General features: G+C 72.1%; 96 protein-coding genes and 6 pseudogenes (2 of these 102 cut by a window edge). 45 read left to right on the top strand and 57 right to left on the bottom strand.

The window, feature by feature from the left end; genetic code table 11:
• Positions 1-597, bottom strand: the 5' portion of a protein-coding gene (locus D6270_RS08470) for a hypothetical protein (protein ID WP_109165977.1). It extends 723 nt beyond the left edge of the window; the window shows 597 of its 1,320 coding nt (coding positions 1-597); the start codon lies at positions 595-597; its stop codon lies beyond the left edge, outside the window.
• A gap of 256 nt (positions 598-853) precedes the next feature.
• Between D6270_RS08470 and D6270_RS08465 the strand changes: the two genes are divergently transcribed.
• Positions 854-1,852 carry a small ribosomal subunit Rsm22 family protein gene (locus tag D6270_RS08465; RefSeq protein ID WP_109165978.1) on the top strand — a complete coding sequence of 333 codons (999 nt, stop codon included), beginning with the start codon at positions 854-856 and terminating at the stop codon, positions 1,850-1,852.
• On the opposite strand, the gene ddaH is transcribed toward D6270_RS08465, so the two are convergent.
• Positions 1,849-2,709: a dimethylargininase gene (ddaH, locus tag D6270_RS08460; RefSeq protein ID WP_337192327.1), complete on the bottom strand. Its 861-nt coding sequence runs from the start codon at positions 2,707-2,709 to the stop codon at positions 1,849-1,851. The genes D6270_RS08465 and ddaH overlap by 4 nt on opposite strands.
• 167 nt (positions 2,710-2,876) lie before the next feature.
• Here ddaH and D6270_RS08455 point away from each other — a divergent pair, with 167 nt between their 5' ends.
• The gene (locus D6270_RS08455) at positions 2,877-3,506 is read left to right on the top strand and encodes a TetR/AcrR family transcriptional regulator (RefSeq protein ID WP_109165980.1); all 630 of its coding nucleotides are present in this window, start codon (positions 2,877-2,879) and stop codon (positions 3,504-3,506) included.
• 152 nt (positions 3,507-3,658) lie between these two features.
• On the top strand, positions 3,659-4,405 hold the full coding sequence (locus tag D6270_RS08450; protein WP_109165981.1) for a bifunctional DNA primase/polymerase: 747 nt from the start codon (positions 3,659-3,661) through the stop codon (positions 4,403-4,405).
• A 58-nt stretch (positions 4,406-4,463) separates the two neighbouring features.
• Here D6270_RS08450 and D6270_RS08445 read toward each other — a convergent pair whose 3' ends face one another.
• The 4 genes and pseudogenes from D6270_RS08445 to D6270_RS08430 all read right to left on the bottom strand — a co-directional run bounded on the left by D6270_RS08445 (position 4,464) and on the right by D6270_RS08430 (position 8,635).
• The gene (locus D6270_RS08445; protein ID WP_225976792.1) at positions 4,464-5,453 is read right to left on the bottom strand and encodes an SCO2278 family lipoprotein; all 990 of its coding nucleotides are present in this window, start codon (positions 5,451-5,453) and stop codon (positions 4,464-4,466) included.
• 155 nt (positions 5,454-5,608) lie between these two features.
• Complete coding sequence (locus D6270_RS08440; RefSeq protein ID WP_109165983.1) at positions 5,609-6,445, bottom strand: heme ABC transporter ATP-binding protein; 837 nt, start codon at positions 6,443-6,445, stop codon at positions 5,609-5,611.
• Positions 6,442-7,502 (bottom strand): annotated as a pseudogene (locus D6270_RS08435) (FecCD family ABC transporter permease). Before D6270_RS08435 ends, D6270_RS08440 begins: the two are co-directional and overlap by 4 nt.
• A 56-nt stretch (positions 7,503-7,558) precedes the next feature.
• Complete coding sequence (locus D6270_RS08430; protein WP_109165985.1) at positions 7,559-8,635, bottom strand: heme/hemin ABC transporter substrate-binding protein; 1,077 nt, start codon at positions 8,633-8,635, stop codon at positions 7,559-7,561.
• A 173-nt stretch (positions 8,636-8,808) separates the two neighbouring features.
• Here D6270_RS08430 and D6270_RS08425 point away from each other — a divergent pair, with 173 nt between their 5' ends.
• The 3 genes from D6270_RS08425 to D6270_RS08415 all read left to right on the top strand — a co-directional run bounded on the left by D6270_RS08425 (position 8,809) and on the right by D6270_RS08415 (position 12,866).
• Positions 8,809-10,275, top strand: a complete 1,467-nt coding sequence (locus tag D6270_RS08425) for an HtaA domain-containing protein (RefSeq protein WP_109165986.1) — start codon at positions 8,809-8,811, stop codon at positions 10,273-10,275.
• A gap of 85 nt (positions 10,276-10,360) precedes the next feature.
• The gene (locus D6270_RS08420) at positions 10,361-12,046 is read left to right on the top strand and encodes an HtaA domain-containing protein (RefSeq protein WP_109165987.1); all 1,686 of its coding nucleotides are present in this window, start codon (positions 10,361-10,363) and stop codon (positions 12,044-12,046) included.
• A gap of 106 nt (positions 12,047-12,152) precedes the next feature.
• Positions 12,153-12,866: a PhzF family phenazine biosynthesis protein gene (locus D6270_RS08415; protein ID WP_109165988.1), complete on the top strand. Its 714-nt coding sequence runs from the start codon at positions 12,153-12,155 to the stop codon at positions 12,864-12,866.
• Here D6270_RS08415 and D6270_RS08410 read toward each other — a convergent pair.
• Together D6270_RS08410 and map are read right to left on the bottom strand one after the other, a co-directional pair.
• Complete coding sequence (locus D6270_RS08410; RefSeq protein WP_109165989.1) at positions 12,856-13,521, bottom strand: biliverdin-producing heme oxygenase; 666 nt, start codon at positions 13,519-13,521, stop codon at positions 12,856-12,858. The two genes, D6270_RS08415 and D6270_RS08410, sit on opposite strands and share 11 nt — an antisense overlap.
• Before the next feature lie 205 nt (positions 13,522-13,726).
• Positions 13,727-14,584 (bottom strand): type I methionyl aminopeptidase, encoded by an 858-nt coding sequence (map, locus tag D6270_RS08405; RefSeq protein WP_109165990.1) that lies wholly within the window; start codon positions 14,582-14,584, stop codon positions 13,727-13,729.
• A gap of 58 nt (positions 14,585-14,642) precedes the next feature.
• Between map and D6270_RS08400 the strand changes: the two genes are divergently transcribed.
• Positions 14,643-14,897 carry a hypothetical protein gene (locus tag D6270_RS08400; RefSeq protein WP_109165991.1) on the top strand — a complete coding sequence of 85 codons (255 nt, stop codon included), beginning with the start codon at positions 14,643-14,645 and terminating at the stop codon, positions 14,895-14,897.
• A gap of 104 nt (positions 14,898-15,001) precedes the next feature.
• Here D6270_RS08400 and D6270_RS08395 read toward each other — a convergent pair whose 3' ends face one another.
• Positions 15,002-16,306 carry an MFS transporter gene (locus D6270_RS08395; protein WP_109165992.1) on the bottom strand — a complete coding sequence of 435 codons (1,305 nt, stop codon included), beginning with the start codon at positions 16,304-16,306 and terminating at the stop codon, positions 15,002-15,004.
• Positions 16,307-16,420: 114 nt separating this feature from the next.
• The gene (locus D6270_RS08390) at positions 16,421-17,023 is read right to left on the bottom strand and encodes a hypothetical protein (protein WP_109165993.1); all 603 of its coding nucleotides are present in this window, start codon (positions 17,021-17,023) and stop codon (positions 16,421-16,423) included.
• 151 nt (positions 17,024-17,174) lie between these two features.
• Here D6270_RS08390 and npdG point away from each other — a divergent pair, with 151 nt between their 5' ends.
• From npdG to D6270_RS08375, 3 genes are all read left to right on the top strand, one after another.
• On the top strand, positions 17,175-17,885 hold the full coding sequence (gene npdG / locus D6270_RS08385; protein WP_018511810.1) for an NADPH-dependent F420 reductase: 711 nt from the start codon (positions 17,175-17,177) through the stop codon (positions 17,883-17,885).
• Positions 17,886-17,986: 101 nt separating this feature from the next.
• On the top strand, positions 17,987-18,172 hold the full coding sequence (locus D6270_RS08380; protein WP_109165994.1) for a hypothetical protein: 186 nt from the start codon (positions 17,987-17,989) through the stop codon (positions 18,170-18,172).
• 149 nt (positions 18,173-18,321) lie between these two features.
• Positions 18,322-19,422 (top strand): ABC transporter permease, encoded by a 1,101-nt coding sequence (locus D6270_RS08375; protein WP_225976791.1) that lies wholly within the window; start codon positions 18,322-18,324, stop codon positions 19,420-19,422.
• A 19-nt stretch (positions 19,423-19,441) separates the two neighbouring features.
• Here the strand turns inward: D6270_RS08375 and D6270_RS08370 are convergent, their stop codons facing one another.
• Positions 19,442-20,248, bottom strand: coding sequence for a site-2 protease family protein (locus D6270_RS08370; RefSeq protein ID WP_109165995.1), 807 nt, complete (start codon positions 20,246-20,248; stop codon positions 19,442-19,444).
• A 230-nt stretch (positions 20,249-20,478) separates the two neighbouring features.
• Between D6270_RS08370 and D6270_RS08365 the strand changes: the two genes are divergently transcribed.
• Positions 20,479-23,817, top strand: a complete 3,339-nt coding sequence (locus D6270_RS08365; protein ID WP_109165996.1) for an ATP-binding protein — start codon at positions 20,479-20,481, stop codon at positions 23,815-23,817.
• Positions 23,818-23,838: 21 nt separating this feature from the next.
• Here D6270_RS08365 and D6270_RS08360 read toward each other — a convergent pair whose 3' ends face one another.
• From D6270_RS08360 to panB, 3 genes are all read right to left on the bottom strand, one after another.
• Entirely contained in the window at positions 23,839-24,705 is an 867-nt protein-coding gene (locus tag D6270_RS08360) for an ABC transporter permease (RefSeq protein WP_109165997.1), read from the bottom strand.
• The gene (locus D6270_RS08355; RefSeq protein ID WP_109165998.1) at positions 24,702-25,724 is read right to left on the bottom strand and encodes an ATP-binding cassette domain-containing protein; all 1,023 of its coding nucleotides are present in this window, start codon (positions 25,722-25,724) and stop codon (positions 24,702-24,704) included. Before D6270_RS08355 ends, D6270_RS08360 begins: the two co-directional genes overlap by 4 nt.
• Positions 25,725-25,876: 152 nt before the next feature.
• Positions 25,877-26,773 carry a 3-methyl-2-oxobutanoate hydroxymethyltransferase gene (panB, locus tag D6270_RS08350; protein WP_109165999.1) on the bottom strand — a complete coding sequence of 299 codons (897 nt, stop codon included), beginning with the start codon at positions 26,771-26,773 and terminating at the stop codon, positions 25,877-25,879.
• Positions 26,774-26,955: 182 nt separating this feature from the next.
• On the opposite strand from panB, the gene D6270_RS08345 reads away from it, so the two are divergent.
• From D6270_RS08345 to D6270_RS08330, 4 genes are all read left to right on the top strand, one after another.
• Complete coding sequence (locus D6270_RS08345) at positions 26,956-28,563, top strand: MFS transporter (protein WP_109166000.1); 1,608 nt, start codon at positions 26,956-26,958, stop codon at positions 28,561-28,563.
• Between the two features lie 230 nt (positions 28,564-28,793).
• On the top strand, positions 28,794-29,501 hold the full coding sequence (locus tag D6270_RS08340) for a TetR/AcrR family transcriptional regulator (protein ID WP_382772820.1): 708 nt from the start codon (positions 28,794-28,796) through the stop codon (positions 29,499-29,501).
• Between the two features lie 180 nt (positions 29,502-29,681).
• Positions 29,682-30,707: an endonuclease/exonuclease/phosphatase family protein gene (locus D6270_RS08335; protein WP_109166002.1), complete on the top strand. Its 1,026-nt coding sequence runs from the start codon at positions 29,682-29,684 to the stop codon at positions 30,705-30,707.
• Between the two features lie 159 nt (positions 30,708-30,866).
• Positions 30,867-32,201: an MFS transporter gene (locus tag D6270_RS08330; protein WP_109166003.1), complete on the top strand. Its 1,335-nt coding sequence runs from the start codon at positions 30,867-30,869 to the stop codon at positions 32,199-32,201.
• Between the two features lie 54 nt (positions 32,202-32,255).
• On the opposite strand, the gene D6270_RS08325 is transcribed toward D6270_RS08330, so the two are convergent.
• From D6270_RS08325 to D6270_RS08300, 6 genes are all read right to left on the bottom strand, one after another.
• Positions 32,256-34,010, bottom strand: coding sequence for an NAD+ synthase (locus tag D6270_RS08325; RefSeq protein ID WP_109166004.1), 1,755 nt, complete (start codon positions 34,008-34,010; stop codon positions 32,256-32,258).
• A 121-nt stretch (positions 34,011-34,131) separates the two neighbouring features.
• Complete coding sequence (locus tag D6270_RS08320) at positions 34,132-35,712, bottom strand: multicopper oxidase family protein (RefSeq protein WP_391039557.1); 1,581 nt, start codon at positions 35,710-35,712, stop codon at positions 34,132-34,134.
• 72 nt (positions 35,713-35,784) lie between these two features.
• On the bottom strand, positions 35,785-36,225 hold the full coding sequence (locus D6270_RS08315; protein ID WP_204117143.1) for a hypothetical protein: 441 nt from the start codon (positions 36,223-36,225) through the stop codon (positions 35,785-35,787).
• Positions 36,226-36,310: 85 nt separating this feature from the next.
• A complete protein-coding gene (locus tag D6270_RS08310) occupies positions 36,311-36,736 on the bottom strand; it encodes a CBS domain-containing protein (protein ID WP_109166007.1) in 426 nt (141 codons plus the stop codon).
• A gap of 151 nt (positions 36,737-36,887) precedes the next feature.
• Positions 36,888-37,535, bottom strand: a complete 648-nt coding sequence (locus D6270_RS08305; RefSeq protein ID WP_382772667.1) for a DUF305 domain-containing protein — start codon at positions 37,533-37,535, stop codon at positions 36,888-36,890.
• A 53-nt stretch (positions 37,536-37,588) separates the two neighbouring features.
• Positions 37,589-38,281: a thioredoxin-like domain-containing protein gene (locus tag D6270_RS08300; RefSeq protein ID WP_109166009.1), complete on the bottom strand. Its 693-nt coding sequence runs from the start codon at positions 38,279-38,281 to the stop codon at positions 37,589-37,591.
• A gap of 241 nt (positions 38,282-38,522) precedes the next feature.
• Between D6270_RS08300 and glnA (D6270_RS08295) the strand changes: the two genes are divergently transcribed.
• A complete protein-coding gene (gene glnA / locus D6270_RS08295; protein WP_109166010.1) occupies positions 38,523-39,884 on the top strand; it encodes a gamma-glutamylpolyamine synthetase GlnA2 in 1,362 nt (453 codons plus the stop codon).
• Positions 39,885-40,166: 282 nt separating this feature from the next.
• On the opposite strand, the gene D6270_RS08290 is transcribed toward glnA (D6270_RS08295), so the two are convergent.
• Together D6270_RS08290 and D6270_RS08285 are read right to left on the bottom strand one after the other, a co-directional pair.
• Positions 40,167-40,463: a hypothetical protein gene (locus D6270_RS08290; protein WP_109166011.1), complete on the bottom strand. Its 297-nt coding sequence runs from the start codon at positions 40,461-40,463 to the stop codon at positions 40,167-40,169.
• A gap of 134 nt (positions 40,464-40,597) precedes the next feature.
• Positions 40,598-40,936 carry a hypothetical protein gene (locus tag D6270_RS08285; protein ID WP_109166012.1) on the bottom strand — a complete coding sequence of 113 codons (339 nt, stop codon included), beginning with the start codon at positions 40,934-40,936 and terminating at the stop codon, positions 40,598-40,600.
• A 157-nt stretch (positions 40,937-41,093) separates the two neighbouring features.
• Between D6270_RS08285 and D6270_RS08280 the strand changes: the two genes are divergently transcribed.
• The gene (locus tag D6270_RS08280; RefSeq protein WP_109166013.1) at positions 41,094-41,858 is read left to right on the top strand and encodes a GntR family transcriptional regulator; all 765 of its coding nucleotides are present in this window, start codon (positions 41,094-41,096) and stop codon (positions 41,856-41,858) included.
• Here the strand turns inward: D6270_RS08280 and D6270_RS32870 are convergent.
• Positions 41,794-42,246, bottom strand: coding sequence for a GNAT family N-acetyltransferase (locus tag D6270_RS32870; protein WP_382772814.1), 453 nt, complete (start codon positions 42,244-42,246; stop codon positions 41,794-41,796). The genes D6270_RS08280 and D6270_RS32870 overlap by 65 nt on opposite strands.
• A gap of 110 nt (positions 42,247-42,356) precedes the next feature.
• A complete protein-coding gene (locus tag D6270_RS08270; protein WP_109166014.1) occupies positions 42,357-42,956 on the bottom strand; it encodes an acyl-CoA-like ligand-binding transcription factor in 600 nt (199 codons plus the stop codon).
• A gap of 163 nt (positions 42,957-43,119) precedes the next feature.
• Here D6270_RS08270 and D6270_RS08265 point away from each other — a divergent pair, with 163 nt between their 5' ends.
• Positions 43,120-44,619 carry an MDR family MFS transporter gene (locus tag D6270_RS08265; RefSeq protein WP_109167544.1) on the top strand — a complete coding sequence of 500 codons (1,500 nt, stop codon included), beginning with the start codon at positions 43,120-43,122 and terminating at the stop codon, positions 44,617-44,619.
• 234 nt (positions 44,620-44,853) lie between these two features.
• Positions 44,854-45,666 carry a putative protein N(5)-glutamine methyltransferase gene (locus tag D6270_RS08260; protein ID WP_109166015.1) on the top strand — a complete coding sequence of 271 codons (813 nt, stop codon included), beginning with the start codon at positions 44,854-44,856 and terminating at the stop codon, positions 45,664-45,666.
• Here the strand turns inward: D6270_RS08260 and D6270_RS08255 are convergent.
• On the bottom strand, positions 45,651-46,187 hold the full coding sequence (locus D6270_RS08255; RefSeq protein WP_109166016.1) for a pyridoxamine 5'-phosphate oxidase family protein: 537 nt from the start codon (positions 46,185-46,187) through the stop codon (positions 45,651-45,653). The two genes, D6270_RS08260 and D6270_RS08255, sit on opposite strands and share 16 nt — an antisense overlap.
• Before the next feature lie 167 nt (positions 46,188-46,354).
• Between D6270_RS08255 and D6270_RS08250 the strand changes: the two are divergent.
• From D6270_RS08250 to D6270_RS08240, 3 genes and pseudogenes are all read left to right on the top strand, one after another.
• A pseudogene (locus D6270_RS08250) lies at positions 46,355-49,350 on the top strand (bifunctional [glutamine synthetase] adenylyltransferase/[glutamine synthetase]-adenylyl-L-tyrosine phosphorylase).
• A gap of 79 nt (positions 49,351-49,429) precedes the next feature.
• Entirely contained in the window at positions 49,430-49,636 is a 207-nt protein-coding gene (locus D6270_RS08245; RefSeq protein WP_109166018.1) for a hypothetical protein, read from the top strand.
• A 32-nt stretch (positions 49,637-49,668) separates the two neighbouring features.
• Complete coding sequence (locus D6270_RS08240; protein WP_109166019.1) at positions 49,669-51,270, top strand: amidohydrolase; 1,602 nt, start codon at positions 49,669-49,671, stop codon at positions 51,268-51,270.
• Between the two features lie 87 nt (positions 51,271-51,357).
• Here D6270_RS08240 and D6270_RS08235 read toward each other — a convergent pair whose 3' ends face one another.
• A complete protein-coding gene (locus tag D6270_RS08235; RefSeq protein WP_225976788.1) occupies positions 51,358-52,254 on the bottom strand; it encodes a phosphatase PAP2 family protein in 897 nt (298 codons plus the stop codon).
• 76 nt (positions 52,255-52,330) lie between these two features.
• A complete protein-coding gene (locus D6270_RS08230; RefSeq protein WP_109166021.1) occupies positions 52,331-53,386 on the bottom strand; it encodes a LacI family DNA-binding transcriptional regulator in 1,056 nt (351 codons plus the stop codon).
• 372 nt (positions 53,387-53,758) lie between these two features.
• Between D6270_RS08230 and D6270_RS08225 the strand changes: the two genes are divergently transcribed.
• From D6270_RS08225 to D6270_RS08185, 9 genes are all read left to right on the top strand, one after another.
• Entirely contained in the window at positions 53,759-55,030 is a 1,272-nt protein-coding gene (locus tag D6270_RS08225; protein ID WP_109166022.1) for an extracellular solute-binding protein, read from the top strand.
• 19 nt (positions 55,031-55,049) lie between these two features.
• Positions 55,050-56,069, top strand: coding sequence for a carbohydrate ABC transporter permease (locus tag D6270_RS08220; RefSeq protein ID WP_109166023.1), 1,020 nt, complete (start codon positions 55,050-55,052; stop codon positions 56,067-56,069).
• Entirely contained in the window at positions 56,066-56,944 is an 879-nt protein-coding gene (locus D6270_RS08215) for a sugar ABC transporter permease (protein WP_109166024.1), read from the top strand. The genes D6270_RS08220 and D6270_RS08215 overlap by 4 nt, the downstream gene beginning before the upstream one ends.
• Before the next feature lie 109 nt (positions 56,945-57,053).
• Positions 57,054-58,730 carry a glycoside hydrolase family 13 protein gene (locus D6270_RS08210; RefSeq protein ID WP_109166025.1) on the top strand — a complete coding sequence of 559 codons (1,677 nt, stop codon included), beginning with the start codon at positions 57,054-57,056 and terminating at the stop codon, positions 58,728-58,730.
• Positions 58,715-59,776, top strand: coding sequence for a LacI family DNA-binding transcriptional regulator (locus D6270_RS08205; RefSeq protein ID WP_204117144.1), 1,062 nt, complete (start codon positions 58,715-58,717; stop codon positions 59,774-59,776). The genes D6270_RS08210 and D6270_RS08205 overlap by 16 nt, the downstream gene beginning before the upstream one ends.
• Positions 59,777-60,206: 430 nt before the next feature.
• Entirely contained in the window at positions 60,207-61,934 is a 1,728-nt protein-coding gene (locus tag D6270_RS08200; protein ID WP_109166026.1) for a carbohydrate-binding module family 20 domain-containing protein, read from the top strand.
• A gap of 85 nt (positions 61,935-62,019) precedes the next feature.
• The gene (gene pulA / locus D6270_RS08195) at positions 62,020-67,338 is read left to right on the top strand and encodes a pullulanase-type alpha-1,6-glucosidase (protein WP_109166027.1); all 5,319 of its coding nucleotides are present in this window, start codon (positions 62,020-62,022) and stop codon (positions 67,336-67,338) included.
• 180 nt (positions 67,339-67,518) lie between these two features.
• The gene (locus D6270_RS08190; RefSeq protein WP_109166028.1) at positions 67,519-69,720 is read left to right on the top strand and encodes an ATP-binding protein; all 2,202 of its coding nucleotides are present in this window, start codon (positions 67,519-67,521) and stop codon (positions 69,718-69,720) included.
• Positions 69,721-69,830: 110 nt separating this feature from the next.
• Positions 69,831-70,535: a DUF2470 domain-containing protein gene (locus tag D6270_RS08185; protein ID WP_109166029.1), complete on the top strand. Its 705-nt coding sequence runs from the start codon at positions 69,831-69,833 to the stop codon at positions 70,533-70,535.
• Positions 70,536-70,548: 13 nt separating this feature from the next.
• On the opposite strand, the gene D6270_RS08180 is transcribed toward D6270_RS08185, so the two are convergent.
• From D6270_RS08180 to D6270_RS08170, 3 genes are read right to left on the bottom strand one after another with little or no spacing between them, the layout of a single operon-like run.
• Positions 70,549-71,295, bottom strand: coding sequence for a TetR/AcrR family transcriptional regulator (locus D6270_RS08180; RefSeq protein WP_109166030.1), 747 nt, complete (start codon positions 71,293-71,295; stop codon positions 70,549-70,551).
• A 35-nt stretch (positions 71,296-71,330) separates the two neighbouring features.
• Positions 71,331-72,416: a PDR/VanB family oxidoreductase gene (locus D6270_RS08175; RefSeq protein WP_109166031.1), complete on the bottom strand. Its 1,086-nt coding sequence runs from the start codon at positions 72,414-72,416 to the stop codon at positions 71,331-71,333.
• A 3-nt stretch (positions 72,417-72,419) separates the two neighbouring features.
• Positions 72,420-73,325, bottom strand: a complete 906-nt coding sequence (locus D6270_RS08170; RefSeq protein WP_109166032.1) for a metal-dependent hydrolase — start codon at positions 73,323-73,325, stop codon at positions 72,420-72,422.
• 245 nt (positions 73,326-73,570) lie between these two features.
• On the opposite strand from D6270_RS08170, the gene D6270_RS08165 reads away from it, so the two are divergent.
• Together D6270_RS08165 and D6270_RS08160 are read left to right on the top strand one after the other, a co-directional pair.
• Entirely contained in the window at positions 73,571-74,338 is a 768-nt protein-coding gene (locus D6270_RS08165) for a class I SAM-dependent methyltransferase (protein WP_109166033.1), read from the top strand.
• A 27-nt stretch (positions 74,339-74,365) separates the two neighbouring features.
• Positions 74,366-74,863 carry a hypothetical protein gene (locus D6270_RS08160; RefSeq protein ID WP_109166034.1) on the top strand — a complete coding sequence of 166 codons (498 nt, stop codon included), beginning with the start codon at positions 74,366-74,368 and terminating at the stop codon, positions 74,861-74,863.
• 80 nt (positions 74,864-74,943) lie between these two features.
• Here D6270_RS08160 and D6270_RS08155 read toward each other — a convergent pair whose 3' ends face one another.
• From D6270_RS08155 to D6270_RS08140, 3 genes are all read right to left on the bottom strand, one after another.
• A complete protein-coding gene (locus tag D6270_RS08155; protein WP_109166035.1) occupies positions 74,944-76,527 on the bottom strand; it encodes a DUF1996 domain-containing protein in 1,584 nt (527 codons plus the stop codon).
• 639 nt (positions 76,528-77,166) lie between these two features.
• Positions 77,167-77,814, bottom strand: a complete 648-nt coding sequence (locus D6270_RS08145; protein ID WP_109166036.1) for a LuxR C-terminal-related transcriptional regulator — start codon at positions 77,812-77,814, stop codon at positions 77,167-77,169.
• On the bottom strand, positions 77,799-79,070 hold the full coding sequence (locus tag D6270_RS08140) for a sensor histidine kinase (RefSeq protein WP_109166037.1): 1,272 nt from the start codon (positions 79,068-79,070) through the stop codon (positions 77,799-77,801). The genes D6270_RS08145 and D6270_RS08140 overlap by 16 nt, the downstream gene beginning before the upstream one ends.
• 170 nt (positions 79,071-79,240) lie before the next feature.
• On the opposite strand from D6270_RS08140, the pseudogene D6270_RS08135 reads away from it, so the two are divergent.
• Positions 79,241-79,595 (top strand): annotated as a pseudogene (locus D6270_RS08135) (MMPL family transporter); the annotation flags it as partial.
• A 124-nt stretch (positions 79,596-79,719) separates the two neighbouring features.
• Here the strand turns inward: D6270_RS08135 and D6270_RS08130 are convergent.
• From D6270_RS08130 to D6270_RS08115, 4 genes are all read right to left on the bottom strand, one after another.
• A complete protein-coding gene (locus tag D6270_RS08130) occupies positions 79,720-80,385 on the bottom strand; it encodes a winged helix-turn-helix domain-containing protein (protein WP_109166038.1) in 666 nt (221 codons plus the stop codon).
• Between the two features lie 422 nt (positions 80,386-80,807).
• Positions 80,808-81,842 (bottom strand): glutamine synthetase, encoded by a 1,035-nt coding sequence (gene glnII, locus D6270_RS08125; protein WP_109166039.1) that lies wholly within the window; start codon positions 81,840-81,842, stop codon positions 80,808-80,810.
• Positions 81,843-82,091: 249 nt separating this feature from the next.
• Positions 82,092-83,231 (bottom strand): ARPP-2 domain-containing protein, encoded by a 1,140-nt coding sequence (locus D6270_RS08120; RefSeq protein WP_109166040.1) that lies wholly within the window; start codon positions 83,229-83,231, stop codon positions 82,092-82,094.
• The gene (locus D6270_RS08115; RefSeq protein WP_109166041.1) at positions 83,228-84,727 is read right to left on the bottom strand and encodes a hypothetical protein; all 1,500 of its coding nucleotides are present in this window, start codon (positions 84,725-84,727) and stop codon (positions 83,228-83,230) included. Before D6270_RS08115 ends, D6270_RS08120 begins: the two co-directional genes overlap by 4 nt.
• A gap of 267 nt (positions 84,728-84,994) precedes the next feature.
• Here D6270_RS08115 and D6270_RS08110 point away from each other — a divergent pair, with 267 nt between their 5' ends.
• Positions 84,995-85,924 (top strand): Gfo/Idh/MocA family protein, encoded by a 930-nt coding sequence (locus D6270_RS08110; protein ID WP_109166042.1) that lies wholly within the window; start codon positions 84,995-84,997, stop codon positions 85,922-85,924.
• 335 nt (positions 85,925-86,259) lie between these two features.
• On the opposite strand, the gene D6270_RS08105 is transcribed toward D6270_RS08110, so the two are convergent.
• Entirely contained in the window at positions 86,260-87,681 is a 1,422-nt protein-coding gene (locus tag D6270_RS08105; protein WP_109166043.1) for a MocR-like pyridoxine biosynthesis transcription factor PdxR, read from the bottom strand.
• A gap of 47 nt (positions 87,682-87,728) precedes the next feature.
• Between D6270_RS08105 and D6270_RS08100 the strand changes: the two are divergent.
• Positions 87,729-88,206, top strand: a pseudogene (locus tag D6270_RS08100) (carboxymuconolactone decarboxylase family protein); the annotation flags it as partial.
• Between the two features lie 67 nt (positions 88,207-88,273).
• Here D6270_RS08100 and D6270_RS08095 read toward each other — a convergent pair.
• Both D6270_RS08095 and D6270_RS08090 read right to left on the bottom strand, forming a co-directional pair.
• Complete coding sequence (locus D6270_RS08095; RefSeq protein ID WP_109166044.1) at positions 88,274-88,528, bottom strand: hypothetical protein; 255 nt, start codon at positions 88,526-88,528, stop codon at positions 88,274-88,276.
• Positions 88,518-88,883 carry an ArsC/Spx/MgsR family protein gene (locus D6270_RS08090; protein ID WP_109166045.1) on the bottom strand — a complete coding sequence of 122 codons (366 nt, stop codon included), beginning with the start codon at positions 88,881-88,883 and terminating at the stop codon, positions 88,518-88,520. Before D6270_RS08090 ends, D6270_RS08095 begins: the two co-directional genes overlap by 11 nt.
• 118 nt (positions 88,884-89,001) lie before the next feature.
• Between D6270_RS08090 and D6270_RS08085 the strand changes: the two genes are divergently transcribed.
• The 5 genes and pseudogenes from D6270_RS08085 (at position 89,002) to D6270_RS08065 (ending at position 90,927) form a co-directional block, all read left to right on the top strand.
• Positions 89,002-89,307 carry a hypothetical protein gene (locus D6270_RS08085; RefSeq protein ID WP_109166046.1) on the top strand — a complete coding sequence of 102 codons (306 nt, stop codon included), beginning with the start codon at positions 89,002-89,004 and terminating at the stop codon, positions 89,305-89,307.
• Between the two features lie 188 nt (positions 89,308-89,495).
• Positions 89,496-89,777: pseudogene (locus D6270_RS32860) on the top strand (transposase); the annotation flags it as partial.
• A 19-nt stretch (positions 89,778-89,796) separates the two neighbouring features.
• Positions 89,797-90,024 (top strand): hypothetical protein, encoded by a 228-nt coding sequence (locus D6270_RS08075; protein WP_225977100.1) that lies wholly within the window; start codon positions 89,797-89,799, stop codon positions 90,022-90,024.
• Positions 90,000-90,318: pseudogene (locus D6270_RS08070) on the top strand (phosphotransferase-like protein); the annotation flags it as partial. The gene D6270_RS08075 and the pseudogene D6270_RS08070, both read left to right, overlap by 25 nt.
• Positions 90,319-90,360: 42 nt before the next feature.
• On the top strand, positions 90,361-90,927 hold the full coding sequence (locus tag D6270_RS08065; RefSeq protein ID WP_109166047.1) for a GNAT family N-acetyltransferase: 567 nt from the start codon (positions 90,361-90,363) through the stop codon (positions 90,925-90,927).
• 248 nt (positions 90,928-91,175) lie between these two features.
• Here D6270_RS08065 and glnA (D6270_RS08055) read toward each other — a convergent pair whose 3' ends face one another.
• Positions 91,176-92,585, bottom strand: a complete 1,410-nt coding sequence (gene glnA / locus D6270_RS08055) for a type I glutamate--ammonia ligase (protein ID WP_109166049.1) — start codon at positions 92,583-92,585, stop codon at positions 91,176-91,178.
• Between the two features lie 294 nt (positions 92,586-92,879).
• Between glnA (D6270_RS08055) and D6270_RS08050 the strand changes: the two genes are divergently transcribed.
• Complete coding sequence (locus D6270_RS08050) at positions 92,880-93,287, top strand: RDD family protein (RefSeq protein ID WP_204117224.1); 408 nt, start codon at positions 92,880-92,882, stop codon at positions 93,285-93,287.
• Between the two features lie 87 nt (positions 93,288-93,374).
• On the opposite strand, the gene D6270_RS08045 is transcribed toward D6270_RS08050, so the two are convergent.
• From D6270_RS08045 to lipB, 4 genes are all read right to left on the bottom strand, one after another.
• Entirely contained in the window at positions 93,375-94,082 is a 708-nt protein-coding gene (locus tag D6270_RS08045; RefSeq protein WP_109166051.1) for a DUF4191 domain-containing protein, read from the bottom strand.
• Positions 94,083-94,112: 30 nt separating this feature from the next.
• Positions 94,113-94,313, bottom strand: a complete 201-nt coding sequence (locus D6270_RS08040; RefSeq protein ID WP_093686094.1) for an SCO2195 family GlnR-regulated protein — start codon at positions 94,311-94,313, stop codon at positions 94,113-94,115.
• A 304-nt stretch (positions 94,314-94,617) separates the two neighbouring features.
• Positions 94,618-95,595, bottom strand: a complete 978-nt coding sequence (gene lipA / locus D6270_RS08035; protein ID WP_109166052.1) for a lipoyl synthase — start codon at positions 95,593-95,595, stop codon at positions 94,618-94,620.
• Positions 95,596-95,799: 204 nt separating this feature from the next.
• Positions 95,800-96,648, bottom strand: a complete 849-nt coding sequence (lipB, locus tag D6270_RS08030; RefSeq protein WP_109166053.1) for a lipoyl(octanoyl) transferase LipB — start codon at positions 96,646-96,648, stop codon at positions 95,800-95,802.
• Positions 96,649-96,950: 302 nt separating this feature from the next.
• On the opposite strand from lipB, the gene D6270_RS08025 reads away from it, so the two are divergent.
• The gene (locus tag D6270_RS08025; protein WP_109166054.1) at positions 96,951-98,753 is read left to right on the top strand and encodes an NsdA family TPR-like regulatory protein; all 1,803 of its coding nucleotides are present in this window, start codon (positions 96,951-96,953) and stop codon (positions 98,751-98,753) included.
• A gap of 55 nt (positions 98,754-98,808) precedes the next feature.
• Here D6270_RS08025 and D6270_RS08020 read toward each other — a convergent pair whose 3' ends face one another.
• The 3 genes from D6270_RS08020 to D6270_RS08015 all read right to left on the bottom strand — a co-directional run bounded on the left by D6270_RS08020 (position 98,809) and on the right by D6270_RS08015 (position 101,364).
• Positions 98,809-99,999 (bottom strand): FAD-dependent oxidoreductase, encoded by a 1,191-nt coding sequence (locus tag D6270_RS08020; protein ID WP_225976787.1) that lies wholly within the window; start codon positions 99,997-99,999, stop codon positions 98,809-98,811.
• 50 nt (positions 100,000-100,049) lie between these two features.
• On the bottom strand, positions 100,050-100,259 hold the full coding sequence (locus D6270_RS32855; RefSeq protein WP_225976786.1) for an NAD(P)-binding protein: 210 nt from the start codon (positions 100,257-100,259) through the stop codon (positions 100,050-100,052).
• Positions 100,260-100,464: 205 nt separating this feature from the next.
• Positions 100,465-101,364, bottom strand: coding sequence for a TIGR01777 family oxidoreductase (locus tag D6270_RS08015; protein WP_109166056.1), 900 nt, complete (start codon positions 101,362-101,364; stop codon positions 100,465-100,467).
• Between the two features lie 95 nt (positions 101,365-101,459).
• Here D6270_RS08015 and D6270_RS08010 point away from each other — a divergent pair, with 95 nt between their 5' ends.
• The gene (locus D6270_RS08010) at positions 101,460-102,023 is read left to right on the top strand and encodes a GNAT family N-acetyltransferase (protein ID WP_109166057.1); all 564 of its coding nucleotides are present in this window, start codon (positions 101,460-101,462) and stop codon (positions 102,021-102,023) included.
• Between the two features lie 12 nt (positions 102,024-102,035).
• Here the strand turns inward: D6270_RS08010 and D6270_RS08005 are convergent, their stop codons facing one another.
• The 8 genes from D6270_RS08005 to D6270_RS07970 form a co-directional block, all read right to left on the bottom strand.
• Positions 102,036-102,557, bottom strand: a complete 522-nt coding sequence (locus D6270_RS08005; RefSeq protein WP_109166058.1) for a DUF4240 domain-containing protein — start codon at positions 102,555-102,557, stop codon at positions 102,036-102,038.
• Between the two features lie 62 nt (positions 102,558-102,619).
• Positions 102,620-103,609, bottom strand: a complete 990-nt coding sequence (locus D6270_RS08000; protein ID WP_109166059.1) for a helix-turn-helix transcriptional regulator — start codon at positions 103,607-103,609, stop codon at positions 102,620-102,622.
• A gap of 284 nt (positions 103,610-103,893) precedes the next feature.
• Positions 103,894-106,566, bottom strand: coding sequence for a pyruvate dehydrogenase (acetyl-transferring), homodimeric type (gene aceE, locus D6270_RS07995; RefSeq protein ID WP_109166060.1), 2,673 nt, complete (start codon positions 106,564-106,566; stop codon positions 103,894-103,896).
• Positions 106,567-106,822: 256 nt separating this feature from the next.
• On the bottom strand, positions 106,823-107,446 hold the full coding sequence (locus tag D6270_RS07990; protein ID WP_109166061.1) for a GntR family transcriptional regulator: 624 nt from the start codon (positions 107,444-107,446) through the stop codon (positions 106,823-106,825).
• Positions 107,447-107,594: 148 nt separating this feature from the next.
• The gene (sucB, locus tag D6270_RS07985; protein WP_109166062.1) at positions 107,595-109,376 is read right to left on the bottom strand and encodes a 2-oxoglutarate dehydrogenase, E2 component, dihydrolipoamide succinyltransferase; all 1,782 of its coding nucleotides are present in this window, start codon (positions 109,374-109,376) and stop codon (positions 107,595-107,597) included.
• A gap of 61 nt (positions 109,377-109,437) precedes the next feature.
• Complete coding sequence (lpdA, locus tag D6270_RS07980; RefSeq protein ID WP_109166063.1) at positions 109,438-110,826, bottom strand: dihydrolipoyl dehydrogenase; 1,389 nt, start codon at positions 110,824-110,826, stop codon at positions 109,438-109,440.
• A gap of 333 nt (positions 110,827-111,159) precedes the next feature.
• Positions 111,160-112,719 (bottom strand): leucyl aminopeptidase, encoded by a 1,560-nt coding sequence (locus tag D6270_RS07975; protein ID WP_109166064.1) that lies wholly within the window; start codon positions 112,717-112,719, stop codon positions 111,160-111,162.
• Positions 112,720-112,924: 205 nt separating this feature from the next.
• Positions 112,925-113,707, bottom strand: a complete 783-nt coding sequence (locus D6270_RS07970; protein WP_109166065.1) for an adenosylcobinamide-GDP ribazoletransferase — start codon at positions 113,705-113,707, stop codon at positions 112,925-112,927.
• A gap of 145 nt (positions 113,708-113,852) precedes the next feature.
• Here D6270_RS07970 and D6270_RS07965 point away from each other — a divergent pair, with 145 nt between their 5' ends.
• On the top strand, positions 113,853-114,617 hold the full coding sequence (locus tag D6270_RS07965; protein WP_109166066.1) for a hypothetical protein: 765 nt from the start codon (positions 113,853-113,855) through the stop codon (positions 114,615-114,617).
• Here the strand turns inward: D6270_RS07965 and D6270_RS32465 are convergent.
• Positions 114,565-115,063, bottom strand: the 3' portion of a protein-coding gene (locus D6270_RS32465; RefSeq protein ID WP_158650486.1) for a hypothetical protein. It continues 221 nt past the right edge of the window; the window shows 499 of its 720 coding nt (coding positions 222-720); the start codon falls outside the window, past its right edge; it ends in the stop codon at positions 114,565-114,567. The two genes, D6270_RS07965 and D6270_RS32465, sit on opposite strands and share 53 nt — an antisense overlap.

Below are 115,063 nucleotides of genomic sequence, written 5' to 3'. Positions count from 1 at the left end.
CGTGCTGTTGGCCTTGCCGTCGCTGATCACGATCTCCGGGCCGCTCGTGATGACGTTCGGGGCGCCGGACCAGGGCACCTCGACGCGGTGCCGGGAGCCGTCCGTCACGTCGTACACGTCGAGGGAGACGAAGGTGGAGGCCGGGGTCATCCCGTCGCCGACCTTCCCGTACGACCAGGTCACGAAGAACTGCCGGTCGTCGGCGGTGACCGTGGCGAGCCTCGGGTAGTGCAGCGGGTCCGGCGGCCGCCAGGCCTGGCCGCGCCAGCCCAGCTTCCCGGTGGCGGTGTCGACGGTGCGCAGCCGGTAGCGGTCGCTGTTCAGCCGCTCCAGGTAGGCCAGCCTGCCCGTCGCGTGGGAGACGGCGACCTCGGGGGAGGAGCCGATGATCTCCCAGCCCCGGTCGGTGGTGTACTCCGGCGGGACGGTGAGCCGGGTCACCGCCCCCGCACTCGGCATCACCCGCTTCGCGGGGGTGGGGGAGGCGCCCTTGCCGCTCGGGCTGTCCGGGCTGCCGCCGCAGGTCGCCAGGAGGAGGAGCAGGGCGAGGAAGAGCACCCCGCCGACCAGGGCCAGCCGCACGACCTTCTGTCTCATGGCTCCCCCGGTGGACCGAACCTGATCTTGTGCCTCGCGAGGCGCACGCGCGCGCCTGGTATCCGTGCGCCGCGTACCCCGCGCCTCGTGCCGATCTCGCGCGGGTCAGCGTAGCAACCGGCCCCTGACGGCGTGGAGTTCGCGGAAAACCTGTTCCGAACCGGTGACGCGGACCTCACCGCGGGGACCCCGTACCCGCTCCGGCCCCGGCCAAGCGGAATGCGGCCGCGGGCCCCCCTCCGCCTACAATTCGGCGGTGAACGCCACCCTCCCCACCGCCCAGTCCCTGCGCGCGGCACTGGCCGGTCTCCTCGACGGGCTGCCGCCGAAGCAGGCCACGCAGGCCGTCGACCGGCTGATCGCCAGCTACCGCGGGGAGACCCCGACGAACGCCCCGATCCTGCGCGACCGCTCCGACGTCGTCGCGTACGCCGCGTACCGGATGCCCGCCACCTTCGAGGCCGTACGCTCCGCCCTCGACGCCCTTGTGGAAGCCGCGCCGGAGTGGGCGCCCGCCACCCACACCGACGTCGGCGGCGGCACGGGCGCGGCGAGCTGGGCGGTGGCCGGGGCCTGGGAGGGGGCGGCGACGACCGTCCTGGACTGGGCCGAGCCCGCCCTCGCGCTGGGCCGCGAACTGGCCGAGGCGTCCGGGGTGCCGGGGCTGCGGGCGGCGCGCTGGGAGCGGGCCCGGATCGGTGCGGCGCTGGAGCTGGCCCCGGCGGACCTGGTCACCGTCAGCTACGTACTCAAGGAGCTGACCGAGCAGGCCAGGACCGAGCTGGTCGACGCGGCCGCCGGGGCCGGGCAGGCCGTCGTCATCGTGGAGCCGGGCACCCCCGACGGCTACGCGCGGATCATCGAGGCCCGGGACCGGCTGATCGCCGCCGGACTGAGCATCGCCGCCCCCTGCCCGCACGACGGTGCCTGCCCGATCGCCCCCGGCACCGACTGGTGCCACTTCTCGGCCCGGGTCAGCCGCTCCTCGCTGCACCGCCAGGTCAAGGGCGGCTCGCTCAGCCACGAGGACGAGAAGTTCAGTTACGTCGTCGCCACCCGCTTCCCCGCCACCCCGGCGCCCGCCCGGATCACCCGCAGGCCCCAGATCCGCAAGGGCCAGGTGCTGCTGGAGCTCTGCACCCGCGACGAGGGCCTGTCCCGCTCCACGGTCACCAAGCGCCACGGCGAGCTGTACCGGGCGGCCAGGGACGTCGCCTGGGGCGCCCCCTGGCCGCCGGAGGGCAGGGAGGGCTAACCCCGCAGCTCCTGGGTGCAGCACTTCACGCTGCCGCCGCCCTTGAGCAGCTCGTCCAGGTCCATCGGGACCGGCTCGAAGCCCCGGTCCCGCAGGGGGGCGAGGAGCCCCGTCGCCGCCTGGGGCAGCAGCACATGGCGGCCGTCGCTCACCGAGTTGAGGCCGAACGCCGCCGCGTCCGCCTCCCGGGCCAGCAGCGCGTCCGGGAAGAGCCGGCGGAGCACGGCCCGGCTGCCGGGGGAGAAGGCGTCCGGGTAGTACATGATCTCGTCGGCCGCCGCGTCCAGCACGCACAGCGCCGTGTCCAGGTGGTAGTAGCGCGGGTCCACCAGGTCCAGGCCGATGACCGGCAGCCCGAAGAACTCCTGGGCCTCGTCGTGCGAGAGCGGGCTGGAGCGGAAGCCGCGGCCGGCCAGGAGGTAGGAGGCCGTGACCGCGAAGTCGCCCTCGCCCTCGTTGACGTGGTCCGGCTCCCGGATGTCGGTGAAGCCGTGTCCCCGGAACCACTCGCGGTGGGCCTCGGCCTCCTCGAACCGCTCCCGGTAGGCGAACAGGGCGCCGAGCACCCGTCCGCCGATCACCGTGGCGCCGTTGGCCGCGAAGACCATGTCCGGCAGGTCCGGGCGGGGCGTGAGCAGTTCCACGGTGTGGCCGAGGGCGCGGTAGCGGTCGCGCAGGTCCTCCCACTGGGTCTGGGCCAGCGGCAGGTCGACGGGTTTGGACGGGTCCATCCACGGGTTGATGGAGTAGGTGACCCGGAAGTGCGCCGGGGCGCACATCAGGTAGCGACGAGGGGTGGCGTCACGGTTCAACTGGGGCTCCTCGCGAACGGCGGCCGGGCCGCGGAACGGTGGGATGCGCACGGTCTGTGCGTGAGCCCATGGTGCGCCGTGCGGGCGAGATCCGCAGTGGACCGATCGGGTGGTTCACCGGATCCTCCTCCTGTGGATGCCGGGGGGCCGCTCAGGCAGGGATCCGGACAAGACGATACGTATCGGCTTGTCCGGCGCGTTAGATTGGCCGCATGGCACCCCACAAGGCCCCCGACTCCAGCCGCCGCAGCGACCGCTCCCGCCGGGCCATCTACGACGCGGCCCTCGCCCTCGTCGGCGAGAGCGGCTACCGGCGTACGACGATCGAGGGTATCGCCGCCCGCGCCGGGGTCGGCAAGCAGACGATCTACCGCTGGTGGCCCTCGAAGGCGGCCGTCCTGATGGAGGCCTTCCTGGACCTGGCCGCCCGGGCCGCCGAGGAGGCCGCCCCGGCGGGAGGCGCGGCCCAGTACGGCATCCCCGACACCGGTGACCTGGCAGCCGACCTCAAGCTCGTTCTGCGCGCCACCGTCGACGAGCTCAACGACCCCCTGCTGGAGGCCCCCACCCGGGCGCTGACCGCCGAGGGCATCGTCGACGCGAAGCTGGGCGCCGAATTCGTCGAGAAGCTGCTGGACCCGCAGCTCGCGTTGTATGTCACACGGCTGGAGGCCGCCCGGGAGGCCGGGCAGCTCCGGCCCGACGCCGATCCGCGGATCGCCCTGGAGCTCCTGATCGCGCCACTCACCCACCGCTGGCTGCTGCGGACCCTCCCGCTCACCCATGCGTACGCCGACGCGATCGTCGACCACGCCCTCGGCGGGCTGACTCCGCGACCTTGATCCTTATCCGTTATGTGATGACATCGGGCGTGATGGTGCTCACTCGGCGCGGCGGTACACGGCCCCGCTGGTGAACTCTGGCCACCCGAACCGCAGGATGGTGCGACGATGGACAGGCAACGCTGAGGTGAAATGCTGAGGTGAGGGGATAGATGGGCGCCGATTCCGGCCGTTTCCGCGGCACAGAGAGCAAGATCTCCCAGTGGCTGCGGCGCCGTCCCAAATCACCGGGGGCCGAAGCCGACGGCACGGCCCGGGTGGAGCTGCTCCTGGCGGTCGCCGACGCGGGCATGCCCATCGCCCCCGCCGCCCACCCCCTCGGCTACCGATGTTCGTGCGAACGTATCGGTTGTCCCACCCCCGCCCGGCACCCCATCTCCTTCGCCTGGCAGACGCAGTCGACCACCGACCGCGCCCAGATCGAGCGCTGGGCCCGCAGCCAGCCCCTGGCCAACTTCATCACCGCGACCGGACTGATCCACGACGTGCTGGACGTCCCGCTCACCGCAGGCCGCGGCGCCCTGGAGCGTCTTCTCGCGGCGGACATCGACGTCGGCCCGGTCGCCCAGTCCGGCGAGGACCGGATGCTCTTCTTCACCGCCACCCGGGGCACCCCCGAGGACGAGGACGAGTGGTGGCCCTGCGAGCTGGACTGCCACCCCGAGACCATGGACGCCCACCCGGGCCTGCGCTGGCACTGCCGCGGCAGCTACGTACTCCTGCCGCCGGCCCGGCTCCCCGGTGAACTCGACGTCCACTGGGTGCGCGGCCCCGAGCACGAGCTGCCCGACCCGCTGACGCTGCTGGAGACGCTCACCGAGGCCTGCGCGCGGTACGCGGGCAGCGCCGAGCAGAGCGAGCTGGACCACGACTCGATCGCGTGGCCGTTGAGCCGCTGAGGTTGCGGGGTGGGGCGCGGGGCCCCAGGGCGGCGGGGCCGCTACGGGCGCGAGGCCGCTACTCGCCCTTCGCCGCCACCAGACCCGGCAGCCGGTTCAGCAGCCGCACCCGGCCGGCGGAGGCCGCGGCGCCCTCCCCACGGGCGGGTACGTGGACCAGCTGGCTGGAGATCCGCTCCTTGGTGAGGCTGTTGGTGACCTCGCCGGTCATCAGCGCCTTCACATCCGCGTTGACCTCCGGCTTCAGCCCCTGGGCCGTGACCTGCCGCTCGAAGTGCCTGCTGCTGAAGAAGACCAGCGCCCCGCCGTCCTCGGTGCGCAGCCCGAGCGGCCCGAACGCGCCGCCGGACAGCGGCTGGTCGACGTACTGGAAGGAGAAGCCGGGCCGCCGGGTGGTGCGGCGCGTCTCGCGCCACCCCGAGGTCGCCGTGCCCGGGGCGAACACATCCGGGGTGCCCCGCTGGAGGTACTGGGTGTACGCGGTGCTCAAGTCGGCCGGGGAAACGGTCAGTTCACCGCTCTGCGGTTCGACCGGGCTGGCGAACCCGTCCTTGTCCCGGGTGAACTCCGGCACCTGGGAGACCGGGAGGACCGCGAGATAGGACGCCTTCCACAGCGCGTCGGGGCCGCTCCGTACGAACGCCACCAGCCAGCGGTTGTCCAGCTTCCCGCCGTCCTGGTCCCGGTTGGAGTCGGTGTCCGCCAGGAACCAGCGCGGCCAGCCCGCCTTCTTCGGGATGATGTAGGTGGCGTCCGTCAACTCCAGCGGCTTGTGCGCCTTGTTGCCGTCCGGGCTGTACGTCTGCCGCGCCTTCAGCCCGGCCTGGTTGATCGCGCCGAGCGACCCCGCCACCCGGTCCGCGTCCAGCGCCGGATCGTAGGCCTTGTCCGCCGCGTTGTAGGCGTCGGTGAAGTCCTTCAGCGCCTGGGCGGCCTCGGACTCCGTCGCTCCCGGCAGCACGTGCAGCTCACCGTGGACCGTCACACAGCCGCTCGCCGTCACGCACAGCACCGTCGCCGTCGCGAGCGCCGCCGTCGGCCGACTCATCCCAGGGACTCTCGTCATCCGTTGCTTCTGCGCCTTCCGCATCCGTCGCCCGCACTGACCGTCGAAACCCTACCGGGGCGCCGAACTCCGCGCGGGCACGGACCGGATACGGCGTCCACACCGTGATCCGGCGCCGCGGGGGCCGGGATCGGGGCTCAGTGGCGTACGGGAACGACCAGCGGGGCCCCCGTACGCGGATGCGGGAACACCTCCACCGGCTGCCGGTACACCTCGCCCAGCAGCTCCCCGTCGAAGATCTCCCGGGGCGGGCCCACCACCGCGATCCGCCCGTCGTGGAGCACGGCCACCCGGTCCGCGTACGCCGCCGCCAGACCCAGATCGTGCAGGACCACCACCACCGCGTCCCCGGCGGCGGCCCGCTCCCGGCAGATCCGCAGCACCAGCTCCTGGTGGCGCAGGTCCAGGGCGGCCGTCGGCTCGTCCAGCAGCATCAGCGGGGCCCGCTGCGCCAGCACCCGGGCCAGCGCCACCCGGGCCCGCTCGCCGCCGGACAGCTCGGAGAAGGGGCGGGCGGCGAACCGGGTCACCTCGGTGGCCGCCATCGCCGCCGCCACCGCCGTGTCGTCCTCGTCCTCCAGCTCCGTACCGGCCCAGGGCGCCCGCCCCATCCGGACGACGTCCTCCACCGGGAACGGGAAGGAGAGCACGGCGGACTGCGGCAGCACCGAGCGGCGCAGGGCCAGTTCGGGCGCGGTCCAGGCGGTGGCCGGACGGCCGCCGATCAGCACGTCGCCGCTGCCGGGGGCCAGATCGGCGGCGAGCGCGGCCAGGAGCGTCGACTTGCCGGCCCCGTTGGGCCCGACGAGCGCCACCACCTCGCCCGCGTGGGCGGTCAGATCGACGGAGTCCAGCACCTGCCGCCCGCCCAGCCGGACCGAGAGCCCGACGGCCTCGACGGCGGGGGAGCCGGGGGCGGCGGGCGAGGGCAGCTCCCGGGTGCGTACGGCGAACAGCTCTCTCAGCGTCCTCATGCCCAACCACCTTGCTTACGACGGGTCCTGCGCAGCAGCCAGAAGAAGAACGGGCTGCCGAAGAGCGCGGTGAGCACCCCGAGCGGCAGCTCGGCGGGGGCGGCCACGGTCCGGGCCGCGAGGTCGCCCGCCACCAGCACCAGGGCGCCGCCGAGGGCGCTCCCGGGAAGAGGAAGCGGTGGCCGGGGCCGTTCGCCATCCGCAGCAGATGCGGCACGAGCAGCCCGACGAACGAGATGATCCCGGCGACCGCGACGGCGGCGGCCGTCAGCAGCGCCACGACCAGGACCAGCGTGATCCGCAGCCGCTCCACATCCACGCCCAGGTGGCGGGCGGGGCGTTCACCGAGGGCCAGCAGGTCCAGCTTGCGGGCGTAGAACGGGGCGATGAGCAGTCCGGCCAGCGCGCACGGCAGCACGGCCAGCACCTTGGGCCAGGTCGCCTGGGAGAGCGAACCGAGCTGCCAGAAGGTGATCTGGGTGATCTGCGCGTTGTCCGCGAAGAAGATGAACAGCCCGATCAGCGCACCCGCGAAGGCGTTGACGGCGATACCGGTGAGGATCAGCGTCACCACCTCGGTCCGGCCGCCTGAGCGCGAGAGCGTATAGACGAGCAGCACGGTGGCGAGACCGGCGATGAACGCGAAGACGGTGATCGTCCAGTTGCCGAAGAACGTCAGCCCCAGCGCGATCGAGGCGACCGCGCCCACCGCCGCGCCCGCCGAGATCCCGATGACGCCGGGCTCGGCCAGCGGGTTGCCGAACACCCCCTGCATCAGGGCGCCCGCGCAGCCGAGCGAGGCGCCGACGAGGAGCGCGAGGACGACGCGGGGGAGCCGGACGTTCCACAGGACGCTCTCGCCGACCCGGTCCAGCGGCTGACCGCCGAGCCCGGTCCGGTGCTGGAGCGAGCCGAGCACGTCCCCGATGGGGATGGAGTACGCGCCGATCGCGGCGGAGAGCAGACAGCCGGCGAGCAGGGCGATCGAGAGCCCCACGGTGAGCACGAACGCCTTGCTGCGGGGGGACTTGGGGGCGGCGGCCTTCGGATCGGCCACACCGGAGGGGGCCTCTTCGGAGAGCGGCTCCCCGGTGCGTTCCTCGTACGACGTCGTCACCGGCCCTTGCCACCCTCCGGGTACAGCTGCTCCACGATCTCGGCGAGCACCCGGTCGGTGCGCGGGCCGTAGTTCAGCAGCACGCCGTCGTCGACCGAGACGACCCGGCGGTCCATCCCGGCGGGTGTCTCCGCGATGCCGGGGATCTTCACCAGCCCGTCCAGGCCGCCCACCGAGTCGAGCCCCTTGCTCATCAGCAGGATCGCGTCGGGCGCGGCCTTGGCGAGCGCCTCGCTGGTGATGGCGGTGAAGTCCTTGTTCAGTCCGGACGCCTTGCCGGCGTCGACCGCGCCCGCCGCCTCCAGCAGCGAACTCGCCCCGGACTCCGCGCCGCCCAGCAGATAGACGGAGGCCGAACCGCGCAGATAGAGGAAGGCCACCCGGGGCTTCTCGCCGTCCGCGTGGTCCGGGATGGTCTTCTGCACGGCCGCGATACGCGACTCGGTGCGCTTCTTCAGCTCGGTGCCGGCGGCCGGTACGCCGAGCGCCTCGGCGACCGTGTCGATCCGGCGGCCGACATCGGCGAGCCCCTTGGCGGGCTCCACGACGACCAGCGGGATGCCCGCGTCGCGGATCTGGTCGATCGCTTCGCCCGGCCCGGTGGTGGTGTCGGCGAGGACGACGGTCGGCTTCAACGAGAGGACGCTCTCCGCCGAGACGTCGTGGGCGCGCGTCACCACCGGGAGGTTCGTGGCCTGTTCGAAGGTGGCGGTGATGTCCCGGGCGACGACCTGCTTCCCGAAGCCGAGGGTGAAGACGATCTCGCTGAGCGATCCGGTCAGCGGCACGATCCGGTCGGTGGAGGCGACCGTGACCTTCCTGCCGTCCGCCGAGTCCACCGTCACCGGCAGCTTCGGGGCGGGCGCGGCGGCCAGCGGCTCCACCCGGTCCGCGTCGGCGGAGCCCTTGGCGGGCGTCGACGCGGAATCCTCGCCTCCGCCGCAGCCCGTCAGGAGCAGGGCGAGGGCCATCGCGGCAGTGAGGGCGGCGCCGGCCCGGCCGCGGACCGGCCGACGGCCGAAGGCCCGCCCGGTGTCCGGGCCCTGAGGGGCGAGGTCCTGTGTGATGCGCACGGGGCACCGTCCTGTCGTTCTGCGGAGTGCGATGGGTGGTGAGGGGTGGGGGGCGGTTGGTTCGGATGTGACGAATGTGTCAGTTGTGTGGAGGTGACGGAGGGGTTCCGGCGGGGGTTGCGAATACCTTAGGTTAGCCTTACCTGCACATCCAGCCCTCGGAGGGGTCCCTCATGCTGTCGTCCCGATCCGCCCGCGCGCTCGCCGTCGCGCTCCTCGCGGTGCTGCTGGGGGCCATGCTCCCCGCCGCCACCGCGCAAGCGGCCAGCCGCACGGTGCAGGGCGGACGGCTGGACTGGGGCATCAAGTCCTCCTTCCAGAGCTACGTCACCGGCCCCATCGCCCAGGGCAGTTGGAGCCTGACCGGCGGCGCCGCCACGGTCGGCGGCAGCCAGTTCCGCTTCCACTCCGCCAGCGGCTCCTACGACCCGGCGACCGGCGCCTTCAGCTCCGGCTTCTCCGGCGGGGTGCACTTCACCGGCCACAGGAAGGCCGACGGAACCAACGAGCTGGACCTCGTCATCAGCCGCCCCACCGTCAGGATCGACGGCGGCAGCGGCACGCTCTTCGCCGACATGGTCAGCAAGGAGCGGGGGACCGGCAAGGTCACCAACCGCTCCCAGGTGCCGCTCGCCACGCTCGGCCTCGGCGGGATCGACATGAAGGGCGGCTCCACCCCGATCGCCCTCACCAACGTCCCCACGACGCTGACCGCGCAGGGCGCTTCCGCCTTCGCCGGCTACTACACCGCGGGTACGCCTCTCGACCCGATCAGCCTCTCCGTGGACACCAAGGGAGCCCCGGCCGAGCCGAAGCCGTCCGCGTCCCCGTCCGAGCAGAAGAAGGACGAGGGCGCAGAGCAGGAGAAGGCGAAGAAGAAGGCCGGGCAGGAGAAGGCGGGCCGCTTCGAGGACGCCGCCGTCGACTGGGGTGTCCGCCGCACCTTCCGCGAGTACGTCACCGGCTCCATCGGCCAGGGCAAGTGGACGCTCGCCGACGGCGCCCAGGACGGCGGGGCACTCTTCCGCTTCCCGCAGGGCAAGGGCACGTACGACGCGAAGAAGCAGACGCTGGACGCTGACTTCGGCGGCAGCATCCACTTCACCGGCGCCCACGACCTCGACCTGAAGTTCGCCGGTGTCACGGTCGCCGTGGCCAAGGGCGCGGGGACCCTCTCCGCCGACGTCACGAGCGCGGGCACCACCCGCAAGGACGTCCCCCTGATCACCTTCGCCGCCCGGGACTTCGCGCCCGAGGACGGCATCGCCGTCCTCACCGAGGTGCCCGCCACCCTCACCGAGGACGGGGCCAAGGCCTTCGGCTCCATGTACAGGGCGGGCACGGAGATGGACCCGGTCTCGCTCGCCGTCGCCATTGACCCCAAGGCCCAGCTGCCCGCGCTGCCCGACCTCGGCAGCGAGCCGACGGCCGCGGCCGGGCCCACCGCGAAGCCCTCGGCCGAACCCTCCGCCGAACCGGTCGCCGCCGCCTCCGACTCGGGCCCGGGCGCCGGAACGTACGCCGCGATCGGCGGCGGGGTGCTGCTGCTCGCCGCCGGAACGTTCGTCGCGCTGCGCCGCCGCAGGGCCGCCGGTACCGACGCCGCCGCCACGGGCTCCGACGCCCCCCAGACCTCCTGACACCCCCCCATGGGCGCCTTACGGTTCCTCATCCCCTCCCCCCACACCTCCCTTCCTCCCCCGTCGTCCTAGGAGACCCACCGACATGGCAGCAACGCGCCGCCCCATAGCCCTGGCAGCAGCCGTCGCCACGGCCGCCGCCCTGGGCGCGACCTTCGCCCTCCCGGCCTTCGCGTCCGACAGCGCCCCCGCGGGCCGTGCGGCCGCGGCCGACGCCCCGGCACCGATCGCGTTGGAGTCGGGCACCCTCGACTGGGGTGTCCGGGCGTCCTTCCGCGCGATGATCGACCGCATGGGCGGCACGGCCACCCTCGCCGACGGCGCCACCAAGAACGCGGACGGCACGTACAAGTTCCCCCTGGTCAAGGGTGAGTACGACCTCGGCACCCACAGCGTCACCACCGGCTTCAAGGGCAGCGTCCACTACGAGGCCCACGGCGGCGTCCTCGACATCAAGCTGGCCGACTTCAAGGTCGTCACCGCCGGCAGGAGCGGCAAGGTCACCGTCGATGTGACCACCAAGTCCCCGGGCGAGGACGCGGTCGTCAGCGACGACCTGGAGATGGCCGAGCTGGACCTCACCGACGTCGCGCCCTCGAACGGCGCCGCCGGCATGACGTTCGCGGGCATCCCCGCCACCTTCACCAAGGAGGGCGCCGCGGTCTTCGGCTCCGCCTACAAGGAGGGCGATGTCATCGACCCCGCCACCCTGACGGTCAAGCCGGCCACCCCGACCACGCCTCCCACCACGCCGCCGCCCACCCCGCCGGTGACGCCCCCCGTGACCCCGCCGGTCACGCCCCCGGTCGACCCGAAGCCGACCGGGACGGCCGAACCGACCCCCACCGAGACCGCCAAGCCGGCCAGCGGCCCGGTCGTCGACGGCACCCTGGACTGGGGCCTCAAGAAGTCCTTCCGCTCGTACGTCGTCGGCCCGATCGCCCACGGCAAGATCGAGACGAGCGACGGCGCCACCGCCAACGCCGACGGCTACCGCTTCACCAAGGCCACCGGCGCCCTCGACGCCGAGAAGAACACGCTCAACGCCCAGTTCAAGGGCAAGGTGCGCTTCCTCGGCCACGAGACCAGCGGCGAGTACGAGCTGGACCTCTCCCTCGGCAACCTGAAGGTCGACGTCCAGGGCACCTCCGGCAAGCTCCTCGCCGACGTCTCCACCAAGGACCGCGCCTCCGGCAAGGTCAACACCTACACCGGACTGGCCTTCGCCGACCTGAAGGTGCCCGCCGGTGCGCTCGCCGCCAAGGAGGGCGTCGTCACTCTCAAGGGCATCCCGGCGACGCTCACCGAGGACGGCTCCAAGGCCTTCAGCGGCATGTACAAGAAGGGCGAGGAGCTGGACGCGCTGAACGCCGCCGTCTCCCTCGACAAGGACGCCACGCTGCCTCCGGGCGGTTCGACGGAGTACAAGAACTGCGCCGAGGCCGAGGCGGCCGGCGTGACGCCCATCAAGAAGGGCGAACCGGGATACGCGGCCCACCTCGACGGCGACGGCGACGGCATCGCCTGCGAGTCCGGCGAGTCCACCGGCGGCTCGGGCTCCGCGGGCGGCTCCACCGCGGGTGGTTCCACCACCGGCGGCGGCACGGTCGGCGGCTCCGCCACCGGCGGTTCCGCCGGCGGCTCCGGCGCCCTGGCCTCCACCGGTTCCGACGTCCCGACCGGCGCCCTGATCGGCGCCTCCGGCCTCGTCGTGGCGGTCGGTGCCGGTGTCATGGTCGCGGCGCGCCGTCGCCGTGACGCCACCGCCTGATCAACCCCGCACCACCCGCAGGGCCGTACCGGAAGGTACGGCCCTGCGGCCGTCGCCAGCCCCGCTCAACCCCCGCCCCGCCCCCGGGTGATGCTTGAATGCGCACGTGAACCACTACGACGTACCCCGGGGCATCGACGTCCTGCGGGTCTTCTGCGGACCTGACGGCCGCCACGGCAACGCCCTCGGTGTCGTACGCGACGGAAGCAGCCACCCCGACGAGGCCGCCCGGCAGCGGCTGACCCGGCAACTGGGCTTCAGCGAGACCGTGTTCGTCGACGACCCGGAGCGCGGCCGGGTGGACATCCACACCCCCGGGCTGCGGCTGCCGTTCGCCGGGCACCCGCTCGTCGGCGCCGCCTGGCTGCTGGACCTGGAGATCCTGGAACTGGCCGTCGGGGACGTGTTCTGCCGCCAGGACGGGGAGTTCACCTGGATCACCGCACGCCCCGAGTGGGCCCCGCCGCGCATGTTCCAGCAGTACGCCACGGCGGACGAGGTGGAGGCGCTGCCGGGACCGCCGCCCGGAGAGGGCTGGCTCTACGTCTGGGCCTGGGAGGACGAGGCCGCCGGGCGGGTGCGCGCGCGGGCCTTCCCCAGGCGCGGCGAGGGCATCGTCGAGGACGAGGCGACGGGAGCGGCCGCCATGCTGCTCAGCGCACACCTCGGCCGGGCCCTGAACATCACACAAGGACGCGGCTCCCAGATCCTCACAGCACCCGCGCCGGACGGCACGGTGGAGGTGGGGGGCCGCGTCCTGATGGCCGCCCGGGCTGAACCCCGGGCGGCCGCAAGCGATATGACCGTCACTACGCGCTGAGCGGGAACACCTCGCCCAGCTCCCGGAAGACCGCGGTGTTCAGCGCGAAGGCGCGCTTGCACTCCTCGACGATCCGCTGCTTCTCCAGGTCGTCCGCGTTCACCCCGTCCAGCAGCTCGCGGTAACCCCGCTTGAAGGCGGCCGGGTTGGTGATCTCCTCGAAGACGTAGAACCGCACGCCGTCGCCCTTGCGCTCGAAGCCCCAGGTCTTCTCCGCCTTGTCGCGGATGATCTGGCCGCCCGAGAGGTCGCCGAGGTAGCGGGTGTAGTGGTGCGCGATGTAACCGGCGGGCCAGGTGCGCGCGCACTCGGTGACCCGGGCGGCGTACGCGGCGGTCGCCGGCAGCGGCTCCAGGCCCTCGCGCCAGTTCTCCCCGCGCAGGTGCGCCAGGTCGCGCTCCAGCTCGGTGGAGCGCATCAGCTCGGGCTGTATGAAGGGCCCGGCGACCGGGTCGTTCCGCAGGGCCTCCGCGCCCTCCTCCAGCGCCCGGTAGACGAACCACAGCTGCTCGGTGTAGCGCGTGTACGCGTCGACGCCCAGCCGCCCGCCGAGCAGGTCACCCATGAAGGTCGAGGTCTCGGCCTCGGTGTGCTGTTCGTGCGACGCGGTGCGGATGAGCGTCGAGAAGGGAGTGACGGTGGCGGTTGCGTCCAAGGCGGGCCTCCGGGGCCGAGGGGACGGGAAGTCCAGAAACAGACGGAAATATCGGCAGGCGACCGCCGCGACGCTGCGGCGGCGCGTGCCGGCGTGCCGATCCTCCTACTTAGGTTTACCTAAGTCAACTGGTTCCCGACTGCTTGTCGGTAAAAAAATACGCCACAAGGGAGCGGAGGGTCCGGTAACGGAAACTTTGGGGTGATTACGGCAGGGTGAGGATCTCCGCGCCGGTCTCCGTGACCACCAGCGTCTCCTCGAACTGGGCGGTCCGCCTGCGGTCCTTCGTCACCACGGTCCAGCCGTCCTCCCACATGTCGTACTCGTGGGTGCCCAGCGTCAGCATCGGTTCGATGGTGAACGTCATGCCGGGCTGCATCACGGTGGTGGCGTTCGGGCTGTCGTAGTGCGGGATGATCAGGCCGGAGTGGAACGAGGAGTTGATCCCGTGCCCGGTGAAGTCGCGCACGACGCCGTAGCCGAACCGCTTCGCGTACGACTCGATGACCCGGCCGATGACGTTGATCTGCCGCCCCGGCTTGACCGCCTTGACGGCCCGGTTCAGCGACTCCCGGGTCCGCTCCACGAGCAGCCGGGACTCCTCGTCGACGTCGCCGCAGAGGTAGGTGGCGTTGTTGTCGCCGTGCACCCCGTTGATGTACGCGGTGACGTCCAGGTTCACGATGTCCCCGTCGCGCAGCACGGTGGAGTCGGGGATGCCGTGGCAGATGACCTCGTTGAGCGAGCTGCACAGCGACTTGGGGAAGCCGCGGTAGCCGAGGGTGGAGGGGTACGCGCCGTGGTCGATCATGAACTCGTGTGCGACCCGGTCGAGTTCGTCCGTGGTGACGCCCGGGGCGATGTGCTTGGCGGCCTCCTCCATCGCCTGCGCGGCGATGCGGCCGGCGATCCGCATCCGCTCGATGGTGTCGGCGTCCTGGATCTCCGGGCCGGTGTACGGCGTCGGGGCCGGCTTCCCCACGTACTCGGGACGCCGGATGTTTCCGGGTACGGAACGGACGGGAGTGATCTCCCCTGGTACGAGAAGCGACTGGCCAGACATACCAGCGAGTCTAACCAGCGCCCTCGGGGCACCATGGCGATAAGGAAAGGAGCCGACGATGGCCCTGTTCAAGAAGCGCACGGTCGGCAAACCGGGCGAATGGTACTACTGCCTGGAGCACAAGAAGGTCGAGGAGGGCCCGGAGTGCCCTGCCCAGAACCGGTTCGGCCCCTACCCCTCCCGCGAGGCCGCCCAGCACGCGATGGACACGGCCCGCGACCGGAACCTGGAGTGGGACACCGACCCGAAATGGCACGACGAGGACGACTCGTCAAGCCCGTCCGGGGACCGTTCCGGCCCGTCCGGCGATTGAGGACGTCCTTCGGCCTCGCGGGCGCTTGAGGCCGCGCCCTCAGCCCCTCCGGCGTTCGAGGGGCGGGGCTCCGGAAGCCCGGGCCACCCGGCCCGGGCCCGGGGTCACCCCTCCACCCGGGCCTCCCGCCTCCGCACCGCATCCTCATCGGTCTCCGAGTCGTACCGCACCAACTTCGGCAGCGCGGCCGTCAGCAGCGCCACCGACGCCACGCACGCCACCCCGCCCGTCCAGATCGCCGACCGGGTCCCGGTCCACCCCGCCATCGCCCCGGCCCGGACCTGCCCCAGCTGCGGCCCCACGCTGTACGAGAGCACCTCGATGCCCGCCAGCCGCCCCCGCAGCTCCTCCGGAATGGTCTGGTTCCAGATGGTGGAGCGCCCCAGACCGCTCAGCATGTCGCCCGCTCCGGCCACCCCCAGGCAGAGCAGCACCACCCACACGCTGGAGAACCAGCCCGCCGCCGCGATCGCCAGCCCCCACACCGCCGCCCCGAACACCACGAACAGCCCGTGCCGCCGCACCCGGGACGTCCAGCCGCTGGTCAGCCCGAGCGCCAGCGAGCCCACCGAGCCCGCCGCGTACATCAGCCCCAGCGACCACTCCGCGTCCAGCTCGTCCGCCAGGAACGGGAAGATCGTGTTCGGGAAGGCGAAGAACATCGCCGCCAGGTCGATCGCGTACGTCCCCAGCAGCACCGGCCGGCTCCAGGCGTACCGGGCCCCCTCCACGATCCCGCGCAGCGACGGCTTCGCCGCCTCCTTGGCGGGCGGCGCGGGCGAGAGCCGCAGGCAGAGCACGACGGAGACGGCGAACGTGCAGACCGTCACCGCGTACGCCGTGCCGTGACCGGCGTACGCCACCACCAGGCCGGCCAGCGCCGGGCCCGCGATCGCCCCGATCTGCCAGCGCAGCGAGTTCAGCGCGGCCGCCGCCGTCTGCTGGGCGTGCGGCACGATCCGGGCCATCAGGGAGTCCAGCGCGGGCCGCTGGAGCCCGGCCAGGGCGGCGACCCCGCCGGCCACGACGTACAGCGGCCACAGCAGCGGCTCCGGCAGGAAGGCGTTCACCAGCAGGATCGCGGCGAGCACGCCGAGCCCCGCCTCGGTGAGCAGGATGACCCGGCGCCGGTCCACCGCGTCGGCGAGCGCCCCGCCGTACAGCCCGAAGACCACCAGCGGCACCAGCTCCACCGCCCCCATCGCCCCGACCGCGAGCGGCGAGCCGGTGAGGTGTTTGATCTGGAGCGGCAGCGCGATGAGCGCCATGAAGCTGCCGAAGTACGTGATCAGCCCCTGGATCCACAGCAGCCGGAAGTCCGGCGAGGAGTGCCACGGGGCCAGGTCCGGCAGCAGGGCGCGGAGCCGGGACGGGGGCGGAGGCGGTGAGGCAGGGGAAGCTTCGGTCACGAAGGGCTATGTTCGGTACTCCGGGGCGCTCCGGGCAAACAGATTTTCCCCGGACAGTCGTAACCGGCCACCCCGCCACGGACGACCGCCCGCGTCGGGGCCCCGTACTCCCCCTCACCACCGCCCCGGCGGCGGCTCCGTCAGCCGGTCCGCGAGCCGGGAGAGCCGGTCCCGGAACGTCCGGCCGCCGCGCGCCACCGGTCTGCTGTTCTCCCCGGCCGCCGCGCTCACCAGGTGCTGCACGATGTCCAGGTCCACCTCGTCGCCCGGGCCGACCACCAGCGACTCGTGGGCCAGCCCGCCCACCTCCGGGTCACCGCCGTCCAGAGCGAGCACCCGGGCGCCGGCCCGCCGCGCGTCGTGCACCCGCTCCAGCAGCCCGCCGTCCGGCCGCTCCGGCGCGACCAGCAGCACGGTCTGTCCCCGCCCCGCCGCCTCGATCCGGCCCAGCCCCGCCGACAGATGAGCGGGATCGCCCGGCTGGACCCGGTGCCGCACCAGGGTGGGCGTCAGCTCCGGCAGCCCGGACCAGGTGGACTCGTCCGCCAGGTGGGCCGCCAGGTGCCACGGCTCGTACGCCTCGGTCCCCACCAGCAGCAGCCCGCCGCCGTGCGGCACGACGGACGAGCGCAACGCCAGCGCGAACCGGCGGGCGGAGTCCGGCCACGGGGTCCCGGCCAGTACGTCACGGAGCAGGGCGACACGTACGGCATCCATGGCCCGGCATCCTGCCCCCGCACCCCGCCCGGTGGCCCCCGCACGGCTCCCCGTCACCCGAACGGAGGACCGTACGGCGGTCGGGCGGCGGGGTGGGTTCAGGAGCCCCCGGGACGGGGTTCCGGGCCCTACCTGGCAGTAGGGTCGGCCCATGACTACACAGGACAGCGGCAGCGCGCCCAAGCCCCCCGCCAAGGACCCCTGGGACCTCCCCGACGTCTCCGCCCTGAGCGTCGGCGTACTCGGCGGGACCGGCCCCCAGGGGCGCGGCCTCGCCTACCGGCTCGCCCGCGCCGGACAGCGGGTCACCCTCGGCTCCCGGGACGCCGGACGCGCCGCCGAGGCGGCCGCCGAGCTCGGCCACGGGGTCGAGGGCACGGACAACGCGGAGTGCGCCCGGCGCAGCGACATCGTGATCGTCGCCGTGCCGTGGGACGGTCACGCCAAGACCCTGGAGTCCCTGCGCGAGGAGCTGGCGGGCAAGCTCGTCATCGACTGCGTCAACCCGCTCGGCTTCGACAAGAAGGGCGCCTACGCCCTCAAGCCGGAGGAGGGCAGCGCCGCCGAGCAGGCCGCCGCCCTGCTGCCGGACTCCCGCGTCACCGCCGCCTTCCACCACCTCTCGGCGGTGCTGCTCCAGGACGAGTCCATCGAGGAGATCGACACCGACGTCCTGGTGCTGGGCGAGGCGCGGGCCGACACGGACATCGTGCAGGCGCTGGCGGGCCGCATCCCGGGGATGCGCGGCATCTTCGCGGGCCGGCTCCGCAACGCCCACCAGGTGGAGTCCCTGGTGGCGAACCTGATCTCGGTCAACCGCCGCTACAAGGCCCACGCCGGACTCCGTACCACCGACGTCTGATCCTTCCTGCCCGGACCCGGACCCGGGCCAGGGCGGGGCACAACGGGGCATGGGGGAGACTGGACGGGACCGCGACCGTTCCCCGACAGGAGCCGCCCCCCATGCCCCGCCTCGCTCTCTACGCCCTCGTCGTCTGCGTCCTCGCCGTCACGGCGGCCGTGGTCTCCTTCGTCCAGGGCAGCCTGCTCGGGATCGTCTGGGTGCTGATCGCGGGGCTCTCCTCGAACATGGTTTGGTTCTACGTGCGCAAGCAGCGCATGGAGGCGGCGGCCGCCGAGGCTCGCTGAACCCTCCCCGCACCACCCCTCGTGGCCCCTGAGCCGTTCGGGTCGTGGGCCCTGCCTCGTGGGCGCGCCCCGGAGCCCGGACGCCGCCCGGGGCCGACCATGTGACGGCCTCGCCACGGCCGTGGCGAGGCCGACCGAGGGAGGACCGCGTGGCAGACGCGAGGGACGACGGGTACGGATCAGGATCGACCGCACGGAGCGGCGACGGGGACCGGGGCTTCCTGGGGGAGGTGCGCGACGCCGTCTCCACCCGGTCGGCGCTCGTCATGCTCGGGGTGCTCCTGCTCCAGCTGGGCTTCGCCCTCTCCTACATGGGCGCCTTCCACGCGCCCAAGCCGCACAAGGTGCCGATCACCGTCGTCGCGCCGCCCGCCGTCCAGAAGGACCTGGTCGCCCGGCTGGACGCGCTCCCCGGTGACCCGCTCCAGGTGACCGCCGTCGCGAGCCGCGCCGAGGCGCGGGCCCGGCTGCTGGACCGGAGCACCGACGCCGCCCTGGTCATGGACCCGGCCAAGCGCACCGACACCCTGATCGTCGCCTCGGCGGGCGGCCCGTCGGCCGCCACGGCGGCCACGGAGATCCTCCAGGAGGTCGCCCGGGCGCAGAACCGCACGATCGTCGTACGGGACATCCGCCCGCCCGCCGCCGGTGACTCGCGGGGCCTGTCCTCCTTCTACCTGGTCCTCAGCTGGACCATCGGCGGCTACCTCGCCGCCTCGGCCCTGAACATGGCGGCCGGCTCCAAGAAGCCCACCCTGCGCCGCACCCTGGTCCGGCTGGCCGCGATGCTCCCGTACGGCTTCGTCTCGGGCATCGGCGGCGCCATCATCGTGGGACCGGTGCTGAACTGCCTGCCGGGCGCCTTCTGGGAGCTGGCCGGCATCGGCACCCTGGTGGTCTTCGCCTCGGGCGCGGTGGGCGTCGCCCTCCAGTCGGTGGCGGGCACGGTGGGCCTGGGCCTCACCATCCTGATCTTCACGATCCTGGGCAACCCCAGCTCCGGCGGGGTCTATCCGTCGTCGCTGCTGCCACCGTTCTGGAGCGCGATCGGCCAGGCGCTGCCCCCTGGGGCCGGGACGACGGTGGTGCGCAACACCGTCTACTTCGACGGCAACGCCACCACCGGCGCCCTGTGGGTCCTCGGCGCCTGGGCGTTCGGCGGGGTCGCCGTCGCGATCCTCGCCGCCGCCCTGCGCGAGGGGCGACGGCGCCGGGGAGCCCGGACCCAGCCCGTGGCCGCCGCCGGGTGAGGACGGACCGGGTGCGCGGTCACCCCACCGCGCACACCGGGTTCTGCTCGCCGAAGAACGCCTTCCAGAAGCGGTAGAGGTCGTAACCGCAGTACCGCTGGAGGTCGTCCACGCCCAGCAGGCACAGCAGCGCGTCGATCCCGTCGAAGAAGACGGTGTTCACCGCCGGGATCCACAGGATGGCGAAGACCGCGAGGAGCCCGAACGGCGCGATCGGCTCCACCTGGCGCCTGATCCGGTACGACAGCCACGGCTCGATCACGCCGTAGCCGTCCAGCCCCGGGATCGGCAGGGAGTTCAGGATCGCGGCCGTCACCTGGAGCATCGCCAGGAACGCCAGCGCGTACTGGAAGGCGAGCGGGACCCCGTCCAGCGCGTCCAGCCAGAAGGGCGCCGTGCAGACGATCGCGAACGCCACGTTCGTCAGGGGCCCGGCCGCCGAGATCAGGCTGTGCTTCCAGCGGCCGTGGATGCGGGCCCTCTCGATGTAGACCGCGCCACCGGGCAGGCCGATCCCGCCCAGGACCACGAAGAGGACCGGCAGCACGACGCTGAGCAGGGCGTGCGTGTACTTCAGCGGGTTGAGCGTCAGATAGCCCTTCGCCCCCACCGACAGGTCCCCGCTGTGCAGCGCGGTGCGGGCGTGGGCGTACTCGTGGAGGCAGAGCGAGACGATCCAGGCCCCGGTGACGAAGAGGAAGACCGCGAAGCCGGTGGCGCCCGCGAAGCCCGTCCAGACGGCCCAGCCCGCGACGGCGGTGACGGCGGCGATCCCGAGGAAGACCGGACTGATCCTCCGGTCCCCGCGGGTGGCTGCGGTGGTCATCGGCACACAACTCCTGGGGCTGGGGGAAACGGCGGCGACATCGTACGTACGCCGACGAGCACGCTGGTACGGCGGTACCGTACGCACGCCCATACAGGCGGTGGTACGGAGGGAACAGCGACACCGTACGCACGCCCGTGCGCGCGCCGGTACGGCGGGAACGACGACGCCCCGGTCAGGAGTTCCACCCGGCCGCCCCCGGCACCGCGCCCGTCGATGACAATGGGCCCGTGCGCTACTGCATCCTCGGCACCACCCGGGCACTCCGCGACGACGGCACGGCCGTCGCCCTCGGCGGGGCGCGGCTGCGCGCCCTGCTCACCGTCCTCGCCCAGCACCCCGGACGGACCGTGCCCGCCGGGGTCCTCGTGGACGAGGTGTGGGACGGCGACCCGCCCGCCGACGCGGCCGGCGCGCTCCAGGCGCTGGTGGGGCGGTTGCGGCGGGCGCTGGGGCGGAGCGCCGTCGAGTCGGTGGAGAGCGGCTACCGGCTCGCCGCCGAGCCGGACGCGGTGGACCTGCACCGGTTCGAGCGGCTGGCGGGGGAGGGGAACCGGGCCCTGGAGCAGGACGACGCGGCCAAGGCCGTCACCGTCCTGGACGAGGCCCTCGCGCTCTGGGACGGGCCGCCGCTGGACGACCTGCCCGACCGCACGGCGCCCGCCGCCCGCCTGGAATCCCGCAGACTCGCCGCCCGGCGGACCCGGCTGGAGGCGCTGCGCCTCCTCGGGCGGGCGGACGAGGCCCTGTGGGAGCTGACCGCGCTCTGCGCCGCCCACCCCCTCGACGAACCCCTCCAGGCCCTGCGCATCAGGGCCCTGCGGGACGCCGGACGCACGGCCGAGGCGCTGGCGGCGTACGACGAGGTGCGCACCGTACTCTCCGAACGCCTCGGCACCGACCCCGGGCCCGAGCTGCGCGGCCTGTACGGGGAGCTCCTCCACCAGAGACCGGCCGCGCCCGAGCCGCCCGCCCCCGTGGTGCCTCCCGCCGCCCCGAAGCCCCCGCCCGCCCACGGCAACCTCCGCGCCCGGCTCACCAGCTTCGTCGGCCGGGACAGCGACATCGCGGCCCTGCGCGAGGACCTCACCCATGCCCGGCTCGTCACCCTCCTCGGCCCCGGCGGCGCGGGCAAGACCCGGCTGTCGCAGGAGACCGCCGAGGCCGTCGCCGACGCCTGGCCCGACGGCGTCTGGCTGGCGGAGCTGGCCCCCGTCGACGACCCGGACGCCGTGCCCGAGGCGGTCCTGAGCGCGCTCGGCGCCCGGGAGACCGTGCTGCGGGGCGCCGGCGCCGAGGAGCTACGAGCCGTCGACCGCACCGGTGACGACCCCCTCGTCCGCCTCACCGAGCACTGCGCCCCGCGCCGGATGCTGCTGCTCCTGGACAACTGCGAGCACGTCGTCGGGGCGGCCGCCGCCCTCACCGACCACCTCCTCACCCACTGCCCGCGGCTCACGGTCCTCGCCACCAGCCGCGAACCCCTCGGCGTACCGGGCGAGTTCGTCCGGCCCGTCGACCCGCTGCCCGACCCGATGGCGCTGCGCCTGCTCGCCGAGCGCGGGGCGGCGGCCCGGCCCGGGTTCCGCACCGACACCGACCAGGAGACCGTCGCCGCCTGCGCCGAGATCTGCCGCCGCCTCGACGGGCTGCCGCTCGCCATCGAACTGGCCGCCGCCCGGCTGCGGATGCTCACCCCGCGCCAGATCGCCGACCGGCTGGACGACCGCTTCCGCCTCCTCACCAACGGCAGCCGGACCGTGCTGCCCCGCCAGCAGACCCTGCGGGCGGTCGTCGACTGGTCCTGGGAGCTGCTGGACGCGGAGGAACGGGCCGTACTGCGCCGCCTGGCCGTCTTCTCCGGCGGCTGCTCCCTCGCCGCCGCCGAGGAGGTCTGCGCCCTGCCCGGGCAGGGCGGGAGCGCCGCCGTGGACTGCCTCGACGTCGCGGGCCTGCTCGGCTCGCTGGTCGACAAGTCCCTCGTCGTCGCCGCGCCCGGCGACGACGGCCGGATGCGCTACCGGCTGCTGGAGACGGTCGGAGAGTACGCCGCCGAGCGCCTGGACGAGGCCGCCGAGCGCGAGCCGGTCGCCCGCCGCCATCTGGTCCACTTCCGGGAACTGGCCCGGATCACCGGCCCGAAGGTGCGCGGCGCCGGACAGCGGGACGCCATCGCGGTCTTCCAGCGCGAGTACGAGAACCTGCGCACCGCCTTCCGGCACGCCGTCGCCCTGCGGGACGAGCACGAGGCGCTCTGCGTGGTGCTGTCGATGGCCTGGTACTGGATGCTGCGTGACCTGCGCGCGGACGCCCGCCAGTGGGGCGAGGCCGCCGCCTCGCTCGGGCCCGATCCCTTCGCGGCGCCCGGCGTCCGCGCCCCCTCGCTGCCGGAGCGGGCCACCGACCGGCCCCCGCCGATGGACGACGAGCAGCTCGCGGAGGCGCGGCGCGGGGTGGGGCTGATCCAGCTGGCCGGCCAGGACCTCGCGCTGAGCGAGTGGTCGACCCCCGAAGGGGAGCGGCGGCTGCGGATCATCGTCGACACCTACCGGCCCGGCCAGCCGCAGACCTGCCGGATGCCGGGGACGCTCTGGATGTACGCGGTCCTGCTCAGCGGCGACACGGCGCGACTGTACGAGCTGCTGCACGGGACGGTCCGGGCCTGCCGGGAGCTGGGCTACGAGTGGGAGCTGGGCTCGGCACTCCACACCCGCGCCAACTTCCTGGCCAACGACCCCGAGCGGGTGGCCGAGGCGCGTGCCGACGCCGACGAGAGCCTGGAGATCTTTACCCGGCTGGGCGACGACTGGGGCGCCGCGGAGGCGCTCTCCTCCCGGGGCGAGGCCAACGAGCGGGCGGGCGGGTTCACCGCCGCCCTGAGGGACTACGCGGACGCCGTGGAGTACGCGCAGAAGATCGGTGCCCAGAGCCAGGTGGCCCTGTTGCGCGCCCGGTACGCCGGGGCCCTCATCGAACTCGACCGCCTCCAGGAGGCCGAGGCCATCCTGCGCGACATCACCGAGAACGGGAGGCAGTCCGGCCACGAGGCGACCCCGATGGCCCGGATGCACCTGGGGTTCGCCCTCGGGCTCCAGGGGCGGGTGGAGGAGGCCCGCAGGGAGACGAACCTGGTCCGCGAGGACTTCGGGTCGCGCGATGTCGCCATCTTCGGCGGCTTCGTCTTCGGCGTGCTGGCCTGGCTGGACAACCTCGAAGGCGCCCACGCCTCCGCCCTGTCCAACGCGCTGACCGCGCTGGACAGTTCGCGGGACCGGCTGTCAATGATGGTCGCTCCGCAGATGCGGTCGGCCCACCTGACGACCGCCGCCCGCGCGCTCGCCGGACTGGACGCGGCCGGAGCCGCCGAGGACGCCGCCCGGCTGCTGGCGCTCCAGGCGGCCCTCCTGCCGAAGGGGCATGTGCCGACCATGATGGAGCGCCGCACCCTGGCGCACGCCGAGGAGGCCGTACGGGCGCGCCTCGACGACGCGGCGTTCACGGCGGCGTACGAGCAGGGCGGCGGCCTCACCCTCGACGAGGCCACCGCCCTGGCGGAGGCGTACCGGTGACACCACCGGTGCCCCGGCCGCTCAGGCCTTCTTGCGGAACTTCGACACCGCCAGCGGAGCCATCACCAGCGTGATGCCCGCGGCCCAGGCCAGCGTCGTCCAGACGGAGCCGGCGACCGGGCCGCCCATCATCAGGCCCCGCACCGCGTCCGCCAGATTGGAGAGCGGGTTGTAGTCGGTGAAGGTCTGGAGCCAGCCCGGCATGGTCTGCGGCGGGGCGAAGATGGACGAGCCGAACTGGAGCGGCATCAGCACCAGCATCCCCATCCCCTGGACCGACTGGGCCGTCTTCATGGACAGCCCGAGCACGATGAAGATCCACATGATGGCGGCACCGAACACCGCCGCCAGCGCGACGGCCTCCAGCAGCCCGAGCACGGACGTCCCCAGCGTCATGCCGAGGGCGAAGCCCATCGCGAGCAGGATGACGATGGCGACCATCATCCGGCCCAGCTCGACCACGATCTTGGCGATGAGCACCGAGGAGCGGGAGATCGGCATCGTCCGGAACCGGTCCATGACCCCCTTGCGGAAGTCGTCGTTCACTCCGGTGCCGACGGCCATGGCGATGTTCATGCCCATCATCGCCATCAGGCCCGGCACCAGGTAGTTCAGGTAGTCCTGCCGGTCGCCGCCGAGGCTGCCGCCGACCGAGCCGCCGAAGACGTACACGAACAGCAGCGTGAAGATGATCGGCATCAGAAGGACGTCGAACATCGACTCCGGGTCCTTCTTGATCTGGAGCAGATTGCGCCGCGCCAGGGCCCCGATGTGCCGCAGGTTGGCCCGCAGCCCGATCCGGCCCTCCCCGGTCGCCTGCGCCTGTGCCGTCGGCGGGTTCGTGCCCGCGGACCCGGCGGGGGCGGGGGTCAGGGTGGTGGTGCTCATGCGGCGACCTCCTGGGGAGCGGCGTCGGTGAGGGGGGCGGCCTTGTCGCCGGTGATCGCGAGGAAGACCTCGTCCAGGCTGGGCAGGGCGGTGGCGACATGGGCGAGGGAGAAGCCCCGGGCGCCCAGCAGTCCGATGACGGCGGTCAGCTGCTCGTCGCTGAGGATGGGGACGTACAGCAGCCCCTCGTCCGGGACGGCCTGCGCCCCGGCGACCCCGTCGAGTCCGGCTTCCCGGATCGCCTGGGCCATCGCGGGCAGCTCCGCCGGGTCCGAGGGCCGGATGTGCAGGGTGCGGCCGCCGACCTTGGCCTTCAGCTCGTCGACCCCGCCCCGGGCGATGATCTTCCCCTTGTCGATGACCGTCAGCTCCTTGGCGAGCTGCTCGGCCTCCTCCATGTACTGCGTGGTCAGCAGGACGGTCGCGCCCTCGGCGACCATCCGCTGCACCTCGTCCCAGACCTCGTTACGGGTCCGGGGGTCGAGGCCGGTCGTCGGCTCGTCCAGGTACAGCACGGACGGGCTGCCGATCATCGAGGCGGCCAGGTCGAGGCGGCGGCGCATCCCGCCGCTGTACTCCATGCAGGCCCGCTTGGCGGCCTCGGTGAGCGAGAACCGCTCCAGCAGCTCGTCCGCCCGGGCCCGCGCCTGCTTGCGCGGCAGATCGAGGAGCCGCCCGATCATGTAGAGGTTCTCCCAGCCGGAGAGCTTCTCGTCGACCGAGGCGTACTGCCCGGTCAGGCCTATCCGGCGGCGCAGCTCGCGCGGCTGCTTCACCACGTCGTAGCCCGCGACGACCGCGTGTCCGGCGTCGGGGGTGATCAGCGTGGAGAGGCAGCGTACGAGGGTGGTCTTGCCGGCGCCGTTGGGGCCGAGCACGCCGAGGACGGTGCCTTCGCGGACGTCGAGGTCCACGCCGTCCAGTGCCTTGGTCTCGCCGTAGTGCTTGACCAGCCCCCGCACCTCGACGGCGTTCCGGCCGTTGCCGGGGTTCTTGTCGATTCGTTCCATGTCCACCATGGGACCAGCGCCGGCCGACAGCTCACCGACAGGCGGCCGACACGTGCTCCGGGCGCGCGACAGCCCGCCGATGGGGGATGTCGGCGGGCTGTCGGTGGTGCGGGAAATGGTCGGTGAGCGCCGCCGTCACGGAGCGGCGGCGACCGGGTGGGTCAGTGGAAGGTGTGCTCCGGCGCGGGGAACGTACCGCCCACGACCTCCTCGGCGAACTCCTTCGCCGCGTCCCCGAGCACCTGGCGCAGATTCGCGTACTGCTTGGTGAAGCGCGGCACCTTGCCGCCGGTCAGCCCGACCATGTCGGTGTAGACCAGCACCTGCGCGTCGGTCGCCGCACCGGCGCCGATGCCGACGGTCGGGATGTGCAGGGTGCGGGTGACCTCGGCGGCCAGCTCCTCGGGTACGAGCTCCAGCACGACGGCGAACGCGCCCGCGTCCTGGACCGCCTTGGCGTCACGCAGCAGCTGGTGGGCCGCCTCCTCGCCGCGGCCCTGCACCCGGTAGCCCATGGCGTTGACGGACTGCGGGGTCAGGCCGATGTGGGCCATGACCGGGATGCCCGCCTCGACCAGCAGCCGGATCTGCTCGTGGGACCGCTCGCCGCCCTCCAGCTTGACCGCGCCGACCCCGGAGTCCTTGATCAGCCGGGTGGCGTTGCGCAGCGCCTGGACGGGGCCCTCCTGGTACGAGCCGAAGGGCAGGTCGGCCACGACGAGGGCGCGCTTGGTGCCGCGTACGACGGCGGCGGAGAGCATGGCGATCTCGTCCATCGTGACGGGCACGGTGGTCTCGTAGCCGAGGTGGACGTTGCCCATCGAGTCCCCGACGAGCATGACCGGGATGCCCGCCTCGTCGAAGACGGACGCGGTCATCGCGTCGTAGGCGGTGAGCATGGGCCACTTCTCGCCGCGCTCGGTGGCGGCGGCGATGTCGTGGACGGTGATGCGGCGGGTGGACTTCCCTCCGTACAGCGCCTTGCTGCTGTCGGGGGAGGCACCTGCGGGGGAGGACGGGCCCTGTGCGGACGGATTCTGTGCAGCCGGAAGTGACATGGCTGGTGGACTCCTTCGTCATCTCGAGGCGCCCTGACGGCGTCCCCGGATCCCTTCCATGGTGGCATCCCGCCCGGGCAAACGGGAAGTGGGCCCGCACCACCCCGCCGGCCGGCTCCCGTTGGGCAAAGCTTTAACAATACGAGACGGTCTCGTATTGGAACGACGTTAGGCTCGTCCCCATGTCCGCACCTTCCCCCTCCGCGCCCGCCGCCGAGCCCCGCATACCCGAGGCGGTCCACCGCCGCCGCTGGTGGATCCTCACCGTCCTCATGTTCAGCCTGCTCATCGTGGTGCTGGACAACTCGATCCTGAACGTCGCGGTCAAGACGATCGCCAGCCCCGCTCCCACCGGCATCGGCGCCACCCAGAGCGAGCTGGAGTGGGCGATCAACTCCTACACGCTCGTCTTCGCCGGACTCCTGTTCACCGCCGGACTCCTCGGCGACCGCATCGGCCGCAAGAAGGTCCTCCTCTCCGGCATCCTCGTCTTCGGCATCGGCTCCGCCCTGGCCGCCATGTCCGCCTCGCCGGGCGAACTCATCACCTGGCGCGCCCTGATGGGCTTCGGCGCGGCCTTCGTGATGCCCGCCACCCTCGCCGTCCTGATGAACGTCTTCGAGCGTGACGAACAGCCCAAGGCCATCGGCATCTGGGCCGGCAGCGTCGGCCTCGGCATCGCGATCGGCCCGATCACCGGTGGACTGCTCCTGGAGCACTTCTGGTGGGGTTCGATCTTCCTGGTGAACGTCCCCGTGGTCGCGCTCGCCCTGGTCGCCATGGTGATCCTGGTCCCCGACTCCCGTGACCCGAAGCCCGGCAAGGTCGACCCGCTGGGCGTCGCGCTCTCCATCGTCGGCCTGGTCCTGCTGGTGTACGGGATCATCCGGGGCGGCGAGCTGGCCGACTTCACCGACACCACCGTGCTGCTCCCCATCCTCGGCGGACTGCTGGTGCTGGCCGGATTCGTCTGGCACGAGAAGCGCAGCAGCCACCCGGCGATCGACATCACGTACTTCAGGAAGCCCGCGTTCTCCGCCGCCGTCGCCGCCATAGCGCTGGTCTTCTTCGCGCTGATGGGCGTGACGTTCTTCTCCGCCTTCTACCTCCAGAGCGTGCGCGGCTACAGCGCCCTCCAGTCGGGCCTGCTGATCCTTCCGCTCGCCGCCGCCCAGATGATCTTCGCGCCCCGGGCCCGGCTGGTCGTGGACCGCTTCGGCGCCCGCGCGGTCTGCACGGTGGGCATGCTGCTGGTCGCGGCCGGACTGGCCTGCTTCGCCCTGTTCGACGCCGGTACGCCGGTGTGGGTGCTGTGCCTCGTCTTCTTCGTCCAGGGCACCGGGATGGCGCACATCATGCCGCCCGTCACCGTGGCCGTGATGCAGGCGCTGCCCCGCGAGAAGGCCGGTTCCGGTTCGGCCGTCAACAACACCTTCCGCCAGGTCGGCGGCGCGCTCGGGATCGCGGTCCTCGGCTCGGTGCTCTCCACCGTCTACCGGGGTGACATCGAGGGCCACCTCGGCGCGGTCCCGGCCGGGGTCAGGGATGTGGCGGGCGAGTCCATCGAGGCCACGCTCGGGGTCGCCGAGAAGCTCGGCCCGGTGGCCGGAAAGCCGCTGGTCGCCGCCGCCAACGACGCCTTCATCAGCGCCATGCACGTGACCGCGCTCGGCTCGGCGGCCGTCGCCCTGATCGGCGCGCTCGTGGTCGGCCTGTACCTGCCGGGCCGGTCCCCCGCGGTGACGGAGGAGCCGGAGCCCCGCCCGACGAAGGAGCCGGTGGACCACTGACGGACCGGCCCGGAGGGCCGCGGCCTCCCGCCCCCTCCGGGTCGGCGAGAATCGGGGCGACGGTCGGACGACGGCGCGGCGAGAGGCGGCATCAGGTGCGGGACCAGGACGACGGCGAGCGGGACAGCGCTCGGTCCGGCGAGCAGGACCGGCACGGCGCGGCGCAGGGCGGTACGGACGGCGGCGGCGCGGCGGAGACCGGCCCGGACATCGGTGCGACCGGCATCGGCGTGACCGAGGGCGGCGCTACCGACGGCGGCCCGGCGGCCCCCTGCCCCGCGCGCGGCGACGGGACGGCCGACCCGGAGCCCCGCCGCGGCCGCCCCCGCTCCGCCGCCGCCGAACGCGCGATCCTGGACGCTGTCATCGCCCTCCTGGAGGCGGGTGAACCCCTGGCCGGCCTCTCCATCGAACGCATCGCGCGTACGGCGGGCGTCGGCAAGGCCACCATCTACCGCCGCTGGTCCGGCAAGGAGGAGCTCTTCGTCGACGTCGTACGGGACATGGAACCCGTGGACCCGCCCGTCTCCGGCACCGAGGGCCTCGCCGACCTGCGCATCATGCTGGAGTCCCTGCGCACCCGGGGCCTCGCCCAGCGTTCCTCGGTACTGCTGCACAACATCTTCGCCCAGATGAAGAGCCACCCGAAGCTCTGGGACGAGTATTTCGGCACGGTGATCGCCCCCCGCCGCGCCGCGGTACTGGCGGCGGTACGCCGGGCCGTCGCCGCCGGAGAGCTGCGCGACGACCTCGACGTGGAGCTGATCGACGACCTCTTCGTCGGCGCGGTGCTCGTCCGTACCGTCCACCGCCCCGACGCCCCCCTCCCCGACGACCTGGTCGACCGCATCATCACGACGCTGCTCCAGGGCCTGGCCCCGGCGGCGGCCACGACCTCGGCGGGCGCGCCTGACGCACCGGAGCCGGGCCGAGTGTGATCGTTCTGTCACAAGCCCCCACCGGCCACGCCCGGACCGGAACCTCCCGTCCCGCTCCGCTCGTCCTGCTCACGGAGAGCCGTCGCCCGCAGAGGGACGTCGACGGCGGGAAAGACGCCACCCATCACCTAGGGTCGAGGGGCGCGGCGATGTGTACGGCAAGGCAGTGAGGACGACGCGATGGTGCAGGCGTACGGGGCGGACACGGGCAACGGCAGCGCGGAGCGGCCGCAGCCCGACGGGAACCGCTTCCGGGGCCGGCTGACCAGAGCGGCCCGGGACGGGGGGATCTGGCGGCGCGGGATCGTGCTGGCCCTCTGCTCGGTGGTGCTGACCCTGGTGATGGTCGTCCACGCGCGCATCCCGAACCGGGTCGGCAACCTCGGCAGCCTCATCGAGACGTTCCTGCCGTGGATAGCGCTGTTCATCCCCCTGCTGCTGCTCCTGGCCCTGCTGCGGCGCTCCGCCACCGCGCTGATCGCCCTGCTGCTCCCCGCCGTGGTCTGGCTCAACATCTTCGGCAGCCTGATCACCGACAAGTCCGGCACCGGTGGCGACCTCACCGTCGCCACCCACAACGTCAACGCCGGAAATCCGGACCCGGCGGGCACCGCCCAGCAGGTCGCGGGGTCCGGGGCCGACGTCGTGGCCCTCCAGGAGCTGCCGGGCGGGCAGGTGTCCACGTACGAGAAGTCGCTGGCCGCCCGCTACCCGTACCACTCGGTCCAGGGCACCGTCGGGCTGTGGAGCAAGTACCCCCTCAGCAACACCAGGCCGGTCGACATCAAGATGGGCTGGACCCGGGCCATGCGCTCCACGGTCAAGGCGCCGCAGGGCGAGGTCGCGGTGTACGTCGCCCACCTCCCGTCGGTCCGGGTCAAGCTGCACGCCGGGTTCACCGCCAACCAGCGCGACAACAGCGCCGACGCCCTCGGCGAGGCCATCGCCGACGAACCCGTCAAGCGCGTCGTCCTGCTCGGCGACCTCAACGGCACGATGAACGACCGCTCGCTGAACGCGGTCACCTCCCAGATGCGCTCCACCCAGGGCGCGGCGGGCGACGGCTTCGGCTTCAGCTGGCCCGCCTCGTTCCCGATGGCCCGGATCGACCAGATCATGGTCAAGGGCGTGGAACCGAAGTCCTCGTGGACCCTGGCGGCGACCGACAGCGACCACCTGCCGATAGCGGCACGCGTGGAGCTGTGACAGGCATCAGGCAACCGGCCGTTCACCTCCCGGCATAAAACGTCTGCGACAATTTGTTCCAGTCGCATACATAAAGAAGACGCAGCCGTCGCCCGGCGTGGATGCCGAGGCGACGGTTCTTCGTTCTGCCCCCGCCCCGAGATTGTGAAGGTTCTTCCCATGCCCCTGGCCCTGCTCGCCCTGGCCGTGAGCGCCTTCGGCATAGGCACGACCGAGTTCGTCATGATGGGCCTGCTGCCCAACGTGGCGGACGACCTCGGAACCTCCGTGCCGACCGCCGGCTACCTCGTATCGGCGTACGCGATCGGCGTCGTCCTGGGCGCACCGCTGCTCACCGGCCTCGGCTCCCGCGTCCCGCGCAAGAAGATGCTGCTGCTCCTGATGGCGCTGTTCACCATCGGTAACCTCGCCTCGGCGCTCGCCCCCGACTTCGGCTGGCTGCTCGCGGGCCGCGTCCTGGCCGGACTCCCGCACGGCGCGTTCTTCGGCGTCGGCGCGGTCGTCGCGGCCCGGCTGGTCGCCGAGGGCCGCCAGGCGCGGGCGGTGGCGACGATGTTCCTCGGCCTGACGGTCGCCAACATCGTCGGCGTACCCGCCGCGACCCTGCTCGGCCAGCACCTCGGCTGGCGGGCCACCTTCCTGGTCGTCGCGGTGATCGGCCTGACCGCGATGGCGGCCCTGGCCCGCCTGGTGCCCACCATCCCGGTCGAGGCCCACCAGGACGTACGCCGCGAACTCCGCGCCCTCGGCAACCGTCAGGTGCTCCTCGGCCTGCTCACCGCGGTCTTCGGCTTCGCCGGGGTCTTCGCGGTGTACTCGTATCTCTCGGCGATGACCACGGAGGCGATGGGCTTCGGCGAGTCCTCGGTCACCGTCGTCCTGGCCCTCTTCGGTATCGGCATGACCCTGGGCGCCCTGGCCGCGGGCCCCCTCACGGACCGAGCCCTGCGCCCGACCCTGTACGGCTCACTGGGCGCGCTGGCGGTGGTCCTGGTGGCGTTCCCGTTCACGGTGCACGTGCAGTGGGCGGCGCTGGTGATGGTGGTGCTGCTGGGCGGAGTCGGCTTCATGACGACGACCCCGCTCCAGATGCTGGTCATGAACAAGGCGAAGGACGCCCCCACCCTGGCCTCCGCCTCCAACCACTCGGCTTTCAACCTGGCCAACGCGGGCGGCGCCTGGCTGGGCGGCGTGGCGATTGCGGCGGGCTGGGGCTGGACGTCCCCGGCTTTCGTGGGCGCGGTCCTGGCCCTGCTGGGCCTGGCGATAGCGGCAACGGCGGGCTTCCTGGACAGGGGGCAGGGGAGGGCGTCCCGAGTGGTGGCGGCGAACCAAGCCCGTCCGGCGCTTGCGGACGCAACCGCTACACCGGACGGAGCTGGCTCCCTCTCGGACGGACCTGGCACCTCCTCGGGCCGGCCTGGCACCGTCTCGGGCCGGCCCGGCTCCCCTTCCAGCCGATCCGGCACCCCTTCCAGCCCGTCCGGCGTTTGAGGACGGAGGCGGCCACCGGACGCCCCCCCGGCAACCGCCCCCCGGAGCACCTCGCTAGGCCGACTCCCGCCACCGATTGGTGATCGGCAGCCGACGGTCCTTGCCAAACCCCTTGGGCGAGATCTTCGTCCCCGGCGGATACTGCCGCCGCTTGTACTCCGCCGTGTCCACCATCCGCAACGTCTTCGCCACCAGCCCCGCGTCGAACCCGGCCGCCACGATGGCATCGAGACCCTGGTCCCGGTCCACGTACAGCTCCAGGATCCCGTCCAGCACGTCGTAGTCCGGCAGCGAGTCCGTGTCGACCTGCCCCGGCCGCAGCTCCGCGCTCGGCGGCTTGGTGATCGAGGCCTCGGGGATCGGCGGCGTCTGCCCCCGCTCCTCCGCCGCCCGGTTGCGCCACTTCGCCAGCCGGAACACCGACGACTTGTACACGTCCTTGATCGGCCCGTACGCGCCCACCGCGTCCCCGTACAGCGTCGAGTAACCGACCGCCAGCTCCGACTTGTTGCCGGGCGCCAGCACGATCTGCCCCTCCTGGTTGGAGATGCCCATCAACGTCGTACCCCGCAGCCGCGCCTGGAGGTTCTCCTCCGCCAGCCCGGAGAGCCCGAGGGACTCCATGTACGCGTCGAACATCGGCGCGATCGACACCGTACGGAAGTTGAGCCCGGTCCGCCGCGCCAGCTCGGCGGCGTCGCCCTTGGAGTGGTCCGAGGAGTATTTGGACGGCATGGACACGCCGTACACGTTCTCCGCCCCGAGCGCATCGCACGCGATGGCCGCGCAGAGCGCCGAGTCGATCCCTCCGGAGAGCCCGAGCAGCACACTGCTGAAACCGTTCTTCGCAGCGTACGCACGCAGCCCCACGACCAACGCCGAGTAGACCTCCTCGTCGTCGTCCAGCCGCTCCGCGTACCCGCCCGCGAGCTCCGGCTCGTACGCGTCGACAGGCCGGTCGGACAGCACCACATGGTCGATGCGCAGCCCGTCGTCCACCACACCCGAGGGTGCCGCGGCCGCCGCGGCCGGCAGCTCCAGATCGAGGATCACACTGCCCTCGGAGAACTGCGGGGCGCGGGCGATGACCTCGCCCTCCTTGTCGACGACGATCGAGTCCCCGTCGAAGACCAGCTCGTCCTGCCCGCCGATCATCGCCAGATAGGCCGTCGTGCACCCGGCCTCCTGGGCCCGCTTGCGGACCAGCTCCAGCCGGGTGTCGTCCTTGTCCCGCTCGTACGGCGAGGCGTTGATCGACAGCAGCAGCCCGGCCCCGGCGGCCCGGGCAGCCGGGACGCGCCCGCCGTCCTGCCACAGGTCCTCGCAGATCGCGAGGGCCACGTCGATGCCGTGGACCCGTACGACGGGCATCGAGTCGCCCGGCACGAAGTACCGGAACTCGTCGAACACCCCGTAGTTCGGCAGGTGGTGCTTGGCGAAGTTGAGCGCGATCCCGCCCCGGTGGAGCACGGCGGCGGCGTTGCGCGGGGACCCGGCGGGCTGCCCGTACCGCGCGGCGGCGTGCTCGGAGCGGTCGAGGTAGCCGACGACGACCGGCAGCTCACCGAAGCCCTCCGCGTCGAGCCGGGCGGCCAGCGCACGCAGCGCCTGACGCGAGGCCTCGACGAAGGACGACCGCAGGGCCAGGTCCTCGACGGGATATCCGGTCAGCACCATCTCGGGGAACGCCACGAGGTGGGCGCCCTGCTCGGCGGCGTGCCGGGTCCAGTGGACGATCGCCTCGGAGTTGCCGGCGAGGTCGCCGACGGTCGAGTCGATCTGATTCAGTGCGAGGCGTAGTTGAGGCACGTCCGCCAGTGTAATCGTCTTTCTGACGCGATGTCCCGGCGGCCCGGGCAAAATCTGCCCGGGTCCACCGAAACCGCAGGCAGGACCCGCTATCGGCCCCGACCCGCCGGGCTCCTGGGGCTCAGACCCGGTACCCCAGGACCGTCATCATCCCCGCCTCCGCGTGGTAGACGTTGTGGCAGTGGACCATCCACAACCCCGGGTTGTCGGCGTCGAACTCCACGGTCAGCGACCGGTGCGGCAGGACGATCGCGGTGTCCTTACGGGCCCCGGCGGCGTTCCCGCCCAGCGCGAACGTGTGGCCGTGCAGATGGAGCGGGTGCCACATGGCGGTCCCGTTGTCGAAGACGACCCGCACCCGCTCGCCCGCCTCCACCGGCCGCCGCTGCTTCGCGTCGTAGGGCTGCCCGTCGAAGGCCCAGTCGTAGTCGGCCATCCCACCGGTGAGCCGCATCCGGATCGTCCGGTCCGGCGAGCGCCCGGCCAGGGCCACCGACGGATCCGGCACCAGCCGCCCCGCCTCCACCAGCTCCCCGTCCAGCTCCTCGGGCCGTACGGAGGCCCCGGGCGCGGCACCGCTCCCGGTCCGCAGCACGGCGAGGGCGGCGGCCTTCTTCCCCTCCGCCAGGGCGACGAGCGGGAAGACCCCGTCCCCGGCGGTGACGAGGACGTCGTACCGCTCGCCCATGCCCAGCAGCAGCGCATCCCCCTGGGCGTGCCGGACGGGGAAGCCGTCGGTGTGCGTGACGGTCAGCCGGTGCCCGCCGAGCGCGACCCGGAACGCGGTGTCGCCCCCGGCGTTGATGATCCGCAGCCGGATGCGCTCGCCGGCCCGCGCCCGGAACACCTCCGGGTCCTCCGCCACCCGCCCATTGACCAGGTAGTACGGATAGGCGACATCACCGGCATCCCCACCGAGCAGCTCACTGCGGGCACCCGTCATCATCCGTGAGGGCGAGCCGCCGTCCGGATCCTCCGCTGCGGCGGCCTCGGCCCCGGGCATGGAGTGCGCGCCGTGATCCATCCCGCCGCCACCCATCCCCCCGGACAGCTCCTCCCGTACGGCATCGGGCGTCGACCCCGCCACCCCGTCGACCCAGTCGTCGAGGACGACGACCCACTCCTTGTCGTACGCCAACGGCTCCTTCGGGTCCTCCACGATCAGCGGCGCGTACAGCCCCCGGTCCTGCTGGACACCGGAGTGCGGGTGGAACCAGTACGTCCCCGGATGCGGTACCGCGAACCGGTACCGGAACTCGCCCCCCGGCGCGATGTCCCGCTGGGTGAGCCCGGGGACCCCGTCCATGTCGTTGCGCAGGGCGAGGCCGTGCCAGTGCATCGAGGTGGGCTGCGGAAGGTGGTTGGCCAGGGTCAGGTCGAGGGTGTCACCGGCGCTCACCCGCACCTCACGGCCGGGCAGCCGGTCCCCGTACGCCCAGGAGGCGACGGTGGTGGAGCCGCCCAGATCGAGCCGGGTACGGGTGGCGGTGAGGGAGACCTCGCGTACGGGACCGGAGCCGCGCGCCTTCTCGGCCGCCTCGACCTCCTTGCCGCCGGGGGAGACGTACGTACCGGAGTCCTGGGCGCCACCGGGGGCGTGGGAACCGCTGTGGCCGCCCCCGTCGGAACAGGCGGCGAGGACTCCCGTACCGGCGACGGCGAGAGCGGCGCCGAGCACGGCGCGTCGGGTGGGTCGGTGCATGGGCATGCTGAAGACACCTCTGGAGTGCTGTGGTTCGGATCGGATGAAGGGGCGGAGGTGAGACGCCCACTCCTAAATACGCAGCACCGAAACGCTGGCGAGCACCGATATCGGGGGCGGCGGATTCGGCCGCAGCACCCGCAGAAGCCCCGCACCCACCGGCGTACCGAGGGACCGCCCGTCCGCGCGCCCGAGCAGCAGCCAGGCACCGACGAGGGCGAGCCCCCAGGCGCCGAGGACGGCGAGGCAGACGGAGAGCGGGTCCATGCCGCTCATGGGGGAGTGGTCGGGGGATGAATGCGCGGCGTCAGACGGGGCCACGGGCATGTCCGCCGCGTCCGACACGGACACCGGCACCGCAGCCGACGGGCCATGCTCAGCGGCGGGATGCCCGACGGTATGCATGGTCACGATGCCGAGGAGCAGCGCGGCGAGCAGCAGGAGCTGCCCGTACATCACGCTGCCGCCCGTGCCTCCGCCCCCGCTCCGGCTTCCGCCGACCGTGCTGACCATGCCGGCCACCCTACCCCCGGTGGGTATACGGCCGAACAGTGGCCCGGCACCCCGAGGGATACCGGGCCACTCACCCACGGGCTTCTCAACTGCGGGAGTACACCTTCTCCGCCCAGGCCGCGATCTGCTCCTCGGTGAGGTGGTGCGCGAGATCGGCCTCACTGATCATGCCGACGAGCTTCTTGTTCTCGACGACGGGGAGCCGGCGGATGCGGTGGTTCTGCATCTCCTCCAGGACCGCGTTCACATCCGCGCCCGCCTCGATCCAGCGCGGCGTGCCCTGCGCGAGGTCGCCCGCGGTCACCTTGGACGGGTCGTGGCCCTTGGCCACACAGCCGACGACGATGTCCCGGTCGGTGATGATGCCGACCATCCGGTCCGCGTCACCGTTGGCGGAGACGGGCAGCGCGCCCACGTTGTGCTCACGCATCAGCTGCGCCGCACGGTCGAGGGTCTCGTGGGCGGGGATCCAGCGGGCCCCGCTGTGCATGATGTCTTTGGCGGTCGTCATGGGGGATTTCCTCCTGCGTGCCGATGGCACTGCCGTACGGCCCCGAGCGCACCCCATCGTCATCGGCCGGCGGGGGAGGCGCGACCGCAATCACCCGTTCGGGTGCGCTGGTACGGGGCCGGGGGCTGACGTACGGCTCATCCGGCCAGGCTCAGCTACGGGGCTTGGCCCCACGCGCGGCCAGCATGTCGCGCATGAGCCGCAGCTCCGACTGCTGCCCTTCGACCATGCCCCGGGCGAGCCGTTTCTCCACCGGTACGGCACAACGCGAGGCGCACGCCTCGGCCATGGAGACGCCGCCCTTGTGGTGATCGGTCATCAACTGGAGGAAGAAGACCTCGGCCTCCTCACCACGGAGCGTCCCGAGCCGCGTGAGCTCGTCCTCGGTGGCCATCCCCGGCATCAGCCCGGCGCCACCACCACCGTCCCCGTGCCCGCCCGCATGATCACCATGTCCGTCCCCGTGCCCCATCCACGCCATGGGCCCGGCTCCGCCCGGGGCGACCTTGGGCAGCACCCACAGATCGAGCCAGCCCAGCAGCATCCCGCGCTGGTTGGCCTGGGTGTTGGCGATGTCGTAGGCGAGACGGCGTACGTCCTCACCGTCCGTACGGTCGCGGACGATGAAGGACATCTCCACGGCCTGCTGGTGGTGGACGGCCATGTCCCGGGCGAACCCGGCATCGGCGGAATCGACACCGGGAACACCGCTTCCCCCGTCCCCCCGCGCGGAGGCGAAGGCGGCGACCCCGGCGAGGGCCAGGAGGAGGACGACAACACCTCCGGCGACCCACCACACGCGACGAGTCCGTCCCCGCCCCTCACTGTCGGCTGTCCGCCCGGCGTCGGCGGTCACCGCGGGACCGTCTTCAGCCCGCCGGTGCAGGGGGCGCCGGGCTCGGGGGTCTGCGGCCCCTGGACGTACCGCGCGAGGAACTGGTCCACCCGCCGGTCGCCGGCACTGTCCACGGTGACCTGCTTGCCCCAGGCGCTGAGCACGATGGCGCCTTCCTGGTCCGCGTACGGGCTCATGAAGGTGAACGGGGTGCTCCGGACCCGCTCGGCGAGCTTGGCCACATCCCCATCGGCGGCCCTGGTGCTGTACGTGACCCAGACAGCGCCGTGCTCCAGGGAGTGCACCGCGTTGACGTTCGGGACGGCCTTTTCGTATACGTCGCCGTCGCAGTTGAGCCAGGACGGGTTGTGGTCGCCGCCGACGGGAGGGGTCATCGGATAGTCGACATCCCCGGCGGAGTGGGCGCGTCCGAGCTCGGCTGCATCCCAGGACTTGACCCCCGCGATGGTCCCGCCGGTATCGCCGTTGCCGCCGCCGGACGGCTTGTCGTCCTGGCCGGCGGAACCGCTGCTCCGGTTCTCCCCGGCCCCGGACGTCTCCAGCACCATGTACGTACCGAAGACGGCCAGACCGGCCACGACGGCGGCGCTGAGCCCTATGGCGACGGCCCGGTTGCGGGTGGAGCGGGCGCTGCCGGAGGGCTGCCGGGGCGGGGTGGCGTACAGGGGATCGCCGGGGCCGAAACTCATGGCGTCGAGTCCTTCTGCGAAGGGGCGGGAGGGGGAGGACCGGTCCGGTGACCGGTGCGGGCAGGCGGGCGGGAGAGCCGCCGCGGCCCCCGGACGCCACGGTCGCCGATCGTAGTGGGTGGCCGAGTGCTCTCTCTCACACCGTGTGCGTAATCTGGGGGAAATCCCGGGTCGCGATACTGAAGTGTCCCCCTACCCCGGGCGGTGGTGCACGGACCGTCTGAACTGCAAGGATGTGGCAATGGACAAGCAGCAGGAATTCGTCCTCAGGACCCTTGAGGAGCGCGACATCCGCTTCGTGCGGCTGTGGTTCACCGACGTCCTCGGGTTCCTCAAGTCCGTCGCCGTGGCCCCGGCCGAGCTGGAGCAGGCCTTCGACGAGGGCATCGGCTTCGACGGCTCGGCGATCGAGGGCTTCGCCCGGGTGTACGAATCGGACATGATCGCCAAGCCGGACCCGGGCACGTTCCAGATCCTGCCCTGGCGCGCGGAGGCTCCGGGCACCGCGCGGATGTTCTGCGACATCCTGATGCCGGACGGCTCCCCGTCCTTCGCGGACCCGCGCTACGTCCTGAAGCGCATCCTCGCCAAGACCTCCGACCTCGGCTTCACCTTCTACACCCACCCCGAGATCGAGTTCTTCCTCCTGAAGAACAAGCCGGTCGACGGCTCCCGGCCGACCCCGGCGGACAGCTCGGGCTACTTCGACCACACCCCGCAGAACGTGGGCATGGACTTCCGCCGTCAGGCGATCACGATGCTCGAATCGATGGGCATCTCGGTGGAGTTCAGCCACCATGAGGGCGCCCCCGGCCAGCAGGAGATCGACCTGCGGTACGCGGACGCGCTCTCCACGGCGGACAACATCATGACGTTCCGTCTGGTGATGAAGCAGGTGGCGCTGGAGCAGGGCGTGCAGGCCACGTTCATGCCCAAGCCCTTCTCGGAGTACCCGGGTTCGGGCATGCACACCCACCTCTCCCTCTTCGAGGGCGACCGCAACGCGTTCTACGAGTCGGGCGCGGAGTACCAACTCTCCAAGGTGGGCCGCTCGTTCATCGCGGGCCTGCTGACGCACGCGGCGGAGATCTCGGCCGTCACCAACCAGTGGGTCAACTCCTACAAGCGCATCTGGGGCGGCTCGTCCCGCGCCGCCGGAGCGGGCGGCGAGGCCCCCTCGTACATCTGCTGGGGCCACAACAACCGCTCCGCCCTGATCCGCGTCCCCATGTACAAGCCCGGCAAGACCGGCTCGGCCCGTGTCGAGGTCCGCTCCATCGACTCCGGAGCCAACCCCTACCTCACCTACGCGGTTCTCCTCGCCGCAGGCCTCAAGGGCATCGAGGAGGGCTACGAACTCCCGGCCGGCGCCGACGACGACGTCTGGGCCCTCTCCGACGCGGAACGCCGAGCGATGGGCATCGAACCGCTCCCGCAGAACCTGGGCGAGGCGATCTCCCTGATGGAGAAGAGCGAGCTGGTCGCCGAGACGCTGGGCGAGCACGTCTTCGACTTCTTCCTCCGCAACAAGAAGCAGGAGTGGGAGGAGTACCGCAGCGAGGTCACGGCCTTCGAGCTGAAGAACCTGCTGCCGGTGCTGTAGGGGACCGGCCGGCACGGAGCCCGCAGGAACGCCTTCGGGCCCGACAGCACATGCTGTCGGGCCCGAAGGCGTTGAAGCGAGAGCCGGGGCCCGCGTTCTCCGTACTGGCAGTGCGGGGATACCGGCTCGGTGTGACGTGTGAGCACTCACGGATGGTGGTCCGTGGCTCTCTGCGTACGCGGGTGACCGACCGAGGGCGCATCCCTGCGATCACGGACTTCCCCGCAGTGAGGTGGACGGCTCGCGACGGACGCCGAGTCCGCGGCGTACGGGCTTGGCGCGCTACACCGGCGGTGTCCCCGGCGGTGAAGGTGAGGGCGGAGGGTGGGGCAGCGGTGGCCCCGGGTTGGGCGGTGGCTCCGGTGGGCCTTCCCTGTGCCTGCCGTCGGTCCGCAGCCTGCGGGACGGCAGGCCGTAGATGCCGAACGGCGGGAACAGGTCCACGCGGCGCGGGTAGTCGCCCGCCGCGCACTCCTCGCAGAGCAGGTCGCGGCCGGTCTCCGTGTGGCGGGCCGCCGCTACCGGGGCGGTCCAGCAGGCCTCGCAGGTGCGGACGTCCGTCGGGGAGAGAGTGATCATCGGGGCCTCCCGGGCGGGGCCAGGAGTAAGGCGTGAGGGGCAGGCGTACGCATGTGGTGCCTCCGTCTCGGGGGAGTGGGGCGGGCCATGACTCGGTAAGCGGCTGGGTCGGCCGGCCGATCGGCGGCCGGGCCCTACGCGCGGGTCTCGCGCCAGGTGCGGATGAGCTTGGCCGCCGTGGAGCAGACCGCCCCCGCCCGGCAGCCGTCGCACGTCGTCGTGTGGGCGAGCAGGTCGCGGTAGGCCGCGTCGGGGGAATCGGTCGTGGTCACGGTCGCCTCTCTGCTGATCTCGGCCCAGACGAATTCGGTGGTGCGGGTGAGGGTGTGCCCGAAGTGATCGGCCGTGGCCAGGGCGGCGAGGACCGCCGTGTGCTCGGCCTCGGTGAGCTCGGTGGGGAGGTCCGCTTCGACGCGGATGCCGGCCTCGGTGTCGGCCACGCGCGGCTCGGTGCCGAGGGCGGCGGTGAGCATGCCGGTCAGTGCCGCTGCCCGCGCTTGTGCTGAGCGCACACTTCTCCCCTGTGAAGTCGATGTCACTCCATGTAATGCTGAATACTCAGCTTCAACCTGATGGGTTAGCTTTGTCAATATCGAGCCCTGAACGCCGCACCCTCACGGAGCCGCCGAAATGCCTCGCGATACCCCGTACTTGCAGGTGGCCGACAAGATCCGTGCCCGGGTGCTGTCGGGCGAATGGGCGGTCGGCGACAAGCTGCCGTCCCGCTCCCGGTTCGCCGAGGAGTACGGCGTCGGTCAGTCCGTCGCCCAGCGCGCCATGGAACGCCTGATCATCGAGGGCATCCTCGAAGGCCGCGCCGGTTCCGGCACGTACGTCCGCAAAGCCCGCCAACGCCTCAGGATGGTCCGCTCACGCCTCCGTCAGGAGCGGACCGGCTCCCCGTTCCGCGCCGACCTCAAGGACCACGGCGCCGAGGGCACCTGGGAGTGCAGCAGCCGCGCACGGGTCCCCGCCACGGAGGACATCGCCGCCCGGCTGGCGATCGAGCCCGGTGACCTCTGCGTCATGACCCACTACGAGTTCCTCGCGGACGGCCAGCCGGCGCAGCTCGCCACGAGCTGGGAACCGATGGCCATCACCGGCGGTACGGAGGTCCTGCTCCCGGAGATGGGACCGCGCGGCAAGATCGGCGTGGTCGCCCGTATGCGCTCCATCGACGTGAACATCTCCACCGCTCTCGAGATGCCGCGACCCGCCCGCGCCACGCGCGAGCAGGCCAACTTCCTCAACATCTCCGTGGGCGATCTGATCACTCAACTGGAGCGCATCTACTTCGACTCGGAGGGCCGTCCGGTCGAGACCGCCGACATCATCGTCCCGGACATCCGCTGGGAGATCGCGTACGAGATCGACGTCGACGACTCCCGGTTCTGAGCCGGCGCGGCCCTGAGGACGGCTCCCGTGTCACGGTGCGGTGAGCCGCCCTCGGGCCGTCAGGCCCGGATGGCCGACGGGCCCGTGAACTCGCTTGCCGGCGTGTCATCAGGATCTCGTCGCAGACCGCGCCCAGCCCGCGCCCGCGCGCCTCGGGGGCCAGCATCACGACGTACTCCGCGGTGCGGACGGAGGAGTCCGGCAGCGGCGTCGCCACCCCGGCCGGAACCGGGTCGCCGGTGGTGAGGTCGTACACCGTGAAGCGGATGCTGTCCCCGCGCAGTTGATGGACCATGCCCTCCGTGCGGGCCTCCAGGGGCTCCGGGTGCTGGCGCCCGTAGCCGACCGGGAGCGCGGGGTCCTGCTCCCAGCGCCAGTACGTCTCCACCAGGTCCGCCCGGTAGGGGCCGAGCGCGCAGGTGTCCGTGTTGAGCCAGGGGGTGGGGTCAGGGGCGGTGTTCATGGCGGGCTCCAGGTGAGGGAGAGGTGGTCGGGGTCTCACCCGAACCCCCGCCCCATCTCGTCCAGGATCTCGTCGATCACCGCCGCCGGTTCCCTCGCCAGGTCCTCCTCGATCCACATCCGCATCGCGATCCGCAGTGAGGCCAGGAACCCCGCCGCCAGCACGATCGGGCGGACCGGGGCCGAGGGTGGGCCCGGGCGGGCGGCCACCGCTTCGGCCAGGTCGCGTTCCAGGGCCGCGTGGTTGGCCAGCTGGCGGGCGAGGAGGGAGGGGTGGCGCATCGCCAGGCGGGTGCGTACCGCCCAGTCGCGCTCCGGAGGGGCCACGCGTTCCGAGAACTGGGCCACCGCCGCACGCAGGGCCGGCCAGGCCGGTTCGTCGGCGGGGCGGTCCCGGACCGTGCGGACCAGGGCCCGGATCTGCTGCTCCTCGCCGTAGAGGAGAGCGTCCTCCTTGTTGGTGAAGTAGTTCGAGAACGTTCGGCGGGAGATCCCGGCCGCGTCCGCCACCGCCTCGACCGTCACCTGGTCGAAGCCGTGCTCCACGGTCAGGCGCAGGGTCGCCTCGTGCACGGCCTGGCGGGTGGCTTCCTTCTTGCGCTCCCGGAGTCCCGGTCCCGCGGTGCTGCTGTCCATGGAGGCATTATCCCCCGGCGGCCAGATTGTTGCTCAGTGGGCAAAATTGCTCAGTGTGCATGTATGGTGAAGCCTTATCCCCTACGTACGAACCCTCCGGAGGTTGCGCGTGAGCGCAGCACACACCACCGCCGCCCCGGCCGGGGCTCCCGCCCCCGTACCGATGGACCACCGGCACATCCTGCGCGCCCTCAGCGGGCTGCTCATCGTGCTGTTCGTCGCCATGATCAGCACCACCGTGGTCTCGGTCGCGCTCCCGCAGATCATCGGGTCCCTCGACGGCACCCAGTCGCAGTACACCTGGGTCGTCACCGCGACCCTGCTGGCCTCCACCGCCTCCACCCCGATCTGGGGCAAGCTCGCCGACCTCTTCAGCAAGAAGCTGCTGCTCCAGATAGCCATCGGGCTCTTCGTCATCTCCTCGATCGCCTGCGGCTTCGCCCAGTCCACCGAGCAGCTCATCGCCTTCCGCGCCGTCCAGGGGCTCGGCATGGGGGCGCTCCAGGTGCTCGTCCAGGTGATCATCGCCGCGATGATCAGCCCCAAGGAGCGCGGCCGCTACAACGGTTACCTCGGCGGTGTCATGGCCGTCGCCACCGTCGGCGGGCCGCTGCTCGGCGGGTTCATCACCGACGCGTCCTGGCTCGGCTGGCGCTGGTGCTTCTTCATCGCGGTGCCCTTCACCCTGCTCGCCTCCGTGATGCTCGCCCGCACCCTGCACCTCGCCGAGGTCCGCCGGCCCGACACCAAGGTCGACTACCTCGGCGCCTCCCTCATCGCGGCCGGCGTCAGCCTCCTGCTCCTCTGGGTGACCTTCGTCGGCGGCGACTTCGACTGGATCTCCTGGCAGACCGGCCTCATGGTCGGTGGGAGTGTGCTCATCCTCGGTGCGGCCGTCCTCGTCGAGGCGCGCGTCAAGGAGCCCGTCGTCCCCCTGCACGTCGTCCGGCGCCGCGATCCCGCCCTCGCCATCGTCGCGAGCCTCGCGGTCGGCATGGCGATGTTCGGCGGCGCGGTCTTCCTCGGCCAGTATTTCCAGATCGGACGTGGCTACTCACCCACCGAGGCCGGGCTGCTCACCATCCCGCTCATGGCGGGCGTGCTCGTCTCCTCCACCGTCGCCGGACGCCTCGTCTCCAAGACCGGCAAGGTCAAGCCGTACATCGTCACCGGTGTCGTCGTGCTGGCTCTCGGCTTCCTCGGGCTCTCCTTCATCGACCACGAAACGCCCCTCGTCGCCGTGTCGTTGGGGATGCTCGGGGTGGGGGCCGGAGTCGGTATGTCGATGCAGAACCTGGTGCTCGTCCTCCAGAACACCGTGCCCCTCAGCGAGATCGGCGCGGCCAGCGGAGCCATCACCTTCTTCCGTTCCCTCGGCGGCACCATGGGCGTCTCCGTCCTCGGTGCGGTCCTCGCCCACCAGGTCGCCGACAAGATCGCCCACGGGCTGGCGGAGCTGGGCGTCGACCCGGCCGCCTCCGGCTCCGGCGGGTCCACCCTGAACATCGCCGCCATGCCGCCGCAGATCCAGGAGGTCGTCCGGGCCGCCTACGGCGACGCCACCGGGCACATCTTCCTCATCTCGGCCTGCATCGCGGTCGTCGGTGTCGTCGCGTCGCTGTTCCTCACGCCGACCAAGCTGCGCGACAGCGTGGATCTGTAGCCGGCCGGTGAACAGCCCGACAGCCCGCGCCCCGTGGCGCGGGCTGTTGTAGTGTTACGACCCCCCGTGCACCGGTACGGGGGGTCGGACCGAGGAGGTGGGACCCATTACCGCTGGATCAGCCCGGGTGCTCACCTCGTACGATCGCGTCGACCCACCGGCATAGCGGCCGGGCGGACCGGCACCGAGCGATCGCGGAGCGCCCATCGGATTTCCCGAAAGGCGTTCTCCTGCATGTCGGTTCACCCCCTGAGTTCCTTCTCCGCCACCGTTGCCACCCTGCGCCGCGCCGGCTGCGTCTTCGCCGAGGACGAGGCCTCCCTCCTCCATGAGGCCGCCGCGTCCCCCGACCAGCTCGCCTCGCTCGTCGAGGCCCGTGTCGCCGGGCTTCCGCTCGAACACGTCCTGGGCTGGGCCGAGTTCCGCGGCCGGCGCCTGGCCGTGGACGCCGGGGTCTTCGTGCCCCGCCGGCGTACCGAGTTCCTGGTGGCGCAGGCCGCCGCCCTCGCCCCGGAGCGGGCCGTCGTCGTCGACCTCTGCTGCGGCTCCGGTGCGCTGGGCGTCGCCCTCGCCACCGAGGCGGCCGACTCCCTGGGCCGGGTCGACCTGTACGCGTGTGATGTCGAACCCGCCGCCGTACGGTGCGCCCGGCGCAACATCGGCGGCCTCGGGCAGGTCTACGAGGGCGACCTGTTCGAGCCTCTGCCCGCCGGGCTGCGCGGTCGGGTCGACGTACTGCTGGCCAACGTTCCGTACGTTCCGACCGCCGATGTCGAGTTGCTCCCCGCCGAGGCCCGCGTCCACGAACCCCGGGTCGCCCTCGACGGCGGCGGCGACGGTCTCGACGTCCTGCGCCGGGTCGCCGCCGAGGCGCCCGAGTGGCTCGCCCCCGGCGGCAGCCTGCTGGTGGAGGCCAGTGAGCGGCAGCGGGACGCGGCGGTGGGGGTCCTGCGCGGCGCCGGGCTGGGCGCGCGCGTGGTGGTCTCCGAGGAGCTGTACGCCACCGTCGTCATCGGGACCAGACCGGTGGATCACGTGAACCGGTAGCGCGTCTGGCTGTACGGGTCCCCCTTGCCGAAGCCGAACACCGTACGGGGGTGGACCGCGAACACCTGGGCGGCGCCGGCCTCCGGCTGGACGAAGCTGCCGTCCTCGACGTCGAAGTGCCAGTCGGCGCCGTACTTCGCCTCCCACTCCCGGGCCAGCGCGGTCAGCCGGGCGTGGTCCGTCACCCGGTCCGCCCGGCCCTCGACCACCACGTCGAAACCCGAGTCGAGGGCGTTGGCCCCCGTCGTCAGGACCACCTCGGGGTTGGCCGCCAGGTTGCGCGCCTTGCGCTCCGCCGGGCCCGTACAGAAGTGGAGGGCGCCCTGCGCCCAGACGCCGATGAGCGGGGTGACATGGGGGCGGCCGTCGGGGCGGACCGTGGAGAGCCAGTACAGCGGGGCGTCGGTGAGTACGGCGGCCGTCTCCGACCAGGGACGCGCCGTCGCGCCCTCGCTGCTGTAGCCGGCGTGCAGCTCGGTGGCGGGGGGAGTGGTGGAGAGGGGCCGGCCGGGCGTGGACATCGTTCCTCCAGGGTGACGTCGAGGGGGCTGTCAGGTGCTTTCCCGGTAGGGGGACTCCGCCCCCGCACCGAATTCATCGGCACAGGACTAGGCTCGAAGAGCTGTGACGCGGCGAAGGGGCGGCGTGGCGGCTACGCAGATCGGTTCGGGCGGCAGGAGAGCGTGCAATGACGACGGTGCCGGGACGCAGGGGCAGTACGTTCACCAGGCTGCTGCGGCACGGATTCACCGACCCGTCGGCCGCCGAGCGGCTCCTGGAGCTGGACGGCCTCGCCTCCGTACGGTCCGATCCCGTCCTCCTGGAGGCGCTCGGCGCCACCGCCGACCCCGACCTCGCCCTGCGCGGCCTCGTCCGGCTCGTGGAGGCCGAGGCGGAGGACGAGCGGCAGGTGCTGCTGGACACCCTCATCACCGCCAAGCCCCTGCGCGACCGGCTCCTCGGGGTCCTCGGCGCGTCCGAGGCGCTCGGCGACCACCTGGCCCGGTACCCGCGCGACTGGCAGGCGCTCGTCACGTACGAGGCGGTCGACCTGCACCCGGGGGTAGCCGAGTTCGAGCGCGGGCTCGCCGAGGCCGTCGACCCGGACTCGCTCCGCGTCGCCTACCGCCGCTGCCTGCTCACCCTGGCCGCCCGTGACGTGTGCGGGACCACCGACCTCGCCCAGACCGCCGCCGAACTGGCCGACCTCGCCACCGCCACCCTCCGTGCCGCCCTCGCCATCGCCCGGACGGCGGCCCCCGAGGACGCGGCGCAGTGCCGGCTCGCCGTCGTCGCGATGGGCAAGTGCGGCGGGCACGAGCTGAACTACGTCTCCGACGTCGACGTGATCTTCGTGGCCGAGGCGCGCGACGGGGTCGACGAGAACAAGGCCATGCAGGCCGCCACCCGGCTCGCCGCCCACATGATGCGGATCTGCTCCGAGAACACCCCCGAGGGCACCATCTGGGAGGTCGACGCCAACCTCCGCCCCGAAGGCCGCAACGGGCCCCTCGTGCGCACCCTCACCTCCCACCTCGCCTACTACCAGCGGTGGGCGAAGACCTGGGAGTTCCAGGCGCTGCTGAAGGCGCGCGCGGTCGCCGGTGACCCGGAGCTGGGCCAGCAGTACGTCGACGCCGTCTCGCCGCTCGTCTGGCAGGCCGCCGACCGGGAGAACTTCGTCCCCGACGTGCAGAAGATGCGCCGCCGCGTCGTCGACAACATCCCCGCCGACCGGATCGAGAGGGAGCTGAAGCTCGGGCCCGGCGGGCTGCGGGACGTCGAATTCGCCGTGCAGCTCCTCCAGTTGGTGCACGGGCGCAGCGACGCCTCACTGCACAGCGGAACCACGCTGGAGGCGCTGCGGGCGCTCGCCGAGGGCGGGTACGTGGGGCGCGCGGACGCCGCCCAGCTGGACGAGGCGTACCGCTTCCTGCGCTCCATGGAGCACCGCATCCAGCTCCACCGGCTGCGCCGCACCCATCTGGTCCCCGAGGACGAGGCGGATCTGCGGCGGCTCGGGCGGTCGCTCGGGATGCGGACCGACCCCGTCGCCGAGCTCAACAAGGCGTGGCGGCGGCACGCCTCGGTGGTGCGGCGGCTGCACGAGAAGATCTTCTACCGGCCGCTGCTGGACGCCGTGGCGCAGCTGGCCCCCGCCGAGTCCCGGCTCAGCGCGAAGGCGGCGGCGATCCGGCTGGAGGCGCTCGGTTACGCCGACCCCGGCGCGGCCCTGCGCCACCTGGAGGCCCTCTCCTCCGGGGTCTCCCGCAAGGCGGCGATCCAGCGCACGCTGCTGCCGGTGCTGCTCGGCTGGTTCGCGGACTCCGCCGACCCGGACGCCGGGCTCCTCGGCTTCCGCAAGGTGTCCGACGCGCTGGGCAAGACCCCGTGGTACCTGCGGCTCCTGCGCGACGAGGGGGCGGCGGCGGAGAACCTCGCCCGGGTCCTCTCGGCCGGCCGCCTCGCCCCCGACCTGCTGCTCCGGGCCCCGGAGGCAGTGGCGATCCTGGGCGACCCGGAGGGGCTCAAGCCACGCACCCGCGAGCACCTGGAGCAGGAGGTGCTGGCGGCGGTGGGGCGTGCGGGGGACGCGGAATCGGCGGTCGCGGTGGTGCGCGGGGTGCGGCGGCGGGAGCTGTTCCGTACGACGGCCGCCGACATCATCGGCTCGTACGGCACCGAGGACAGCCCGGCCGAGCAGGACCACGGGGCCCTCGTCGACCGGGTCGGCTCCGCCGTCACCGACCTCAACGCCGCCACCATCGCCGGCGCGCTGCGGGCCGCCGTGCGCGAGCGGTGGGGCGACACCCTGCCGACCCGGTTCGCCGTGATCGGCATGGGCCGCTTCGGCGGGCACGAGCTGAGTTACGGCTCCGACGCCGACGTCCTCTTCGTGCACCGGCCGCGCGAGGGCGTGAGCGACGAGGAGGCGAGCAAGGCCGCCAACGCGGTCGTGGGGGAGATGCGGAGGCTTCTTCAGCTGCCCACCGCCGATCCGCCGTTGCTCATCGACGCCGATCTGCGGCCCGAGGGCAAGACCGGGCCGCTGGTGCGGACGCTGAAGTCGTACGAGGCGTACTACCGGCGCTGGTCGCTGGTCTGGGAGAGCCAGGCGCTGCTGCGGGCCGAACACATGGCGGGCGACGCGGAGTTGGGGAGCGACTTCATCGAGTTGGTGGACCCGTTGCGGTATCCGGTGGAGGGGCTCGGTGAGGACGCCGTACGCGAGATCCGCCGGCTCAAGGCCCGGATGGAGTCCGAGCGGATGCCGCGCGGCGCGGACCCCACGCTCCACGCGAAGCTGGGGCGGGGCGGGCTGAGCGACGTCGAGTGGACCGTGCAGCTGATGCAGATGCAGCACGGGTGGGCGGAGCCGGGGCTGCGGACGACGCGTACGCGCGAAGCGCTCGCGGCGGCGTGTGCGGCGGGGCTGATCCCGGCGGAGGACGCGGAGATGCTGGACGAGGCGTGGGTACTGGCTACGCGGGTGCGGAACGCGGTGATGCTGGTGCGGGGGCGTGCGGGGGACACGTTTCCGTCGGACCCTCGGGACGTGGCGGCGGTGGGGCGGTATCTGGGGTACGAGCCGGGGCACGTGGGGACATGCTGGACGACTACCGGCGGATTACGCGGAGGGCTCGGGCGGTGGTGGAGGAGCGGTTCTACGGGGCGGTGGTCTAGGGCCTCTCGTCTGGATCAGGCCGGCCTCGCGGGGCGCCGCCCCGGGCCCCGCTCCTCAAGCGCCGGGGGGCTGGGGTGCGTGGACGGGCTGGAGTGGGCGGACGGGCTGGAGTCGGTGGACGGGGCCACAGGGGATCGGCAACGCTCCACGGACGCCTACGCGCAGCTCCTGCTCGGGCTCCTCCTCGCCGGCCGCCCCCGGCGCCGTCGGCCCGAGGTGTACGCCGCCTTCGCCGCCGAGCCACGTGAGGACCCGGCCGCTCACGGCCCGTCTCCACCTCCGTAACCCTCTCACCAGCCCGCAAGGAGCCCCTACCCGTGTCGTCCTCAGCCGACCTCCTCATCACCGGAGCCCGCGTCCGCACCCTGGACCCCGGACGGCCCGAAGCCACCGCCGTCGCCGTCAGGGGCGGGACGATCGTCGGGGTCGGGGACGCCGACGAGCTACGTGAGCTGCGCGGAGCCGGTACCGAGCAACTCGATCTCGCCGGTGCCACCGTCACCCCCGGGCTGACCGACGCCCACAGCCACCCCGTGTGGGGGCTGGAGATGGCCACCGGTACCGACCTCACCGCCGTCCGCGATCCCGACCAGCTCCGGGCCGCCCTCGCCGCCGCCCCGCGCACCGAGGGGTGGGTGACGGGGTGGGGGCTGGACCACAACGCCTTCGGTGACCTGCCCGTCAGCCACACCCACATCGAGGAGGCCCTCGGCGGTGCGCCCGCCTTCATCCGCCTCTACGACGGGCACTCCGCCCTCGCCTCGGCCGCCGCCCTCCAGCGGGCCGGGATCACCGGGCCCCGCACCTTCGCCCAGCGGTCCGAAGTCGTCTGTGACCGGGACGGGCGGCCCACCGGTCACCTCGTGGAGCACGCCGCGATGGACCTCCTCGCCCCGTTCCTGCCCCGGCCCTCCGTGGCCGAGCGGCGGGCCGGGCTGGTGGAGCTGCTCTCCGCGATGGCCGCCACCGGGCTGACCGGGGCGCATGTGATGGACCTGGGGGACGGTTCCGTGCCCGGATTCCTGGCCGCCGTGGAGGAGGACACCGACCTGCCCGTACGGCTCCGGCTGGCGCCCTGGTGCATGCCGGGCGCGGACACGGAGGTGCTGGAGGAGCTGGTGCGGCTCCAGAGCGAGGCCGGGCGGCTGTGGCGGGTCGGCGGGGTCAAGTTCTTCATGGACGGGACCGTCGAGGGCGGCACCGCCTGGCTGGAGGAGGCCGACTGCCATGGCCAGGGCACCGAGGCGTTCTGGCCGGACCCGGCGGCGTACACCCAGGCCGTCACCCACCTGCACCGCGCCGGTGTCCGCACCGCCACGCACGCCATCGGGGACGCGGCCGTGCGTCATGTCCTGGACACCGTGGAGGGGCTCGGCGGCAGCGGGCGGCTCCGCCACCGCGTGGAGCACATCGAGTCGGTCCCGCACGAGGTGGCCGAGCGGTTCGTCCGGCTCGGGGTGATCGCCTCCATGCAGCCCACCCACACCGCCTACACCCGCGCCGACCACACCGACGCCTGGTCCCGGCGGCTCGGCGACGAACGCGCCGCCCGCGCCTGGCGCTGCCGCGACCTGCGGGACGCGGGGGCCTATCTGGCGCTGGGCTCGGACTGGCCGATCGCCTCCTACGACGTACGGCAGGTGCTGGCCACCGCACGGCTGCGGCGGCTGCCGGGGGCGTACGACACCGAGCCCGTCGCCCCGGAACAGGCGCTGACCGGGCTGATGGCCCTGGAGGGGTGCACCTCGCACGCTGCGGTCGCGGCGGGGGAGCAGGCGGTGGCGGGGCGGGTCGCGCCCGGCTTCCGGGCCGATCTGACCGCCTTCGGGGTGGACCCGGTGGAGGCCCCGGCGGACGAGCTGGGGGAGGCGCCGGTCCGGCTCACGGTGACGGGCGGGCGGATCGTGCACCGTGGCTGAGATCGTGAACCTGGATCGTGCGCCGTAGCGGGGACGCCGAGACAGCGATGCGGGCGGACATCGCGTCCGCCCGCATCCCCGTGGTGTCTACGGTCTCCGTGCCCCGGTCGTCTCCGGCTCCGGCTGCTCCGCCGCCGGGCGTGGCAGCCGGGCCGCCGCCCGCACCCCGGTCAGCCGGCCGCTCCGCTTCCCCGGCACCCACTTCGGCAGGTGCTGCGGCAGCGAGCCGTACCAGGCGCGGGAGACCGCGTAGCCGAAGGCGAGGCAGGCCATGCCGCCCACCGCGTCCAGCCAGAAGTGGTTGGCGGTGGCCACGATGACGACCAGGGTCAGCGTCGGGTAGAGCAGGCCCAGGATGCGGGCCCAGGGCGCCGAGGCCAGGGCGAATATCGTCAGGCCGCACCAGAGGGACCAGCCGATGTGCATCGACGGCATGGCCGCGTACTGGTTCGACATGTTCTTGAAGTTGCCCGAGGCCATGGAGCCCCAGGTCTCGTGCACGAGCACGGTGTCGATGAAGTTGGCGCCGTTCATCAGGCGGGGCGGCGCCAGCGGGTACAGGTAGTAGCCGAGCAGGGCCACCGCCGTCGTCGCGAAGAGGACGAGCCGGGTCGCCGCGTACCGGCCGGGGTGGCGGCGGAAGAGCCAGACGAGGACGCCGATGGTCACGATGAAGTGCAGGGTGGCGTAGTAGTAGTTCATCGACACGATCAGCCATGTCACGGAGTTGACCGCGTGATTGACCGTTTCCTCGAAGGCGAGGCCCAGGGACCTCTCCGCCGACCAGATCCAGTCCGCGTTCTTCAGCGCCTGGGACTTCTGCTCCGGTACGGCGTTGCGCACGAGCGAGTACAGCCAGTAACTGACCGCGATGAGCAGGATCTCGAACCAGAGCCGGGGGCGGCGGGGCGATCGCAGGGATCGGAAGCGGTCCGACCAGCCGGTCTTCCCGTCTTCCTGCGCTGTCACGTCCGTCTCACCCATAGGCAGAGAGTCTTCCATAGAGATTCCCCTGCCCCCGATCATCCTCCGGTTGGGTTCCGGTCGCACGTTCTGCACCTCAAGGACGAGGGCGGGACCCTGTGCCACCTACGGGACCCGTGCCGGGACCGGCAGCCGTCGTCCCGCGCACCACCAGCTCCGGCATGAAGACGAACTCGCTGTGCGGAGCCGGGGTTCCGCCGATCTCCTCCAGCAGCGTGCGCACCGCGGCCTGGCCCATCGCCGTCACCGGCTGCCGGATGGTGGTCAGCGGGGGATCGGTGAACGCTATGAGGGGCGAGTCGTCGTAGCCGACCACGGAGAGGTCCCGGGGGACCTCTCGGGAGAGCCTGCGGGCCGCCCGGATCGCCCCGAGCGCCATCATGTCGCTCGCGCAGACGACCGCCGTGCAGCCGCGCTCCATCAGGGCGGAGGCGGCGGCCTGGCCGCCCTCCAGGGTGTACAGGGAGTGCTGGACCAGCTCCTCGACCTCGTCCGGGGCCAGGCCCAGCTGCTCCCGCATCGTGGCGTGGAAGCCCTCGATCTTGCGGAGCACCGGCACGAAGCGCTTGGGGCCGACCGCGAGGCCGATCCGGGTGTGGCCGAGCGCCACCAGGTGGGTCACCGCCAGCCGCATCGCCGCCCGGTCGTCGGGCGAGATGAAGGGGGCCTGCACCTTGGCGGAGAAGCCGTTGACCAGGACGAAGGGGACGCCCTGCCCACGCAGTTGCTCGTAGCGCTGCATGTCGGCCGAGGTGTCGGCGTGCAGCCCGGAGACGAAGATGATGCCCGAGACGCCCCGGTCCACCAGCATTTCGGTGAGTTCGTCCTCGGTGGAGCCGCCGGGGGTCTGGGTGGCGAGGACCGGGGTGTACCCCTGCCGGGTCAGCGCCTGGCCGATGACCTGGGCCAGCGCCGGGAAGATCGGGTTCTCCAGCTCGGGGGTGATCAGTCCGACCAGGCCCGCGCTGCGCCGGCGCAGCCGTACGGGGCGTTCGTAGCCCAGGACGTCGAGGGCCGCGAGAACGGATTCGCGGGTGGTCGCCGCGACCCCGGGCTTGCCGTTCAGGACTCGGCTGACCGTCGCTTCGCTGACCCCCGCCTGATTTGCGATATCGGCAAGCCGTGCGGTCATGTCAGTGGACTGTACCGGGCCGGTGTCGGATTGCCCACCGTGCGTCGCCCGGGCGTACACGCCCCCGAACCGGCAGGGGTAGAGCCCCGCATGCCGGCAAGGTCTTGCAAGCTCTTGCGGCCTCCCGCTGCGGGCTGCGGTCGGATCGTCGCACTGCGGTGATGCCGTACGTATTCCCCGTGTGGCCTGCCCTTGCCAGGGGTCCACCGGTTCCGTCAAGGGGGTTGACGGCAACCTTGAGGACACGCGAATGTAACGATCAGCAGGGCTTGCAGAAATCTTCCGCAAGGTCTTTCGGTGGTCTTTCATCCTTGTTACGTTCACGTCGACCCGGCGCCGCGACGGAGCGGTACGGCAGTTGAAGGAGTTCAGATGCGACGTGGCATAACGGCCACCGCCCTGGTCGCGGCCCTGGCGCTCGCGGCGACCGCCTGCGGCAGCGGCGACGAGACCGGCGGCAGCAAGAGCTCGGGTGAGCTCTCCGGCACCGTCACCTGGTGGGACACCTCCAGCGTCGGCAGCGAGGACAAGGTCTTCAAGAAGCTGGCCGAAGGCTTCGAGAAGAAGCACCCGAAGGTCGACGTCAAGTACGTCAGCGTCCCCTTCGGCGACGCGCAGAACAAGTTCAAGAACGCGGCCCAGGCCGGCAGCTCCGCCCCCGACGTGATCCGCTCCGAGGTCGCCTGGACGCCTGACTTCGCCTCCCTCGGCTACCTGGCCCCGCTGGACGGCACCGCCGCCCTGAAGAACCAGGACGACTTCCTGCCGCAGGCCGTCGCGTCCACCAAGTTCGAGGACAAGACCTACGCGGTTCCGCAGGTCATCGACTCCATGGGCATCTTCTACAACAAGAAGCTGATGGAGAAGGCGGGCGTCGAGCCGCCCACCAACCTGGAAGAGCTCAAGGCCTCCGCCAAGAAGATCAAGGACAAGACCGGCAAGACCGGCCTCTACCTGCGCGGCGACGACCCGTACTTCTTCCTCTCCTTCCTCTACGGCGAGGGCGGCGACCTGGTCGACGCCGAGACCAAGACCGTCACCGTGGACAAGCCCGAGGGCGTCAAGGCGTTCAAGGCGGTCAAGGCCCTGGTCGACGACGGCACCGCGAAGACGGATGCCTCGGACGGCTGGGAGAACATGATGCAGGCGTTCAAGAACGGCGACGTCGCGATGATGATCAACGGCCCCTGGGCCGTCGCCGACACGCTGACCGGCAAGGAGTTCACGGACAAGGACAACCTGGGCATCGCCACGGTCCCGGCCGGCTCCGCCGCGCACGGCGCCCCGCAGGGCGGTCACAACCTCGCCGTCTACGCCGGTTCGAAGAACCTGGAGGCCTCCTACGCCTTCGTCGAGTACATGACCTCCGTGGAGTCCCAGGCCACCACCGCCGGTGAGCTGAACCTGCTGCCGACGCGCACCTCCGCGTACGCCAAGAAGGAAGCCGTCAACAGCGAGATCGTCGGCTTCTTCAAGCCGGTCGTCGAGACCGCCGTCGAGCGCCCCTGGATCCCCGAGGGCGGCAGCCTCTTCGCCCCGCTCGGCATCGAGTACACCAAGGTCCTCACCGGCCAGACCACGCCGGAGAAGGCCGCGAAGACCACCGGCGACGCGTACCGCAAGCTCCTGAAGGACTGGAAGTAACAGGAAGGTTGGCCGACTGATGGCTGTCCACACCAGCCAGTCGGTGGTGAAGGCCGCGGGCGATGACGTCGCCCGCGGCCGGAGCCGCGGTACTGGCACCCCACCACCGGCCCCCGGCCGTTTCCGGCGCGGCCTGTCGACCCACTGGTACGCCTGGACCATGGTCGCCCCGGTCGTCCTCGTGATCAGCGTGATCATCGGATACCCGCTGCTGCGCGGGATCTACCTGTCGATGACCGACGCCAACGAGCGCAACGTCGCACGCACGATCGGCGTCAACGAACTGCCCGCCACCTACAAGTTCGTCGGCGCCGACAACTACATCGACGCGCTGACCGGTTCGCAGTTCCTCGGCACGCTCGGCTGGACGCTGGTGTGGACGGTCTCCTGTGTGAGCATCACGTTCGCGCTCGGCATGGCGCTGGCCAACATCCTCAACCGCAGGATCGCCGGCCGCTCGGCCTACCGCATGGCCCTGATCCTGCCCTGGGCCATCCCCGGCTTCGTCTCGGTCTTCGCCTGGCGCTTCCTCTACAACGAGGAGCGCGGCCTGCTCAACACCGTCCTCGGCGGCATCGGCATCGACGGCATCCCGTGGCTGAACGACCCGACCTGGGCCAAGTTCGCGGTCATCGCCGTCAACGTCTGGCTCGGCATCCCCTTCATGATGGTCGCCCTGCTCGGCGGATTGCAGTCCATCCCCTCGGAGCAGTACGAGGCCGCCGAGATGGACGGGGCCACCGCCTGGCAGCGGTTCCGCCACATCACGCTGCCCGGCCTGCGCCCGGTCTCCACCACGGTGATCCTGCTCTCCACCATCTGGACCTTCAACATGTTCCCGGTGATCTTCCTGCTCACCCGCGGCGGACCCGGTGAGGCCACCCAGATCCTCGTCACCCAGGCGTACAAGTTCTCCTTCGAGATCAGCCCGCGCGACTTCGCGCAGTCCTCCACCTGGGGCGTGCTGATCCTCGTACTCCTGATGCTCTTCGCCGTGGTCTACCGGCGAGTCCTGCGCTCCCAGGGAGACAACTGGTGACCACCGCTGCCGACACCTCCGCACGCCCCACCGGGCGCAAGGTCCGCCTCCGGGGCGACCGCTCGCCGCTCGCCTCCGTCGCGCTGCACCTCACCCTGATCACCGCCTCGGTGATCGCGGTCTTCCCGGTGCTGTGGGTCCTGCTGACCTCGCTCAAGCCCGCGAAGTACGCGACGACCACGGACTTCTTCCGCGAGACCACGTTCGTCAACTACACGAACCTGATCCGCGACACCGAGTTCCTCACCTGGTTCGCCAACTCCGCGATCATCGCCGGGCTCTCCACCGTCATCGGCGTGTTCGTCGCCGCCACCACCGGCTACGCGGTCAGCCGCTTCCGCTTCCCCGGCAAGCGCGGGCTGATGTGGACGCTGCTGATCACCCAGATGTTCCCGGTCGCCGTCCTCATCGTGCCGATCTACAACATCATGGCGAGCATGGGCCTGCTCAACCAGCCCGCCGGTCTCGTCATCACCTACCTCACCATCTCGGTGCCGTTCTGCGCCTGGATGATGAAGGGCTTCTTCGACACCATCCCGCGTGAGATCGACGAGTCGGGCGAGGTCGACGGACTCACCCCGTTCGGCACCTTCTGGCGCCTCATCCTGCCGCTGGCCAAGCCGGGCCTCGCGGTCACCGCGTTCTACTCCTTCATCACCGCCTGGGGCGAAGTGGCGTACGCCTCCGCCTTCCTGGTCGGTGACGAGAACCTGACGCTCGCCGGCGGACTCCAGAAGTTCGTCAACCAGTACGGCGCCCAGTGGGGCCCGATGACCGCGGCCTCCGTGCTCATCGCCATCCCGGCCGCCCTGGTCTTCCTGTTCGCGCAGAAGCACCTGGTCACCGGAGTGTCCGCCGGGGCCGTCAAGGGCTGACCCGCCAGGACGCCACCACCCGCACGCACCACCGCATTTGTCACGGCGGCGCCGGAGACCCCGACCCGGCCACCGGCGCCGCTCCCCACCCAGACACCCCAGGGACGACATGACCCAGCACCTCGCTGCCCCCTCCACCGGCACGTCCGACGACGCCCCGGGCCACCGCACCGGCTGGTGGCAGGACGCGGTGATCTACCAGGTCTATCCGCGGAGCTTCGCCGACGGCAACGGCGACGGCATGGGCGACCTCGCCGGCGTCACCGCCCGCCTGCCCTACCTGCGGGACCTCGGTGTCGACGCGGTGTGGCTCTCCCCCTTCTACGCCTCCCCGCAGGCCGACGCCGGGTACGACGTCGCGGACTACCGGGCCATCGACCCGATGTTCGGCACCCTGCTGGACGCCGACGCCCTGATCCGCGAGGCGCACGGCCTGGGCCTGCGCATCATCGTCGACCTGGTCCCCAACCACTCCTCCGACCAGCACGAGTGGTTCAAGCGCGCCCTGGCCGAGGGCCCCGGCTCCGCCCTGCGCGAGCGCTACCACTTCCGCCCGGGCCAGGGCACGAACGGCGAACTCCCGCCCAACGACTGGGAGTCCATCTTCGGCGGCCCCGCCTGGACCCGTACGGTGAACCCCGACGGCATCCCCGGCGACTGGTACCTCCACCTCTTCGCCCCCGAGCAGCCCGACTTCAACTGGGAGCACCCGGCCGTCGCCGACGAGTTCCGCTCCATCCTGCGGTTCTGGCTGGACATGGGCGTCGACGGCTTCCGGGTCGACGTCGCCCACGGCCTGGTCAAGGCGGAGGGCCTGCCCGACCTCGGCTCCCACGACCAGCTCAAGCTGCTCGGCAACGACGTGATGCCCTTCTTCGACCAGGACGGCGTGCACGCGATCTACCGCAGCTGGCGCACCATCCTGGACGAGTACCCCGGCGAGAGGATCGCGGTCGCCGAGGCCTGGACCCCGACCGTGGAGCGCACCGCCAACTACGTGCGTCCCGACGAGATGCACCAGGCGTTCAACTTCCAGTACCTGGCCACCGCCTGGGACGCGGAGGAGCTGCGCAAGGTCATCGACACCTCCCTCGACGCCATGCGCCCGGTCGGCGCCCCCACCACCTGGGTGCTCTCCAACCACGACGTCACCCGGCACGCCACCCGCTTCGCCAACCCGGCGGGGCTCGGCACCCAGATCCGTACCCCCGGCGACCGTGAACTCGGCCTGCGCCGGGCCCGCGCCGCCACCCTGCTGATGCTCGCCCTGCCCGGCTCCGCCTACGTCTACCAGGGCGAGGAGCTGGGCCTGCCCGACGTCACCGATCTGCCCGACGAGGCCCGCCAGGACCCCTCGTTCTTCCGCGCCGAGGGCCAGGACGGCTTCCGGGACGGCTGCCGCGTCCCGATCCCGTGGAACCGCGAGGGCACGTCGTACGGGTTCGGCGAAGGAGGCAGCTGGCTCCCGCAGCCCGCCGGCTGGGGCGAGCTGTCCGTGGAGGCGCAGACCGGTGTGGAGGGGTCCACGCTGGAGCTGTACCGGGCCGCGATCGCCGCCCGCCGCGACCACCCGGGCCTGGGCGCGGGCACGGACGTGGAGTGGCTGGACGGCCCCGAGGGCGTCCTCGTCCTCGCCCGCCCCGGCTTCGTCTGCACGGTCAACACCACGGGCGCCCCGGTCCGGATCGCCGCCCGCGGCCGGGTGCTGCTCGCCAGCTCCCCGGTCACCGTGGACGGTGCCGAGGCCGTGCTCCCCGCCGACACGACGGTGTGGTGGACGGTGTGACACTGCCCGCACCCAGGACCACGGCCGCGCCCCGCCTCTCCGACATCGCCGGCCAGGCGGCGGTGAGCGAGGCGACGGTCAGCCGGGTCCTGAACGGGAAGCAGGGCGTCGCGGACACCACGCGTCAGCGGGTGCTCGCGGCCCTCGACATCCTGGGCTACGAGCGGCCCGTACGGCTGCGGCAGCGCAGCGCCGGACTGATCGGCCTGGTGACACCCGAACTCACCAACCCGATCTTCCCGGCGTTCGCGCAGTCCGTCGAACAGGTGCTGGCCGGGCACGGCTACACGCCCGTGCTCTGCACCCAACTCCCGGGCGGCGCGACGGAGGACGAGCTGGTCGAACAGCTGGTGGAGCGTGGCGTGGGCGGCATCGTCTTCCTCTCCGGGCTGCACGCCGACACCTCGGCCGACCCGGCCCGGTACGCCGCGCTGACCGAGCGCGGGGTGCCGTTCGTCCTGATCAACGGCTACAACGAGCGGATCAGCGCCCCGTTCGTCTCGCCCGATGACAACGCTGCCGTACGGATGGCCGTCGGCCACCTCGCCGATCTCGGCCACCGCCGCATCGGCCTCGCGATCGGCCCCCAGCGGTACGTCCCCTCGCGCCGCAAGCGGGACGGGTTCGTGGAGGCGGCGGTCTCGCTGCTGGGCATGGACCGGGCGGAGGCCGAAGGGCTCGTCTGCTCCACCCTGTTCAGCGTCGAGGGCGGCCAGGTGGCGGCGGGCGCCCTGCTGGACGCGGGGTGCACCGGCATCGTCTGCGGCAGCGACCTGATGGCCCTGGGGGTCGTGCGCACCGCCCGGGGGAGGGGACTCGACGTCCCCCGGGACGTCTCGGTCGTCGGCTTCGACGACTCGCAGCTCATCGCCTTCACCGACCCGCCGCTGACCACCGTGCGCCAGCCCGTGCAGGCGATGGCGGCAGCGGCGGTGGGAGCACTGCTGGAGGAGATCGGCGGGAGTCCGGTGCAGCGCACCGAGTACGTCTTCCAGCCGGAGCTGGTGGTACGGGGTTCGACGGCGGCGGTACGCGCGGAGGGCTGACGAGGCCCGCGGGGCACGTACAGAGAGGCGTCCGGGAGTCGGCCCAGGAAGGGCCGGCGGGGAGTTGTGCGACTCCTGGACGCCTCTCTTGTCGTGACCGGCCCGGCCGGCCGGGCGCGTGGAGTCCGGGCACGGTGAAGCGCCGGAACCCTCGGCCGACCGGACCGGAGTCAGGTGAAACGTAACAGGCTCGCAATATCTTGCGAAAGACCTTGCAGCGAGAAACCGCGAAGAAAAATGGCGTGTTTCGTGGATGTGAGCGGGGCGTGTCCAAAGGGTTGACCGGCGCCTGGCGGCCTCGTACGGTCTGGTCCGCGGCAAGGTTTGCATTCTTGCAGCAAGAACCTTCAGGAGCCTTGAGGGCATGGCGCGTTGCCGGCTGAGGCTGCACCGTCACCCGCGTTTCCCCCACCCCCGCAGGAGGAAAGACATGGCACGCAGACCCCTGTCTGCCGCGCTCGCCCTCGTGGCCGGCGCCGCTGCCGCTCTTGTCATCCCCACCGGATTCGGCACCGCGTCCCCCGCGCAGGCCGCCGCCCCGGGCGACAAGGACGTCACCGCCGTGCTGTTCGAGTGGAAGTTCGCCTCCATAGCCAAGGCCTGCACGGACTCCCTCGGTCCGGCGGGCTACGGCTACGTCCAGGTCTCGCCGCCCCAGGAGCACATCCAGGGCGGCCAGTGGTGGACGTCCTACCAGCCCGTCAGCTACAAGATCGCCGGTCGCCTCGGTGACCGCGCCGCCTTCTCCGCCATGGTCAACACGTGTCACTCGGCGGGCGTCAAGGTCGTCGTGGACTCCGTCATCAACCACATGGCGGCGGGCAACGGCACCGGCACCGGCGGCTCGTCGTACACGAAGTACAACTACCCGGGGATCTACTCCGGCAGCGACATGGACCACTGCCGCGCCCAGATCACCAACTACCAGGACCGCGCCAACGTCCAGAACTGCGAACTGGTCGGCCTCGCCGATCTGGACACCGGCGAGGAGTACGTCCGGGGCAGGATCGCCGGCTACCTCAACGACCTGCTCTCGCTCGGGGTCGACGGCTTCCGGATCGACGCGGCCAAGCACATGCCCGCCGCCGACCTCGCCAACATCAAGTCCCGGCTGACCAACCCGAACGCCTACTGGAAACAGGAGGCGATCCACGGAGCGGGCGAGGCCGTCTCGCCGTCCGAATACCTCGGCACCGGGGACGTCCAGGAGTTCCGGTACGCGCGCAGCCTCAAGCAGGTCTTCCTCAACGAGAACCTCGCCCACCTGAAGAACTTCGGCGAGAGCTGGGGCTTCATGGAGTCCGGCAAGTCAGCCGTCTTCGTCGACAACCACGACACCGAGCGCGGCGGCGACACCCTCAACTACAAGAACGGCTCCGCCTACACCCTGGCCAACGTCTTCATGCTGGCCTGGCCCTACGGCTCCCCGGACGTCCACTCCGGCTACGAGTTCAGCGACCACGACGCCGGACCGCCCGGCGGCGGCCAGGTGAACGCCTGCTACAGCGACGGCTGGAAGTGCCAGCACGACTGGCGCGAGGTCTCCTCCATGGTCGGCTTCCGCAACGCGGCACGCGGCCAGGCCGTCACCAACTGGTGGGACAACGGGGGCGACCAGATCGCCTTCGGCCGGGGGAACAAGGCGTACGTGGCCATCAACCACGAGTCCTCCTCGCTGACCCGGACCTTCCAGACCTCGCTGGCCGCCGGAGACTACTGCGACGTGCAGAGCGGCCGGGGCGTCACGGTGAACGGCTCCGGCCAGTTCACCGCCACCCTCGGCGCCGGTACGGCCGTGGCCCTGCACGCGAACGCCCGTACGTGCTCCGGCGGCGGAGGCACCCCGAGCCCCGGCACCGGCCAGTCCGGCGCCTCCTTCGGCGTCAACGCCACCACCCAGCTCGGCCAGAACATCTACGTCACCGGCGACCAGGCCGCCCTCGGCAACTGGAACCCCGCCAGTGCGCTGAAGCTCGACCCGGCCACGTACCCCGTCTGGAAGCTGGACGTGAACCTGCCCGCCGGGACCTCGTTCGCGTACAAGTACGTCCGCAAGGACGGACAAGGCAACGTCACCTGGGAGAGCGGCGCCAACCGCACCGCCACCGTCCCGTCCTCAGGAAAGGTCACGCTCACCGCCGACGTCTGGCGCAGCTGACCCGTAACTCCCTGTGGGCCGGAGGCGCGCCGCCTCCGGCCCACAGCCAACCCTCCTGCCACATCACCCGAGGAGCACCCCTCTCGTGTCCAGAACCACCCTCAGACGGGGGGTGATCGCCGCGCTCTGCGTGGCGCTGCTGCCCGTCGTCCCGGCGGCCACCGCCGCCGCCGCGCCCCGACCGCCCGCACCGCCCTCCGACGCCGAACTGGCGAAGGAGGCGGCCCGGCACGACCTCACGCGCGAGCAGTTCTACTTCGTGCTGCCGGACCGGTTCGCCAACGGCTCCACCGCCAACGACCGGGGCGGGCTGAAGGGTTCACGCCTGGAGCACGGCTTCGACCCCACCGACAAGGGGTTCTACCAGGGTGGCGACCTCAAGGGCCTGACCCAGAAGCTGGACTACATCAAGGGCCTCGGCACCACCGCGATCTGGCTCGCCCCGATCTTCAAGAACCGGCCCGTCCAGGGCACGGGCAAGGACGCCTCGGCCGGCTACCACGGTTACTGGATCACCGACTTCACCCAGGTCGACCCGCACTTCGGCACCAACGCCGAGCTGGAGAAGCTGATCGACAAGGCCCACGCCAAGGGCATGAAGGTCTTCTTCGACGTCATCACCAACCACACCGCCGACACCGTCGACTACGCGGAGAAGGCCTACGGCTACAAGCCCAAGGGCGCCTTCCCCTACCTCGACAAGGACGGCCGGCCCTTCGACGACCGGGAGGGCATCAGGAAGGTCGACCGGGACTCCTTCCCCTACACCCCGGTCCAGGCGCCCGGCGCGGAGAAGAAGGTCCCGTCCTGGCTCAACGACCCGACGATGTACCACAACCGGGGCGACTCGACGTGGGCCGGCGAGTCCAACGAGTACGGCGACTTCTCCGGCCTCGACGACCTGTGGACCGAGCGTCCCGAGGTCGTGCAGGGGATGCGGAAGATCTACGAGAAGTGGGTCCGCGACTTCGACATCGACGGGTTCCGCATCGACACCGTCAAACACGTCGACCTGGACTTCTGGACCCAGTGGGCCACCGCGCTGGACGCGTACGCCGCCAAGCGGGGCCGGAAGAACTTCTTCATGTTCGGCGAGGTCTACTCCGCCGACCCGGCGATCACCTCGCCGTACGTCACGCGGGGCCGGCTGGACTCGACGCTGGACTTCCCCTTCCAGGAGGCCGCCCGGCAGTTCGCGTCGCAGGGCGCCCCGGCGGACCGGCTCGCCTCGGTGTACGGCAACGACTACCGCTACACCACGGACAAGGCCAACGCCTACGAGCAGGTCACCTTCCTCGGCAACCACGACATGGGCCGCATCGGGACCTTCCTCAGGCAGGACAACCCGCAGGCCGATGACGCGGAGCTGCTGAAGCGGGCCCGGCTCGCCAACGAGCTGATGTTCCTCGGCCGGGGCAACCCGGTGATCTACTACGGCGACGAGCAGGGCTTCACCGGCGCGGGCGGCGACAAGGACGCCCGCCAGACCCTCTTCGCCTCGAAGACCGCCGACTACCTGGACGACGACCAGCTCGGCACCGACCGCACCCACGCCTCGGACGCGTACGACACCAAGCACCCGATCTACCGCTCCATCGCCGGGCTCGCCAAGCTCACCAAGGAGCACCCGGCGCTGCGGGACGGTGTGCAGAGCGAGCGGTACGCGCAGGGGTCGGTGTACGCCACCTCGCGCATCGAGACCAAGCGGCCGTACGAGTACCTCGTCGCCTCCAACAACGCGGCCACGCCGAAGAAGGTCCAGCTCGCCACCGAGTCGGCCGGGATGAACTTCCGCACGCTCCACGGCGGTTCCGGCGCGGTTCGCAGCGGCGCCGACAAGAAGGTCACCGTCACCGTGCCCGCCCTCGCCAGCCTCGTGCTGCGGGCGGACAAGCCGCTCGGCGCCCCCGCCGCCAAGCCCGCGATCACGCTGAAGGCCCCGGCCGCCGGAGCCACCGGCACCGTCGAGATCAGCGCGGACGTCGAGCGCGGTCAGCTCAACCGGGTCGTCTTCGCCGCCCAGGTGGGCAACGGGAAGTGGCAGACGCTCGGTTCGGCCGACCACGCCCCGTACAAGGTGACCCAATACCTCGACGAGACGGTGAAGGGCGGAACACCCCTGCGCTACAAGGCCGTTGTCGTCGACCGGGCGGGCCGCACCTCCAGTGCTCTCGCCACCACCGCCGCCGGGCAGACCCCGCCGACGCCGAAGCCCGTCGCCGTCGACCGCGACCGGGCCGTAGTCCACTACCAGCGCCCCGACGGCGACTACGAGGGCTGGCAGCTCAAGTCCGGTGAGAGGAAGGCTGAGTTCATCGGGCGGGACGCCTTCGGCGCGTTCGCCTGGATCGACCTTGAGGAGGGCGCGAGCTCGGTCCCGTACACCGTCGAGAGGAACGGCACGGCGGACGGCCCGGAGCGGACCATCGACCTCGGGGTGACCGGGCAGGTCTGGATCCAGCAGGGCAAGGACGAGCAGGCGGCCGAGGCCCCCGAGGCTCCGCCGCAGGACACCACGAAGGCCGTTCTCAACTACCACCGCGCCGACGGCGATTACGACGGCTGGGGGCTGCACACCTGGACCGGCGCCAAGGAGCCCACCGACTGGGCCAAACCGCTGATGCCGGTCAGTAAGGACGCCTACGGGGTCACCTTCGAGGTGCCGCTCACCGACGGTGCCACCTCGCTCAGCTACATCCTGCACAAGGGTGACGAGAAGGACCTCTCCAGCGACCAGTCCCTCGACCTCGCCACGTACGGCCACGAGGTCTGGATGCTCGGCGGCAAGTCCGGCTACCTGCTCCCGCAGGCCGGCGGCGGCGCGGCCCCCGACCTGACCAAGGCCGAGGCGCAGTGGATCGACGCGGACACCGTCGTCTGGAAGGTGAAGACGACCGACGCCACCAGCCAGCAGCTCGTGTACGCCGAGAAGGGCGGCATCTCCGTCGTCGGCGGGGCGCTCTCCGACGAGGGCCAGTGGCTGCGGCTCACCTCGGCCTCGCTCAGTGACGCGCAGAAGGCGAAGTTCCCGCACCTGAAGGACTATCCGGCCTTCACCGTCGACCCGCGCGACCGGGACCGCGTCCGTGAGTCCCTGCGCGGCCAGCTCATCGCCACGCAGCGGGCCGCCAACGGCGCTCTGCTCGCGGCCACCGGCGTACAGACAGCGGGAATTCTCGACGACCTGTACGGGAGGAGAGCCGCCTCGGCGTCGCTCGGTCCGGTGTTCCGTGGCGGTACGCCGACGCTCTCCGTCTGGGCCCCGACCGCCCGGACCGTCGCCCTCGAACTCGACGGCCGTACGCACGAGATGAAGCGCGACGACCGCACCGGCGTCTGGTCGGTCACCGGCAAGAAGGACTGGCGGGGCAAGCCCTACCGGTACGCCGTCACCGTCTGGGCGCCCACCGTCCGGAAGCTCGTCACCAACAAGGTCACCGACCCCTACTCCACCGCCCTGACCGCCGACTCCGCCCGCAGCCTCGTCGTCGACCTCACCGACCCCAAGCTCGCGCCGCGCGGCTGGTCCGCCCTGAAGAAGCCCGCCGCCACCCCGCTGCGGGACGCCCAGATCCAGGAGCTGCACGTCCGGGACTTCTCCATCACGGACCGGACGTCGAAGCACCCGGGTGAGTATCTGGCCTTCACCGACACCCGGTCCAAGGGCATGCGGCACCTGAAGAAGCTCGCCGACTCCGGCACCAGCTACGTCCACCTGCTGCCCGTCTTCGACATCGGGACCATCCCCGAGCAGAAGAAGGACCAGGCGAAGCCGGCCTGCGACCTGCACGTCTACGCCCCCGACTCCGAGGAGCAGCAGGCCTGCGTCTCCCAGGCCGCCGCCAAGGACGGCTTCAACTGGGGGTACGACCCCTTCCACTACACCGTCCCCGAGGGCTCGTACGCCTCCGACCCCGACGGCACCCAGCGCACGGTCGAGTTCCGGCAGATGGTCCAGGGGCTCAACCAGGCCGGGCTGCGCACGGTGATGGACGTCGTCTACAACCACACCGTCGCCTCCGGCCAGGACGACAAGTCGGTCCTCGACCGGATCGTGCCCGGCTACTACCAGCGGCTCCTGGAGGACGGCACCGTCGCCACCTCCACCTGCTGCGCCAACACCGCGCCCGAGAACGCCATGATGGGCAAGCTCGTCGTCGACTCCCTCGTCACCTGGGCGAAGGAGTACAAGGTCGACGGCTTCCGCTTCGACCTGATGGGCCACCACCCCAAGGAGAACATCCTCGCGGTCCGCAAGGCGCTGGACGCGCTCACCCTCGCCAAGGACGGCGTGGACGGCAAGAAGATCATCCTGTACGGGGAGGGCTGGAACTTCGGCGAGATCGCGGACGACGCCCGCTTCGTCCAGGCCACCCAGAAGAACATGGCCGGCACCGGCATCGCGACCTTCTCCGACCGGGCCCGTGACGCCGTGCGCGGCGGCGGCCCCTTCGACGAGGACCCCGGCGTCCAGGGCTTCGCCACCGGCCTCTACACCGACCCCAACTCCTCCCCGGCCAACGGCACCCGCGCCGAGCAGAAGGCCCGGCTGCTGCACTACCAGGACCTGATCAAGGTCGGGCTCTCCGGCAACCTGGCCGACTACACCTTCACCGACACCTCCGGGCGGACGGTCAAGGGCTCGGACGTCGACTACAACGGGGCACCCGCCGGATACGCGGCCGTCCCCGGCGACGCACTGGCCTACTCCGACGCCCACGACAACGAGACGCTCTTCGACACCCTCGCCTTCAAGCTCCCGGCCGGAACCACGGCCGCCGAGCGGGCCAGGGCCCAGGTGGTCGCGCTGGGCGCCTCCGTCCTGTCGCAAGGCCCCTCGCTCTCCCAGGCGGGCACGGACCTGCTGCGCTCCAAGTCGCTGGACCGCAACTCCTACGACAGCGGCGACTGGTTCAACGCCCTGCACTGGGACTGCCGTGACGGCAACGGCTTCGGCCGCGGCCTGCCGCCCGCCGCCGACAACCAGGACAAGTGGTCCTACGCAAAGCCGCTGTTGACGGCCTCCGCCACGATCGCGCCCAACTGCGCCCAGATCGAAGGCGCTTCGGCCGCCTACCGCGACCTGCTCACCATCCGCGCCACCGAGAAGGGGTTCTCGCTCGCCACCACCGGGCAGGTGCAGTCCGCCCTGTCCTTCCCGCTCTCCGGCAAGGACGAGACCCCCGGCGCGATCACCATGCGGCTGGGCAAGCTCGCCGTCGTCCTCAACGCCACCCCGGACACCGCCACCCAGCGGCTCGCCGCACCGGCGGGGAAGACGTACGCCCTGCACCCGGTCCAGGCCACAGGTGCGGATCTTACGGTCAAACGAGCCAGATACGACGCGAAATCGGCCAGTTTCACCGTACCGGGACGGACGGTGGCGGTCTTCGTCCTGCGTTGACAGCCACCGGGACTACGGTGACGACAGACGTCGGCGAAGGAGCCGCGCAGGCCGTCCTGGTCCACCCGGCCGGTCCCGCCCCCGCTACCTGGGGGCGGGACCGGCCCGGTTCGTGCGGCAGGAGTTCCGCCCGGGGCGGTCGGCTCACCGGCGCCCTCTGCCCCAGCGTGCCGGACGGTGATGATGACCAAGGTGGGATTCCTTCCCGAGGAGACGAGCAGCTTCGTCGGGAGGCGGGCCGAACTGGCCCGTCTGGAATTCGCGTTGACCACGCGGCGGATGACCACCCTGATCGGTCCCGGCGGCGTCGGCAAGACCCGGCTCGCCGTCCGGGCGGCCCGCGCGGCCGCCGGCCGCTACCCCGACGGCGCCTGGTGGGCGGACCTCTCCCCGCTCTACGACGACGCGCTCCTGCTCCCCACGGTCTCCGACGCGGTCGGACTCGCCGACCACACCCTGCGGATGCCCGTCGAGGCGCTCTGCGAATGGCTCAGTGACAAGCGCCTCCTGCTGGTCCTGGACTCCGCCGAACACCTCCGCGCCCCCTGCTCCCATCTGCTGGCCGAGCTGCTCACCACCTCGCCCGGCCTGACCGTCCTGGTCACCAGCAGGCAGCCGCTCGCCACCCGGGGCGAGCACGTCGTACGCATCCAGCCGCTCCCCGTCGACGGCGCTCCCGACGCGCTCCAGCTCTTCGAGGACCGGCTGCGCGCCGGCGACCCGCACGCGGGGCTGGGGGCGCCGGGCGACCGGGCGGCCGCCGCCGACATCTGCCGCCGCCTCGAAGGCATCCCGCTCGCCATCGAACTGGCCGCGGCGGGTATCGGCCGCCACACCGTGGCCCAGCTCGCCACCCGCATCGGGACCCGCTTCGACTCCCCGGTCGACGCCGAGGACCTCACCGCCTCCCGCCTCGACCTGCTCGCCGACGACTCCCTCTGGCCCCGCCGCCACCGCACCCTGCGCACGACGATCGGCTGGAGCCACGAGCTGTGCACCCCGCTGGAGCGGCTGCTGTGGGCCCGGCTCACCCTGCTGCGTACGGACTTCGACGAGGAGATGGCCCGGGAGGTGTGCACCGGGGGGCCGCTCACTGCGGACGAGGTGGACCGGGCGCTGCAAGGGCTCGTCGCCCAGTCGGTCGTCCAGCCGGACGGCACCCGCTACCGGATGCTGGACACCCTGCGCGAGTACGGCCGCATGTGGCTCGTCGAGCTGGGCGAGGAGCGGGCCGCCGCCGACCGCCACGCCGCCTGCTTCCTCGGCCTCGCCCGCCGCGCCCATGACGGCTGGACCGGCCCCGACCAGGTCTCCTGGTACCACAGGGTCGCCGACGCCCACCTGGACCTGTGCGCCGCCCTGGACCACCTGCTGGCCCACGATGTGGCGGGGGCCCAGGAGATGGCGGGCCGGGTCGGCTTCTTCTGGGCCTGCTGCGGCCATCTGTCGGAGGCCCGCGGCTACGCCCAACGGGCCCTGGAATCCGGCCCGGTGGAGGGTCCGCACCGGACCCGGTTGCAGTGGGTGCTCGGGGTGGCGGCCCTGCTCCAGGGAGACTTCGCGACCGCCGAGAAGTACGGGGCGCTCTGCACGGCCATCGCGCTCCACGACCGGGACGACGAGGGCATGCTCGGCGCCACCTATCTCTCCGGCCTCACCCAGCTGATGAACGGCGAACCCGCGGCCGCGCTGGAGGCGGCCGAACGGGTGCTGCGGATGACGGAGACGGCTCCCCCCGACGGGGGGTCCGCGGAGCAGCGGGCCACGGCCTCCGATTCCGGTGGGGGCACCGCCTCCGCGGAGTCGGATGGTGACGCCCCCGCCGAGTCCGCCCACCGGCTGCGCTGCCGCCTCATCACCGTCTTCGCGCTCACCGCACTGGGCCGGCTCACCGAGTCCGGGCGGGCCGCCGCCGCGCTGCGCCGGTCCTGCGAGCGGGGCGGTGAGCACTGGACCCGCTCTTACGCGGACTACCAGCTCGCCCTGATCGCCCTGCTCCAGGGCCGCCCGGAGGCCTCCGCCGCGCACGCCCGGGCGATGCTCGTGGGCAAGCACCGGCTCCGCGACAGCTTCGGCATCGCGCTGGGCCTGGACATCCTGGCCGCCGCGATCGCAGCCCAGGGCGCGGGGGCCCAGGCCGCCAGGGTGTACGGCACCGGGCACGCGTACTGGCGGATGGTCGGCCACCCCCAGCGCGGTACGCCGGAGCTGGGCCCGGTCCGCGAGACCTGCGAGCTCCAGGCCCGGGCGGCGGTGGGCGACGAGGCCTACCAGCGCGCCTTCGAGCGCGGCCAGGCGGACAACGCGGAGGCCGGCCTGGCGGCGGCGCTGCGGAGCGGGCTTCAGCTCCAGGAGCCATGGGAGCGCGATCCGGGGGAGTGACGCGGAAGGACGGATCCTGACGGCGGACTACCCCGACCCGTACATCGTGAGTTAGGTTAGGCATGCCTAAGTAACCGCTTGGGTTTCCTGACCGCCTCTGGAGAACTCGGATGCGTCCTTTCAGCGCCCGTGCCACGCAGCCGACCCGCGCCGAGCGCGTCCGGTCGATCCTCGTCGTCGCCCACTCGATGACGGTGGTGAGCGAGGGGGTGCAGACCGAAGTCCGCCGCCTGGACGGCACGGGGGCGATGGGCCACATCCACCTGCACGCCCCCGCCGAGGGCGGCCACGCCGCGGCCGGACAGCGGGTCCCGGCGCGCCTGGAGTTCACGGACATCGCCCCCACTCCCGTACGCGACCGACTCCGTGCCCGGGTCACGGTCACCGGTCTGCTGGCGGCGCCGTACAGCACGGACACCGAGGCCTCCACCTGCATGGAGTTCGGCCAGGCGGTCCTGGAGGACGCCGAGGGGCGTACGTTCGTCACGCTGGAGGAGCTGGAACGGACGGAGACCGACCCGGTCGCCGCGTGCGAGGCGGGCATGCTGACGCACCTGGTCGACGACCACAGCGAGCTCGTGCCGCTGCTGCTGCGCCTGGTCCGCCCGCACCCGGACCGGGGGATGGTGCGGGCGGTGCCGCTGGCGATGGACCGCTACGGGGTGACGCTGCGCCTGGAGTACCCGCGCAGCCACCGGGACGTCCGGCTGCCGTTCCCGAAGCCGGTGACCGACATCGACCAGGCGGGCCCGCAGATCCACGCCCTCCTGGCCGCCGCCCGCCGCGTCTCCCACCACAACGGCCTTCCGGCGTAGGGGTGGTGTCGGCTCAGGGGCTTTCGTCGCGGGGCAACCGCTGTGCCGGGACTGCCGGGACTGCCGGTACGGCGGGGGCGAGGGCGGAGAGCCGGCTCAGCAGCTCCCCGAACGGCCCTTCCGCGGGCTCCTGGGAGAGCACCCGCAGCACGATGCCCGCCATCTCCTGGTCGTACGCGGCGCTGACGGCCGCCAGTGCGGCGAAGTCGTGCACGAGCTGGGTCTCCAGCTCCTCACGCGGGATGCGCCGGCCGTCCAGCCAGATCAGCGCGGTCGACTCGGCCAGCGAGACCCAGGAGCGGACCACCAACTCCAGCCGGGCGGGCGGGTCTTCCACCCCCAGATGCGTGATGATCTGCTCGTACGCGGCCTGCCGCACCCCGTCGATCATGGCGTTGGCGGTGGACGAACCGACGGCCGGACCGCCGCGCATCAGCGCCGAGAAGCCCGGCCCGTGCTCGTCGACGAAGTCGAAGAACCGCCCCATCACCCGGAGCAGCCGTGCACCCAGAGGCCCTTCGGGCGGCTCCAGGAAACGGGTGGCCAGCTCGTCCGCCGCACGCCGCAGCGCCGCCTCGTACAGGCTCTGCTTCCCCGGGAAGTAGTGGTAGACCAGTGGCCGTGAGATGCCCGCGGCGGCGGCGATCTCGTCGATCGACACATCCTCGGGGGAGCGCCGGCTGAACAAGTCCAGCGCGACGCCGATCAGTTGCTGCCTGCGCTCGTCGACGCCCATCCTGCGCCGTACCCCGGTCGTCATCCGGACAGCCTAACCGGGGCGCGGACGCGTGGCGTCTACAGGTCCAGGACGAGCCGCGCGCCCCGGCAGCGCGAGACGCAGATCAGCATCGAATCGCCGCGCTCGTCATCGGTCAGCAGCTCGTCCCGGTGGTCGATCTCACCTTCCAGGACGCGCTGTTGGCAGGTCCCGCAGAAACCCTGCTCGCAGGAGTACGAGACATGGGGCAGCTCCTCGCGGACGGCGGCCAGCACCGACTGCCCGGCGGCGACCCGCACGGTCCGCCCGCTGCGGTGCAGCTCCACCTCGAAGGCGGAGGAGTCCACCGCACCCACCGCGTCGGCCGTCGCCGCGGAGAACCGCTCCAGATGCAGGGTGCACCCCTCGGGGAGGGCGGCGGTGACGGCGTCCATCAGGGGCTCGGGTCCACAGCAGTAGACGGCCGTGCCGGGCGCGATGTCCGCCAGTACGGCGGCGGCGTCCGGATGCCCGGCCTCGTCCTGCGCGACCACGGTCACCCGTCCGCCCTCGGCGCCGAGCTTCTCGACCTCGTCCAGGAAAGGCATCGATCCCCGGGAGCGACCCCCGTACAGCAGACGCCAGTCGGCACCGCGCGCGGCCAGCGAGCGCAGCATCGGCAGGACCGGGGTGATCCCGATCCCGCCCGCGACGAAGACGTACGCCTCCGCCTCCACCAGCGGGAACCGGTTGCGCGGCCCGCGCACCTCGATCTCCGCGCCCTCCTGGAGCTGCTCGTGCACCTCCCGCGACCCGCCCCGCCCGTCCTCCACCAGCCGGGTCGCGACGGTGTACGTACCGGGGTCGTCCGGATCACCGCAGAGCGAATACTGCCGCACGAGCCCGGAGGGCAGCACGAGGTCGAGGTGGGCGCCGGGCTGCCAGCGCGGCAACGCGGCCCCCTCCAGCCGTAGTCGTACGACTCCGTCGGCGACGGAAGCACGCTCGGTGATGAGCAGCCGCCGGATGCTGGTCGCCCGCCGCTGCGAATGGCCGGAGACCGGCTCCGCCAGGGCGGGCATCGGCCACAGCGGGGACCGGGCGATCCGGCGGCGGAGCGCCCGCCGGGTGAGCAGGGCGGTACCGGCGACGAGGGCGACGGTACGCAGACGGGGCAGGGCCATGGGTCAGGACGTTCCCGTCGTACGGGCCTCGGCGGCGAGCGCCGCGGGCGAGTGGGCGAGGTAGTCGACGGCCTGGGCCGTGCTGCCCTCCTGGGAGGGGTGGTACGAGCGGCTGAGGTAGCTGGGTATGGACCGCAGGATCGCCCCCGTGCTGGGCAGCGTCCCCTCCTTGCCGCTGGTGTGGAACGCCTTGAACGAGGCCTTCCCGTCCAGCAGGCTCGGATCGTTCTCCATGAAGAACCGGGTCCCGCGCTGCCAGAGGAAGACCAGCGCCGAGAAGGCCGCCGCCCAGGTCCGCACCCGCCTGCGGTAGCCGCCGTCGACGTGCATGAACACCTCGAACGCCACCGACCGGTGCTCCACCTCCTCCGCCCCGTGCCAGCGCAGCAGATCCAGCATGGTCGGATCGGCGCCCTTGCGGTCCAGCGCCTCCGCGTTCAGGATCCAGTCGCCGAGGAAGGCGGTGTAGTGCTCGATCGCCGCGATCATGGCCACCCGCTCCATCAGCCACCACTGCGACGGCCGCCCCGGCGGCAGTGTCCGGTCCCCGAGCAGCTTCTCGAAGAACCAGTCGACCTGCGCGGTGTACGGGGTCGGGTCCAGCCCCAACTCCCGCAGATGCGGCAGTACATCGTCATGGGCCTGCGAGTGCACGGCCTCCTGCCCGATGAACCCGATGACGTCCTCGCGGAGCTGCTCGTCATGGATGTACGGGAGAACCTGCCGGTACACATGGATGAACCACCGCTCCCCGGCCGGCAGCAGCAGGTGGAGCACATTGATGGTGTGCGTGGTGAAGGGGTCGCCCGGCACCCAGTGCAAGGGGGTCTTCTCCCAGCCGAAGGAGACCTTGCGGGCCTTGAGGGGCGTCCGCTCGGACGCGACCGCCGCTGGCTGCGTGTTAGACATGGTGTCAATGTACTGATGGGTACGCGGGGGGACCAGAGGCCTGCACGGATTCATCCTCGGCCGTCGGGGTGGTCCCGTCTCCACCGGGACGAACACCGCGCCCAGCCGTTCCCGCCCGCCACCGGCATCCCCGCTTCCATGACGGTCACGTGACTGGCCAACTCACTCATGGATCCGGCCCGTCGGGCCACCCCCGGAGAGGCCGGGCGGCAGCCACTCTCCAGCCGAGGGAACATCATGGAGGGATGACGACGAACTCAGCCCGTGCCCGCTCGTTCGACGCGGTGGCCGCCTCCTACGCCGCCCACCGGCCCTCCTACCCGCCCGCCCTGCTGGACGCGGTCGAGGAGCTGTCCGGCCGCTCCCTGGCCGGAGCGCGGGTCGCGGACGTGGGGGCCGGGACCGGGATCGCCACCGCCCTGCTGGACGGCCGGGGCGCCAGGGTTACGGCGGTGGAGCCGGGTGACGGGATGGCGGAGCAGCTCCGCCGGGGCCTGCCGCACGTGCCCGTGGTGCGGGGTGACGGCAATCAACTCCCGCTGCGGACCGGGTCGCTGGACCTGATCACGTATGCCCAGTCCTGGCACTGGACCGATCCCGCCCGCTCCGTACCCGAGGCGCGCCGGGTGCTGCGGCCGGGCGGGGCGCTCGCCCTGTGGTGGAACGACTCCGACCCGCGGGTGGAGTGGATCGGTGATCAGAGGCGGCGGGTGCTGGACGCCTTCGGTGAGGGGCAGGAGGACCAACACGTGGCGGCGTACGACCCCGACACCCGGCTCCGGGCCGAGCTCCCCGCCGGGGTGGACTTCCGCACCCGGCAGGTGGAGTGGAGCCGCGAGGTGTCCCTCGACGTCCACCTCGCCAACCTGGCCAGCCACTCGGTCTTCCTGGTCGCGGAACGGGAGGTGGCCACGTCCGTACTGGAGCGGGAACGCGCCCTGCTGGCCGCCGCCTTCCCCGGCGGGACGGTCCGGGAGGCCTATGTGACGAGCCTGGCCGTCACCCGTACCTGAGCCCGGATCTGGGTGCAGGATGGGCCGATGGCGACAGAACCGGAATGGCGAGTCGGAGCCGGCCCCCGGGCCGCGGGCACCCTCCTGGCGGCACTGCTGCTCCTGAGCGGGTGCAGCGCGGACGGCAGACAGAACGCGGCCGACGGCGCCGGGAACGACCGTCCCTCGGCGCCGCCGACCGCGACGGGAACCCTGGAGCAGCTGGCCGAGAAGGCCGGCTGCGAACCCAACGTACAGACCGACGCCCAGGAGCTCCGGCAGGCCAACTGCAAGACATCCACCGGGCGTTATGTGCTGACCACCTTCGCGACCGACCGCGGTCAGCGCGAGTGGATCAACGAGGCGAAGGACTACGGCGGTTCGTACCTCGTCGGCCGGCGCTGGGTCGCCGTCGGTGACGCGAAGGTGGTCGCGGCGCTGCGCGGCCGGCTCGGGGGGACGGTGGAGACCGCCTCGCCGCACCACTCGGGGGAGAGCGGTGGTGGGGGGAGCGAGGGAGAGCACTCCGGTCACCACGGGAGCTGACCGCGCAGGTCGAGGGGGACGGGGGCCGGTGCCGGTGCCGAATCACCGGCACCGGCACCCTCGGTGGCACAGGTGTCGTATCAGCGGCACCTGCGCCCGTCGTTGATGCACCGCACCATCTTCTTCATCAGCTGCTTGTCGAAGACGTTGATGAAGTCGCCGTGGTCGGTGATCGGCTTGTGCAACTGCTCGGGGAAGGAGTCGACGGCGAAGCCGGGCCCCGGCGGTACGTCGTACACGATCCGCTGGACGAGCTGCGGTACCGCCCGGAACCCGCTCGGGCAACGTCCGTCGGGCTGCGCGAACGCCACATGGGTGCGGTGGTTGGCGCTGTCGGTGTTCTGCCCGTCCCAGCAGTTCTGGAAGGCGAACGTACGCACCACCTGACTGCCCTCGGGACAGATCGGGTACTTGTCCTTCAGCTGGCGGTTCTCGAAGCCGGTGCAGCTCCAGGAGGCGTTGGCGTTGGCGTCGCCGTTGGTGAACGCCTTCGCGTCCCCGGTGATGATCCGCAGGAAGCGCGGCATGGCCGTGACCCGGCTGACGGGGGAGCCGACGAACTTCAGGGTCACCTGGGACGGCGTCCGGATCTCGCCGACGTTCTGGTCCTTGCCGCCGCCGTCCTCGTTCACGTCGGGCGCGTTCTGCCCGTTCTGCAGACGCAGTACGGGCCAGTAGTAGGTCGACCGGTCGCCCTGGTTGCGGCAGGTGGTGGCGCCGTTCGCCAGATCGTCGTCCCCGGCGAAGGCGTCGTTGGCCTGGTTGCCGATGTAATCGTGCATATGGTGCGCGCCGTTGCTCACGCCGGGCGCGACGATGACGTTGTCCGGGTTGAACTTCCCGTTCTCGTTGCGGCCGCAGTCGGTGGTGAAGGTGCCCCGGGAGGCGCCGCGGCGCTGGCGGGGGCGCTGGACGTTGGGCTGGACGGACTGGATGTCGACAAAGTCGGACGGCTCGGGCCCGTTCCCGCCCTGCCCCTGACCTGGGCCTTGACCGCCGTTGCCCGGGTCCTGGCCGTTGCCTTGGCTGTCACCCTGGCCCTGGCTGCCACTTTGGCCTTGGTCATCGCCCTGGCCTTGATTCTGGCCCTGGTCCTGCCCCTGGCCGTTGTCCTGGCCACCGTCGCCGTTGCTGCCGTTACCGCCGTCGCCAGGGTTGCCGCTGCCGCTGTCGTCGGCGCGCAGGCTGCACGCGGCGAGACCTTCGATCCCTTGGGGCCGCTCTCCGGCGCGCCCGATCGCGATGCCGATGCGGTCGAGGCTCGCCGTCCGCTTGTTCCGCAACGGGCCGAGCACGGCGTTCTCCGCGAGCCCGGGATCCCGGGATATCTGCTCCTTCCGGTCGGCGAACTGGCGGTAGGCATCGGTGATCTGGGTATCCATCGCGGCGAGTTCGCGGTCGACCTCGGGGCGTGCCCGCTCGGGCACGTCGGGCAGTTCGTTACCGGCATCGGGACAGTCGATGGTGGACATCTGGCGACCCGCGTTCTGGGTCCGGGCGTTGGGCGCCGAACCGGACGGCCCTTCCCCCGCGGAGGCGTAGACATTGACCGCCACCAGCCCGCCCCCGCCCAGGATCAGGGCGGCGGAGGCAGCTATGGCCCGGTTGGCCAGGCTGGAGCGTTTCTTGCGGGACGTACGGGGTGTACGTGCTGTGCGTCGCATGGGACTCCTCTGCTTCGAGGGAGAAGCGTGACGTCCCATACGCGCGCACCCGGCGCCCTGTTCAGCCTCCCGGCCGATTCGTACGAAGCTCCAGCGGGAAAGCGGCCAGAATCCCCAACTCTCAGGCGAAGGAGGCCAATGGGGCGTCCACCGGCGCTCCGGTGAGCCGGTTGGCGGGGGTGGACAGGGTGTACGCGCCGATGCCCAGGACCACTCCCAGGGCGTTCTGTTCGGTGTAGCCGTAGGGCCGAGTGGGCCCGGGCCCTGGGTGAGGAACGGCTGAGCGCCCTTGAGGCGGACCTGCGCACCATGGCCCCGGCGTACGCGTTCCGCCTCGACGCGGCCGGCTGGTCCACGGGCTGACCGACGGACCCGAACCAGGCGCACGACCGGACCCGCCTCTCGCGCCACGTCGCCCCCGGATCGGCTGTGGCTCGGGGGCGGCTGCATCCCTCGGCCGGTCGCGTCGCCCCCGGATCAATCGTGCCTTGGGGCCGGCTGCGACCCCGGTCGGCCGCACCCCTGGGCCGGTCGCCCCCCCCCGGATCAGCCGTGCCCCGCGCCGACTGCGCCCCTGGGCCAGCTGCGTCGCCCCCCCCGGATCAGCCGTGCTCCGGATGGGCCGAACCGTGCCCCGCCTCACCCCTGGTCCAGATAGGCCAGCACCGCCAGCACACGTCGATTGTCGTCGTCCGAAGGCGGCAGACCGAGCTTGCCGAAGATGTTCGACGTGTGCTTGGCGATCGCCCGTTCCGTGATCACCAGTTGGGCGGCGATCGCCGTGTTGGACCGGCCCTGGGCCACCAGCTCCATCACCTCCCGCTCGCGCGGGGTGAGGCCGCCCATCGGCTTGTCCTGCGAACGGCGTGACAGGAGCTGCGAGATCACCTGCGGGTCCATCGCCGTGCCGCCCGCCGCCACCCGTCGTACGGCGTCGATGAACTGGTCGGCGTCGAAGACCCGGTCCTTGAGGAGATATCCGATGCCCCCGTTCCCGTCGGCCAGCAGCTCCCGGGCGTACAGCTGCTCCACGTGCTGCGAGAGCACCAGCACCGGCAGTCCCGGCCGTGCCCGCCGGGCGGCGAGGGCGCACTGCAGGCCCTCGTCCGTGTGGGAGGGCGGGAGCCGGACGTCGACGACCGCGACGTCCGGCTCCAACTCGGCCAGGGCCTTGCTCAGTTCGGGACCGGTCTCCACCGCCGCGGCGATCTCGAACCCGTACGCCTCCAGCATGCGCACCAGCCCGTCGCGCAGCAGGAAGAGGTCTTCGGCTAGGACAACACGCAAGGCAGCTCCATGGTGACCATGGTGGGACCGCCCGCGGGGCTGCTGACGGCCAGGACGCCGTCGAATGTACCGAGTCGCCGTTCGACTCCGCTCAGCCCGGAGCCCGATCCGATCCGCGCACCGCCCCCGCCGTTGTCCGTCACGGAGATCCGGAGCATCCCCTCGCCGTGGTGCAGGTCCACCCAGATCCGGTCGCCCCCGGCGTGCTTCACCGCATTGGTCAGCACCTCGCTCACCGCGAAGTACGCCGCCGACTCCACCGCCGCCTCCGCCCGCCCCGGCAGCTCCACCGTCACCTCCGTGGTGACCGGCAGCCGCAAGGCCAGCGCCTTGACCGCGTCGCCCAGCCCACGCTCGGCGAGGACCGGCGGATGGATGCCCCGGACCAGGTCGCGCAGCTCGGTCAGCGCCTCCGCCGACGACTCCCGGGCCACCGCCAGCATCTTCTTCGCCTGCGCCGGGTCCTTCTCGATGAGCGCCTCGATCGTGCCCAGGTTCATCCCCATCGCGACCAGCCGCGCCTGCGCCCCGTCGTGCAGGTCCCTCTCGATGCGCCGCAGCTCGGAGGCGGCGGTGTCCACCGCCTCGTGCCGGGTCTCGGTGAGCCGGTCCACCCGCTGCGCCAGCGCCTGCTCGGGCGTGGGCGCCAGCAGCGGGCGGGCGATCACGAAGTGCAGCCGCAGCAACGGCGCCGCGGTCTTCAGACCCACCGCGAAGATCACGGCCCCGACCGCCAGCGCGGCCAGCGCCGTCGCCTGGCTGTCCACGGGCACGAACCCGTACCAGTAAGGGCCGGCGTCCTGGAACGCGCGCCACAGCCCCGCCGCCAGGATCAGCCCCTCGACCGGGTAGACCATCAGCGAGGCGGCGAGTATGGCCACGACCGGACCGACCGTCATGTCGACCAGCAGCCACTGGAGGTCCCGCCAGGTCGCCGGGTCCTTCAAGAGCAGTGTGGTCCGCTCCACCTGCCCGGTGACCCCCCGGCGCAGGTCCGGCGGGAACGGCCGGTACGGGACCGGGATCCGTACGCCGGACCAGTCGGCCGCCCACGCCCGCCGCTGGTTGGCGTGGCGGCGCACCCCCTCCAGCACCAGCGGGGTGGTGAACACCCCGATGCCCAGCAGGATGAAGGCGATCGAGAGCACCGCGAGGACGAACAGGAGAATGGAGACCGCCAGCCCGTAGACCGACAGGACGAGCCCTCGTCCCGCCGCCAGCATCGGCGGCCGTACTCGTGTCGCGAGTGCGTTCATGGTGCTCCCTCTCCCCTCACGGGGCCCGAGCCGGCCCCCGCTTTGCTGCAAGTCTCACCCCCGCCCGCCCTGCGGCGGCAGCCGGTACGCCACCCACCCGGGGGTGTAGCTGGCCCCACCCCCGGCCCTGGGGCCGGCCCCTCGTGAACGGGGTTCCGACGGCTGGGGGGATCACCTTCGCGATGCGGGGCGACGCGCGGACCGCTCCCGAGCGGGTCCAGCCGGTGCTGGACGCCGTGGCGGCCGTGGCGAAGGACCACCGGGACGTCGAAGTCCACCAGCGCGGCGGGGCCAGTGCGGACAGGTGGCTGGGCGACCATGCTGGCCGACGACTTCCGGCGGGCCGAGTTCACCGCCGTACCGCTCACCCTCGCCATCCTGCTCGTCGCCGCGCTGCTCCCGGTCGGCCTCGCCCTCACCGCGTGCCTGGCCGCCTTCGGCCTGCTCTCCGTCGCCAGCCACCAGCTGCACCTGTTCCAGACGACGTACTCGGTGATGTTCCTGATGGGCTTCGCCGTCGGTCTCGCCGTGGCGGTGCTGCTGGACGCCACCCCCGTACGTCCGAAGGTGTGAGACACGGGGGGCGGCCCCGGACCACGGTGCGGAACCGTGGTCCGGGGCCGCCGGACGTGTGGGGCGATCAGGCCGGTCAGGGCGTGTACTTGTACCCCACCCGGCGGACCGTCTGGATCGAACGCCGGTGCTCCGCACCGAGCTTGCGGCGCAGCCGGGCGACATGGACGTCGACGGTGCGCCCGTCGCCCACGTGCCCGTACCCCCACACCGTCGTCACCAGCTGGTCGCGGGTGTGCACCCGGTGCGGGTGCGCCACCAAGTGGGCCAGCAGTTCGAACTCCAGGTACGTGAGGTCGAGGGTGGCCCCGTCGACGGAGGCCGTACGCCGCGTCGAGTCGATCCGGACCGGGCCGGGCGACGGTGCCTCCTCGACCGGCTCCGGCCCCGGCTGCCGGCCGAAGGGCGCGCGGCCCTGCCGGTCGGGCTGCCGGGCGTGCTGGGAGGCGGCGACCGCACCGGCGAGCGCGGGCTGCTGGTCGGCCGGGACGAGCACCAGGTAACCGATCATCGGCGGCTGGCCCGGCAGGGCGGGAAGCGTGTGCTGGGGGGCGGGCAGCCAGGTCGCGCCCGGCGGCAGGAAGTCGGCGACGTCGGAGAGCCGGGCGACCTCGTCACGGTCGACGGCGCGCAGGCGGTGCCGGTTGGGGGAGAGGGAACGGGCGGTGGGGTTGGCCGCAGCGGGCGCCGGGGAGGCTGCGGTGGCAGCGGAAGCGGCGGAGAGAGTACGAGTGTTCGCCATGGAGGGTCAGCTCTTTCGCGCGAGGAGTCGTCGAGGACGGACTTACGTCGTGCGCGCGGACCGAAGGCCGGGGTGAGCGGCTTTAGAGGGCCTGCGCGTTCCACGCGCGGCAACACACCCGGTCGAAATCATGGTGTTGACGGGAAGGCCAGAACGGCTCGAGGTCGCTGCGACCCGACGCGATGTACTGGAAGCTGGCCATGGCTCCATTGAAGCAGACATTGCGGTAATGCATCAGACTCCTCTCACCCGTCGATACGGACTCTTGGCGTTACCTTCCTCACGCTGCGCTTTCTCTTGCTCACTTTTTCTTCCTCCGGTCTCGAACGGGCGGGCGGTCTCGAACGAGCGGGGAAAACACGGAGGGAGGGGCCCGCCGGCGAACCGGCGGGCCCCTCCCCGTAGGCGTCCTGGCGCCGTGATCAGACCTGGTCGGCCTTCTCCAGCGCGGTGCAGCAGGTGTCGACGATCAGCCGCGTGACGACGTACGGGTCGACGTTGGCGTTGGGACGGCGGTCCTCGATGTAGCCCTTCTGGTCCTGCTCGACCTGCCAGGGGATACGGACCGAGGCGCCGCGGTTGGAGACGCCGTAGCTGTACTCGTTCCACGGGGCGGTCTCGTGCAGACCGGTGAGCCGGTCGTCGATGCCCGCGCCGTAGTTCTTCACGTGGTCCAGCGGCTTGGAGCCCTCACCCAGGGACTCGCAGGCGGTGATGATCGCCTCGTACCCCTCGCGCATCGCCTTGGTGGAGAAGTTGGTGTGCGCGCCCGCGCCGTTCCAGTCGCCCTTGACCGGCTTGGGGTCCAGTGTCGCGGAGACGTTGAAGTCCTCGGCGGTGCGGTAGAGCAGCCAACGCGCCACCCACAGCTGGTCGGAGACCTCCAGCGGGGAGAGCGGGCCCACCTGGAACTCCCACTGGCCCGGCATGACCTCGGCGTTGATGCCCGAGATCCCGAGTCCGGCGGCCAGGCAGTTGTCGAGGTGCTTCTCCACGATCTCGCGGCCGAAGATCTCGTCCGCGCCGACGCCGCAGTAGTAGCCGCCCTGCGCGGCCGGGAAGCCGCCTTCGGGGAAGCCGAGCGGGCGGTGGCCGTCGAAGAAGGTGTACTCCTGCTCGATGCCGAAGATCGGGGCCTGGCCCGCGAACTGCTCGGCGACCGGACGCAGCGCCGCCCGGGTGTTGGACTCGTGCGGCGTCATGTCGATGTTGAAGACCTCGCAGAGCACGAGGACGTCGTCACCGCCGCGGATCGGGTCCGGACAGGTGAAGACGGGCTTCAGCACGCGGTCGGAGGCGTGCCCCTCGGCCTGGTTGGTGCTGGAACCGTCGAATCCCCAGATCGGGAGATCCGCCACCTCGCCCGACGGCGTGCCGTCCATGATCTTCGTCTTGGAGCGAAGCTTGGCGGTCGGCTCGGTGCCGTCTATCCAGATGTACTCAGCCTTGAACGTCACGGACGCCATCCTTTGCGGGTGCAGCGGTCTATGCCGCGCAGCTTGGCAAGATGCGATTTCCCGTCCGTTGCCCGAGTGTGAACCCCGTGTTACCGAGGTTCTCTGCGTTAAAAGGACCTCTTCGGGGTGGCTTGCGGAGACTCGCGGGGTGGCTTGCGGGGACTCGTCACAGGTCGCTCTCCACTGTTCACGCGTTGCCTGTACCGCTCACACATCATTCTGTACTGCTCGCATATCACCCTGTACTGATCACACGTTGCCCTTGAGGAGTTCCGAGAACCCGGCGGTGCGGATCCGGCGCACCAGCTCCTCCCGGCTGGACCCGAGCACCCCGGCCGCCCGGGACAGCTCCCAGTCCGCACCCGCGAGGACATGCAGCAGGTAGCCGCGCCGGATCTGGGCGTCGGAGAGGCGGAACGTCTTCAGATAGGCCACGCTCCCCTTGTGGTCGGTGATCGTCTCCCCGATGTGCTGCCCGCTGCCGTCCCGGACGAACGGCGGCAGGAACCGCCACAGCGTGAACGACCCCATCCGGTACACCCGGTCGAAGCCGTACGAGGAGTCCAGCAGCTCCCGCGCGAACAGCGCCTCGTGCGCCTCCTCCCACGCCCGCTCCTGCCCCCGCGCCGCCGCCCGGAGATCCGCGAGCGTACGGATGTGCTCCCCGCCCCCGAGCCGCGCCCCGAACTCCGCCACCGGGGCCCCGTACAGCGCGTACCGGTGCACCAGCTCCCCGTACAGGTCCTCTACCAGCGAGGCGTGCAGCAGCCGGTAGTCCTCCGGGTGCGGCACCACGAACGTGGCGGCGAGCGCGTCGGAGACGTACACCATCACCCCGCACTGGTCCGGGTGGATCTCGAAGATCCGCAACGCGTCCCCGAGCCCGCGCACCGACCACCCGAGGTACGCGTCCTCCGCGCGCGGCGACAGCCCCTCGCGCAGCGCCCGCCGCGACCACTCCTCCCAGGCGGTCGACGGGCCGCCGAAGTGCAGCGCCAGATACCCCTCCAGGGCCAGGTGCAGCGGCAGGAACCGCAGCCGGTCGCCGGGGCGGCGCTTGGCCATGCGGTGGAGGGGCGGGCGCGGCAGCCGAAGGGTACGGGGCGCGTCCGGCCCGCCGAACTGGGTCCCGTACGCGGCCGACTGCCCGCCCGGCCCTTCGGCGCCCTCCCCGTCCCCGGACCAGTTGGCGACCAGCCCGTGCGGGATGTAGGCGAGGTACCGCGTACGGGGACCGACGTCGACGACCCCCGCCCCGAGCCGCTCGTACACCTCCCGGTGCAGCCGGAGTCCCTCCACCGGTGCCTCACGCACCAGCGGTACGAGCCGGACGCCGCCCCACACCTGGGAGGGCCGGGTGGTGAGCCCGGTCAGCTCCAGCCGGTTCACGCGACTTCCGCCTCCTCGTCCTGCCGATGGCCCTCTCCCTCTCCCAGGAAGACCGCCACCCGCCGGTCCAGATAGGCGTACAGCTCCGCCGCCCCGGTCCGCCCCTCCGCGAACCGGGCGATCTCCACCAGCGCGGGCAGATCCTCCGCGTCCCGGATCCCGGCCGTCGGCACCCCCGCCGCGAGCCGCCGCACGTCGAAACCGTCCGCGTCGTATACGGGGTTGACGTGCACCACCGCCGTCCGCCGCCCCGGATCCAGCCGCGCGCGCCACACCCGCAGCACTTCGCCCGCCAGACCCGCCGGGGCGTTGTCCCAGCCGTCCGACACGATCACCAGCCGGTCCGGCACCGCACCCCCGGGCCCGGGCTCCAGCGCGTCCAGGACCCGCGTCCCGAGCGGGGTCGGCCCCCACGGACGTACGAGCAGGGCATCGTTCCGGCCCGAGGTCCACAGCGCCCGGTACGCGCCCGGCGCGGCGAGCGCCTCCAGCAGGAAATGGCAGGCCAGGGCCACGGCGAGCGGCCGGCGCCGTTTCTGTCCCGACCCGGACGAGGAGAAGCTGTCGTCCAGCACCGCGTGCACCCGGCCCCAGCTCGCGGCGTGCCCGCCCGCGGCCCGGCGGGCGGCCGTGCGCAGGGCACCGGTCAGTTCGGCGCGGCGGGTAGTGCGCTGCTCGAAGGGGAGCGCGAGGACGTACAGCGCCAGCCGGGTCAGCGGCATCACGGTCAGATCGACGTCCGGCCGCTGGGCTCCGCCCGCCCGCTGCTCCAGGGTCCGCAGCCGCTCCAGCCGCGTCATCCGGGGCGCGGCCCGCTTCAGGAACGCCTCGCGCCTCATCCCGCGCCGGGCCGCGAACCCCTCCGCGACGGAGAACGGCAGCTGGGCCACGGCCCTCTGCTCGTAGTGGGCGCGCCGCCACGCGTCCAGCAGCGGGTGCTCGTACCGCGGCAGCTTCCCGGGCCGGAACAGGAACGCCCCGACCTCGGCCACCGCCCCGGCCCCCTCGGCGGGGCGCAGATGGATGTGCCGGGCGGCCGTTCTGACCCCGCTCCGGTACTTCACCGCGTCGTGCCCCAGGTCCGGCCGGGCCGCCAGCCAGTCCCGCACGATCGCCCGGGTGCGCCGGTTGTTGATCCCGGCCCGGCGCACCTCGCCGAAGAGCCGGTAGACCCGCTGCGGAGGCAGCCGTGCCAGCCGGGCGGCGATCAGCCGGCCCTCGGCGCGCCGCTCCTCGGCATCCGCCTCGCCCGCGGTCTCCAGAAGGCCGAGCACGATGCGGGCGGCGTTGTGGTCGTTGATGTCGAGGGCGAGCGAAGCGGCGTACACACGGCGGTAATTGACCCGTACGTAGGTGTGCAGGAAGTCCAGCGAAAGCTGCTGGCTCGCGGCGCCGGAGCGGAACTCGCGCTGTCCGGTCGCGGTGATCGCCGCATTCGCGAAGAGCAGGACGTCTTCGGCGGCGACGAGATCGGCGAGGCTCTCGGACGTGTTCATGGACTTCCCCCGTGGAGATCGCGGATGCCGGCCGGGGAATGGAGGCGCGAACAACGAAATCATCGCTTTACAGGCACGTCCCGGAAGTCGCGGCCGAAGTCCCGCGGCCGGCCCGGGAAACGTAACGGCCGACGGCGGCGTCGCGCCACCGCATTCCGCTGTCTCCGGACCAGTCCCTCCCGGCCCTGGCGACGTCGGCCCCCGTACAGGCCACCGGCCACACCGGCCCTGGGCACACCGGCCCCCGGACCGGGCACACTGACCCCCATGACGACACCCGCTGACGCCCCCTCCACCCCCGCCGCCCCCCTGCGCATCGGTCTCCTCGGTACTGGCCCCTGGGCGCGGAACACCCAGGCTCCCGCGCTGGCCGCCCACCCCGGTGCCGAGTTGAGCGGGGTGTGGGGCCGGCGGGCCGAGGCGGCGGACGCCCTGGCCGCTGCCCACGGGACCCGGGCGTACACGGGCGAGGCCGGGATCGACGCGCTGCTGGAGGCGAGCGACGCGGTGGCGTTCGCGCTGCCGCCGGACATCCAGGCGCCGCTCGCGGTCCGGGCGGCGGAGGCGGGCTGCCACCTCCTGATGGACAAGCCGGTCGCCACGACGGTCGAGGGGGCCCGCGCGGTCGCTGAGGCGGCGGCAAAGGCAGGGGTGGCCTCCGTCGTCTTCTGCACGCTCCGCTTCGCGCCCGAGACCGCCGCGTGGATCGCCGAACAGGCGGCGGTGGGCGGCTGGTTCACCGCCCGCGCCCAGTGGCTCGGCTCGCTCTACGCGGAGGGTTCGAGCAGCGAGTACGCCGACTCGCCGTGGCGGCGCGAGAAGGGCGGCCTCTGGGACGTCGGCCCGCACGCGCTCTCGGTGCTGATCCCGGTCCTCGGCGAGGTCACGGAGCTGACCGCCGCGCGCGGCCCCGCCGACACCACACACCTGATCCTGCGCCACACCTCGGGCGCCTCCAGCACGGTGACCCTGGGCCTGAGCGCCCCGCCGGCCGCGGCGGGCATGGACATCGAGGTGCGGGGCGAGCACGGGACGGCCGGGATCCCGGGCTGGGACGGCGCGGAGGGGGCGTTCCGGGGAGCGGTGGACGCGCTGTCCGAAGCGGTACGTACGGGGGTGCCGCACGCCTGCGACGCGCGCTTCGGCCTCCGGCTGACGGAGCTGCTGGTGGAGGCGGAGAGCAGGGCGGGCCGGTAGCCGGGGGCTCGGCCTGCGCGGAGGCGCACGGCTCCGCGCGGAGGCGCGTAACCCTGTGCGGGGCGCCCGCCCCTGTGCGAAGGCGCGTGGCCCTGCGCGGAGGCGAGTAACCCTGTGCGGGGCGCGTGGCCCTGCGCGGATGCGCATAACCCTGTGCGGGGCGCCCGCCCCTGTGCGCAGGCGTGCGGCCCGGCGCTGGCGGTGGCACAGGCGGGCGGCAGGGGCGGCCGGATCAGCCCGGCCTGGCCCGGGCCCGGCGCAGACGGCGCCCGGCCGGTATCCGGAGGCCCGGCCGGGCGGGCGATGGCACGGGCGGCCCGACCCAGCACACCGGCTCACCCCGGCGGCCGAAGGGCCCGGCACAGAGCCTCCAACGCCTCCGGATAGGCGTGTTCGGCGGGCGTGGCGTACCCCACGACGAGCCCGTCCCGCTCGTCCTCCGCCCGCGCTCCCCGCTCCGCCCCCGGATGCCGGTAGTCGGCGAGCCCCTCCACCGCGAGCCCCTGCCAGGCCGCCGCCCGCACCACCGACCGCTCGGTGCCGGGCGGCAGCTCCACCACCGCGTGCAGTCCCGCCGCGATCCCGGTGACCCGCACGTGCGGCGCCCGCTGCTCCAGCGCCGCCACCAACTGGTCCCGGCGCCGCCGGTGGCGCTGCCGCATCCGGCGTACATGACGGTCGTACGCGCCCGAGTCGACGAAGTCCGCGAGCGTGAGCTGATCGATGGCGCCGGAGAACTGCTCGCGCTCGCCCTTCGCCGCGACGACCGGCGCCACCAGCCGCTCGGGCAGCACCATCCAGCCGATGCGCAGGGCGGGGGAGAGGCTCTTGCTCACCGACCCCAGCAGCACCACATGCTCGGGATCGAGTCCTTGAACGGCCCCCACGGGCTGCCTGTCGTAGCGGAACTCCCCATCGTAGTCGTCCTCCACGACGAGCCCGCCCGTGGACCGTGCCCAGTCGGCCACCGCCGCCCGCCGTGAGGGGTGCAGGGGTCCGCCGGTGGGGAACTGGTGGGCGGGCGTGAGGAGTACGGCCCGGTCGCGGTGGGTCAGCTCACCGACCCGGGCCCCGTCCCGGTCGACGTCCACGGGCCGGGTGCCGACGCCGTGCGAGGCGAGCAGCTCGCGGTGGAACGGCAGCCCGTACACCTCCGCCGCCCAGGGGCCGCCCACCACTTCGGCCAGCAGCCGCAGCCCGTGCGCGGCGCCCGAGCAGAGGACGACGCGCTCCGGCGAGGCCCGCACCCCGCGTACCCGGGCCAGATAGCCGGCCAGCGCCCGCCGCAGCTCGGGCCGGCCGTGCGGATCGCCGGGCCCGAACGCGTCGTTGGGGGCGGCGGTGAGCGCCCGCCGCGCGGAGGCCAGCCAGGCGGTGCGCGGGAAGACCGAGGGGTCCGGCTGTCCCTGGACCAGGTCGTGGACGGGGCGGGAGGGGCGTTCCGGGGTGCGGGGGCGGTGGGCCGGGGTGACGGGCGAGGCCCGCTCGGCGACCCGGGTGCCCGAGCCCTGGCGGGCGGCGAGCCACCCCTCCGCGACCAGCTCCGCGTAGGCGTCGGCGACGGTGTTACGGGCGAGGCCGAGGTCGGCGGCGAGGGAACGGTACGGCGGCAGCCGCGTACCCGGGGCGAGCCGCCCGCTGCGGACGGCCTCGCGGAGGGCGCCCATCAGGACGGCCCGGCGGTTGCCCGTACCGGCGAGTTCCAACGGCAGATCGCTGCCCAGGATCTCCGCCGAATCGACCCACGATCCAGCCATCGGAATGCACCTCACAACCAGTCGCCCGCGCCCATGGATTCGTACCCATGACGACGACGGAGATCAAGACGAACGACCGCACCACCACCCCCGCCCCCACCGCTCGGCTCAATGCCGCGAAGGCCGCACCGAGGGTCTTCCGGGCCGTGATCGGCCTGGACGGGGTGGCCCGCGAGGGCCTGGCCCCCACCCCCGTCGAACCGGTCCGGACCCGCTCCTCGCACCTGAACCACTGCGCGTACTGCCTCCAGACGCACACGACGGACGCACGGAAGGCGGGGGAGAGCGGCGGCTGCACATGGTCGCGGTGTGGCGGGAGGCGCCCCACTTCTTCACGGAGCGGGAACAGGCGGCCCTGGCCCCACGGACGCGGTCACCCGGCTCGCGGACCCGGACGCGGTCCACGACCGGACGGCCGCCCACTTCGACGACGAGGAGCCGGCCCAACTCCTGGCCCTGGCCCTCACCATCAACACCTGGAACCGCATCGCCCCCTCCACGGCCAAGCGCGCGGGCACGGACGAAAGCCGAGCCGGTACGGCCCGCGCCCGGCCCTCACGCCCGGGGCATCAGGGGCTCACCGGGCCGGGGCTCACAACAGCCGGGTCCGGAGCTCCAGCCAGGCCTCCACCTCGGCCCGGGGCACACGGTCCCGTACGCGGGGCAGCAGCTCACCGGCCGCGACGAGGAGCCGCTCGGCGGCCCGGGAGGCGTTGACCGCCACCAGATCCCGCGTGCTCGTGGCCTCGGTGCCGCGCACGGTGCCGGTGACGGCGAGGTCGGTGAAGAACCCCGCCCCGGGGAAGACCCACCGGGTCGGCGACGGGCCCACGGCCTCAGGCGCCACGCCCCAGCGCGTCCCGCACCGCCTCCTCGCTCCGCGCCACCACGGCGGTGCCGTCATCGGCGGTGATGATGGGCCGCTGGATCAGCTTGGGGTGCTCGGACAGCGCGACGATCCACCGCTCCCGCGAACCGGCCTCCCGCGGCCAGTCCTTGACACCCAGCTCCTTCGCCGCTGCCTCCTCCGTCCGCGTGATGTCCCACGGCTCCAGACCGAGCCGGTCCAGCACGGCCCGGATCTCCTCGGGAGAGGGCACGTCCTCCAGGTAGCGGCGGACGGTGTAATCGGCCCCCTCGGCGTCCAGCAGAGTCACCGCGCTGCGGCACTTGGAACAGGCGGGATTGATCCAGATCTCCATGGGGCCAAGGGTACGCGAGGGACTGCCGAAATGGCCTCTGGCCAGGGGCGATTGTCAGTGGGGGCAGTAAAATGGAGGGAGTTCGTGAGGGTTCCACCACGCTGCCAGGAGGATGCCGATGGCCGTCGCCACAGTCACGACCGAGCCGCTCGACCGACAGCTCCCGATGCCCTTCCACCCGCCGCTTCCCGCGCCGCCCGCGAAGAAGCGGCTGCCCGCGGGCCGCCCCCGCGAGTGGTACGTCTCCCACAACCGCCGGCTCAAGGCCATGCGCCTGGCCGTCGCCCTGCTCGACAGCGGGGTCTACCAGCCCTCCAGCGCCGGCAACCACCGGATACGGGTCACCGCCGAGCGCCTGGGCATCCACCCGCCGTCCGACACCACCTGCCGCATGGTCCGCGCCCTGATCCGCTACGGCCGCTGACCCGAACCGACCGGAGCCTGACCAGCGCCCCCGGACCGTCGAGTGACATGTCCGGGGGCGCCCGGCTGCCCGGCTCCGTCGTCAGGGCCATGGCCCGACCGAACAGCCCTGTGCACTAACCGATCGTTCCAGAATGAGTTCGGTGGGAGGGCTTGGCGGTCGGGTCTGGTGGCGGCAGAGTGGCGCAGGTGTCAGATGATCTTGTGCCTTATGACCTGTGGGAACGCATCGCCCCGCTGCTGCCGCCCCGGCCGCCGCGGCGTCATCGGTACCCCGGGCGGTTGCCGGCGGACGACCGTGCGGCCTTGCGGAGCCTTGTGTATGTGCTGCGCAAGAACGTGAGCTGGAGGGACGTGCCGGCCGGACCTTCGCCGGTCTACCGCTCGAGGCCAGGCAGCAAGCACCACCTGATCGTCGACCGGCACGGAACACCCCCCGCCGTGTCGCTGACCGGCGGAAACCGGCACGACGGCGACAGCGACCACCGGCGTGACGCTCACGGGCATCTCGGTGGCCGAGGTCTCCGCGCCCCTGGCGCTCGCGGGCGCCGAAATCACCCTCGGCGCGGGCGTACTGACCTGGCTCCTCCACCTCGCCGGCTGGGGCAAGCCGAGCGGCCCCCGCCCCGAGAGCGAGTGGCCCTGGCGGTACGGGACATCACCGCCCGGCAGGGGCACACCCGGGCTGCCTGGGCTGCCTGGCCGGACGCGGGGGTGACCGCGACGGCGCGGGCGGGAGCGAGGGTCATCGTCGACGACGTGTTCCTCGGTGGCCCGGCCTCCCAGGAAGCCTGGCGAAAGGCCCTGAGAGGCCTGAACGTCCTGTGGGTGGGCGTCCACTGCCAGGGCGCGGTGGCGGAGGCCCGCGAGACCGCCCGGGGCGACCGCCCGAGGGGCATGGCCGCGGCACAGGCGGAGACGGTCCACCGGGGCGCGGCGTACGACCTGGAGGTGGACACCACACACGGAGTCCTTGACCGTGGCACGAACGATCGCCCTCCACGTAACCTGACCGACCAACCGCCCGCTGCTGCGCAGACCAGTCTGGAGCCCGATGAGCGACCTGTGGACCGGCGAGAGGATACGCCTGCGGGGCATCGAACCGCAGGACTGGGAGGGTTTCCGGGCTCTGGCCCTGCACACCGTGGACGCACGCAACGCCGACGTGGTCGAACCCCCGCGCTCGGACGAGAGCTTCCGCGCCTGGACCACCGAACGTGCCGGCCGCACCCCGAACCCGGCCTCGTACCAACTGGTCATCGAGACCCGCTTCGAGCACGCCTTCGTGGGCGCGGTGTCGGTCGGCGAGACGGACGCGAGGGCGGGCCGCTTCCGTACGGGGATCGAGGTCACCCGCGAACACCGCCGCCAGGGCTACGCGGCCGAGGCGACCGACCTGCTCCTCACCTACATGTTCGCCGAACAGCGCTCCCACAAGTGCGAGGTGGAGGTCTACGCCTTCAACGACGCCTCGCTGGCCCTCTACCGCAAACTCGGCTTCGTGGAGGAGGGCTGCCTGCGCCAGCACGAGTTCTTCGGGGGCACGTACCACGACGTGGTCCTGCTGGGCATCACGGCGGACGAGTGGTGGGCGGGACGGGCACGGCCTTCGCTGCGCTGAGGCGCTCAGGGCGGGCCAGGACGAAGTGTTCAGCTGGTATGAGGAGACGTCCGAGGGCCGGGCGTACGTGCCGACCATGATCTGCACGGCGACGGCGCCGAGGAGCTGCTGCGGAATTCCTGGTGCTTCTGGGGCGGGGGCCGACGCGGCTGACAGCACGACCGAGGGCCGCCACCCCCGGAAGGAAGTGGCGGCCCTCAGTGCCTGAGGCATCAGGCATCAAGCGCTCCGCGAGCGCGACCCGTGGCCTAGATGTCGAAGTACAGCTCGAACTCGTGCGGGTGCGGCCGCAGCTGGATCGGGGCGATCTCGTTCGTGCGCTTGTAGTCGATCCACGTCTCGATCAGGTCCGACGTGAAGACGCCGCCCGCCTGGAGGTACTCGTTGTCCGCCTCCAGGGCCTCCAGCACGGCCGGGAGGGACGTCGGGACCTGCTGGACGTTGGCGTGCTCCTCGGGAGCCAGCTCGTAGAGGTCCTTGTCGATCGGCTCGGCCGGCTCGATCTTGTTCTTCACGCCGTCCAGGCCCGCCATCAGCAGCGCGGAGAACGCGAGGTACGGGTTGGAGGACGGGTCCGGGGCGCGGAACTCGACGCGCTTGGCCTTCGGGTTCGAGCCGGTGATCGGGATGCGCATCGCGGCGGAACGGTTCCGCTGCGAGTACACCATGTTGACCGGGGCCTCGAAGCCGGGGACCAGGCGGTGGTAGGAGTTCACCGTCGGGTTGGTGAACGCCAGCAGCGACGGGGCGTGCTTCAGGATGCCGCCGATGTAGTAGCGGGCCATGTCCGACAGGCCGGCGTAGCCCTGCTCGTCGTAGAAGAGCGGCGAGCCGCCCTGCCACAGCGACTGGTGCACGTGCATACCCGAGCCGTTGTCGCCGAAGATCGGCTTCGGCATGAAGGTCGCGGTCTTGCCGTTGCGCCAGGCGACGTTCTTCACGATGTACTTGAAGAGCATCAGGTCGTCGGCCGCGGCGAGCAGCGTGTTGAACTTGTAGTTGATCTCGGCCTGGCCGGCCGTGCCGACCTCGTGGTGCTGGCGCTCGACCTGGAGGCCGTTCTTGTCCAGCTCCAGGGAGATCTCGGCACGCAGGTCGGCGAAGTGGTCCACCGGCGGAGCCGGGAAGTAGCCGCCCTTGTAGCGGACCTTGTAGCCGCGGTTGTTCTCGACCGCACCGGTGTTCCAGGCGCCGGCCTCGGAGTCGATGTGGTAGAAGCTCTCGTTCGCCGACGTCTGGAAACGGACGTTGTCGAAGACGTAGAACTCGGCCTCGGGGCCGAAGTACGCGGTGTCCGCGATGCCGGTCGAGGCGAGGTAGGCCTCGGCCTTCTTGGCGATGTTGCGCGGGTCCCGGCTGTACTGCTCGCCCGTGATCGGGTCGTGGATGAAGAAGTTGATGTTGACGGTCTTGTCACGGCGGAAGGGGTCCACCCGAGCCGTCGACAGGTCGGCGCGCAGCGCCATGTCGGACTCGTGGATCGCCTGGAAACCGCGGATCGACGAGCCGTCGAAGGCGAGTTCCTCGGCCGGGTCGAAGGTCGCTGCCGGGATCGTGAAGTGCTGCATCACCCCGGGCAGGTCGCAGAACCGGACATCGATGAACTTGACGTCGTTGTCCGCCACGTACTTCTGCACTTCGTCGGCGTTCCGGAACATCCAACTCCTCCTACTCCCGACCCGGGACGGGCGGGGTTGCAACTCGTGGTGCGGCCAGTGCGGTGGCACACGCTGGACCCGACCATAGGCAGGCGTGATTTCTCAAGCATGACCCATTTGTTTCGCCCAAGTTAACCGGGGCGAGGGTGACCGGCATCTCAGCGGCTGTCTCCGCGCGGCTTTTTCCGTGCCCCGCCCGGCCGGACCCAAACCTGGGCGCAGTACCGTGGACGGGTGGACAACAGGCAAGCAATCGGATCGTGGCTCTCGGGGCCCCGCGCGGCCGCCGAAGAGATGGGCGCCGACTTCGGCCACCGCGGCAAGCTGCTCGGGCTGCCCGAGGAGGGGCCGGGGGCCGTCGCCCCGCTCGGCCGCCGTTTCGGCGCCATCTTCATCGACTGGTCGGTCTGCATGGTGATCGCATACGGGCTGCTCGCTCGCGGTGACCAGCAGGCGGCGGGGAACTGGGCGCTCGGCGTCTTCCTCCTCATGAGCGCCCTCACCGTCGGCACCATCGGCTGCACCCCCGGCAAGCGCCTCCTGGGGCTGCGCGTGGTCTCCGAGGACGGTGGACGCCTCGGCTTCGGGCGAGTTCTCGTACGTACCGTCCTGCTTCTGCTCGTCATCCCCGCGCTCGTCTGGGACCGCGACGGGCGCGGCCTCCACGACCGCCTCGGCCGCGCCGTGCAGGTCCGGATGTAGCCTCCCGTACACCCGCGGAACGCAGCGGCCCCGGACCATTCCGTCGGTCCGGGGCCGTGCTGTGCGGTACGTCGCGTACGTCCGCGCTCAGCGCATCTTTCCGCCGCGCGGCATCCGCATGCCCTTCGGCATGGGGCCCTTGGGCAGCGGCATGTTGCTCATCAGGTCGCCCATCGCGCGCAGCCGGTCGTTGGTGGTGGTCACCTGCGGGCCGGTCAGGACGCGGGGGAGCTTCAGCATCTTGGTGCGGACCTTCTTCAGGGGCACCTGGCCCTCGCCGTTGCCGACGATGATGTCGTGGACCGGGACGTCCACCACGATGCGGGCCATCTTCTTCTTCTCGGCCGCCAGCAGGCCCTTCACCCGGTTCGGGTTGCCCTCGGCGACCAGGACGATGCCGGCCTTGCCGACGGAGCGGTGCACGACGTCCTGGCTGCGGTTCATCGCCACAGCGGGGGTCGTGGTCCAGCCGCGTCCGATCCGGTCCAGGACGGCGGCCGCCGCACCGGGCTGGCCCTCCATCTGCCCGAAGGCCGCTCGTTCGGCCCGTCGTCCGAAGACGATCGCCATCGCGAGGACGGCCAGGACGAAGCCCAGGATGCCCAGGTAGACCGGGTGTCCGATCACGAAGCCGATGCCGAGGAGGACACCGAACGTGGCGATTCCCACGCCCGCGACGATGAACCCGATCTTGCTGTCGGACCGCCTGGTCATCTTGTAGGTCAGGGCGATCTGCTTGAGCCGCCCTGCGTTCTCGGCGCTGTCCGCGCCTTCGGTTTTTGCCTTCCTCGCCATGGACCGAAGTTTACGTGGCGTGGAAGCGACCTAGGAACGGTGGTCGGCCACCGCGTCCGGTACGTACGGGGACTCCACCCGGTCCTTGGCCCGGCGGCGGTCCTCCAGGACGGCCGTCCAGGCGTTGCGGCGGGCGGTGCGCTGGCCGCTGCTCAGCAGCAGCGACTCGACGGCGCGCAGGGCGGTGGTGACGGACGGAATGGCGTGGGCGCGGACCGGTGCGGCCTGCATGATGTTTCCCCTCGGAGTAGATGCGCCACCCGGGGCGCGGACTGAGTACGGGAAGCAGTGACGGCGGCGGCCGTGGGAGCGGCCGCTGCACGTGTACCTAGGGTCACTGCTCGGTGTTACCAGTGCGTGACCGGGCGGTCAAACACCAATGAACCCTTCATTCCGGCGCCCCGCACGCCGAAGCGGCCCATCCGCGCCCCTCACCTGCGGGGAGCGTCCGGGCCGCCTCGTCCTTGCGGTTACTGCTCGGTAGGCCGGGTGAGCGGACTCACACGGCCACTCACCCGGCCGGCCACGCGGTCGCTCATACGGCCTGGGCGGCCGGCACGCTTCCGGCGGCCGCGCCGCGGGCCTCCATCGCCTGCTGGAAGAGACGGCCCGCGCGGTACGAGGAGCGCACCAGCGGCCCCGACATCACGCCGGAGTAGCCGATCGCGTCGGCCTCGTCCTTCAGCTCCACGAACTCCATCGGCTTCACCCAGCGCTCCACCGGGTGGTGGCGCACGGTCGGCCGCAGGTACTGCGTAATCGTGATGAGCTCGCAACCCGCGTCGTACAGGTCCTGGAGCGCCTCGCTGACCTCCTCGCGGGTCTCGCCCATGCCGAGGATCAGGTTCGACTTGGTCACCAGACCGGCCTCGCGGGCCCGCGTGATGACTTCCAGGGACCGCTCGTAGCGGAAGCCGGGGCGGATGCGCTTGAAGATGCGCGGCACCGTCTCCACGTTGTGCGCGAGCACCTCGGGGCGGGAGGAGAAGACCTCGGCGAGCTGCTCGGGCTCGGCGTTGAAGTCGGGGATCAGCAGCTCGACCTTGGTCGCGCCCGCCTCCCGCTCCGCCGTCAGCGTGTGGATCTGGCGGACGGTCTCCGCGTACAGCCAGGAGCCGCCGTCCTCCAGGTCGTCGCGGGCGACGCCGGTGATGGTGGCGTAGTTCAGGTCCATCTTGACGACGGACTCGCCGACCCGGCGGGGCTCGTCACGGTCCAGCGCCTGCGGCTTGCCCGTGTCGATCTGGCAGAAGTCGCAGCGCCGCGTGCACTGGTCGCCGCCGATGAGGAAGGTGGCCTCGCGGTCCTCCCAGCATTCGAAGATGTTGGGGCAGCCCGCCTCCTGGCAGACCGTGTGCAGCCCCTCGCCCTTCACGAGATTCTGCAGCTGCTTGTACTCGGGGCCCATCTTCGCCCGTGTTTTGATCCACTCGGGCTTGCGCTCGATGGGGGTCTGGCTGTTTCGGACCTCCAGGCGCAGCATCTTGCGCCCGTCGGGTGCGACAGCGGACACTCCGGCTCCCCTTTGCTTTCTGCTGCGTGGGATTCGCATGGGATTCTTCGGCGAACACCAGGGTACGCCCGTAAATCAAACGGCCTTACGCCTGGCCAACCTGCGGCCGGCGGGGCCTATTCCCCGGCCGCCTCCCGGTCGCTCCCCGGCCGATGGCGGCGGTCGGGGCTACTGGCCGGTACTGCGTTCCGGTGATCGTCAGCCCTACGCCGGGGCCGCGGCCTTCGGCTGTTCGGCCTCCGGCTGTTCAACCGGCTGCCCGGTCGCCCGTCCGGTCACGCGGGGCGCGAGCTCCGCGTTCTCCAGGATGTCCCGCAGGTGCTTCTCGGCGACCGGCAGCACCTCCTCGATGGTGATCTCCCGCCCCAGCTCGTTCGAGAGGGACGTCACCCCCGCGTCACGGATGCCGCACGGCACGATCCGGTCGAACCAGGTGTTGTCCGGGTTCACATTGAGCGCGAAGCCGTGCATGGTCACACCCTTGGCGACCCGGATCCCGATCGCGGCCAGCTTGCGGTCCTCGCGGCGCTGGCCCGCGTTGGACGGGGCGTACTCCGGGCCGTTGAGCCGCGGGTCGAACTCCTCGTCCTGGAGCCGGGGGTCGAAGTCCAGCGAGAGCCCGCCGAGCGAACGCCGCTCCTCGACCGGGTCGCCGAGCACCCAGACACCGCTGCGGCCCTCGACCCGCGAGGTCTCCACCCCGAAGTCGGCGGCCGTACGGATCAGCGCGTCCTCCAGGCGGCGCACGTGCGCGACGACGTCGACCGGACGCGGCAGCTTCTGGATCGGATAGCCGACGAGCTGCCCCGGGCCGTGCCAGGTGATCTTCCCGCCCCGGTCCACATCGATGACCGGGGTGCCGTCCAGCGGCCGCTCGCTGTCGGCCGTGCGACGGCCCGCCGTGTAGACGGGCGGGTGCTCCAGGAGCAGACAGGTGTCCGGCACCAGGTCCTCGAACCGGTCGGCGTGCACCTCGCGCTGCTTCTGCCAGGCCTCCGTGTACTCGACGGCCTCGTCACCGAAGCCCAGACGGACGAACCGCAGCTCGCTCACGACAGATGCCTCCCTACGTCGGGCGCCGTGTGCCCGAAGGGGTGTCCCCGGGATGACGGCACCCTGCACTGATCGCGCCCGCATCCACTGTACGACCGTCACCCGGCCGGCCCACCGGCAGATGGAGGAGGCGCTTTCCGGCGCGAGGGAGGTCCGGTCCCTTCTGTCAGCTCTGTCCGCAATCCTCACACGATCGGATGAACGTGGAGCAAAGGGTGTCTCCGACCGCCCCGGCGGACGCTAAATTCGCGCCGTTCCCCAGGGGCTGCCCGGGCCCCCGAAGGCAGGAGACCGTACAGCTGATGTCGGAACGACCCCCGCAGCGCACGCCCAACCGCCGCCTCGCCTCTCTCATCGCGGAAGCAGGGTTCTCCCACGCGGGCCTCGCCCGCCGGGTCGATCAGCTCGGCCTCGAACACGGACTGGACCTGCGGTACGACAAGACCTCGGTCACCCGCTGGCTGCGGGGCCAACAGCCACGCGGCACCACCCCCGCCCTGATCGCCGAGGTCTTCACCCGGCGCCTCGGCCGTCGGCTCTCGGCCCAGGACCTGGGCCTCGACGCCTGCGCGCCCGTCTACGCGGGGCTGGAGTTCGCGGCCAGTCCCGCCGAGGCCGTCGACATCGTGAGCGGTCTGTGGCGCAAGGACTCGGGTACGCACACCGAGCTGCGCAAGATCGCCTTCACCCCCGCCGGTCTCGTCGTCCCCAGCCGCGACTGGCTGATCGGCCGCGCCGACGAGTGGGTGGCCCGCGACGGCGGGGCGACCCAGCCGCCCGCCCCGCACCGCAGAGGAGGCCCCGGGGCCGCCGGCGGGGCCCCGGCACCCGGCCGCACGGAGGCGCCGGGCCTCGGCCGTACGGCCGAGACGCCCGGCACGGGCCGCACGGAGGCGTCAGGGCTGGCCCGCACGGACGGGGGGCTGCGCACCGACCTCCGAGGCGCGCCCCGTCCCGGCGGACCCGTGCGGGCGGTCGGCCGGCCCGCTCCCTCCGCCGGGCACCACGCCCCGGCCGGTGGCCGGCCGCCCGGAGCGGACCCGTCCGGAACGGCCCAGCCCGGCCCCGGCGGCCGACCCGGGGTGGGGCCCCTGCCCGGACCCCAGCCCGGCGGACCGCCCGGTTCCGGCGCCTCTTCCGGTACGGGTACGGAGGCGCTCCCCGTCGTCCCGCGTCAGCGGCAGACCGAGCGCGGGCCCGGCCTGCGGGTCGGCCACGGTGATGTCGCGGCGCTGCGCTCGGTCGGTGAGCTCTTCCGCACCCTCGACCACACCTACGGCGGCGGCCACGCCCGCCAGGCCCTCGTGCGGTATCTGGAGCACGAGGCCGAGCCGATGCTGCGCGGGAGTTACGGCGAGACCACCGGGCGCCGCCTCTTCGCCGCGGTCGCCGACCTGACCCGGCTGGCCGGCTGGACCTCCTTCGACATCGCCGCCCACGGCCTGGCCCAGCGGTACTTCGTCCAGGCCCTGCGGCTCGCCCAGGCCGCCGGGGACCGGGGCTACGGGGCGTACGTCCTGATCACCATGAGCCGCCAGGCCGTCCACCTCGGCCACGGCAGGGAGGCCGTCCAGCTGGCCCGGGTCGCCCAGCAGGGCATCGGCTCCGCCGCCCCGCCCCTCGTCCAGGCCTTGCTGCACTCGGTCGAGGCGCGCGGCCACGGCATCCTCGGCGAGGCGCGGGCCTGCACCGCAGCGCTGACCCGGGCCGAGCACGCGCTGGAGATCGCGCGCCCCGGGGACGAGGCGCCGCCGTGGGCCCGCCCCTTCGACGAGGCCCAGCTCGCCCATGAGCTCGGCCACTGCCACCGCGACCTCCAGCAGTACCGGGCCGCCGCCCAGCACGCGGAGCGCTCGCTCCAGCTCCGCGCCCCGGCGTACGCCCGCAGCCGGCTGTTCTGCCGGGTAGTGCTCGCCTCCGCCCGGCTGGGCCTCGGGGAGCTGGAACAGGCCTGCCAGCTGGGGGCCGAGGCGGCTCAGCAGGCCTCCGAGATGCGTTCGGTCCGGGCCGCCGAGTACGTACGCGCCTTCGAGCGCAGCCTGGAGCCGTACCGGGACGCCGCGCCCGTACGCGGCTACCGCGACCGGGTGGCGGCCCTGGGCTGAGACCACGCGGGCTCCGCCGGAAGCCGGAAGCCGGAGCCCGCGTGCGTCCGTACTGCTACGCCGCTTCCGGCAGCCCCACGCCCCCTGGGCGCGCCGGAGCCACCCCCAGGTCCGTCAGGATCGCCTCGGCCGCCCGACGCCCCGAGTGCAGCGCCCCCTGGACCGAGCTCGTGTCCCGGTGGTCGCCGCAGACGTACAGCCCGGCCAGCACCCGCACCGGCCGGCGCGGATCGTGCGGTACCTCCATCGCGGGCACCGCCTCCGGGTCGTGGTGGGCCGCCAGCAGCTCCCAGTCGTCCGTCGGGGTCCCGTACAGCGACGCCAGATGCGTCCGTACGGAACGGTCCAGGTCCGGCGGCGGCGTACCGAGCACCGTCGAGGTGATCAGCGTCCGGCCCTCCGGCGCGCGCGAGGGGTCCACCTCGCTCATCACCGCCGTGTACGCCACCGGCCCCGACCGGTCGCCGTCCAGCACCAGCGACCTGCCGGTCGGCGGCGGTACGGGCGCGGTGTGGTGAAGGACCGTCACCGGGCGGAAGGCGGGCACCCGCAGCCCGGGCAGCAGCTCGGCCGCCGCCCCCGCACCGGTGGCCAAGAGCAGGGAACGGCATCCCAGTTCGCCGTGTTCCTTGGTGCGTACGGTGGTGATGCCGGCGGCCGTGACATGCACCCCGGTCCGTACCGTGCCCGGCGGCAGCGAGGCCGCCAGCAGGTCCGGCAGCGTCCCCGAACCGCCGGCCGGTACGCAGAGGCCACCCCGCGCGTAGTCCCGCAGGGCCAGGTCGGCGCACCGGCTGGACGTGGTGAGGCCGGGGTCGCCGAGCAGCGCGGAGAGCAGCGGCCGCAGGACGCCGTCCACCGTACGGGCGGGCATCTGGCCCGCCCCCAGTGCGGCGAGCGCCGTCCGCTCGGGGCGGGCCAGGAGCCGGGCGGTCGGGGTGGCGGCCAGCCGGGAGAGCGCCGCGCCGAGCCGTGCCCGGTCGATCGCCTCGGAGACGGTGGCGCTGCTCCTGGGCCCGCCCGCCCTGATGCGTGCGCCTTTGAGCCCTGTGCCCATGAGGCCGGTCCCCTTGAGGCCGGCGCCTTTGGCGCCGAGGCCGCCCCGGGGCACGAGGCGCAGATGGTCCGCGTATCCGCCCGGCGAGCCCTGGGGGGCGCTCGGCCGGGTGCGCGCGGCTCTGCGTGCGCCCCTCGCGCTCCGTATGTCGCCGGTCCGGTGGCGGCGGCCCTCGCTGTGCACCAGCACCCCGGGCGCGAACTCCCTCAGCTGCGGGGTGCCGAGCCCCGGGATGGCGGTCAGCTCCGGCCAGGAGGTGCAGAGCAGGGGCCGAGCTGGTCGAGACGGAAGCCGTCCACCTCATGGGTGGCCAGCCGGCCGCCCACCGTGGAGGCCGCCTCCAGAACACTGACGCCGACTCCGGCGCCGGTCAGCAGATGGGCCGCTGAGAGGCCGGCGATCCCGGCCCCGATGATGATCACGTCCGCGTGGTGTGCCGTGCTGCGCACAAGCCCTCCCCGAGTCGGTGCGACTGGTGGGGGGGTCTTGCCCCCAACAGGTCCCCGGAATGCCGGAGTTCGCATCGAGGTTAGGAGGATGGCTGATAGTGGGTCAGACGCGCGTGGCCGGGGGCACCGGGGCACGGGGTCGCACACGGGGCCACCGTGCTCGGGTGTGGCCCGGCTCAGGGCCGCGTCCTCCCCCGCGTCATGCTCAGCGCAGCGCCGCCCGGATCGCCGCGTCGACGCCCGGGAACGCGAACGAGAAGCCCGAGTCCAGCAGCTGACCGGGGATCACCCGCTGGCTGCCCAGCACATCGCCGGCGAACTCCCCGAGCGCGACCCGCAGGGCGGGCGCGGGAGCGGTGAAGAGGGTCGGGCGGCGCAGCACCCGGCCCATCGCGGCGGTCACCTCGGCGTTGGTGACCGGGTCGGGGCCGGTCAGGTTCACCGGGCCGGACAGTGACTCGGTGTCCAGGATGTGGCGCAGGGCGGCGACATGGTCGTGCAGGGCGATGAAGCTCCAGTACTGGCGGCCGTTGCCCATCCGCCCGCCGAGCCCCGCCTTGAACAGGGGGAACAGCCGCCCCCACGCCCCGCCCTCACGGGCCACCACCAGTCCGGTGCGGGCGTGCACCGTGCGGATGCCCCGCTCCTGGGCGGCGGCCGTCGCCGCCTCCCACTCCTCGCAGACGGAGGGCAGGAAGCCGTCCCCGGGCGGTGCGCTCTCGTCCACGGCCCGGTCGCCCGTATCGCCGTAGAAGCCGATGGCCGAGCCGGAGAGCAGCACCTGGGGCGGGGTGTCGAGTGAGGCGACGGCCTCGGCGATGGCGGCCGTGCCCAGCACCCGGCTGTCGCGGATCTCCCGCTTGTACTCGTCGGTCCAGCGGTGGTCGCCGACCCCGGCCCCGGCGAGGTGGACGACCGCGTCGCAGCCCACGAGTCCGGCCACGTCCACGTAACCCCGCTTGGGGTCCCATGTGACCTCGTCCCCGGACCTGGCGGGCCGCCGCACCAGGCGGGCCACCTCGTGCCCGTCGGCGCGCAGCGAGCGCACGAGCGCCGCTCCGATGAGTCCGGACGATCCAGTGACGGCGATACGGGAGGTCGGCATGGTGCCATCCTGCCCACGGACTGAGGGAAACACGGCAGTGGATACGGGGGAAAACACCATGGAGTGCGAAGAACCCGGCATGGGACAGTGACGTCATGTCCGCAACCACCACCCTCCACTCCGTCTCCGTCCGCACCGCCCTGCCGGCCGACGAGGAAGCCCTCGGCGAACTCGACCGGTCCACCTGGTCGACGCTGCACGCGGTCGTGCCCCAGCCCCGGCCTCCGTACGAGCCGTTCTTCGACGAGCGGCACCGCCTCGGGGACTTCCTGGTGGCCGAGGCCGCGACGGAGCCCGAGCCCGAGGCCGGACCCGCGGCTGCGACCGAGGCCGGCGCGGTGTGTATCGCCGGGTACATACGGCTGGTGCCGCCCACGCCCCTCGCCTGCAACGCCCATGTGCGCCAGATACAGGGCCTGGCCGTGGCGGCCTGGGCGCGCGGGGGCGGGGTCGGGCGGACCCTGCTGCGGGCCGCGTGCGCCGAGGCGCGGCGCCAGGGGGCCAACCGGATCACGCTGCGGGTGCTCGGGCACAACACCCCCGCCCGGGCGCTCTACGCCTCCGAGGGGTTCGCCGTGGAAGGGGTGCTGAGCGGTGAGTTCTTCCTGCACGGCCGCTATGTCGACGATGTGCTGATGGGCCGCTCGCTGGCGCCCTGAGCGGTGGGGGGTTCAGCGGGATGCGAAGCGGTCCCAGAGCTCCGGGTAGCGGGCCGCCAGCGCCTCGTCGTCCTCGAAGTCGACCGGGGAGCCCAGCGGCTCGGTGGGCTGCGGCGGCAGTCCCAGATCGGGCGCGACCACACCCGTGAGCTGTTCGTACGCCTCGTCGGCCGCGTAACCCAGCTCCTCGCCGTCCCCGTCGATCTCCTCGTCGAACTCCTCCAGCAGCTCCGCCAGGTCGTCCGGGTCGTGCAGCGCGCCCTCGAAGACCTCCCGGCCCTGGCCGATCAGCCAGCACCGGAAGTAGTCGAAGGCGTCGTCGCTCGCCCCGCCGAGCAGCACGGCGGCCGCGCCCCACAGGTCCCAGCGGTAGGCGCGGTTGTAGCGGGCCTCGAAGTGCCGGGCGAAGTCCAGCACGGAATCGGGGTCGAGTTGCACCAGCCGTTCCACGAGCAGGTCGGCCTGCTCCTCGGGGTCGCCCTCGGCTCCCGCGCGGCTGCTGTCGATGATCTCCCAGAATTCCGTCTCGTCCATCACGGGTCCAGCATCCAGCCTGCCGGGACCCCTCGCACGCCCAGACGGCGAAAAGAAGCCTTTCAGCGATATAGATCACTCAGGCGTTCGACCGCCGCGGCGAACCGGCTCCGCAGCTCCTCCGGTGCCACGACCTCCAACTCGGGACCCAGCGAAAGGAGCTGGCTGTATGCCACGTCCAGTGACTCCACGGGCAGGACGACCGTGCGCCACCCGTCCGGACCGGCGGGAGGGGCCTCGGAGAGGGCCGTGGCGGCGGCCGCCCGGTCGCCGGTGCGCGCGAGCTGCCGGGCGCCGCTCTCGGACACCCGTACGGTCACTTCGGTGCGGAGGAGGGACCGGGCGAAGTCGGCGGCCCGCTCCTCCCAGAACGCGGGCAGGTCGAAGCCCTCGTCCCGGTCGAAGCGCTCGTCGGCCGGCTCCACGGAGGTGAACCGGTCGATCCGGTAGACCCGGAAGTCGTCCCCGGCCCTGGCGCAGAGGTACCAGACCCCGGCCTTGAGGACGAGACCGTAGGGAGCGAGCTCCCGCGCCACCTCCGTGCCCTCGCGTCCGTGGCCGCGGCCTCCGCCCTTGCGGTAGCGGGCCCGCAGCAGGCGGTCGTCCCAGACCGCGTCGGCGACGGCGGGCAGGAGGTCCGGCGGCTCGGGCTCGTGGTACCAGGAGGGGGCGTCCAGGTGGAAGCGCTGGGCGGCGGAGGTGGAGGCGTCGCGTACGGAGGGCAGCAGGGCGGCCGACACCTTGAGCCGGGCGGCCGACGCCGCGTCCTCCAGGCCCATCTCGCGCAGCGCCGAGGGCAGGCCGGAGAGGAAGAGCGCCTCCGCCTCGTCGCGGGCGAGGCCGGTCAGCCGGGTGCGGTAGCCGCCGATGAGCCGGTAGCCGCCCGCCCGGCCGCGCTCCGCGTACACCGGGACGCCCGCCTCGGAGAGCGCCTGGGCGTCGCGGGTGACCGTACGCTCCGACACCTCCAGCTCGGCCGCCAGCTCGGCGGCGGTCATGGCGGGGCGGGACTGGAGGAGCAGCACCATCTTGATCAGCCGGGCAGCACGCATGGGCCCATTGTGGCGGCAGCGAGACACAGGGGCCGCAGCGTGGCCCCGAGACGCCCGGCCGCCGAGGCGCCTGGCTGCCCGCCACCGGGATCCCCGGCGGCCACTGGGACCCCCCGCCGCTGAGACGCCCGGCCGCCGCCACCGGGGCCCCGGCCGCCACTGGGACGCCCGGCCGCCGCCCCCGCCGCAGCTCGGCCGCTCACGCCGAAACCCCCGGCCGCCGGGGCGGACGCGTTGTCGGACGCGTTCGTCACGGTGACCGGGGGTCAGGTCAGGGCGACGGCTCAGAGGCCGTACCGCTCCCGGGCCTCCTTGACCGCGGAGGCCGGGACCTCGCCGCGCTTGGCGAGCTGGGCCAGCGAGGCGACGACGATCGACCGGGCGTCGACGCCGAAGTGGCGGCGGGCCGCCTCGCGGGTGTCGGAGAGGCCGAAGCCGTCCGTGCCGAGCGAGGACCAGTCCTGCTCCACCCACTGGCTGATCTGGTCCGGGACCTGACGCATCCAGTCGCTGACCGCGAGGACCGGACCCGGCGCACCGGAGAGCGCCTGGGTCACGTACGGCACCTGCACCTCACCGCGCAGGAGCGCCTCGTCGGCCTCCAGCGCGTCGCGGCGCAGCTCGCCCCACGAGGTGGCGGACCAGACGTCGGCCGTGACGCCCCAGTCGGCGGCCAGCAGCTCCTGGGCCTCCAGGGCCCAGTGGATCGCCGTACCGGAGGCCAGCAGCTGGAGGCGCGGCGCGTCCGCCTTGGCGGGCGTGCCCTCCTTGAAGCGGTACAGGCCCTTGACGATGCCCTCCTCGACGCCCTCGGGCATCGCGGGCTGGGGCTTCGGCTCGTTGTAGACCGTCAGGTAGTAGAAGACGTCCTCGGCATCGGGGCCGTACATCCGCCGCAGACCGTCCTTGACGATCACCGCGACCTCGTACGCGAACGCCGGGTCGTAGTTGAGCGAGGCCGGGTTGGTGGCCGCGATCAGGTGCGAGTGGCCGTCCGCGTGCTGGAGGCCCTCACCCGTCAGGGTCGTCCGGCCCGCCGTGGCGCCGACGATGAAGCCCTTGCCGAGCTGGTCGGCGAGCTGCCACATCTGGTCGCCGGTCCGCTGCCAGCCGAACATCGAGTAGAAGATGTAGAACGGGATCATCGTCTCGCCGTGCGTCGCGTACGACGTGGCGGCGGCGATGAAGTCGGCCATGGCCCCGGCCTCGGTGATCCCCTCGTTGAGGATCTGGCCGTCCTTGGCTTCCTTGTAGTACATCAGCTGGTCGCGGTCGACCGGGTCGTACGTCTGCCCCAGCGGCGAGTAGATGCCGGCCGACGGGAACAGCGACTCCATACCGAAGGTACGGGCCTCGTCCGGAACGATGGGGACCCAGCGCTTGCCGGTCTCCTTGTCCCGCATCAGGTCCTTCACCAGGCGGACGAAGGCCATGGTGGTGGCCATCTCCTGCTTGCCGGACCCCTTGTACAGCGCCTTGAACGCGCGCTCCTCGGGCTGCGGCAGCGGCGCCGATGCGTGCATCCGGCGGGCCGGAGCGGGACCGCCGAGGGCGGCGCGGCGCTCCTGGAGGTAGCGGACCTCGGGGGAGTCGGCGCCCGGGTGGCCGTAGGGGACCAGCCCGTCCTCGAAGGCGCTGTCGGGGATCGGGAGGCCGAGCAGCTCGCGCATGCCCTTGAACTCGTCGATCGACAGCTTCTTCATCTGGTGGTTGGCGTTCTTGGACTCGAAGCCCTTGCCGAGCGTGTAGCCCTTGACCGTCTGGGCCAGGATCACGGTCGGCGCGCCCTTGTGCTCCACGGCCGCCTTGTACGCCGCGTACACCTTGCGGGCCTCGTGGCCGCCGCGCGAGGTGTAGAAACACTCGGCGATCTTCGCGTCGGTGAGCAGCTTCGCCAGCTCGGCGAGCGCGGGCTCGGCGCCGAAGAAGTGGTCGCGGATGTAGGCGACGTCGCGGGTGGCGTACGTCTGGAACTGGGCGTCCGGGACCTCGCGCAGGCGGCGCAGCAGCGCGCCCGTGGTGTCCAGCTGGAACAGCTCGTCCCAGGCGTTGCCCCAGAGCGTCTTGACGACGTTCCAGCCGGCCCCGCGGAACTGCGCCTCCAGCTCCTGGACCACGCGGAAGTTGGCGCGGACCGGACCGTCGAGGCGCTGCAGGTTGCAGTTGATGACGAAGGTCAGGTTGTCCAGCTGCTCACGGGCCGCCAGCGCCAGGGCGGCCGTCGACTCGGGCTCGTCCATCTCGCCGTCGCCCAGGAAGGCCCAGACGTGCGAGTTGGCGGTGTCCTTGATGGAGCGGTTGGTCAGATAGCGGTTGAAGCGCGCCTGGTAGATCGCCGAGAGCGGGCCGAGGCCCATCGACACGGTGGGGAACTCCCACAGCCAGGGCAGCCGCCGCGGGTGCGGGTAGGAGGGCAGGCCCTCGCCACCGGACTCCTGGCGGAAGTTGTCCAGCTGCTGCTCGCTGAGCCGGCCGTCGAGGAAGGCGCGGGCGTAGATGCCGGGGGAGGCGTGGCCCTGGATGTAGAGCTGGTCGCCGGAGCCGTCCCCCTCCTTGCCGCGGAAGAAGTGGTTGAAGCCGGTCTCGTAGAGCCAGGCAGCCGAGGCGAAGGTGGCGATGTGGCCGCCCACCCCGTACCGGGCGCCACGGGTCACCATCGCGGCCGCGTTCCAGCGGTTCCACGCGGTGATCTTCGACTCCATCTCCAGATCGCCGTCGAACGCGGGCTCGGCGGCGGTCGGGATGGTGTTGACGTAATCGGTCTCCAGCAGCTTGGGCAGCGCGAGACCGGCGCCCTCGGCGTGCTGCAGCGAGCGGCGCATCAGGTACGCGGCGCGGTGCGGGCCGGCGGCCTTGGTGACGGCGTCCAGGGAGGCCGCCCATTCGGCGGTCTCCTCGGGGTCACGGTCCGGGAGCTGGTCGAGCTCGCTCGGAAGCTTTCCTACGGGGTCGGTCATGATCGCCGCCTTCCGGAGAGGAGGGGGGTGGAGAAGGCCCTATCTGGCAGGACAGAGCGATGGGGCCGGTGGGCCCGCGAAGTGAACTGTAAAGCGCTGATCGATGATCGATCAAAGGATTGAAGGCAAAACTTCTCGATACGAAGAAAAGTGGCATGGGGTGCCTCGAAACAGGGCACCGAGTGACGTGAAATAGCGCGCAAAAAGGGCGCTGACCTGCACGGACGAGCAGGCCGCACGCCAGATGATCGGGGGGTCAGGCCCGGGGCGCGCAGCCCAGTACGTGCGCCTTCACCAGGGAGCCGATCTGCGGGTCCCCGGCGAGGAAGGCGTCGATGAGGGCCTGGTGCTCCTCCGCGTACGACTTCTGCACCGTGCCCAGCCAGCGGATGGAGAGGGCCGTGAACACCTCGATGCCGAGCCCCTCCCAGGTGTGCAGCAGCACCGCGTTCCCGGCGGCCCGGACCATCTCCCGGTGGAAGCCCACCGTGTGCCGCACCTGGGCCTCGCCGTCGGCCAGCCGGTCCGCCTCGTACAGCGCCGCCACATGCGGGGCCAGCGCCGAGCAGTCCTGGCCGAGCAGCGGGGCCGCCAGCTCCGCCGCGATCTGCTCCAGCCCCGCTCGCACCGGGTAGCTCTCCTCCAGGTCGGCCGCGGTCAGATTGCGCACCCGCACACCCTTGTTGGGGGCCGACTCGATCAGCCGGAGCGTCTCCAGCTCGCGCAGCGCCTCCCGTACGGGCGTCTGGCTGACCTCCAGCTCCGTGGCGATGCGGCGCTCCACGATCCGCTCACCCGGCTTCCAGCGCCCGCTGACGATCCCCTCCACGATGTGCTCGCGGATCTGTTCGCGCAGCGAGTGGACGACGGGCGGGGTCATGAGGTGCTCCTTCGGGGGCAGACCGGTGGTGCCTACATCATCACGGTGGCGGTGGCTGCCCGTGGTGTTTAGACAATACGGCGGCGCCCCCGCCCGGAAGAGTTCCGGACGGGGGCGCCGCTGGTGAGGCTGGTTACAGCCGGAGCGTTCAGAGGCCGAGCTCGACCTCGAACTCACCGGCCTCCAGGATCGCCTTGACCGACGTCAGGTAACGGGCGGCGTCCGCGCCGTCCACCAGGCGGTGGTCGTAGGAGAGCGCGAGGTACGTCATGTCGCGCACCGCGATGGTCTCGCCGAGGTCCGGGTGGTCGATGACCACCGGGCGGCGGACCGTGGCGCCGATGCCCAGGATGGCTGCCTGGTTCGGCGGCACGATGACGGTGTCGAAGAGCGCACCGCGCGAGCCGGTGTTGCTGATGGTGAAGGTGGCACCGGACATGTCGTCCGGGGTCAGGCCGCCACCGCGGGCCTTGCCGGCCAGCTCGGCGGTCTTCTTCGAGATACCGGCGATGTTCAGGTCGCCCGCACCCTTGATGACCGGGGTCATCAGACCCTTCTCCGCGTCCACGGCGATGCCGATGTTCTCCGCGTCGAAGTACGTGATGGTGCCCTCGTCCTCGTTGATCCGGGCGTTGATGACCGGGTGGGCCTTCAGCGCCTGGGCCGCCGCCTTCACGAAGAACGGCATCGGGGACAGCTTGACGCCCTCACGGGCGGCGAAGGATGCCTTCGCCTGGTTGCGCAGCTTCATCAGCTTGGTGATGTCGACCTCGACGACCGAGGTCAGCTGGGCCTGCGAGTGCAGCGCCTTCATCATGTTGTCGCCGATGACCTTGCGCATGCGGGTCATCTTGACCGTCTGACCGCGCAGCGGGGAGGCCTCCAGCTTCGGCGCGGCCTTGGCGGCGGCCGGAGCGGCGGGTGCCGGGGCAGCGGCGGCGGCCTTGGCGGCCTCCGCGGCGGCGACGACGTCCTGCTTGCGGATACGGCCACCGACGCCGGTGCCCTTGACCGAGCTCAGGTCCACGTTGTTCTCGGACGCGAGCTTGCGGACCAGCGGCGTGACATACGCGCCGTCGTCACCGGCGGGCGCGGCCGGTGCCGCCGGTGCCTGGGCGGCGGCGGGAGCGGGCTGCGCCGGAGCGGCCGATGCCGGGGCGGGAGCCGCGGGGGCCTCCTGCTTCGGCGCCTCGGCCTTGGGCGCCTCGGCCTTCGGAGCCTCCTGCTTCGGAGCCTCCTCCTGCTTGGGCGCCTCGGCCTTCGGGGCCTCCTGCTTGGGCGCTTCTTGCTTCGGGGCGGCGCCCGGAGCACCGATGACGGCGAGCTTGGCGCCGACCTCGGCGGTCTCGTCCTCGCCGACCACGATCTCCAGCAGCACACCCGCGACCGGGGCGGGGATCTCGGTGTCGACCTTGTCCGTGGAGACCTCGAGGAGGGGCTCGTCCTCCGCGACCTCCTCGCCGACCTCCTTCAGCCAGCGGGTGACGGTGCCTTCGGTGACGCTCTCGCCGAGCGCCGGGAGGGTGACGTCGGTGCCCTCGGCGGACGAACCGCCGGTGGCGGCCTCGGCGGTCGGGGCCTCGGCCGGAGCCTCGGTCTCGGTCGACGGGGCGGTGGGCGCCTCCTCGGCCTGCGGGGCCGGGGTGGACGCGGGCTCGGCGGCCGGAGCCTCGGCCTCGGCCGGTGCGCCGGAGCCGTCGTCGATGACGGCCAGCTCGGCGCCGACCTCGACGGTCTCGTCCTCGGCGACCTTGATGGACGACAGAACGCCGGACGCGGGGGCCGGGATCTCGGTGTCGACCTTGTCGGTCGAGACCTCGAGCAACGGCTCGTCGGCCTCGACGCGCTCGCCCTCGGCCTTCAGCCAACGGGTGACAGTGCCCTCGGTGACGCTCTCGCCGAGCGCCGGAAGGGTTACGGAAACCGACATGGTTTCAGTTGCTCCTTACGAAAATGCGGAAGTGGTCGGTCGTCGCGCCCGGGACCGGGGATCAGTCGTGCGAGTGGAGGGGCTTGCCGGCCAGCGCCAGGTGGGCCTCGCCCATCGCCTCGTTCTGCGTCGGGTGGGCGTGGATGAGCTGGGCGACCTCGGACGGCAGCGCCTCCCAGTTGTAGATCAGCTGGGCTTCGCCGACCTGCTCGCCCATGCGGTCGCCCACCATGTGGACGCCGACCACGGCACCGTCCTTGACCTGGACGAGCTTGATCTCGCCCGCGGTCTTCAGGATCTTGCTCTTGCCGTTGCCCGCGAGGTTGTACTTGAGGGCCACGACCTTGTCCGCGCCGTAGATCTCCTTGGCCTTGGCCTCGGTGATACCCACGGAGGCGACCTCGGGGTGGCAGTACGTCACCTTCGGCACGCCGTCGTAGTCGATCGGGACGGTCTTGAGACCGGCGAGACGCTCCGCCACCAGGATGCCCTCGGCGAAGCCGACGTGGGCGAGCTGGAGGGTCGGGACGAGGTCGCCCACGGCGGAGATCGTCGGGACGTTGGTCTGCATGTACTCGTCGACCAGGACATAGCCGCGGTCCATCGCGACGCCCTGCTCCTCGTAGCCCAGGCCCTGCGAGACCGGGCCGCGGCCGATGGCGACGAGCAGCAGCTCCGCCTCGAAGGTCTTGCCGTCGGCGAGGGTGACGCGGACGCCGTCCTGCGTGTACTCGGCCTTCTCGAAGAACGTGCCGAGGTTGAACTTGATGCCGCGCTTGCGGAACGCGCGCTCAAGAAGCTTCGAGCTGTTCTCGTCCTCGACCGGGACGAGGTGCTTCAGGCCCTCGACGATGGTGATCTCGGTGCCGAAGGACTTCCACGCCGAGGCGAACTCCACGCCGATGACGCCGCCGCCCAGCACGATGGCCGACTTCGGGACGCGGTCCATCTTCAGCGCGTGGTCCGAGGAGATGATCCGGTTGCCGTCGATCTCCAGGCCCGGCAGCGACTTCGGCACGGAGCCGGTCGCCAGCAGCACGTGGCGGCCCTGGACGCGCTGGCCGTTCACGTCCACGGAGGTGGGGGAGGAGAGCTTGCCCTCACCCTCGATGTAGTGGACCTTGCGCGAGGCGATGAGACCCTGGAGACCCTTGTACAGGCCCGAGATCACCTCGTCCTTGTACTTGTTGACGGCCTCCATGTCGATGCCCTCGAAGGTCGCCTTCACGCCGAACTGGGCCGACTCGCGGGCCTGGTCGGCGATCTCGCCCGCGTGCAGCAGTGCCTTCGTGGGGATGCAGCCGTTGTGCAGGCAGGTGCCGCCGACCTTGCCCTTCTCGATCAGGGCGACGTCCAGGCCCAGCTGCGCTCCGCGCAGGGCCGCGGCGTAACCGCCACTGCCACCGCCGAGGATCACTAGGTCGAAAACGGTGCTGGCGTCGTTCGCCACGTCACGTCCTCCATGCATGTGCGCCGTACGCCGGGCCCCGTCGCTGGGGTGTGACCGGCCGGTCGGCTGGTGTTCGGCCGCTTTTGTCTTCGGCCCTGTGGTGGGGGCCCTGTCCTGCCGAGAACCCATCTTCGCACTTGTCGACGGTGAGCGGGACGCGGGGCCCTGCTCCGGGACGGATGATCGTCCGTTCCGGAGGGTTACTGCTGCGTAGATACCTACGGATTCCGCCGGTGTTCGTCGAGAGCGAAACCCTGTCTCCTTCTGACCGGTTCCGCCCGGACAACACATACGGCCCCGGAGCTATGCCCGGGGCCGTACGCGGCTGATCGCTCAGCCCAGGTCGCCGTCGGCGGTGCGCTCGGCGAGACGCACCAGCGTGCGGACCGCGGAGCCGGTGCCGCCCTTGGGCGTGTAGCCGTAAGGAGCGCCCTCGTGGAAGGCCGGGCCCGCGATGTCCAGGTGCGCCCAGGCGATGCCCTCGCCCACGAACTCCTTCAGGAAGAGACCGGCCACCAGGCCGCCGCCCATGCGCTCGCCCATGTTGGCGATGTCGGCGGTGGGGGAGTCCATGCCCTTGCGCAGGTCGGCGGGGAGCGGCATCGGCCAGGAGGCCTCGCCGACCTCCTCGGCGATCTCGTGGATCGACGTACGGAAGGCGTCGTCGTTGGCCATGATCCCGAAGGTGCGGTTGCCGAGCGCCAGCACCATCGCGCCGGTCAGGGTCGCCACGTCGACGATCGCGTCGGGCTTCTCCTCCGAGGCGCGGGTGAGCGCGTCGCCCAGGACGAGCCGGCCCTCGGCGTCGGTGTTGAGGACCTCGACGGTCTTGCCGCTGTACATGCGCAGCACGTCACCGGGGCGGGTGGCGTTGCCGGAGGGCATGTTCTCGGCGAGCGCCAGCCAGCCGGTCACATTGACCTTGAGGCCGAGGCGGGCGGCCGTGACGACGGCGGCGAACACGGCGGCGGCGCCGCTCATGTCGCACTTCATCGTCTCGTTGTGGCCGGCCGGCTTGAGCGAGATGCCGCCCGAGTCGTAGGTGATGCCCTTGCCGACGAGGGCCAGGGTCTTCTCCGCCTTCGGGTGGGTGTAGGCGAGCTTCACCAGGCGCGGACCGTTGGCCGAGCCCTGGCCGACACCGAGGATGCCGCCGAAGCCGCCCTTGACGAGGGCCTTCTCGTCCAGCACCTGGACCTTGATGCCGTGCTCCTTGCCGGCGGCGGTGGCCACGGCGGCGAAGGACTCGGGGTAGAGGTCGTTGGGCGGGGTGTTGATCAGGTCGCGGGCGCGGTTGATCTCCTCGACCAGGGCCAGCGAGCGCTCCACGGCGGCCTTGTAGGCCTTGTCGCGCGGCTTGGCGCCGACCAGGACGACCTCGGCGAGCGGGAGCCTGGGGCCGCTGTCCTTGGACTTGGCGTCCTTGGGGGCGAGCTTGTTCTCGCCGCCCTGGTAGGCGGTGAAGGCGTAGGCGCCGAGCAGGGCGCCCTCGGCGACGGCCGCGGCGTCCTCGACGGAGCCGGCGGGCAGCGCGAAGCCGGCCTTCTTGAAGCCGGAGAGCGCACGGGCGGCGGTGCCGGCGGCGCGGCGCAGCGCCTCCGCGTCGTAGGCGTCCTCCTTGTCCGGGACCGGACCGAGGCCGACCGCGATGACGACCGGGACCTTGAGGCCGGACGGCGCGGGCAGCTTGGTCAGTTCGCCCTCGGCACCCACGGCCCCCAGGGTCGCGAGAACGGTGGCGAGCTTTCCGTCGAACGCCTTGTCCACGGCCTCGGAGCCCGGTGCGAGGACCAGGTTCCCCGACTTGGATCCAGCGCCCTTCGCGACGCCGACGACGAGTGCGTCGGCGCGCAGCGTCGCCGCACCGGCAGTGCTGAGAGTGAGAGCAGTCACGGTGGTGAAATCTCGCTTCCGTTGAGTTCCAGTTCGGTCGAGGGGTGGGCCGACCGTGCCCGGCGCATCGTAGACGCCTCCGCAACGCACCGGGAACGAGCCTACGCGCGCGGTTCGCCGGAGGTTACGGCGGCGGGCCGTTCCGGACCGGTATGGCGGTCGGTTCCGGCCGTACGGAGACCCCCGGCGGGACGGGGCACGGCGGTCAGGGGCCGAGCGCCAGCACCACCAGGGCCGCCGTCGCCGCCGTCTCCGCCACCCCGCCGAACACATCCCCGGTCACCCCGCCGAACCGCCGTACGCAGTGGCGCAGCAGCACGTCGGCAGCGGCCAGGGCGCCCAGCACCGCGAGCGCGTGGTGCACCGCCCCGTACGCTCCGAACACCGCTCCCGCCGCCGCGCACAGACCCACCGTCACCGCCGCCACGAGCACCGCCCACCCCACCGGGACCGTGGCAGCCACCACCGCGCCGAGCCCCTCCGGCCGCGCCGCCGGGACGCCCTGACGGGACGCCAGGGTCAGCGTGAGCCGGGCGGCGACGGCCGCGACGACGGCCCCGAGCGCTCCGTGCGCCCAGCCCTCGCCGTACAGCTCGGAGAGGACCGCGACCTGGGCCAGCAGCACCAGGAGGAGGGTGATGACACCGAACGGCCCAATGTCGGACTGCTTCATGATCCGCAGCGCGTCCTCGGCCGGCTTCCCGCTGCCGAGCCCGTCCGCCGTGTCGGCGAGGCCGTCCAGGTGCAGCCCCCGGGTCAGGGCGGCGGGCACCGCGACCGAGGCGACCGCCGCGAGCAGCGGCCCCGAGCCGGCCAGCAGCGACAGTGTGCCGAGCCCGGCGGCGAGGAGGCCGACGACGAGCCCGGCGAGCGGGGCGCAGACCATGCCGGACCGGGCGGTCGCGCGGTCCCAGCGGGTCACGCGGACGGGCAGCACGGTGAGGGTGCCGAAGGCGAAGCGCAGGCCATGGCTGTTCAGGGAGGTCACCGCGGGCAGGTTAGCCGCTCCCGCGTACGGAAGGACGCGCGGATAGATTGGGCCGAAGCGTTGGAAAAGCCGCAGAGCGGAGAACGTCAGGCCGTGGAGCGGAGCAGACGGAGCCGCGGAGCTGAGCAGATCGGGAGCGGGTGGCATGGGCAACTGGTGGCACACCAACATCGCCGAGCCGGGCAAGCTCCCGCTCCTCCTCGCGCTGGCCGCCTTCGTCCTGACCTTCGCGATCACGCGCACCGTCACCCGGCTGATCCGCGCGGGGAAGGGGCCGTTCCGCAACATCACCCCGGGCGGCATCCACATCCACCATGTGGTGCCCGGAGTCGTGCTGACGGTGATCGGCGGCTTCGGCGCGGTGGCCGTGGGGCGGCACGGGATGGCCGCCGGGATCTGCGCGGTGATCTTCGGGATCGGGGCCGGGCTGGTGCTGGACGAGTTCGCGCTGATCCTCCACCTGGACGACGTGTACTGGACCGAGGAGGGCCGTCAGAGCGTGGAGGTGGTCGTGCTGACGGCCTCGCTCGTGGTGCTGGTCCTGGCGGGGTTCTCACCGCTCGGCGTGGACGACGTGAGCGACGACGAGCAGCAGGGCAGGCTGAGCGTCATCACCTCGTACGCCATCAACTTCGGCTTCGTCCTGATCACCCTGTTCAAGGGCAAGGCCCGGATGGCGATGGTCGGCACCCTCGTCCCGTTCGTCGCGCTGGTCGGTGCGCTCCGCCTGGCCCGCCCGACCTCGCCGTGGGCCAAGCGCTTCTACCGCAACCGCCATCGGGCCCGCTCCAAGGCCGTGCTGCGCGCCTACCATCACGACGTGCGCTGGGCGGGCCCCCGCCGGAAGTTCCAGGACCTCATCGGCGGCGCCCCCGACCGGGTCCCGCTGCCACCCGCCCGCAAGCCCTGACCCCCGCCCGCCGCCGCCCGAGCCACTCCCGTACGGCGCAGACCACCAGGACGGCGGCGATGGAGGCCAGATGTTCCCGGCCCGCCAGATTGTCCTTGACCAGGACCTCCACCACCATCGCGACGACGACCAGCGACCCGGTGAACCAGGCCCGGTAGGCGTGGCAGACGTACACCGCGAGCCCCACCACCGCCGCCGAGGGCCCGGTGTCCACCACCTGCGCGTCCGAGGCCGGCAGCCCCAGGAACGCGTCCGGGCCGAGTGCGATGCCGACCCGGGCGTACAGCGTCCCCGCCAGCGTCGCCACGTACGCGATCGCCAGTGTGCGCCAGCGGCCCAGGCACAGCTCCGCGATGCCGAACACCAGCAGGACCTGCGCCAGCGCACCCCACACCGGCAGGTCGAGGGCGGGTACGAACAACGACAGGGGGGTACGCAGCAGAGCC

The organism is Streptomyces griseus subsp. griseus (assembly GCF_003610995.1).
In the GTDB taxonomy this organism is placed as follows: Bacteria; Actinomycetota; Actinomycetes; order Streptomycetales; family Streptomycetaceae; genus Streptomyces.
The sequence above is the reverse complement of the archived record's forward strand: the minus strand, read 5'-3'. Positions and strand labels throughout refer to the sequence as shown.

Bases quoted from the DNA above. Each gene is read 5' to 3' on its own strand.
- D6270_RS08455 (WP_109165980.1), top strand. From the start codon at position 2,877: ATGGCACCCCACAAGGCCCCCGACTCCAGCCGCCGCAGCGACCGCTCC.
- D6270_RS08450 (WP_109165981.1), top strand. From the start codon at position 3,659: ATGGGCGCCGATTCCGGCCGTTTCCGCGGCACAGAGAGCAAGATCTCC.
- D6270_RS08445 (WP_225976792.1), bottom strand. From the start codon at position 5,453: ATGAGTCGGCCGACGGCGGCGCTCGCGACGGCGACGGTGCTGTGCGTG.
- D6270_RS08440 (WP_109165983.1), bottom strand. From the start codon at position 6,445: ATGAGGACGCTGAGAGAGCTGTTCGCCGTACGCACCCGGGAGCTGCCC.
- D6270_RS08425 (WP_109165986.1), top strand. From the start codon at position 8,809: ATGCTGTCGTCCCGATCCGCCCGCGCGCTCGCCGTCGCGCTCCTCGCG.
- D6270_RS08420 (WP_109165987.1), top strand. From the start codon at position 10,361: ATGGCAGCAACGCGCCGCCCCATAGCCCTGGCAGCAGCCGTCGCCACG.
- map (WP_109165990.1), bottom strand. From the start codon at position 14,584: ATGTCTGGCCAGTCGCTTCTCGTACCAGGGGAGATCACTCCCGTCCGT.
- D6270_RS08400 (WP_109165991.1), top strand. From the start codon at position 14,643: ATGGCCCTGTTCAAGAAGCGCACGGTCGGCAAACCGGGCGAATGGTAC.
- D6270_RS08390 (WP_109165993.1), bottom strand. From the start codon at position 17,023: ATGGATGCCGTACGTGTCGCCCTGCTCCGTGACGTACTGGCCGGGACC.
- npdG (WP_018511810.1), top strand. From the start codon at position 17,175: ATGACTACACAGGACAGCGGCAGCGCGCCCAAGCCCCCCGCCAAGGAC.
- D6270_RS08380 (WP_109165994.1), top strand. From the start codon at position 17,987: ATGCCCCGCCTCGCTCTCTACGCCCTCGTCGTCTGCGTCCTCGCCGTC.
- D6270_RS08370 (WP_109165995.1), bottom strand. From the start codon at position 20,248: ATGACCACCGCAGCCACCCGCGGGGACCGGAGGATCAGTCCGGTCTTC.
- D6270_RS08360 (WP_109165997.1), bottom strand. From the start codon at position 24,705: ATGAGCACCACCACCCTGACCCCCGCCCCCGCCGGGTCCGCGGGCACG.
- D6270_RS08355 (WP_109165998.1), bottom strand. From the start codon at position 25,724: ATGGTGGACATGGAACGAATCGACAAGAACCCCGGCAACGGCCGGAAC.
- panB (WP_109165999.1), bottom strand. From the start codon at position 26,773: ATGTCACTTCCGGCTGCACAGAATCCGTCCGCACAGGGCCCGTCCTCC.
- D6270_RS08345 (WP_109166000.1), top strand. From the start codon at position 26,956: ATGTCCGCACCTTCCCCCTCCGCGCCCGCCGCCGAGCCCCGCATACCC.
- D6270_RS08335 (WP_109166002.1), top strand. From the start codon at position 29,682: ATGGTGCAGGCGTACGGGGCGGACACGGGCAACGGCAGCGCGGAGCGG.
- D6270_RS08330 (WP_109166003.1), top strand. From the start codon at position 30,867: ATGCCCCTGGCCCTGCTCGCCCTGGCCGTGAGCGCCTTCGGCATAGGC.
- D6270_RS08320 (WP_391039557.1), bottom strand. From the start codon at position 35,712: ATGCACCGACCCACCCGACGCGCCGTGCTCGGCGCCGCTCTCGCCGTC.
- D6270_RS08315 (WP_204117143.1), bottom strand. From the start codon at position 36,225: ATGGTCAGCACGGTCGGCGGAAGCCGGAGCGGGGGCGGAGGCACGGGC.
- D6270_RS08310 (WP_109166007.1), bottom strand. From the start codon at position 36,736: ATGACGACCGCCAAAGACATCATGCACAGCGGGGCCCGCTGGATCCCC.
- D6270_RS08300 (WP_109166009.1), bottom strand. From the start codon at position 38,281: ATGAGTTTCGGCCCCGGCGATCCCCTGTACGCCACCCCGCCCCGGCAG.
- glnA (WP_109166010.1), top strand. From the start codon at position 38,523: ATGGACAAGCAGCAGGAATTCGTCCTCAGGACCCTTGAGGAGCGCGAC.
- D6270_RS08290 (WP_109166011.1), bottom strand. From the start codon at position 40,463: ATGATCACTCTCTCCCCGACGGACGTCCGCACCTGCGAGGCCTGCTGG.
- D6270_RS08285 (WP_109166012.1), bottom strand. From the start codon at position 40,936: ATGCTCACCGCCGCCCTCGGCACCGAGCCGCGCGTGGCCGACACCGAG.
- D6270_RS08280 (WP_109166013.1), top strand. From the start codon at position 41,094: ATGCCTCGCGATACCCCGTACTTGCAGGTGGCCGACAAGATCCGTGCC.
- D6270_RS08270 (WP_109166014.1), bottom strand. From the start codon at position 42,956: ATGGACAGCAGCACCGCGGGACCGGGACTCCGGGAGCGCAAGAAGGAA.
- D6270_RS08265 (WP_109167544.1), top strand. From the start codon at position 43,120: ATGGACCACCGGCACATCCTGCGCGCCCTCAGCGGGCTGCTCATCGTG.
- D6270_RS08260 (WP_109166015.1), top strand. From the start codon at position 44,854: ATGTCGGTTCACCCCCTGAGTTCCTTCTCCGCCACCGTTGCCACCCTG.
- D6270_RS08255 (WP_109166016.1), bottom strand. From the start codon at position 46,187: ATGTCCACGCCCGGCCGGCCCCTCTCCACCACTCCCCCCGCCACCGAG.
- D6270_RS08235 (WP_225976788.1), bottom strand. From the start codon at position 52,254: ATGGGTGAGACGGACGTGACAGCGCAGGAAGACGGGAAGACCGGCTGG.
- D6270_RS08230 (WP_109166021.1), bottom strand. From the start codon at position 53,386: ATGACCGCACGGCTTGCCGATATCGCAAATCAGGCGGGGGTCAGCGAA.
- D6270_RS08225 (WP_109166022.1), top strand. From the start codon at position 53,759: ATGCGACGTGGCATAACGGCCACCGCCCTGGTCGCGGCCCTGGCGCTC.
- D6270_RS08220 (WP_109166023.1), top strand. From the start codon at position 55,050: ATGGCTGTCCACACCAGCCAGTCGGTGGTGAAGGCCGCGGGCGATGAC.
- D6270_RS08210 (WP_109166025.1), top strand. From the start codon at position 57,054: ATGACCCAGCACCTCGCTGCCCCCTCCACCGGCACGTCCGACGACGCC.
- D6270_RS08200 (WP_109166026.1), top strand. From the start codon at position 60,207: ATGGCACGCAGACCCCTGTCTGCCGCGCTCGCCCTCGTGGCCGGCGCC.
- D6270_RS08190 (WP_109166028.1), top strand. From the start codon at position 67,519: ATGATGACCAAGGTGGGATTCCTTCCCGAGGAGACGAGCAGCTTCGTC.
- D6270_RS08185 (WP_109166029.1), top strand. From the start codon at position 69,831: ATGCGTCCTTTCAGCGCCCGTGCCACGCAGCCGACCCGCGCCGAGCGC.
- D6270_RS08180 (WP_109166030.1), bottom strand. From the start codon at position 71,295: ATGACGACCGGGGTACGGCGCAGGATGGGCGTCGACGAGCGCAGGCAG.
- D6270_RS08175 (WP_109166031.1), bottom strand. From the start codon at position 72,416: ATGGCCCTGCCCCGTCTGCGTACCGTCGCCCTCGTCGCCGGTACCGCC.
- D6270_RS08170 (WP_109166032.1), bottom strand. From the start codon at position 73,325: ATGTCTAACACGCAGCCAGCGGCGGTCGCGTCCGAGCGGACGCCCCTC.
- D6270_RS08165 (WP_109166033.1), top strand. From the start codon at position 73,571: ATGACGACGAACTCAGCCCGTGCCCGCTCGTTCGACGCGGTGGCCGCC.
- D6270_RS08160 (WP_109166034.1), top strand. From the start codon at position 74,366: ATGGCGACAGAACCGGAATGGCGAGTCGGAGCCGGCCCCCGGGCCGCG.
- D6270_RS08155 (WP_109166035.1), bottom strand. From the start codon at position 76,527: ATGCGACGCACAGCACGTACACCCCGTACGTCCCGCAAGAAACGCTCC.
- D6270_RS08140 (WP_109166037.1), bottom strand. From the start codon at position 79,070: ATGAACGCACTCGCGACACGAGTACGGCCGCCGATGCTGGCGGCGGGA.
- D6270_RS08130 (WP_109166038.1), bottom strand. From the start codon at position 80,385: ATGGCGAACACTCGTACTCTCTCCGCCGCTTCCGCTGCCACCGCAGCC.
- D6270_RS08115 (WP_109166041.1), bottom strand. From the start codon at position 84,727: ATGAACACGTCCGAGAGCCTCGCCGATCTCGTCGCCGCCGAAGACGTC.
- D6270_RS08110 (WP_109166042.1), top strand. From the start codon at position 84,995: ATGACGACACCCGCTGACGCCCCCTCCACCCCCGCCGCCCCCCTGCGC.
- D6270_RS08105 (WP_109166043.1), bottom strand. From the start codon at position 87,681: ATGGCTGGATCGTGGGTCGATTCGGCGGAGATCCTGGGCAGCGATCTG.
- D6270_RS08090 (WP_109166045.1), bottom strand. From the start codon at position 88,883: ATGGAGATCTGGATCAATCCCGCCTGTTCCAAGTGCCGCAGCGCGGTG.
- D6270_RS08085 (WP_109166046.1), top strand. From the start codon at position 89,002: ATGGCCGTCGCCACAGTCACGACCGAGCCGCTCGACCGACAGCTCCCG.
- D6270_RS08065 (WP_109166047.1), top strand. From the start codon at position 90,361: ATGAGCGACCTGTGGACCGGCGAGAGGATACGCCTGCGGGGCATCGAA.
- glnA (WP_109166049.1), bottom strand. From the start codon at position 92,585: ATGTTCCGGAACGCCGACGAAGTGCAGAAGTACGTGGCGGACAACGAC.
- D6270_RS08050 (WP_204117224.1), top strand. From the start codon at position 92,880: ATGGGCGCCGACTTCGGCCACCGCGGCAAGCTGCTCGGGCTGCCCGAG.
- D6270_RS08045 (WP_109166051.1), bottom strand. From the start codon at position 94,082: ATGGCGAGGAAGGCAAAAACCGAAGGCGCGGACAGCGCCGAGAACGCA.
- D6270_RS08040 (WP_093686094.1), bottom strand. From the start codon at position 94,313: ATGCAGGCCGCACCGGTCCGCGCCCACGCCATTCCGTCCGTCACCACC.
- D6270_RS08025 (WP_109166054.1), top strand. From the start codon at position 96,951: ATGTCGGAACGACCCCCGCAGCGCACGCCCAACCGCCGCCTCGCCTCT.
- D6270_RS08015 (WP_109166056.1), bottom strand. From the start codon at position 101,364: ATGCCGACCTCCCGTATCGCCGTCACTGGATCGTCCGGACTCATCGGA.
- D6270_RS08010 (WP_109166057.1), top strand. From the start codon at position 101,460: ATGTCCGCAACCACCACCCTCCACTCCGTCTCCGTCCGCACCGCCCTG.
- D6270_RS08005 (WP_109166058.1), bottom strand. From the start codon at position 102,557: ATGGACGAGACGGAATTCTGGGAGATCATCGACAGCAGCCGCGCGGGA.
- D6270_RS08000 (WP_109166059.1), bottom strand. From the start codon at position 103,609: ATGCGTGCTGCCCGGCTGATCAAGATGGTGCTGCTCCTCCAGTCCCGC.
- aceE (WP_109166060.1), bottom strand. From the start codon at position 106,566: ATGACCGACCCCGTAGGAAAGCTTCCGAGCGAGCTCGACCAGCTCCCG.
- D6270_RS07990 (WP_109166061.1), bottom strand. From the start codon at position 107,446: ATGACCCCGCCCGTCGTCCACTCGCTGCGCGAACAGATCCGCGAGCAC.
- sucB (WP_109166062.1), bottom strand. From the start codon at position 109,376: ATGTCGGTTTCCGTAACCCTTCCGGCGCTCGGCGAGAGCGTCACCGAG.
- D6270_RS07965 (WP_109166066.1), top strand. From the start codon at position 113,853: ATGGGCAACTGGTGGCACACCAACATCGCCGAGCCGGGCAAGCTCCCG.